Consider the following 115343-nt stretch of genomic DNA (forward strand, 5'->3'; position numbering starts at 1 on the left):
ACCGTAACTACATATGTGCGCTGGATGATCAGCGCAGGTAAAGACAAGCACAAACAACACCTGGAGCAGCAACTGCGCCTGGTTTGGGATGCTATTAAAGAATAAATATTTAATCATTTTTTTGGAATGAATATTCAGTCCATTTGAATCAGACAATATGAAAAAGATAAAAGTTATTATAACAGGTGCTACCGGAATGGTAGGAGAGGGTGTACTGTTGCATTGCCTGCAGAGCGAAGCCGTATCGGAAGTACTAATGGTCAATCGCAGAAATTATGATATGCAGCACCCTAAGCTGAAAGAACTGCTGGTAAAAGACTTTAAACATTTGGGAGCACATGCCACCGCCCTTGCAGATTATGATGCCTGTTTCTTCTGTGCCGGCATCAGTTCTGTAGGTATGAATGAAGCAGACTATACCAGCATTACTTATGATACAACGGTAAGTTTTGCCACAGCACTGCAGCAGGTCGCACCGCATATGGTCTTCAACTATATTACCGGTGCACATACCGATAGTAATGGGAAACAGATGTGGCAGAAAGTAAAAGGACGCACCGAAGAGGCCCTGATGCAACTGGGCTTTGCCGGACAGTACAACTTCCGTCCTGGATTTATGAAACCCGTAAAGGGACAGCGCAATGTACGCTGGTTCTTTAAACCTGTAATCGCATTATTTCCTTTATTACTGCCTAAGCAATCGCTGACCCTGCACCAGGTAGGGCAAGCCATGATTCATGCGGTAACCAAAGGCTATTCAAAACAGATACTGGAAATAAAAGACATTAAAATACTGGCCCGCTAAGCATAGCCAGCCAAAGCCCTGAAATAATAATGAAGAGATTTTTTAAAATAGTAAAACGTATGATCGCAATTATAGGAGTAATACTACTGTTACTGGTATTGACTGTATTATTATATATGCAACAACCAAAGTTCGGTAAAGCACCATCTGGCGCAAGACTGGAGCGAATGAAGCAGTCCCCGAATTTTAAAAACGGGATTTTTGAAAACAAAACCCATACCCCTTCACTTACCGAAGGTTATTCTATGGCAAAGATAATGTGGGAGTTCTTTTTCTCTAAAAATCCAAATCAGAAACCACACCAGGATATCCCTTCTGTACATACCGATCTGAAGCACCTGCCTGCAGACAGTAATATAGTGGTATGGTTCGGACACTCTTCCTATTTCCTGCAAATGGACGGAGTAAAATTCCTGGTAGATCCGGTGTTCAGCGGCAATGCCTCGCCCGTACCAGGTTCTACAAAGGCCTTTAAAGGCTCAGATGCCTATACAGTAGCCGATCTGCCGGAGATAGATTACTTACTCATTAGTCACGATCACTACGATCACCTCGATTATGAAACCATCAAGGCGCTTAAAGACAAGGTGAAGAAAGTAGTATGCGGTCTTGGTGTCGGCGCCCACTTCGAATATTGGGGCTATGCCACAGATAAGATCATAGAAAGAGATTGGGAGGAAACCATACCGCTGGAGCATGGTATGAAATTGCATACCCTCAGCTCACGCCACTTTTCCGGCCGCACCTTCAAACGCAACAATACCTTATGGTTATCCTTCCTGCTGGAAACACCGAAGGCAAAGATATTTCTGGGTGGTGATGGCGGATATGATGATCGCTTTAAGGCCATTGGCCAGCGATTTGGTACCATAGACCTGGCTATACTGGAAAACGGTCAGTATAATGTGGCCTGGCAGGCTATACACTGTCTGCCCGAAGAAACGCTGAAGGCCGCGAAAGAATTGAATGCGAAAAGAATTATGCCGGTACACTCCGGTAAGTTCTCCCTGGCTCTGCATGACTGGAACGAGCCGCTGCGGGAGATATCCAGGCTCAATGCCGGACAGATACCATTGGTTACGCCCCGTATAGGCGAGCCGGTTCACCTGGGCGATACGGCACAAGTATTTACCGAATGGTGGAATGATATAAAATAGACTATAAAAGCAGGGCTGTGGTAGACACCACAGCCCGTTTTGATTAATGAAACTATAAGGGTACTTTATATTATTTTACAGTAGCCAGCTCATACTCGCTGATCAGGCCCGTGAAGTCAGTAATAGAGTCTATAATATGGGTATGCGGGTATTGCTCCAGCACCTCTTTATTATTGGCTCCGCTCAATACGCCTACCACCAGAGCACAACCGGCACGGTGACCTTCTTCCAGGTCTACTGGTGTATCGCCTACCTTAGCTACCTGTTGGGCTTCCTGTATGCCGGTCAGTTCCATAGCTTTCAGGATCATATCCGGGTAGGGGCGACCGTGAGTCACTTCATCGCTGGCCACACTTACATCCAGGATACTATCCCATCCCAGTCTGTTGATGATAATATCGGTAATGTCTCTGCTGAAACCCGTATCCAGTCCTACTTTTATGCCTTTGGCCTGTAATGTTCTAAAGGTATCTGTAGCACCTTCAATCTCACAGATATCCGGGGCATTGCGGTAAAAGTCTTTCATGATCTGCAGGAAAGAAGCATGCAGCGTATCAATGGAAATATGGTCCGTGTCGGGATAAAAGCGGTCCAGCAACATTTTGATGGCAACTGGTTTGGCAATGCCCATTACTTCATTGGCAGCAGACAGCGGAACAATATATTCATGTGTTTCCAGGGCTTTGCATAAGGCTTTGGTTACAAAATCATCATCATAGACAGTAGTGCCGGCCATGTCAAAAATGGCGAGCTTAATAGATTCGTTGTGCATATTAAATTTTTAAATTGATATGGTATACAAAGGTAAAACAAATATTTATTTATACTAAACTTTTATTTAGTAATTGTAAACTGTTGGTTTTGCGTTCGGCTCTTGCTTTTCGCAGGAAATACAGTGCAGAAGCGGTTTGGCTGATCAGGAGCAGTACGGCAATGAAAATGGTGGTATGGTAGAAAAAATCGACATAGCTCATTTTGCTGTCATAAAAATTCTTGTAAAACAACACGCCTATGCTGCCGCAATAGCCAAAGAAATCGGCCATTACCCCAATGAAACCTGCATTGCCCGGGTAGCGGAACACCGCCAGCATACGTTCAAAGAATATAGTATTGGCAGGTACATAAGCGATGTATAATCCGATACCCGTTGCACAGATCCAAACCTGTGGACTGATCATATGTGCCCCGTAGGCCAGGGTTCCGGCCAGCATAATAATGGCGCCCATAAAACTGATGGCATGTATAAACATAAATGCTTTCAGGTTTTCACGAATGCGCTGCATTACAATCATGAGCAGGAGTATGATAATAGATACCGGAATCTCACTGATCGTGAAAATAGAAGCATTCCCTTCAAATCCAAGCCCACGCCATATCTCCGGCGCAAAATTGTCCCTGAAGTCGCGGTAGCTGGTCATGAGGATATAGCTTACCATGAATATAGCCAGCCCCATAAAGAAGAAGCGGAAAAAAGCCTGGCGTTCCTTTTTGCTCATCGGCACCCGTTCCGATTTCAAGGCAATATCTTCTGCGGTCTGGCGGGGCAGCTGCTCTAGCATCCATACTGCCAGTAATAATACCGGCAGGAAGCAGATGCCAACCAGGAAAGGCATCCAGATATCGGCTACACCTAATGTATGGATGAAATATTGCCCGATACTTTTAATAAAACCAGAGGAGACAATTTGTGTAATGGTCAATCCGACAACCAGGATCTCTGTACTTCTGCGCCCTTCCAGGTAATTGAAAATTAAACCGAAGATCATACCAATAGGCAGCCCATTCAGGAATAAGGCCAGTATATTATATGGCGCCGGAATGAGGGCAAACAATGCCAGGGCGAGTACCGAGGTCAAGATGAGCCCTATAATATACCGGGGACGCTGCCTGGGTGTGTTCTCCGCAACGATTTTGATGCCGAAATATTTAGATAAAGTATAACCGATAGTCTGTGCACTCACCAGCCATATCTTATAATCAACACCGAGAAAAGCTTGTCCGTCGTAAGTACCGGCTGCAAAAGCCTTGCGTACCGCGTACATAGCGGTATAGGTCAGGAAAGAGGCCAGTGTGGCAAAGCATATAAATAATAGGGAGTTTGCTTCCAGTCTGCGCTTGATATTCATTAAACTAAAGTTTAGTATTTGTATCTCGCTGCGAAGGTAAAAACCCTATGTTATCTTAATGCTAAATTTATGTTTAGTATTTGTTTACTTTTGGGTGAAGAAGTAAACAATGAGCATAATACATTTATCAGTACCTGTATTTTTAGGTAAGTGAGGCAGTCGTCCGTCAAAAAATAAGGAGTCTCCTTCTGATAAAGAATACGTTTCACCATTGATCATATACTCACATTCGCCCTGTATAATATATTTATATTCGAAGGCATCTGTGGTCACTTCTTCTCTTTTTGCATTTTTACTCAGCTCCAGGATCACAAAGTCTACCGTAGAAGCAGCAAGGCTTTTGACAAATATGCGTTTATATAAAAATCCCTTGGCATCCTCTTTGGTAAAGGATTCGTAGTCTTTTTTACGTTGTACGATTACATTAGGCGTCTGCAGGTTTATGCCGCTGAAGAAATGACTTACCGCCATCTCCAGAGATTGTATAATGCTGAACAGTACCGGCAGGGAGGGGATGCTTCTTCCGTTCTCAATCTGGGAGATCAGGCCCTTGCTCACACCTGAACGATCGGCCAGCTGCTGTATCGTTAATCGTTTCTCGTATCGGAATTCTTTAATCCTCCGGCTTACTTCAAGTAGAAATGCTCCTTCCATGTATAGTATCTGTAAACATCAAAGATATTATGTCTTTTTAACTTGGCATAATACCATTGTGTAAATATTTGTTTACTTCTTTTATTAACAATTTGGTAAACAAGAGTTAAGCATATGTAAACATGTGTTTATTAATTTTGCGCTATCAAAACAATAATTCAAACGTGTTATGAAGAAGTTGGTATACCTGCTGGGTTTTACAGTATTAGGTGTTCAGGTGGCTGCTCAGGAAAAGCGGAGTAACCGGGAGCAAATGGCCATTGAGGTGCAGGTAGATATGCTGCAACACCGTTTGGGTATTGCCGGTAATCTGTATAAAGTGCAGAAGTATCAATTGCCTGTACAGGTTACAGAAAAGGCCGAAACAGTATTTGCATCCTGCATGGAAACCTATAAACAATTATATACTTCACTGCCGGAAGCGGAAAGAGCCTCCTTCTTTAAAGAAGACTTTTATATCAGTGTAATCCCGGTAGTACAGTATTTCAGAACACCGGAATATGCCAGCATGATGATTGCACATAAAAATGCCCTGCATCCCAGACCGGAAGCGCCGGACCCGAAGCATCATGAAGCAGACGGAGACGGAGACCATACACATAATTAATACATCAATAATATAATCTGTAATAATGAAAAATATAGCTACATATATTGTTTGTAGTATTTTACCCGGAGCAGCTATCGCACAGACCGCTACCATTAAGGGTGTGGTGAAAGATAAGCAGGAGACCCTGCCCGGTATTATTATATCACTGGCCGGTAAGCAATACCATACGGTTACAGAACTGGATGGCTCCTTCGCACTGGTAGGTGTACCCCTGGGACAGTATACACTAAAGGTATCATCCATGGGATATAATGAATATTCGAAAGACATTGTACTGACTGCAGATACAGACCTGGGCAGCATTGAACTGAGTGAAAAAGAGCTGAATGAAGTTACGGTTGTTGCAGACATGAAAGGCACCGAAACCAAGGCTTTGAATATGATGAAGTCTTCAATGGTATTTTCCAATATCGTATCGGCAGAGGGTGTGGCAAAACTGCCGGATCGTAATGTGGCTGAGGCGGTACAACGCCTGCCCGGTGTGGTTATGGAATCAGATCAGGGAGAGGGGCGTTTTATCTCTTTCCGTGGTACACCTTCTGACTGGAGTGCAGCACTGGTCAATGGTGATCGTATGCCGGTGGCAGATGAGGAGTCTAAAACCCGTGCGATGAACTTCGATATTTTTCCTTCCAGCCTGGTTGATTATATTGTAGTGTCCAAAACCCTGTCTCCCGATATGGAAGCGGATGCAATCGGTGGTAGTGCCAACTTTATTACTAAAAATGCACCGGCTAAAAAAGCGGTACAAGCTTCTATAGGCGCCGGTTTTAATGCACAGGCACAGAAGCCAGTATATAATGCAGCACTGTCTTTTGGGAACCGGAGTAAGAATGGAAAATTCGGGTACTTCGCCGGAGGTTCATTATACAGCCGTAACTGGGCTACAGATAATTACCAGGTGTTTTATGGCTCCAATATAGACCAGTCTTTATCGCGCCTGGAGCTGAGAGATTATGAAGGACAGCGAAATACACTGGGTGCTAATGCTGCACTGGAGTATAAATTTAATGATCGTGCCAGGATATATGCCAAAGGGGTGTATGGTCATATGAAAGATGAGGAATACAACCGCAAGACCATGTATAACTGGAGCACCGGCTGGGGACAGTCGATCAAGCTGCAGAATATTCACAATATCATGCTTACCGATTTCTGGGGAGCAGAGCTGGGCGGGGAGCTGAAGCCCTCTGCAAAGCTATCGGCCAACTGGCGCATCGCCAGCTACAGTAACCATTTCCAGTACGGACCGGTGCCTTTTGAAAAAGGAGATCCCCGTAACGGTTATCATGTAGTGGAGTTTGAAAAGTCTGTCAATTTTAAAGATTTTATCTACCTCGATGAGAACGGAAAAGTAACGGATGAGCGCAATGCCTATGACCGCTTGAAACTCCTGGATATTGATAGTCCTGAGCCGGGTTATGGAGATCATTACCGCAACATACAACCGGTTTATGAAAATGTGCCCCTGGTCAATCCTTCGGACACCTCTTTTGCCTTTACCCGCGCCTACTCAGAAACCAATAATACCTGGGAGAAAGATCCTATTACCGCACAGATCGATCTGCAATACGCTGCAAAGAATAACCTGAAAATAAAATTCGGCGGAAAAATGCGTATGAAAGAAGGTCGCCGTAATGTAGGCCTGGAGCTGTGGGAGCGCAATAAAGATCTGAGTTCGTCTATTCTCTACAATACATTTAAACCGGCACAATTCAACGAGCGTGGTGGTTTCCTTGCAGAGCTGGGTAGCCCGTATACCGGTAAGCTGTTGCCTTTCCTGAGCGGAGACCAGATCGATAATTTCGTGTCCGGCCTGGGCGATACCTTGCGCCATATTCCTTTCGGTACACAAACGCCTTACTTCCAGCAGATGGTAGGATCGAGCTATAGATACAAAGAGACCGTGTATGCAGGCTATGCTATGGCAGAATGGAGTCCTGTGGCGAAGCTGACACTGGTGCCTGGTGTAAGGGTAGAGTATACCAGTCCTACTGTTGAGGCAGATAGCATTATTACCATAGATCCGGCACTGGGTAGGGTTGCGTTGACACCGGTTCGTTCCGGCAAAAGCTACTGGTCTGTATTACCTATGCTGAATGCAAAATATACTCTTAGTAATAAGCAGAACCTGCGACTGGCGGTAACCCGCACATTCCGGAGACCTAACTTTAACGAGATCAAACCTGGTGCTGCTGCCATTAATTACTCCAATAATGACCTGGTATATGGCAACCCCAATCTGAAACCGACTTATTCATGGAACTATGACCTCGCCTATGAACGTTACCTGAGCGCCACCAGTATGCTGAGTGTTTCAGGTTTCTATAAACAGGTTAAAGACCACATCTACACTGCATTTGAAAGCAGTAGTGCGGACAATAACGGTGTATCGAATGAATTCCAGATTCCGGGTGGGGTAATCGCCAAGAAGTTTCAGAATGCACCGCAGGCCTTTGCAACAGGTATAGAAGCATCGCTGATGAGTAAGCTGCGTTTCCTGCCCGGCATATGGAAGAACCTGGGGGTGAATATCAACTACTCATATACCTATTCTCAGATGCGCATTGAAGCCAGAGACAAGCCACAGGCTTTGCCACGACAATCTCCTAATGTGTTGAATGTAGCCCTGTACTTCGAGAACCAGCACATCACTACCCGTATAGGGCTTAACTACCGCGATCCTTATCTGTATGAGCTGAATCTGTATGCTGTAAAAGATCCTGCTTCTGAAAAGATGCTGATCCTGCACCAGAACAATGACTATGATGTATATGTAGGTCGCAGCCTTACGCTGGATTACTCCTTCGCGTACAGTTTTAAAGATCATTTTTCCGTATTCGCAGAGATCAATAACCTGACCAATACACCATACACCATGTATCGCGGGCAAAAGGAGCGTCCCTTAAAAACAGAGTACTATTCTGTGAGAGGATTGGTAGGGCTGCGATATAGTTTCTAAATCAATCTTTATTCATTAATCCATTCAATATAAAATAGTAACAACTTATACAATCAAACAGAAATGAAAATGATTAAAAAATTACTAACCGGCGCTTTACTGATCGGTTCCACAGTAACCGTATCGGCACAAACAGGCACGCCTAAAAAGCCTAAAGTATTATTTATCGGTATCGACGGTGTACGCGCAGATGCTTTACTGCAGGCCAATACACCAAATATTGATACCCTGATGGCACATGGTTTGTATACCTTCGACTCCTGGCATTGTGGTGCGACCTCCAGCGGTGCATCATGGTCTACGATGATGACCGGTGTGTGGGAAGCCAAACACCAGGTGACCAACAATAGTTATACCAATCCTAACTATGCCAACTATCCGTATTTTCCTAAGAGAGCCAAGGAATGTCTGCCGAACCTGAAAGCAGTACAGATCATTACCTGGGACCCGATGAATGATCCGACCAATAGTAATAACAGCGCAGGATTCGTATTCAACAGCGGTTTCAACCAATCTATCGATGCCGGTACACACGGGCAGGGTGCGGTAACTGCAGCGGCAAAGATTCAGCTGAACGATCCTAACCTGGACATCCTGTTCATTCACTATGATGAATGTGACGCAGCGGGCCACTCTTCAGGCTTCAACCCTGCCAATCCGCAGTATATGAATGCTATCCAGACCGTAGATGCTGAGATTGGTGAAGTGATCGCGAAATTATACCAGCGTCCTACCTACAACCAGGAAGACTGGCTCATCCTGCTGACTACAGATCATGGTGGTATCGGTACTACACATGGCGGACAATCCAACACAGAGCGTCATATCTGGTGGGTAGCTTCCGGACCAAGTGTACCGCACCTGCAGATCACCGGACCAGATCCGGGCAGCTATTACATGCCGACCAATCCTGTAGATACAACTTTACTGAACAATACTCCCGTACTGACCGACATCGCAGTTACCGCACTGGCACACATCATGAAAGGATCTGCCTGCGAGAGCCCGGAAACCAATCCTGCATGGAATCTTGACGGTAAGTCATGGTTACTGCCGGTAACCGATACTACAGATACCACCGGTAATCCTACTTATGTAGAAGATGTACGCAATGCGGCTATTGAATTCGGTATTTTCCCTAACCCGAACAATGGTGTATTCAAAGTAGCCTTTAAAGATGTTGCCGGTAAGATCGACATCCGCATCCAGAATATGAATGGTGTAGCGGTGCAGAGCAAAACCACACAAGGTACTGCAGGCTTAACGGTTGTACCGTTCGATCTTACTGCTCTGCCAAGAGGTATTTACTTCATGCACGTAATGAATAATGGTAAACAGACCGTAAGAAAAATCGTATTGCAATAACATTTTATAGCGGATGTCGCAGGGCATCCGCTTTTCTTTAAGCTCATTTCAAATAAATCATAATGAACACAAAATTACTGGTACGCGTACTGGCCTTGCTGTTTATGAGCATAGGTCTGGGGCAAAGCTTGTCTTCGTACGGGCAGGGTGCTGCAAAGGCCCTGAGTTTTAATGGCAGCAGCCATGTGAATATGGGCGACTCCTTATCCCGCTCCCTGTCACAATCTGACTTTACCATAGAGATGTGGGTAAAAGTCAGAAGCAATAGTTCTGACCCGGTATTCCTGGGCAATAAAAACTGGGCCAGTGGGGCCAATACTGGTATCGTCTGGTGTCGTTATGCCACGAACACCCTTCGCTTTAACTTCCGCGCTGCGGGTCGTACCCGTAAGGATATGAATATGACCCTGGATTATGGTAAATGGAATCATATTGCCGTTACCGTAAAACGTAATGGAAACATCACGGGTTATGTAAATGGTGTACAGAACGGTACAGCCGTAAGCATTGCCGCAGATTCCGGTTTCGCTATTGATGCAGGTTTGCCTTTACGCCTGGGTGCAGATGGTAATGCTGCTTTCGGTATCGATGGGGATATGGATGAGGTACGCATCTGGAATACTGTACGCACCGTGGCCGATATCCGCAATGATATGTGTCATAAACTGACCGGAGCAGAAACCGGGCTGATGGCTTACTACCGTATGGATGAGACTACCGGCACCACGGTAACAAACTCCGCGGCAACAAGCACCGGATTTTTCAACGGTACCTTTGTTAATACACCGGCAAGAATAGCCAGCGGTGCATCTGTCGGAGATGAATCGGTACAACTGTATGCTGCAACGTACACCGGACAGACATTAAGCCTGACCTCTCCTGCGAACGGAACCGTACAGCTGGATAATATCAGCAATAATACTAGCGGTATACACCTGTTCAAAGTGAATGCCGTACCGAATACGACTTCCGGTATTGCCAATCCGGGTACAAATAATGTGTACTACGGTGTATTCCCGGTATCAGATACCAGCAGTTATAACCTGGTGTATAATTATACCAACTATCCGGCAGCCAATACATTTGAAGGTGGTATAGACCTGTTTAAGCGCTACAGCATGGATTCTGTATGGAGCTTATGGGCAGCGACTAAAAATATAACCAATAATACCCTGAGCAAAACGGGTGTTTCGGGCAGACAGGAATTAATCATCGGTAGCTTCGTTACCTCTGTGACCTGTAATACACCTACTGCATTAAATGCACAGAATATCACCACCAGTGCGGCACAGCTGAGCTGGATCACTGGCGGTTCTAATGCCTGGAACCTGGCATACGGTCAAGGAACCTTTACTCCGGGTAATGGCGGTACTGTAGTGAACAATCTTTCTGCTGCAAACTATACCGTAAATAACCTGCAAAGCAATACTACTTACCGATTCTATGTACGTGATACCTGTGCCACTATTAATAGTGCCAGTGCATGGGCCGGACCGTATACGTTTACGACGGCTATGGACTACAGCACTTATGGCAGTGGTTATGCAATGAACTTTCAGGGTACGGGCGCTAATGAGCATGTAAACCTGGGTGATTCTTTATCCGGTGCTATGGCAAAAGGCAGCTATACTTTAGAGACATGGGTTAAGTTCAATAACCCTTCCAGCGATCCTTCCTTTATTGGTAACAAAGACTGGAACAGTGGTGCCAATACCGGTATTCTCTGGTGCTGGAACGGTGGCGGTAACCTGCGTTTCAATTTCAAGCCTGCTGGCGGTACCCGAAAAGATTATGACATCAATTTACCGGACCCGGCAGAGTGGAATCATATTGCTATGGTGGTAGACCGTAAAGGAAGCCTAACTGCATACCTGAATGGGGTACAGGCTGGCAGCCCGATCAATATCGCTGCAGATTCTTTACTAAGCCTTGATGGTGCATTACCGATGCGTATCGGTCAGGATGGTACCGGTGTGTACGGTCCTAAATTTAAAGGAGCAATGGATGAACTGCGCGTCTGGAAGAAAGCAATGACGGTTGAAGAAATCAGGGCAAATATGTGTCATAAGATCAATACTACTGATACCAATTTACTGGCCTATTATCGTATGGATGAAGCCAGTGGTACGGTACTGACCAACCTTGCGGCAACCGGTACGGTGTTTAACGGTACGCTGCTGAACAATCCGCAACGCGTGATCAGTGGTGCTGCTATCGGAGATACCAGTATACAAGTGTATCCTAACGGATGGAACGGGGTAAGCCTTTCATTAGGCAGTAATGCTATGGGACAGATCACGATCGATTCTGTAGAAGCCAATACTAAAGGGCTACAGTTATACCGCATCAATACTGTGCCGAATATGGTGAATGGTATTGTGCAATTAGGTACAACCAATCAATACTTCGGTGTGTATACCCCGGGCAATAAAACAGCTCAGTATAAAACAGTGTATAATTACAGCAGTTATCCTAATGCCGTAAGCAATAATGCAAACCTGCACCTGTATAACCGTAAAGCGAATGATGATACTTTGTGGACACAGAGTGTAGCGGCCAACAATACAACTGCACAGCAACTGAGCTTAATGCAGGCTTCGGGTGTGAAGCAATTTGTCCTGGCAGACTTCTCTGCTCCGGCCTGCGCTACACCGCAGAACATTACGATTACTAATATCGACACCGGCAATGCTACTATCAGCTGGACTTCCGCTGCGGGCAAACACCTGATAGAATACGGTAATACCGCTTTCTCGCCAGGCACCGGTACTGCCGTAACGAGCACAACTGCTTCGCTGACCTTAACGAACCTGAATGCTTCGCAGACATATAAGTTTTATATGAAAGACTCCTGTAGCGCAACAAGCGCAAGTACTTGGGTTGGACCATTCTACTTCACTACGCTGAACCCTTGTCCGCAACCGTTCAATGTACATGCAGATAGTATTACAGCTGCTGCTATGGTCCTGAAGTGGGAAGATAACGGTATCGTTACCCAGGATTATATCGTAAGCTGGGGCACACAAGGATTTGGTAATCCGGCATTTGGTATCCAAACCAATGTTGTGGACAAACGTTTTGAGCTGACTGCGGCAACACCGAATACTACTTATGATTTTTATGTAAGAGCTAACTGTAATTCCAGTGTGACGAACAGCGGATGGGTTGGGCCATTCTCCTACACCACGCTGCCATGTGAGCCGGCACATAATGTTGTAGTGAGCAACATTAATGCAAGCGGTGCAAAAGCTACCTGGACCAGCACTGCGGGTTTATGGAACCTGAGCTATGGTACGACTGGTTTCGTTCCGGCTAATGGTACCATCGTTGCGAACCTGAGTGCTGCACAGTATACTTTCTCCGGACTGACCAACAATACGGATTATGAGTTCTACATACAGGATAGCTGTACATTAGGACTGAATCCATGGCAGGGACCATTTACCTTCTCTACAGCAGATCCAAACAGCATTAAGGAATTGGGTGCAGATGATTTCAGACTGTATCCTAACCCGGCTGCGGATCAGCTGCAGGTAGTCCTGAATGGTACTGCACAGGCCAAACTGGTGATGCATAACCAGATCGGTACAGTAGTACTGCAACAGGTAATCAACAACAGATTGACAAGTCTGGATGTACAGACCTTACCGGCAGGCGTATATTTCATTACCGTAAATAATGGTAAAGCATCAGGAACACAGAAAGTAGTGATCCAACATTAATTTAAATATAATACCCATATTGTCTCCGGCTAGCCGGAGACAATATATTTTGCACTTAGAGACACAAAATAGACACATGACAAAACAGTTTGACGTAATCATTATCGGAGCCGGAGCCCTCGGCGTATTTCATGCTTATCATGCCCTGAAGGCAGGCAAGACGGTAATGTTACTGGAGAAGGATAAGCGTGCCCAGGAAGCCACTGTACGCAATTTCGGACAGGTCGTGCCTTCTGGTCTGATACCAGGCAGTGAATGGCATGAATACGGTCGCATCGCTACAGAATTATACAAAGAAATACAAAGTGAATTCCATATTGGTATCCGCAACAATGGTTCCTGTTATATAGCCAATACCGCGTCTGAAATGGCCGTACTGGAAGAGTTGCAGGCAAAGTTCCATGCAGTAGATTACACAGCTGAATTATGGACCGCTGCACAGTTGCTGGAGCGCTACCCGATGGTGCAGACCGGTTATGCTAAGGGGGCACTATTCTTTCCGCAGGAAGTATCTGCCGAGCCGGAGATCCTGGTGCATCGTGTACTGGAATACCTGTCTGTTAAATTTCCGCAGCGGTTCCGCCACCGGAATAATTGCCCTGTAGTGGGTACAGAAACTGCCGGAGATACCGTAAGGGTAAGCACTGCTGACAAGCAGGAGTATGCGGCAGCTCATTGTTTTATCTGCTCTGGCAGAGAGTTTAAACTACTATTCCCGGAAGTGTTTGCCACAAGCGGGCTCATCGTATCTAAACTAAATATGATGGCGACTTACCCGCAACAGCATACGGTGTTGCCAGGCAATATCCTTACCGGGCTTACCATAAGACGCTATGAGAGCTTCACGGCCTGTGACAGTTACCAGCAGCTGGATGCAGCAGATGTACCACAGGATTGTGTGGATTACGGCATTCATATCCTGTTTAAACAAAGGGTAGACGGTAGTGTGATCATCGGAGATTCTCATCTCTATGCACCCATAGAGGATCAGGATGACCTGAGCATATTCTATAATGATATGCACATTAATGAGATCATGCTGAGGGAAGCAAAGAAGATCATGCAACTGGACAACTGGAATATAGCCCAGAACTGGACCGGTTTTTATGCCCAGCATGAAGATGAGATCTTCTGTCATACCATAGACAAGCGCATTCATATTGTTACGGGTATCGGCGGCAAGGGCATGACCACCTCTGCCGGTTTTGCACAACACAATATCAGCAAAGTATTGAACAGTTAGTGGAATTTCTGTTCAATGTAAAAGGAGCATCGTAAGATGCTCCTTTCTTTATATAATTCAGGTTCAATTAATGACCCTTCAGGAATTGCTGTAACAGGTCTGCAAAGCGATATACATCTTCAAAGCTGTTGTACATGGGCACCGGTGCGATGCGGATTACATTTGGCTCGCGCCAGTCTGCAACTACACCATGAGCAGTCAGGTGATCAAATGCAGCTCTGCCTTTGTCTTTGAATAACAGGGACAGCTGCGCTCCACGGCGATGCGGTTCTTTTGGTGTAATAATTTCAAAAATACCGGCTGCTTCCAATGGTTGCAACAGGAATTCTGCATAAGCAGTCAGCTTCAGACTCTTTTCTCTGAGTTGTGCTACAGATGTTTTGTCAAAAATATCCAGGGAAGATTTGTGCGCGATCATATTGAAGACCGGCGCATTACTCATCTGCCAGCTGGCAGCACCCTTAGCAGGGATAAAGCCTTTCTTCATTTTGAAACGGGTAGACTCATCATTGCCCCACCAACCGGCAAGACGCAGGGTATCCGGGTTATTGCCATGTTTTTCATGAACAAAAATACCCGCTACACCACCAGGGCCAGAGTTTAAGTATTTGTAAGAACACCAGCAGGCGAAGTCTACATCCCAGTCATGCAATTGCATCGGCACATTACCCATAGCATGTGCGAGGTCAAAACCGCACAGAGCGCCAACTTCATGCGCTGCTTTAGTAATTGCCGGCATGTCAAATAACTGACCGGTATAATAGTTTACACCACCCATCATCACACAAGCCAGCTGATCGCCGGTGTCTTTGATGGCCTGTAAAATATCTTCATCTCTCAGGCAATACTCCCCATCTCTCGGAGTCAGTTCTATAATGGCTTCATTAGGATCAAATCCGTGCATTTTTACCTGCGTTTCCATTGCATACTGATCAGAAGGGAATGCACCTGCCTCCATAATGATTTTATAGCGCTGCTGGGTAGGACGGTAAAACGAGATCATCAGTAAATGCAGGTTCACCGTCAGCGTATTCATGGCCACAACTTCTGAAGTATCGGCTCCTACGATTCTGGCCAGGGAGGTGCTGAACTGATGGTGGTAATGCATCCATGGGTTCTCTGCCTGGAAGTGACCTTCTACACCATACTTAGCCCAGTCAGCCAGCTCTTTCTGAAACAGCCAGGAAGCACTTCTTGGCTGTAAACCCAATGAGTTGCCGCAGAAATAAAGCACATCATTTCCATCATGCTGAGGGAAATGGAAGCGCTCACGGAAAGAATGTAATATATCTACATCATCTAGTGATAATGCATATTCAAGATTGTTTTCGAACGTGTACGTAGTCATGTCGAATGAGTAATGTTATGTAATGAATGAAGTGAAATAAAATTTAAGATGCATGCTCAGCAGCATTGGCCTTTTCGGTAACGGCTTTATTCATGTCTGTCTTCAAGGCTTTTTGTTGGAACAGTAACAGGATAATTACGCCCAGTGAGATAGAAGCATCTGCAAAGTTGAAGATCGGATCAAAGAAGGTAAAGCGTTGTCCGCCCACCATGGGCATCCATTTCGGCCATTGGGTATCGATTACCGGGAAGTAGAACATATCTACCACACTGCCATGCAGCAGCCCGGAATAACCCTTGCCGAATTTGGCTACGCCAAGATAACTTACATAGTCATTTACAGCAGGATCGAATGCCAGGCCGCGATCAAACATCATTCCGTAGAACATACTGTCGATCAGGTTGCCCGCTGCGCCTGCCAGGATCATAGCCGCACATATTTTTACGCCATTGCTCAGACCACGTTTCACCAGGGTCTTTACCCAGTAAAAACCGAAACCTACTGCTACCAGGCGGAAGAGGGTCAGGATTACTTTACCGGTGGTAGAATCCATGATCTTCATCCCGAAGGCCATTCCGGAGTTCTCGATAAAGTACAACTGGAACCATTTCTGGCCCATGACGTTGATACTGTCACCGTAATTGAAATTAAGTTTAACGTATATCTTGATGAACTGGTCTATGAGGATAATCAGGAAGACGAGGAGTAAAATATGTTTATACTTCATATAATTTGCAGCAATGCTTCGCCGGTTTTGATGCGGGCGAATAAATAAATACAGGTTTTTTTTAAAAACGAAACAAAAATAAGGTAATCCGTGTGAATTGCCTGTTATACATAATAAAAAAGCAGCCTTTCGGGCTGCTTTTTTATTGATTGTGTTATTTTATCCCGGTATGCGGGCAATTTGTTTGTTCATTTCTTTCAGTTGCTCTACAATCTCTGCATTTTTAGGCTTAGCAGCCTTTGCTTTTGCAAAGTAAAATTTACAACCGCGGTAATCTCTTCTCTGTGCGCAGATAGAAGATAACTGCATATAAGCTCTTGCTGTAGTATCTGCATCCGGTAAGCCCAGTTGCACTGCTTTACGCAATTGCTCATAAGATTCTTTCAGATTTCCTTTCTGAGCAGAGATAAAGCCTAACTGCAGTAAAGCCATCCCTTCAGCATCCTTATCTGTAGCACCTGAAGCCAGTCCTTTTCTCAGTTGCTCTTCAGCAGCATCCAGGTCATTATTCATGGTAGATAAGTTTGCCTTCAGCATATAAAAGCCGGATCTTACCTGTTTGAACAGCCATTCTGGTTTTTTTACAGAATTAATTAATTTCTGAGCTTCTTCTACATCGCCACTTTCAATATAATGCGGGAGAATAGTCATCGGGCCGATCAGGAAATGTGCGGCAGCGGTCAGTAAACCGATGAGGATAGGCAACCAGCCCAGCCACCAGGTTACTTTGATACCTGAAAATATACCTAATGCGATAAATAGCACTGCCAGCAGCAGACGGTTCTTGACTAAAAATCTACGTAATGCAAACATGTTGTTCTTTCTGATTTGAGCCGCAAAGTTAATTGAAAATATTCCTTTTGTAAAACATATTTGTAACCTTTACCTGAAGCGCATATGCGGGGAATGGACGCCATTTTACTTGTATGTACAGGCAATTTATTAACATTCTGTATCTCAATAGCTTAGATTATTGTATTAATATTGGGGTAACCAAAAACGATTTTATGAAAAGAATAGCATCAATCACCGCAGCCTTAGCCATTTTTGGCGGTGCCATTGCATTTGGTACCTCGTGTAACAAACCTAAAGACTGGAACTGTGAATGTACCGTAAATGGCAATACCAGTACTTCTATCATCCGTGATAAAACGTATAAGGAAGCAAAAGCAGAATGTAATCGCTCCGGAAGTGTATTGGGAGTTGATTATAATTGTAAAATAACTGTATTCTAAAACAAAACAAGTAATGTAAATAAGCCCGTGGTGCAACAATGCATCACGGGCTTATTTTTTTGCATCAGGTTTAAAACAGCATTACGCTGACCGGTATTGTGCCGGAACCCTGTTACTTTGATACCAGACTGTGGCTCATTAAATATGTTGTAAGTGTTATGGATACAGACTGATCTTAGGTTTGCCATCCCGTTCCCATTCATATACTTTTTTGGAGATAAGGCGATAGCTACCAATGCCTTGTTTCAGTCCACGGTTCTGAAGGTACCAGTGGTATACATCTATAGATAATCCGCGGAAGCTGCTTTTGTATTGCTTTCTCAGCTTTTTCAGGGCTTCGATATCTTCCCGCACCGTGGCATTGAGGGTTTCGTATTTTGCCTTGCCCATAGTGGAGTCGATTTCAAACAGCTCCCTGTTGGCATACAGGAACAGGTTCAGGTAACCCGAGTATTGCATACCGGGCATACTATCCTGCACGCAGATCATATAGGCAATAAAATTGGCATCTCCTTCGGAAGCGATACCCGCCTGGTGGGCCATTTCGTGCGCAACCACGAAGCCCCACATAAACGGGGGCAGGGAAGTGGCAAACTGGCCTTCTCCCGTCAGTGGATTGTAATAACCCTGTATGCCGAAATAATGCAGGCTGCTGCCAAAAAGCGTGGGCTTTACATTTAAGAGCGGCACCTTTGGCCCAAACATATTCTGGTAGTCGATATTGATACGCTTGTTGAGCTGCGCAAGGTTAAGCGGATTGTCCGTATTCGGTAATCGATTAAGCTCTGCCACAAGTGTATCATTGAGGGCAATAAGGGTAGCCGTATCCAGGGTGCTGCGGCTTTCCGGTATCAGGGGCTCGCGTTTATAATTGGCCCCCCAGAGTATGATAAAGCTTGCGTAGAGAAACACAAGGGTTGCCGCAAAGCGTAACAGCTGGTTGCCGACAATATGCTTGCCTAAACGATGGCTGAGTATAATATTCCGTACAAAGCGGAACAAGGAAATCAGCAGCCAGATCAATAAACCGATATAGATAAGGTCTCCTAGGCTAAAGGGCAGGTACTGCAGGATTTGGCTGCGTATATTTTGTAAAGGCAGGTATATATAAGGTACATAGTAAGGCATGCCATAAGAAGACTGCAGCCATAGCGCTGTGATCAGGTAGATCGCCAGTGCCAGGAATAAGATCAGTCCTCTTTTATGTTTCCGCAATATGGTCATTAATGTATGTTTCCGTAATGTTACTAGCTAAAATACGGCAATAAACATTGTTTGTCAATAGATTGAAGCCTAAGACTCTGTTATTATTTTATGAACATACTCTAATGCTAAGCTCAATGAAGCATTGCATAGTGGGCAGTAGATAAAAAAGCGACTAACCATGCTGGTCAGTCGCTGTATGGATAAAATTAAACTACAAACCCTGTAAGCCGGATTTTGTACCCTCCGTTGCCGGAGTGCCGCTATCATTTATCTACGCGGTACATCACTGTACAACTGTATCTGCCTACCCGCAAGCATCGGACGTGCCGCCCTTAATCGCTTGCCTATTGGGCATTTCAGCACGCAAGGTTTACCCGTAAAGACAGTTGCCTGCTCTTACCGTGCGCTCTTACCGCACATTTTCACCCTTACCCTTTGCAGGGCGGTTATTTTCTGTGGCACTTGCTGTTATGCGTTGCCGCATACCCACCCGTTAGGTGGTGCATTGCACTATGCTGTCCGGACTTTCCTCTCGGGCATTGAGCCCCAGCGATAGCGCGGATTTGTAGTCGCGGCAAAGGTACGTCTTATTTGACGGATATTTAGTGTCGGTTTACTCCTCTGTCTTCTTTTTACGGGGTTGAGGCTTTTTGGCTTCTACCGTAATCCATTCATCCATTGTAATGGTAAAGGGCATATGACCGATACGGACAATCGCCTTTTTACCTTTCACTTCTACCAGGCGTCCGATCTGGTGATTATCTTTATTCCGCATCAGGTCACCTACCTCCGGTTGCTTCGCGGTGATCACATAGTTCTTATCTGCTTTGGTCGCTGCAGCCTGGTTCTGGATTATATGCTTTTTCTTAAAGAGTATTTTTTCGGCAGATTCAATGACCTCCTGCTTGTTATCGGTACGCTTCCAGTCAAACACAATCTGTTTGAATTTACGTTCCATATCCCGCAGGTAATCCAGTTCTTCTTTCTTTATCTTGTTCTGTAATTTCAGCGTCTGGTAATGCTGCTCCAGGCGCTCCTTATCGATCAGCTCTTCGTATTTAGATTTCAATTTCTCATTTTCCTTTACCAGCTGATCCAGGTGTCGCTCCTTACTGGTCATGCGCACCGATTGCTGCTCCGTCTGGTGCAGCATCTTGTCCAGCTTAAAGTGGCCCTTGTCTGTGATCTGGCGGGCCCGGTTGATCACATGCTCTGGCAGGCCGCTGCGTTGCGCTATCGAGAAAGTGTAAGAACTACCCGGTTTGCCCAGTACCAGTTGGTACAAGGGTAATAGTTTCTCTTCATCAAAAGCCATGGCGCCATTAAAAATACCAGGTACTTTGCCCGCCATGACCTTCAGGTTGAGGTAGTGAGTGGTAATGATACCCATGGCTTTTTTATTGGCCAGCTGCTCCACAATTGCTTCGGCAAATGCTCCGCCGAGATTAGGATCAGAACCGCTACCCAGCTCATCTACGAAGAACAGGGTCTTGCCATTGGCCTGTTCCAGGAAATATTTCATATCCCTCAGGTGGGCACTGTAGGTACTCAGTTCATTTTCGATACTTTGGGTATCCCCGATATGAATCATGATCTGTTTGAAAATACCGATCTCAGAAGTATCATCTGCCGGAATCAGTAAACCTGCCTGACACATGGTCTGCAACAGGCCGATCGTTTTCATCGATACCGTTTTACCGCCCGCATTCGGACCGCTGATCACCAGGATGCGGTTGTCCTTATCCATAGAGATGGTGAGCGGATATGTAGGTTTACCCAGCGTCTTGTTGTGTAAGAGCAGCAGGGGGTGGTATGCTTTGATCAGGTGTGTGCCGGGATTGGAACTCAGCCTTGGCATATGGGCATTCATATCCTGCGCCAGCAAAGCCTTGGCACGGATAAAGTCATATACACCACATAATTTAAGATAAGACTCCAGGTTGGGATGATATACCTGCAATGATGCGGTGAGGTCTTTCAGGATGCGGTAGACCTCACGGCCTTCTTCTCTTTCCAGGCTGGAAATATCATTGTTCAGTTCGATGGTCTCTTCGGGTTCTATAAATACGGTCTTGCCCGATTCACTTTCACCATGCATGATTCCTTTTACAATACGCTTTTGCTCCGCCACAACCGCTACAGTTCTGCGACCGTTCATAAAGCTCTCTGAAATATCGGCCAGGTAACCCTGTTTGTTCAGCTTACGCAGGATGCCCTCAAATACTTTACGGAGTTGCTGTCTTTTCTTTTCAATATCATGACGCAGGCGCATCAGTTCTGTAGAGGCGGAATCTCTTACTACACCTGCATCGTCGATCATTTCATTGATGATCTTTGGAATTTCTTTCTGATAGGTAACTGTAATGGCAATCTCTTCCAGGCTGGGGTAGAGGTTGTTCTGGCGCTTTAGCCACAGGAGTATATCCCTTACGGTAAGCGTCAGTTTATTGATCGACAGAAAATCCTCTCCTTTCAGTACCGCACCGGGTACGCGCAGGAGTTTGAGTTCACCGGTAATATCCTTAGTGAAATCATTAGGGAAATAATCGCTGCCGCCCAGCGTTTGTTTGTATTCATACACCTGTTGCAGGGCCTCCTCGAGGTACTCCTTTTTGGTGTGAAACTTTATATTCAGTGCTGCTTGCTTCGCATAATTAGTTCTGCATTTTGCTAAAAGCAGCTGTCTTATTTTTTCGAATTCCAATCGCTCTAAAGCCTGTTCCGGATAAAACTGTAACATAATATGAAATCTAAATAAATGGTATCCGCAAAGTATGGTGTTAATACTTACGCGGTCTTTTCATGTGATAATATGGTGCAAAAATAAACAATCAAAACGGTACCTGCGGTACACGTTTTGATTGTTCTTAATATGGAATAGAGATTCTTTAAGAGGCCTGGTCTGTCAGTACATTGTTGATTTCCTGCGTGTTGACCTGTGCCTGTGTCGGATAAGGGAATCCGGCACCATAGCGGTACATGATCTCGTAAATCTCGTAATTGATCTGTTCTTTTATCTTATCAAAAGGTGTAGCAGATTGTGTTTTTACAAAATAAGCCACACTGATATTGATGGCAGAATCGCCGAAGCTTTCTAAAAATACATTTGGTTTTTCGACAATATCGGGGTGTTGCTGTATGCGGCTGGAGATCTGCTCTACAATGGTATTCAGCTGCGTTTTAGATAAACCGTAGGTGGCGCCCACCACCATTCTTACCCTGCGTGCGCCTCTTTCCGAAAAGTTTTCCAGGCTGTTGCTGATAAGGTTACGGTTGGGTAGAGAAACCAGTGTTTTCTCCGGGGTGCGGATATGGGTACTCCGGAATCCGATCTTTTCTACATTACCTTCCACACCATCAATCTTGATCAGGTCTCCGATCACAAATGGCTTGTCCAGCAGGATCATGAAAGAGGATAATAAGTTCTCCAGGCTGTCTTTCAGTGCAAAAGCAACTGCAATACCACCCATACCCAGGCCCGCGATCAGCGTCGCTACATTGACCTGGAAGACGACACCGAGTATGACGAAGAACATAAAGGCCCAGATCACTACCCGCAATACATCTCTCAGCAGTGGCAGCAATTGTTGCCGTTCACGATCGCCATTCTTGACCGCCTTGTCGGTCAGCATCCTGAAGATAAAACTGATCACTTTAACCAGCAAGCCGGTTGCCGTAAAGATGATGATAAAGAAAAAAATGCGATCGGTAAGGTCCATCAGTGTGAACGCTTTAACCGCAATCATGTTCTTGGTATCCGTTGCCAGTGCTGCACTACCTCGTTTGAACAGCCACACACGCTCCAGCAAAGGGGCTATCTGGTTGATGCCGATATAGGCAAAAATCGTAAACAGCAGGTTGCCAAAGGGTTTGTTGATATGCGCAGAAAAACGCTCATAATACTGTTCTCCGGAAGTGTTCCGGAATAAACGATAGGCAAGCCGTGCCAGTATTTTAGAAAGCACACCTTTGAGCAGCCAGGCAAATAATATAATTAAAACCAGGCGTAGGTAAGCGTATAAAGAAAGTCCCAGGAAAGTCTGTTCCAGTATTTGCGTCATAGTATTTGTCTAGTTTTTGAGATCAAAGATAAGATCATCAAGCTTTATGGTCTTATTATCGTACTGACATTTAACATTGATAAACAGTAACATATACCCAGGCTTTAACTGTTTGAATGCAGCAATGATGTCTGTGTCAAATTCGGGATCTGTCATTTTCTTACTGAAAATGCGCTCATCATTTTCCAGGATCAGCACTTCATAGGAATTCAGCTTCAGCTTGCCGCTTTTGACCTCCGGAGTTTCCTCCAGGTTCAGGCCTTTCTGTTTTTGCAGGATCAGTTTGCGTATGTCGCCTCCTTTAAGGCCGCCCAGCATAAGCTTAGGTTTGGTAATAGGAGGTGCATCATCCTTTTGTTTCGCAGTTTTATTGCCCTTCTCGGAAGCCATGTTCCCTGCATTTTTTTCGCTAACCACTTTAAACGCGCGGGTACCCAGGTCAATGATATTGCCATTTACTACTTTGCTGATGGCAATATTACACTCACCGGCGCGCAACGGAATGAGGATATAGGTACAGTCGCCGATCTTCTTCAGCTTACCATTGTCGGTTCGAACCAGTATATTATTACAGGAAATATTGTCTACCCGTGTCTGGATAATATTTTCTGTTGTAGCGACCACATAGTTGCGGGGGCAGGTTACTTTAAAGTCCTGTGCCCATATTGTTGTTATGCTGCAGCACAACATGCATATAATACTGTTAATATATTTTAACATATATAATCAAAGCCTTAGGAACCCGGCAGACCAACGGTCTGCACAACGTATTTCCTAAGGCTTGGGTTTTATAAGTGTAACAAAAACGGTTTATACCGCTACATTAAAATCTCTCAGAGCATCGTTAAGTGATGTTTTAAGATCGGTGCTTTCTTTGCGCTGACCAATAATCAGTGCACAGCTCACCTGGTAGTCTCCGGCAGGGAATGATTTGGTATAGCTACCCGGAATCACTACACTGCGGGCCGGCACACGACCTCTGTATTCTACCGGTTCTGCACCGCTTACATCAATAATCTTGGTACTTTTGGTCAATACTACATTGGCGCCCAGTACCGCTTCTTTCTCTACATGCACCCCTTCTACAACAATACAACGGGAGCCGATAAAGCAACCGTCTTCTATAATTACCGGAGAAGCCTGTAATGGCTCCAGTACACCACCGATACCCACGCCACCGGAAAGGTGTACGTTCTTACCGATTTGCGCACAGCTGCCCACTGTAGCCCATGTATCTACCATAGCGCCTTCATCTACGAATGCACCGATATTTACATAACTGGGCATCAGCACTACATTCTTAGCAATATAGGCACCATAACGAGCCACTGCATGAGGTACCGCACGTACGCCCAATGCTGCATAATCTTTCTTCAGTTCCATCTTGTCATGGAATTCAAATGGTTCCAGTGTCCAGGTTTTCATCTTCTGGATACCGAAATACATCAGGATTGCCTGCTTCACCCATTCATTCACTTTCCATCCGTCTGCAGTTGGTTCTGCTACACGCAGGGTGCCCTTATCTACCGCTTCGATTACAGATCTTACGGCTTCTTCATAGTTTGGTTGTTGCAGTAATGAGCGGTCTGCAAATGCCTGTTCAATTAATTGTTGCATGTTTAGTTAATATATGTGTATATAGTTGAATGTATTGTTGTAGTATAAAGTTGACCGCCTACACAACGCGCCCTTAAAGGGAGACGATGTCGTGTTTCGGGTTCCTGCATTCCGCTGAAGGACAGATAAGTCGCCAGAGCAGAAAAATATAATTCAGGAATGATTCGAAACAACAGAAACGGGTCCGTAAGGTAAATAAATTATTGCTCCAGCAATTGGTTGCCTTGTTCTTTGTACTGATCATTCAATTCCTGTACATAGGCCAGTATTTCCCTTCTCCCGTTTTTCTTGACGGTAGAGGTGATGAAGGTACGGGGGATGTATTCCCACTCTTCTTTCATCTTATTGATGAACATTTTGGTATTTTTTGAAGTGTCGGCCTGTGTATTTTTGTCGGACTTGGTAAATACTATGTTGAACGGAACTCCGATTTCGCCTAAGTGCCCCAGGAATTCAAGGTCAATGGCCTGAGGAGATAAACGACTATCTACCAGTACAAATACCGTAACCAGGTTCTCTCTTTTGGAGAAATAATCAGTCATTGTCTTCTTCCATTGCTCTCTCTGCGTTTTAGAACGCTTGGCATAGCCATATCCCGGAAGATCGACCAGGTACCAGCCCCCTTCATCTTTTGCATTAGCATTAATCAGGAAATGATTGATCATTACTGTTTTACCAGGACTGGCCGATACTTTGGCCAGCGCATTCTGGTTAGTCAGCAGGTTGATCAATGATGATTTACCTACATTGGAACGGCCGATAAATGCATACTCCGGACGATCTGGTGTCGGACACTTAGATACGCTCGGGCTGCTGATGAGATATTTTGCTTTATTTACTTCCAAAACTATTATATTAATTTATCGTTCTTTGGCAATATGGTTTCTTTTTAATGGATTGGTCGTATTGGCAGCATACTCTGCTCTTTGTTGCAGGATCTGCACCGCCTGGAATACGGCCTCACGCAAGCTGTCCGGGCTGGCAATACCTTGTCCGGCTATGTCAAATGCCGTGCCATGATCAGGAGAGGTACGCACGGCTGGTAAGCCGCAGGTATAATTCACACCTTCACTGGCTGCCAGCGATTTGAACGGGATCAGGCCCTGGTCATGATACATGGCCACTACTACATCAAACTTATGGTGTTGTGCATGAGCAAAGAAGCCATCGGCACTGTATGGTCCGAATACCTGCATGCCTTTTTGCTGCAGTGCATCAATTGCCGGTTTGATCACCAGTTCTTCTTCTTTCCCGATCAGGCCGTTATCACCGGCGTGCGGGTTCAGACCCAGCACCGCAATTTTAGGTATATTGATGCCGAAGTCTTTTTGCAAAGAGTCTTTTATGATACCAATCCTGCTCATGATCAGTTCTTTAGTGATGTGTTTGCTCACTTCAGCAACCGGCAGGTGTTCTGTGATCAATGCTACACGGAAATTATCGGCATACAGCATCATCACCACATCTTTAGCGCCGAACTCTGCTTTGAAAAAAGGAGTATGACCGGTAAAGTTAAACTCTGCAGACTGGGTATTCTTTTTATGTATAGGAGCAGTTACAATGGCATCAATAAGTCCTTCTTTCAGGCTTTGTGTTGCCACCTGCAGAGAACGTACGGCATATTTGCCGGCGATCTCCGTCAGTTCTCCCGGTTGTATCATTACTTCTTCTTCCCAGCAGTTGAAAATATTGACCTGCTTAGGATTGATCGCATCAAAACTCTTGATGCTGGCAAACTTAAGTTCAAATTCAGGAAGCAGTTTACGGTAAAAGTTAATCACTTTATTAGAACCGAATATGACCGGAGTACAGAACTCTATCATCCGGTTGTCCGATAATGTTTTAATAATCGTTTCCACACCTACACCATTCAAATCACCTGTAGTAATACCGATAATGGGTTTTTCCATTTTGATTATGCTTGTATTGACAATAATGTTGCAAGTTAAGAAATGATTTGGTATTAATGCTGATAAGCAATTAAACATTACCTTTGCAGATTCTGACAACATCATTAAACATCATAAAAATCAGACTGATAATGGATGCATCCAAAAAAGTATATGATAATATTTTACAAACTATAGGAGACACGCCTTTAGTGAAATTAAATAAAACAGTGGCCGATTTACCTTGCCCTGTTTATGCTAAAGTGGAGTTTTTTAATCCGGGAAACAGTATTAAGGACCGTATGGCCCTGAAAATGCTGGAAGTGGCTGAACAGGAAGGCAAAATTAAACCAGGTGGTACTATTATCGAAGGTACCAGCGGAAATACCGGTATGGGTCTGGCATTAGCAGCCATCCAAAAAGGCTACCGTTGTATCTTTACTACTACAGATAAACAATCTAAAGAAAAAGCAGATATCCTGAAGGCTCTGGGTGCAGAAGTAATCATCTGCCCGACCAATGTAGAGCCGGAAGATCCGCAATCATACTACTCTGTATCGAAGCGTCTGGCAACAGAAGTGCCGAACAGCTGGTATGTAAACCAATATGATAACCTGGCCAACCGACTGGCGCACTATGAGCAGACTGGTCCGGAAATCTGGGAACAGACCGAAGGCAAAATTACACATCTGGTAGTCGCTACCGGTACAGGTGGTACCATTACCGGTACAGGTAAATACCTGAAAGAAAAGAATCCTAACATTAAAGTCTGGGCTATTGATAGCTATGGCTCTCTGCTGACCAAATGGTTTAAAACCGGTGAGCTGGATATGAACGAGGTACACCCTTATATTACAGAAGGTATCGGGGAAGATTTTCTGCCTGAAAACTATGCCAAAGATGCAATTGACCACTTTGAGCAGGTAACTGATAAAGACGGTGCGGTTATGGCTCGTCGTATTACTAAAGAAGAAGGTATTTTCGTAGGTTACTCTGCAGGCTCTGCAGTAGCAGGTCTGAGACAATTAAAAGACCAGCTGACTAAAGATGATGTAGTTGTAGTGATCTTCCATGACCATGGCAGCCGTTATGTAGCGAAAATCTATAATGATGAGTGGATGCTGGATCGTGGCTTCCTGGATGTAAATACCGTACAGGATCTGATCGGTGGTCTGGGCAGAAGAAGACTGGTTACCGTAGAGGCAGGCGATAAAGTTTCGCAGGCAATGGAACTGATGCAGAAATATGATATTGAGCAGATACCGGTAATGAAAGCAGGCGAAATCGTAGGAGCCCTGTCGCAGAACGGACTGTTCAAGAAATTAATGGCTGATGTACAGGTAAAAGAACAGGAAATAGAAACCGTTATGGAAGCAGCTATACCGCTTGTAGCCATGAACACACCTCTGGAGCGCCTGACCAGCTATATCAATAAAGATAACAATTCAGTACTGGCCAAGGATGAAAGCGGTAACGTACATATCCTTACCCAATATGATGTACTGAATGCCCTGTCTAAAGGCTAAAAAAGGCGAAAGAAAATAAATATTATGGTTATTTAAAATAAATATCCTACCTTTGCCAACCAATTTTGTGACAAAGTATAAATAATTACAATAAAATGGCTAACGCAACAATCGACGCTAAAAAAGCAAACATTTTTAAAACATACGGTGGTTCTGAAAAAAACACTGGTTCTGTAGAAGCACAAGTTGCTTTGTTGACAGAGCGTATCAACCACATTTCAGCTCATATCAAAGGTGGTAACAAGAAAGACCACTCTAGTAACCTGAGCCTGATCAAGATGGTAGGTCAACGTAAACGTTTATTACAATACATGAGCCGTACTAATCTGAACGGTTATCGTGAATTAATCGCGAAATTAGGTTTACGTAAATAATCTTAGCAATCTTTGCCTACAATATTGAAGCTACCTTCCATCGGAAGGTAGCTTTTTGTGTATCTGCATTATGCTATCTACATACAGGTAATCTGCACTGATGCGAATTGATACTAATGCAAAAGGTCTGGCTGATATCAGCCAGACCTTTTGCATTTTTTTGTAAGAATTATTTTTTGAGTTGCTTGAGCAGGAGATCTTTGAATTCTGCCTCTGCCAGGTACATATTGTTCAGTTGTGTTGCAGATACAATATTCAGAAATTCATTTTTGTATTTCGCTTTGATCGCTAATTTCCTTTCATCCAGTTTTTGTCTTTCATCTATAATTTCCTCGGCAGTCATACCCCTTTGGGTTCTCAACGCACCGGAAGCTTTCCAGATTACACGCATTTCATTTTCGTACTGGTTGTATACAGGCCAGAACTTGGTAGCCTGCTCTGAACTCAATCTCATTTTGTCTGTCAGCAGTGAAATTTTAATCGCCCTTATTTTGGCATCGCTCGTGCTCTGAGCATAGATAGGGGCCACACTAAAACTCAGTGAGAGCAGTAAAAGAATCAAGTAACGTTTCATAATGGGTCAAATTTAAGGTATAATACTGATTAATCATAATACACCAAAATAGTTTCTTAGTATGTATTCAGGTATGCCTGTATGTCTTCGTCAGAAATATCTCCGATGGCAGCTTCCAGGTTTTTTGTCTGTTCTGTAGCCGGTACACTGGCCAGGTTTGCTTCTAAAATAAACTCATCAAATTCCTCTGAATGCTGCTCTACATATTCTGCCAATGCCTGGTCAGGTATGTTCGCCAATAATTTACTCGCCTTCACATTCACATTTTCACTAGCCAGAGATTGAGTAGGCACGCTGTTCATTTTATTGGTTTGTAACCACATGGCGCCCAATACAAAGAAGATGGCTATAGAAGCAGCTGCAGACCACTGAGCAAAAGAAAGGCGTCTTCTTATTGCAAACATCGGACTTTCCTTTTTGGTTTTGACTTCAGGTTCCGGTTTTACGGTGCTGAAAATCTGCTCCATATTGACACTGATTTCCGGTGTGCTGAATGGATTTGATTGCTTCAGTGAAGCCAGCAGGGGAGAGATACTCAGTTCTTCTTCCGGTGCTACTTCTGCATGAATCTTGTGCATCAGCTGGTCGGCCAGCTGATCAAAATACTGTGGGGCAGGGGCTTCGAAAGGATTCTGTTTACTCAGTCCTTCTATAGAAGTATTACGGGTTACCGATTCGAATGCCTGTGCCTGTTGCAGTAATTGCAGCGGCAATGCTTCAAAATAACCGGGCGGTACCGAGTAAGCTTCTTCCGTAACGGGAAATCCGGCTTTCGTATCCGGGGCAGAAACCAGGCTTAGCATGGTTTCCGGGAAGGTGTCGAAATAATTGTCTGGAATCTTGAAAGATGGCAAGGCAATTTGGCTGTCGAATTTCGCTCCGATAGCTTCCCACTCTTTTTGTATGTCAATATTCCTTTTCATAACACTTTTATAGACATTGGCCCGTGTTAAAAGTTTAATCCTTCTTTAAAAATTCTTCTACTTTTTTCACCGCATGATGATATGATGCTTTTAAAGCACCTGTAGAAGTCTCCAGGACTTTTGACATTTCTTCGTAAGGCATTTCATCGTAATAACGGAGCAGGAAAACCTGCTTTTGCTTATCGGGAAGGGATTGTATGGCCTGTTGCAAACGCCATTCCAGCTTATTTGCATCGAAACCTTTTTCTGCCTGTAGTTTATTGGACAAGCCGCTTTCGTGATCGCTGAAAGAAAGGGAGCTGCGCTTTTTCTCTTTTTCAAGAAACGTCAGTGTTTCATTGGTAGCGATCCGGTACATCCAGGTATATAGATTGGACTCCTCACGGAAGTTCTCCAGGTAGGTCCATATTTTAATAAATACATTCTGCAGCACATCATTGGCATCCTCATGATTGATCACCATGCGGCGGATGTGCCAGTACAGACGCTCCTGGTATTTTTTGACGATGCGGGTATAGGCACGTTCTCTGGTCGCTTCAACTTTAAAAGCTGCCAGTAAGTCTTTGTCATCTTCCATCGGAATATCCTGTGCCATACGTCTCGTTAAAGTATAAGAATGAAATGTAACAAAAATAGCCATTTATAGGCAAACGCCAAATTTTGTTCCTGGCTCCTGAATGCTATCTTTTATATCCTAAATTGACCAGGTAAACACCCAATGCAATACAGAGGAAAGACAGGAGCGTATACATAGTCAGCGGCTCGCCAGCCAGTTGCCAGCCCAGCAGTACCGCTACCAGCGGATTGATATAGGCATAAATCATTACGACACCTACAGGCAGGTGTTTTAAGGCGTACATATATGCGGTATAAGCCAGTACCGAGCCAATTGTGATCAGGTACACGATCGCCATTAAGGCATGGGTATTCTGCAGATTGATTTTATTATAGTCATCAACCAGCGGGCTGAACAGCAATAAGAAGATACCTCCACTGAATACCTGTATCGCACTGTTGAAGACAGGATTAGCATCTGACTTGTTGCGTTTGCCCATAATACTACCGTATGCCCAGCTGGTGGTAGCTACTAATGTAGCAATAATACCCATCAGGTATTTGGTATTGGACAAGTCGCTTACACTATCCTTGAAGTTGATGGCTACACCGGCAAATCCCAGGAGCATACCTATAATAATGAATGCATTAACGCGCTCCTGTTTGTGCCTGATCAGGGTGATGAGTACAGACATTACCGGCATGGTGGCACATACCAGGGCGGCTACACCACTGGGTATATATGCTTCTGCCCAGCTCACTAGGCCATTACCAAGGGTAATCAGCAGGAAACCGATCAGCGCTTGTCTGCCGATGTTGGCCATAGACCAGTCATTTGCTTTGCGGTTGCTCAAGGCCATCAGACCTATGATCAGACCGGCAATGGTTTGCCTTACACCAGCCATCAGAAAGGGAGGGAGGGCCTCCAGTCCGTATTTTATACCCAGATAGGTAGTGCCCCAGGCAATACAGATGAAGACGAGTGCAATCCAGGCCTTAGTGTTTTGTTGCATAAGTTTAAAGGTTACAGTTATTATAGGTATATAACGCGAAAACGCGCCGGAAGGCGCGTTTTCGAAGATAATATTTCTGTTACAGATTATTTCTGTTTACGCGCGATTACTTTTTCTACTGCAGCAATAATATTGGTTTGGCCTAAACCATATTTTTCCAATAATTGTACTGGCTTGCCGCTTTCGCCGAAAGTATCATTTACAGCTACATATTCGTGCGGTACAGGACAGTTACGGGAAGCCACATTAGCAATAGCATCACCCAGACCACCATTAATCTGGTGTTCTTCTGCGGTAACTACACAACCGGTTTTGGTCAGTGATTTGATTACTGCTTCCTCATCCAGAGGTTTGATCGTGTGCATATTGATTACTTCAACACTCAGGCCTTTCGCTTCCAGTGTTCTTGCCGCTTCCAGGGCAGTCCATACCAGGTGTCCGCAAGCAATGATGGTTACATCAGTACCTTCATTCAGTACCTGTGCTTTACCGATTACGAAGTCAGAACCGTCTTCTTTAGTGAAGTTAGCCCATTTTACTCTTCCGAATCTCAGGTATACCGGAGATTCTATTTTACTGATGGCAATAGTTGCCGCTTTAGTTTGGTTATAGTCACAAGGCACAATTACCGTCATGCCAGGCAGCATTCTCATCATACCGATATCTTCCAGGATCTGGTGTGTAGCACCGTCTTCACCTAAAGTCAGTCCGGCATGAGAAGCACAAATTTTTACATTTTTATGGCTGTACGCAACAGACTGGCGAATCTGATCGTACACACGTGATGTCGAAAAGTTTGCAAAGGTAGTCGTGTAAGGAATCTTACCTGCAGTAGCCAGACCGGCAGCAACACCAATCATATTCGCTTCTGCAATACCGCACTGTACAAATCTTTCCGGGAAGTCTTTGATGAAGTTGTTGAGCTTTAAAGATCCGGCAAGGTCAGCCGTAAGCGCCACCACATCAGGGTTTTGCTTTGCCAGCTCATAAATGCCGTCGCCAAAACCGGCGCGGGTTTCTTTTTCGCTTGATGCGGTATAATCCTGCAACATAATGGATGTTTATTGAAGTACTTTGAGATTGTTATAATATGCTTGCAAAAGTATTATTATTTGACAATCTTTCAAAAACCAATTTTCCGGAATTAATTATCCACAAAAAAGAACTACAGGTAGCGCTATATTGTTTTTTTACTGAAATTTGCTTTTCGAATATTTTATATCAGATGAAAACGGTTTTAAGAATCATTACCAACAAGTATATGCTGGCCATCGTTGTGTTTGCCTTGTTGATGCTGTTTTTTAGCCCTTATGATCTGTTTACCATCCGCGAAAGCCAGAAAGAGCTCGATGAACTGAATAACAAGATCGAGTACATGACGCTGGAGTCTGACAGCATGGATACGGAGTTACAGCAACTGAAGACCAATCCTGAAGTCCTGGAGCAATACGCCCGTGAGAGCTACCACCACAAAAAGGACGGGGAAGACGTTTATGTCATCGTCAAATAGCCGCCAGTCGGCCATTTCACAAAAAGCTTAGAACATATTTGTTAAAAATTTCTTTAGAATCTCATTTTCATACGATAATAATGTGAGCTGCCGTTATAATTGGAAAGCACACTAAATAATATCGAATGGGACTACTTTTACATCATACTTCATCACATCATACCGATGCCAATGGTGCCGCAATCGAAATGATTGCAGATCTGGATTTATATAATCAATATTCCAGGGAACTGAACATCCTGCACCAGGTCAATATAGAGCCGAGCGCGGCTTGTCTGACCGAACTATTAAAAAGAATAAAGGCCGTAGCCGAAGAGCAGCAGGGAAGCCCTAAGCTTTAGAAATAACCAGGGCTGAGCAATTGCCTCCGAATCCGAATGAATTGGATAATACATTACGGATAGGCTTTGCTACACTCTGTGTACTGGGCTGCCAGTTCAGGCTACTGATAGGGGTTTGCATGCGCAAGTGCGGCCAGGTTACCTGTTTTTCTATCGCTAATACAGAAAATACGGCCTCAACTGATCCGGCTGCGCCTAATGTATGCCCGGTATAGGCCTTTGTAGAGCTGGCTTCAGGAATGGTATAGCCTTCAAATACTTTTTCAATGGCAATGCCTTCTGAAGAATCATTATTTGCCGTACCTGTACCATGCAGGTTGATATAATCAATGTCACCGGGTTGCAAACCCGCCTGTGCCAGTGCACCCGCCATAGCCAGCTGGTTTCCGGTACCGTCCGGTGATGATGCAGTCTGATGGTGTGCATCATTAGCATTTGCATAACCGGAAAGAATAGCTCTCTTTGCAGCGCCGGTCTGTGCCACGGCACGTTCACTCATCAATACCACATAAGCGGCAGCTTCTCCTAAATTAAGTCCCTGGCGGTTTTCGTCAAACGGACGACACAGTTCCTTGTCTAGTATCATCAGTGAATTGAAGCCATTAAGGGTAAATTTAGAAAGACTGTCCGCACCACCGGCAATGACAATGTCCAGTTTGCCTTGCTCAATCAGTTGTGCTCCCAGCATAATTGTATTGGCAGAAGAAGAACAGGCGGTGCTTATAGAAGTAGACCAGGCATCTTCCAGTCCGATCGCATATGCGGTAAGCTCCGTAATAGAGCCGCATTCATGATACCATAGTTTGCGTTTATCCATTGCTTTTCTTTCTGCAACCGATTCAAACATGGTTTCAGAAAGATCCATCCCGCCAACGGTATTGGCCGATATCACTCCAGCCTTCAGGCCTTCCGTTTTACCGATGAATGGAGCAAAAGCCTCTTTCGCCGCAATAATACTCAGTAAAGCCGTACGCGGAAAAGTAGGGAGTACACCCGCTATTTTCGCCAGCTCTTCATTTGAATACCTGATTTCACCCACCGGAAAGGGATGTATTGTCTGCAGGTACGTAGCCGGAGCAATGCCGGCCCGCTCTTCAGTCAATGCGGTACAGTTTTCGGCTACATTGTCTCCGATAGCGCTGATAATGCCTATCCCGGTTATATATGCTGGGGTACTTTTATTCATGATATTCTGGTATGAAAGATTGCAATGGCCACAAAAATAACAATTCAAATATTTATACGGCGAAAATATTCCAGTCGGTCAGGACATTAGCCAGTTTGTTGACCGGCAGCCCGATGACATTATAAATGTCTCCGTTTATATGAGATACGCCAATAAGGCCGATCCATTCCTGGATCGCATAGGCCCCGGCTTTGTCAAATGGTCTGAATTTTTCAATATAGTAATCAATCTGCGTATCCGTAATCGGGTTGAAGGTTACGGATGTGATACTATGAAAACTCTGCGCAGCTTCACCTTTTAACAGGTATACTCCGGTAATAACACGATGCGTTTTGCCGGACAGTTTCTGCAATATCTTTTTGGCATGTGCAGCATCATCAGGCTTGCCTATGATTTCATCTTCCAGTACAACCACTGTATCTGCAGCGATAATAATGGCGTCAGTAGCTTTTTCTGATAACAAAGCTTGTACGGCCAGGGCTTTCTCACGGGCTATATATTCCGGAACCTGATCTATAGGTAAGCTTTCCGGAAAGGACTCATCTGTATGGGCCACGACAATATCAAAAGTATAACCGGCATCGCTGAGTAGTTGTTTTCGTCGGGTAGAGGCAGAGGCAAGAATCAGGTTCATGTACGCAGAATTGTTATTGAATAATGTAATATAAAATGAGGGTAAAGATACCTAAAAGCATCAGAATCTTTAAGTATTTACTGTAATAGGCAAAGTGTTTCTGGGTAAGAGATTTGCCAATATTAATGCCCAGGTAGATCATAGGGAAGGTCAGTGCCAGCAGGGCATAGGCTCCTAGTACCCACCAGGAATGCATAAACAGGTATGCAGTTGCCATCAGCACCGGGATAAGGGTCAGTGTGGTCAGTATCCTGATGAAGAGGATTGTTTTTTGCAAACCTATCCTGATCGGCATGGTTACACAACCATCTTCCGCATCGCCCTTAAAATCTTCCATATCTTTAATGATCTCCCTGATCCAGGTCAGCATAAAGGCAAAAAAACTATAAACCAGTAAAATCCATACCGGGTTCAGCTTCATAATACCTTCGGAGGTCTCTAGCAGTACAGCAGAAATGTAGCGTTGTGCTAAAGGCTCATATGCAATGAAAATTGCAATAGACATGGCAGTGAGTATGGCTACGACTACATTGCCGATCACATATTGCCGCTTAAAGTGTGTGGAGTAAAACCAGAGCAATATCGTAGAGATAAAAGGAATGGCGAATGCAGCCGGACTTTTTAACTGGTAGGCCAGTAGTGCAGCAATGATCAGCCCTGCTACATTACAAAAGTTATGCAGCAGTATAGCTACTTTAGGATTTATATCCTTACCGATCAGGGATTTCTCCGGACGGTTAATCGCATCGATCTTCACATCAAAGTAATCATTGATAACATACCCCCCTGCAGCGATCAGCACTGTGGAAAGGCTAAGCAGTAGTGCATTTGCAGCATCAAGGAATAAAGGCTGTCCTGTGATCCCGGATAGCGGCAGCAACAGGCAGAACCAGATCAGCATCTGCGTGCCCCATACAATAAGCAGGTTAGGCAGGCGCACCAGTTTGGCAATTTCAGAAAAAGTCATTTTTAAATTCTTGCTTTATGTAACATCATCAGGTCAACCAGTACGAGGGCTGCCATTGCTTCTACGATCACGGGTGCACGAAGGGCAACACAAAGGTCATGTCGTCCTTTTACAGAAAAGGGTTCAACTTGCTGAGTCGCCTGATTAAAAGTCTGTTGTTCTTTTGGTGTAGAGGCAGTCGGTTTGAAGGCCAGCCTGAAGCTAAGGTCATTACCATTAGAGATGCCTCCTATAATACCCCCTGCATGATTGGTACGGGTATGCCCGTTTATATCCAGGTAAGCATCATTATGCTCCGAGCCCATCATCCGGGCGGCTGCAAAGCCTGAGCCGAACTCAATGCCCTTTACAGCAGGTATAGAGAACATTGCCTGGGCCATACGGCTCTCTATACTATCCCAGAAGGGTTCGCCCCAGCCAACAGGTACATGCTTAATCGTACAGGATACGATACCGCCTATGCTGTCTTTAGCCGCAATAGCTTTCTCCAGTGCTGCATCAATATCCTGCAGGCCACCGGCTTCGGTAACAAGTGCTTCAAAAGTAATACTGCCCAGGATTTTTTTGGCAATTACACCAGCGGCTACAATACCAGTCGTAAGCCGCGCACTGAAATGGCCGCCGCCCCTGTAATCTTCAAATCCGCCGAATTTTTCATGTGCTACAAAGTCGGCATGTCCCGGACGGTAAACGTCTCTTTGCTTGGTATATGCCTCAGATCGGGTATTATTATTCTCAAATAAAATAGTGAGTGGTGCACCGGTTGTATACCCGTTAAAATAACCGGACACGATCTGTGGAATATCTTCCTCAACCCTTGGTGTACCGCCTTTCTGTCCTCCTTTTCTGCGTGCCAGATCCGGAAGAAAGTCGGAGGTCTGTATGGCTATACCTGCAGGTACATGATCAAGGGTAACCCCAACCAATGGGCCGTGCGAGGCGCCAAAAACCTGTATATTGAAAATAGTATTGAAACTATTCATGTCTGCTATTCAATTAATGATTTTGATCCAGAGGAGTCTTTATAATGTTGTTCCAGGTGCTCTTTGAGCAGCAGGCGGTCACTATATTCTGCATATGTTGTGGGCTGTATCCTCAGTCCCTGTTCCTCCATGTATGCCCGGGTAAATTCGGCCCCAAAGTAAAGAATTAAAGCGGAATAGTAGATCCAGAGCAACAAGATAATTACGGAACCTGCTGCTCCGTACAAACTCGCTATAGTACTGCTGCTGATATACAGACCGATCAGGTATTTACCCAGGAAGAAAAGCAGGGTAGTAATGATGGCCCCCGGCAGTACCTGTGTCCAGCGAATTTTTACATCGGGCAGCATCTTAAAGATCACCATAAACAGGAAGGTCAGTATCACAAATACAAAACCGGTATTGACACTATCCAGCAAGGCAACCGGTATGAAAGGAAGCTTGCTCATCATAAATTTACCAAACCCCAGCAGTAGTGCATTCAGCACAAGAGATACGAGCAGTAAGAATCCAAGCCCAATGATCATGGTAAAGGAAAGTGCACGGGTGATCAGCAGTTTGATAAAACCTTTCTTGGCTTTGGCCCGTACGCCCCAGATCATATTGAGCGAATCCTGTATTTCTGCAAAGATCCCTGTGGCACCAATCGTCAGTACTACAATACTGATGGCAGTAGCCAGTCCGCTGTTTTTCTGGAAATTTATCTTAGACATTACCTCCTGTATCTGGAATGCCGTGTTGGGGCCTATATACTGCTGCAATTCTAAAAATAGCCGGCCTTCCAACGCTTTCTGCCCGTAGAATGTACCACCGATAATAATGATAAGGAGCAGCATGGGCGGCAGTGAGAAAATAGTGTTATAAGCCAATGCAGCACTGAGTTTGGTAGCACGGTCATTGGCAAAGCCATTGCCGGCATTAATGAGTATGCGCCAGTATTTCTTCAGTATAGGAATAGCTTTTCTTCTCATTAACAGTAAAATTATACTATTAAAGTTAAAATGTGATACATTTGCCATTAGTATATATCTTAATGTTTATTAAAATATTGTTGCCAGCCTAGTGTTATGAAGTTAGAAGAAGTGTTGATGACCCAGACTATCCGGGACAGTTTCCATAAAGTTTGCCTGAATGTTATTTTCTCTGGTATCTGGATAGACCAGAAGATGTCTCCTATGTTTAAATCACATGGTATTACCAGTGCACAGTACAATGTACTGCGCATACTTAATGGCAGCAATACCCCGCTTACCGTAGCCTCTATACAACAACGTATGTTGTTTAAAGCATCTAACGTAACACGTATTATAGATAAACTGCTGGATAAGGGGCACATTAAAAAAGAGATGAGCAAGGTAGACAAGCGTGTCGCGCTGGTAACTATTTCTGTGAAGGGAAAGGAGTTCCTGGATATGCTCACGCCTAAAGTACTGGACCAGGAGCATGCGATAATGTCTAAAAATCTTACCGAAGAGGAAGCAATGCTGCTTTCCGACCTTATGGATAAAATGCATGACTAATGCTGGCTGCAGATTATATTACCGGATTTAAAGCCTATCTGCAACTGGAGAAGTCTTTGTCTCAAAACTCCGTTCAGGCTTATGTACACGATGTACAGCTTTTGTTGCAGTTCCTGGATCGCAAATACCCGGACATAAGGTTTGAAGCCATAGAATTACATCATCTTTTATCTTTCCTGGAATCTATTAATGAAGTGGCTATGGCCGCTACATCTCAGGCCCGTATTGTGTCCGGGCTAAAATCTTTTTTTTATTTCCTGCTTGTAGAACAGGTGATCAGTACCGATCCTACCACTTTCCTGGAGACCCCCAAGATTCAGCGAAAGCTTCCGGATGTATTGAGTCTGGAGGAAATCAATCTTTTGTTTGAACATATCGATCATAGTACTTTTGACGGGCAACGTAACCGTGCTATACTCGAAACCATGTACAGTTGCGGACTGCGTGTTTCTGAACTGATCGGACTGAAGATATCGAACCTGTATATCGATGCCGGCTTTATTCGAGTTATTGGTAAGGGAAATAAAGAGCGCCTGGTGCCCATCGGTGATGAGGCGGTCAAGTATATTAACCTGTATAAAGACCATATCCGTAAACAAGGAAAAATTGTCAATGGATTTGAGGATATACTGTTCCTGAACAAACATGGGAAGGGGCTAAGTCGTGTCATGATTTTCCTGATCATCAAAAAAGCTGCAGCCTCAGCAGGTATTCAGAAAAATATCTACCCCCATACTTTGCGCCACAGCTTTGCGACACATCTGGTAGAGAACGGAGCAGATCTGCGTGCAGTACAGGAAATGCTGGGTCATGAGAGCATTACCACAACAGAAATATACACCCACCTGGACCGCAATTTCTTGCAACAGACATTACAGAAATACCATCCCCGTTTTTAAATACGCTGTCTTATGCAGCATTTCCCCTAATTTTGCAGGTCCTGATCACTGATAATCCTTTTCAATACCGATTATGGCCGTATTCAAAACCTCAAAAGCGAAAGAAAATATCCTGAAGCGGGTGCGTGCAGCACTACAGGATGAAAGTGTGCGTAAGCCATTCCCGGAATTAGATAATATTCCGCCGGTCAATGTATATGCCCCTATGGAGCAGGTCAGCCCGGAAGAGAACTTTGCGTATGAATTCAGTAAATCGGGCGGAAATTTTGTGTACTGTAGTGATGAAGACGATTTCAGCGTACAATTAAGAGAGCTTGCACTGGCAAAACAATGGAAGGAGATCGTATGTGCCCCGGCCAATATCTTTACCTTCCTTGTACATAAACAATTGAATTTTGTCCGTGATCTTAATCTATGGAATACCCAGGCCGATGCCTGTATTACTGAGTGTGAGGCTGCGGTAGCCCGTACAGGAAGTCTGCTTTTTAGTAGTAAACAACCTTTTGGCCGTACAGCACCTATCTATTTTCCCGTACATATTATTGTTGTATATCCGCATAATATTGTCGATGATGTAGATATTGCCCTGAAGCTGATGCAGAATAAGTATGGGGTACATAATATGCCTTCTATGATCAACCTGAATACCGGTCCAAGCCGTACTGCAGATATTGAAAAAACACTGGTTACCGGTGTACACGGGCCTAAAGAGGTCTATTGCTTTTTTATCAATCAATAATTAATGCACCCTAAAGATATTAACATCGCGGCATACCGTTACGGACTGCCGGATGAGAAAATTGCCAAATACCCCTTAGCGCAGAGAGACCAGTCTAAGCTGCTGGTGTACCAGGATGAAGCTATTACCGAAACTGGTTTCGGACAATTACCAGAGTTTATTCCTTCAGAGAGTATGATGGTCTTTAACCAGACCAAAGTGGTACATGCCCGACTGTTGTTTCAAAAACCGACCGGGGGCAAAATAGAGGTATTCTGCCTGGAACCGGATGCTCGCTACCCGGATATACAGACTGCAATGTCAGAGCGGGAGCAAGTCTACTGGACTTGTTTTCTCGGTGGTGCAGGAAAGTGGAAAGAAGCTCAGGTACTGGAACTGAAGGTTTCTGAGGAACTGATGGTCTTTGCCGAAATGGTACAGAAGAATCCCGGAACGTATACCTTAAAATTATACTGGAATCAGCCGGAGCTGAGTTTTGCAGAGATTTTGCACCTGGCCGGTAAAGTGCCCTTGCCACCTTACCTGAACCGTGAGGCAGAGCCGGAGGATGAACAAACCTATCAGACCATATTTGCCAAAGAAGAGGGTAGTGTTGCTGCACCCACTGCTGCCCTGCATTTTACCGACTGCATTCTTGAAGGGCTGGGCCAAAAAGGAATTAAAGAAAATTTTGTAACCCTGCATGTCGGCGCCGGAACCTTTAAGCCGGTAAAGAGCGAAACGATGGAGGGGCATGAAATGCATGCAGAGTGGATAGAAGTAACCCTGAGCTGTATAGAACTGCTTTTACAACAACTTCAATCGGCTAAGCCACTTATTGCCGTAGGTACAACTTCCTGCCGTACGCTGGAAAGCCTGTACTGGATCGGCGTATTGCTGCACCAGGGGCATACATTGGATGAGGTTGCGGTAAGCCAATGGATTCCTTACAGTACGGAAACCGATCTTACTGCCGTAGAAGCCTTACAACAGATCATCAACTATCTGTATGAGCGCAACAGTAATCGGCTGGTAACCAAGACGCAGATTATTATCGCACCGGGGTACCGGTTCCGGATGATTGATGGTCTGGTAACCAATTTTCATCAGCCGGAGAGTACTTTGTTACTCCTGGTTTCTGCCCTTATCGGTCCGGATTGGGAGAAGGTATATACTTATGCACTGGAGCACGATTTCCGTTTTCTGAGTTATGGAGACAGTAGTCTTTTGTGGAAACGGAGGTCTAAAACGGGTTAGATTTTTTGTTAAAGTTTGTGTATTTGCAGAATTTATCACTTAATTTTGCTTTATTATTTTATAAATACTTTTAAAATTCGAGCGAGATGGCAATATCTTCATTAAATCCGGCCTTATTAATTTCTATGCCAAGCGGCGGCGAATGGTTGTGGATCGTTTTGGTAGTAGTTATTTTATTTGGCGGCCGTAAGATTCCTGAGCTGGCAAAAGGCATAGGAAGAGGTATTAGAGAGTTCAACGATGCTAAGGAAGGTGTGAAAAAAGAGATCGAAAGCGGCATCAATGAAACACCTAACGCTAATCAGAACAAATAATAACGTATAACGTACGTACATTTTAGGTAAAACCGGGTAAGACTTATATCAATATAAGCCTTGCCCGGTTTTAATTTTTTATTATTTTTTTTACAAAAAAATTGTTATTATTGTATTAGAATTAATGCATCGGTATTAAACAATGCCGATGTATTTCGTTCTAATGAAGTGTATGGATTCGGGTTTGTTTATTATATCAAAAATAAGCTTGCTGGAATTGTTTTTTAACCGATTAAAATAGTAAAAATGCCTTGGAAAAAGATTTTTTGTGCGGTGATGATGTACGTGCCAAGTGTAACTTTTGCACAAAAGAAGGTAAAAGAAGACAATAAACCCCTCGCAGAAAATGTATCTCCCATGAAAGCTGCTGCTCCGAAACCCTTGGAGAAAACAGCGCAACCAACCAACCTGACACCCGCATCATTAACCAAAACAAACACGCCGACAACTGCGGATGCGCCGCATAAGCTTACAGAGCGCAGCCGTAAAGAAAAAGGAGATCAATACGTGCCTATAGCTGGTGAGATCGCCTATTTTGGAAAGAATAATGATTATGTACTGAATTATGTCAAGAACTATTATCAGAATAACATAAGACATTTCAGTACCATTAAGCAAAGAAGCAACCGCTACTTTAAAATTATCGACCGTACTTTCGACAGAAGGGAAGTGCCACTGGAGATGAAATATCTCTGTGTGATCGAATCTGCCTTTAACAGCAGTGCCACCTCTCCTGTAGGAGCAGTAGGTCCATGGCAGTTTATGCCGGCTACCGGACAGTTTATGGGCCTGGTAGTGAATGAAAAAGTAGATGAGCGTAAAGACTGGGGTAAATCGACCAACGCAGCTGCTAAATATGTAAACTATCTGTATGATCAGTTCCAGGACTGGTTACTCGTAGTTGCAGCATATAACAGTGGCCCGAGACCCGTAATGGATGCAATTAAGAAGACCGGTAAAGCAGATTTCTTTGCAATTAAGAAATACCTGCCTGCCGAAACGCAAAACCACGTTATGGCTTTTATTGCAACGGCTACGGTGATGGAGCGTATGGAAAATTATGTAGGAAGCAGCTTACCGGGCAACTTTAACTGGAAGTGGTTGAATGTAGGCCTTGACAAACCTGGTGCTGCCGCAGATTCAATGCCTGCAAAACCTAAAAACCCATTGCTGTTACGTTTCTCAGAAGAGGAATTGAAAACAATGGCGATCGTGGAAATCAAAAAACCGATCGATATGGATGTGCTGGCCAATGTACTGCAGGTAGACCGCAGGTTGCTGGGTAAATGGAACTATGACTTCTACAGCTTTGTAGATGATTTTAATGCCGGAGAAAAAGTGAAATTCCACTTACGTATTCCTAAAGATAAACTGGATACATACCTTGAGAAAAAGGACTTTATCGAAAGACAAAAAACAGATTTTAGCAATTTGTAACGCAACAAATAAAAAAGAAAGCGCGGAACTGATTCAGTTCCGCGCTTTCTTTTTTATCATTTAAGGATTAGAATCTTAAAGTGATACCCGCATTAGCCGGGCTCAGGTTGTCATAACCAACTTCCGCATAAACAGCGAATTTAGGGTTGAAATAGTATCGCGCCCCAGCTTTACCTATGATCACCGGAGTTACATCGGTAGCATCAGCAAAGTTATCGCTCACGATATTTACACCAACACCAACACCTGCATATACGTCCAGTTTAGACACAGGGATGAGTTTGTTGAAGTGATAATAACCCATCGCTGCCAGTGTAGTTTCTACATAACCGTAGCGGTCACCTCCAAACTTGTATGAACCGGTACCCACGCCACCTAAGAAACCGATACCGATTTCATTGGCCACACCGTGTTCATATTTTACATACAACGGTGGTAAGCCCATTTTGTAGTTACCGTATACATCCGGTACGCCAATACCGATAGAAAGCAAGCCGGTGCTTTTACTGAAAGAACCACTGTTTCTTGTTTTGTAAGGTTGGCTGTAAAAGCCTCTTTTTTGTGCATAGGTAGATACGCTTGTACCTAATACCAATGCCAGGGCAGTTATGGATAATGCAATTTTTTTCATAAAAAATAATGTTTGTTACCTGCAAAACTACGACAACGAGTGTCAATATAGAAGCCCTACTTTGCAAGTAAAGGGTTAAACTTTCTTAATTAATTGATAATATTCTGCTGATATTCTGTATTTTAAGAATACGAATTACCAATTGCTGTATTTCTTTAATGTGTCCGTAACGGCTTCAATGGCATGAGCGCGGGTAATGCGGCTCTTTACCTGCAATTGCTCATCGCAGATGACGAGCATAGGGAATACCCCATCCGGGTTCAGCACCTCTGCCCAGGCATCATTCAATTGCTTGTCTTCAGGAGGTAATTTTTTACGTTGCGGAAAGTCTGCATTATAGTATACATAATAGGTGTTTATTAATTGCTGTATACTATCCTTTTGCAGGACATGGTTATTAAAGTAGTGGCAATGGCTGCACCAGTCTGAACCGGAGAAGTACACTGCTATGTATTTATGCTCCTTACTGGCCTGCTCTGTAAAGCGGCTTAAGTGCTGTTTGTCCGGCGGAGCCATCAATAGCAGAAGACTGATTAATCCTGATATAAATGTGCTCATTGTAATACAAGGTTATTTGTCAGCAATTTACGCATAAAATGGGCCGGAAGCTATGCTTCCGGCCCATTTTATGAAACGTTAACGATTATATATTAAGCGGCATTAATTCCTTTTCTAGCCCATAGGCTGATAAAGAAGCCGACAATCATAATAATGATACCCAGCCACAGTAACCATATCATCGGGAATATCAGGGCTTTCATCACGATGTAATCATCCTGTTGTGCTCTTTGTCTGATACCCAGGGTAATGGTTTCCTTGATAGGATCTATTTTATCTACTTTAATAAAAGTACCGAGTGCATTCAGAGAGTCATATGCAGTACCGGTCTCATTACCTCTTACAAAGAATACAGGCTGTATCGTACCCACACTGCCGTTTACATCATAACCGTGCAGGTTGATACCAACGGGCACATCTCCTTCGGTTTTGGTGTAATTCTTGTTACGGATATTCGGGTCAAAGTCTTCGAATACAAAGTATCCGTTGCTTACATAAATACTGTCTCCTTTTTTAACCTCCAGCGGATGGTAAGAGCTGGTATCGGTTTTGCCTTTAGGATCCGGGGCAGAGGTGATGTATACGAAGATATCTCTGTTCCAGTAATGGCGAGCATCCGGGTTAGAGCTCAGGCCTTCCTGACCTTTAGCATTGATGAATGCATCCGGGTAGAGCATAAATGACTCTGTTGTTGCTCCGGTTTTAGGATCTGTTTTTTCGAAACGTAAACGGAAGTAAGTGATCGGCGGATCATTTTTAGTATCCGTACTATCGCCCAGGTAACGTACCATATAATCGCCCATTGGTAATGCCGTATTGCGGTATAGCATAACGTTGTTACGGCTTTCCTGAGCATTTTCTTCGAAGGTTTCCTTACCGAAGTTCATTACCTTACCGCTGATGTCTTTAGAGATCACTTCCTTCTTGTATGAAGAGAACAGGATACCCAGCAGCATCATCGCAAAACCAATATGGGTTACCGAACCACCGGCTTTCTTCAGATTGCCTTTCTGTGCAGTAAACAGGTAGTAGATATTGCCGAACAGGGCGTATAAAGATACACACAGGTACACCATGTATTGTACATGAGCAATCTTCTGCCAGTTAATCACCCATAGGCTAATAGCCAGGGATAATAACATCAGGATACCGGTTACGGTCCAGAACTTTTTCAGGTTACCCGATTTCTTGAATTTCAGGAATTGAGTGGCGCCGGTAAGCAGGGCAATAACAATGGCAAACCATACCTGTATATTGTTATAGTAAGCTTCCCTGTTGGTCGGAGGAGCGATGTCCGTTCCGAATATCTGTTTGTATAAAGGTGCCCAAACCGGGAGAGAAGTAGCGGCAATAATCTGAATAGAACTTAATAAGAAGGCTATCGATCCGATCAGCATCCAGAATTCACGGCTGCTGGTCTCTTCTTCACCTGCGATATGAGGCATTTTGCGCCAGCGACCGATCATCAGTGCAATACCCCAGATCAGCAGAATAAAGATAGCGATCAGCAGATGCCATTTCATAGAAGCACCTTCACCGGTAAAGGCGTGTACAGAAGTGTCGCCCAGTATACCCGTACGGGTAAGGAAGGTAGAATACCAGATCAGTACATACTGAAGTATAAAGAAGATAAGGGTTATTTTCAGTGAGCGTCCCGTACTCTTATAGATCAGTAGGGTATGTAGTCCGGCAATCACGATCAGCCATGGCACTAGCGAAGCATTCTCCACCGGGTCCCATGCCCAGTAACCACCAAAGGTAAGACTCTCATATGCCCATGCTCCACCCATCATGATACCTGTGCCTAATATAGCACCGGTAGCCAGGGTCCAGCGTAAGGCCGGGTTGATCCATGTTTTATATTCTCCTTTCCATAAGGCAGCAATGCCGTAGGCAAATGGAAATAAAGTGAGCGCAAAGCCCAGGAACAGTACTGGAGGGTGGATTACCATCCAGTAGTTCTGCAGTAAAGGATTCAGGCCCTTACCGTCCGTAATAAACTCCATGTAATTGGCCTGGCGGAAGATAGGGGCATCCTGCATTTCATTACGCAGCAGGGTGAAGGCAGAGCCTCCGATCTTGGTATCGCCAAAGTAAATGCCCAGCTGTAAGGTACACAGTATAGCCTGTACTACCAGTACAACGACCATTACACGGCTTTCCCACTGTTTGCCACGCCACAGTACGAAGAAGCCCAGTACGGCATGCCAGAAGGTCCATAGCAGGAAGCTACCTTCGGAACCTTCCCAGAAACAGGCCAGCAGGTATTTAGCCTTAAGACCTATAGAGCTGTGCTTCCAGGCATAATGGTACTCGAATAAGTGGTTTTGAATAATGTAAAAGAGGGTAATAAAAATCCCGATGACAGCAAAGGCGTGCAGCACATAGCTCATACGGGATAGTTTCAGCCAGCTCAGACTAAGGTCTGGCTTTGAGGTTTCAAATTTAGTAACCTGCAGGTAACTGAATAAAGAAAATAAAGATGCGACAAAGGAAAATACCAACAAGAACTGCCCGATCTGCCCAGGCAATAAATGTTCTCCTGTAAATGTTTGTTCCAAGATTAAAGGGATAAAAAGTGAAATTAGGCTGGCTTGTTGGCAACAACGACCTGGTCGTTTTCGTATTTAGACGGACATTTCATCTGAATTTTTTCACAGTGAAATTCGTTGTCTTTTACGAAACCGGTCATGACCAGCTGCTCTGAGCGCTCAAAGTCCTGAGGTTTGGTGCCGTTAAAGATGACACGCAGCGGCTTGCCTTTCTGATCTTTTGCGTAGAATACAAATTTGTTGGCATCTACCTTTGGATCATACTCCATAGCCTGGCCTTTATCTAATGTGCCCATTACGACAAATGTGTTGCCTGGCTTTTCTGCCGCAGAGGCAAAGGTTTCATAAGTGCTGAAACTGCCAAATGAGGATACAATAACGCCAATCGTAACTGCAATCAAAACTAAGACAATGATACTTGACTTTTTCATGTTTAAACCTGAATTGAATATTTGTGCAAAATTAACTCAATTTCGGCGAGTCTTGAGGCATTTTTAATAGCTTTTCTCTATAGGCTTTTTTTTGCTGACAATTCCGTGACAATGTGTTTTTAGAATCAGGACTGGTGCATATTACGGGCCTCATATGCTTTTCCGATTTTGAGATCATTGAAGCTGTAATCAGCGCCCAGCATCTCTTTAAGTTCTGTTAAAGTTTTATGAGGGTTATCTTCCAGGGCTTTGCGGACAGCAGAAAGCTTGTCCTTGCTCAGGAGCTGTTCTGCTTCAATAGTGCCATCGGTAACACAGTCGGCCAGGTGGCCAAATATGGTATTGACACTCATATTGCGTGTTTCGGCAATCTTTTCGATAGACATACCTTCTTTGAAGAGTTCCAGGCTTATCGCTTTGGACTGGCCCTTTTCTGCCTTAGGTTTAGGCTCTGCATCAGCAGCGGTAGCAGATGCTGCGTCGATCGGTACCGGAGCAAACATTTTATGCACCTCCTGCATTACCGTGTCCATATTCAGTTGTACAGAAAGTCCCATAGCCACTGCCGCAGCCTGCTCGATCTGTATCTGTTTGCGCTCCAGCGCTTGTATCTGTGCTTTTACCTCGCTGATGTATTTTTTTGTTTTCTGTTTTACCCGGTATGCTTCGGCATGTTGTCTTACTGCCTTCAATACAGTGGTCAGTTTATTCAGGAACCAGCCCGCACCCGCCTGTACACGATCATTTAATTGCTGATAACGGTTGGCATCATTCAGGTTCAGTAACTGATGGATCTGGGGCACGAATCTCCTGCCGGTCTGCTCCATTTCTTTAACCAGGTTCAGCATCTCCAGGGCAAATTCAGAGGCCTCTTCTTTTTCCGGTATCGCACGCCTGATCATATCCTTGGTGAAATCCAGCCAGAGATCATAAGCCTCTGCCAGGTCAAATGCCTGTGCAATGGCCTGTTCTGCAAATATTTTCTGGCTCATGCGCAACTGGTTGTCCAGGGCGTCTTCGGGACTTTCGTTTTGGGCAAAATCAATAATCCGGGGATCGGTATTGATACTGGCCGGAGTGATCTTTGATTTCAGCACCATGCCATCGATCCGGGTAAGCCGGCTGAGCGCCACATATACCTGTCCGGGAGCGAATGATTGTCCGGCATCGATAATGGCCTTTTCAAAGGTAAGCCCCTGGCTTTTATGGATGGTTACTGCCCAGGCAAGGCGAATAGGGTACTGGGTATAAGTGCCCAGTTCTTGTTCCTTTATTTCATCGTTTTCTTTATCGAAATCGTATTTGATATTTTTCCAGGTCTCTGCCTCCAGCACCAGCAGGTCCTCTTCATTGGGGAAACGGACGGTTATATGCTTTGCATCTGCATCGATCTGCTCAATGGTGCCGATTTTACCGTTGTAAAAACGCCTGTTCTCACCCTTGTCATTTTTGATAAACATAATCTGGGCACCGGCTTTCAGTACCAGTTGTTCATCGACAGGGTAGGCATTCTGAGGAAATTCGCCCGTGATCTTTGCCTCAAATACAACAGGAGCCGACATGAGTTGCTCCAGGGCGCCCTGGTTTATTTCATCGGCCTTGTAATTGTGCGTGGTCAGGGTAATGTAGGCCGAATGGGCATCGGGGATAAAGTAAGGATCGTAATGCTCATTCAGGATCTCCAGGTCCTCTTCATTGCAGGTATTATTGCGCACATTGTTCAGGATCTTAATAAAGAGCTCATCGCTTTGGCGGTAAATCTTTTTCAGTTCAATGTATACCGGCTCAGCTTCCTTCATGACCAGTGCATCGAAGAAAAACGGCGAATTATATACTTCCTGCAACTGCTCCCATTCCTCGTCTTTCACAACAGGCGGCAGCTGGAACATATCACCGATAAAGATCATCTGCACTCCGCCGAAAGGCGTGTCCGGCTTATATCGTACCATTCGCAGCAGAGCGTCAATCGCATCCATTGTATCGGCCCGCACCATAGATATCTCATCTATAATCAGGGTATCGAGACTCTTGATGATATCACGTTTAATACTGGTCAGTTTAGCTTTTGCAAAGAGTTGGTTCTTGTTGTATACATTGGCATAAGCACCGCCCCAAACCGTTTTGTTGGTGGGGATATAAGTGCCGAAGGGTAGATTGAAGAAAGAGTGTATTGTTGTACCACCGGCATTAATAGCCGCCACACCTGTAGGGGCGATCACGGCCATACGTTTATGGCTATGTTCCTTGATATGCCTTAAGAAGGTGGTCTTACCCGTTCCGGCTTTACCGGTCAGGAATATAGGTTGGTTGGTCTGGTTTACAAAGGCTACTGCTTTCTCAAAAATACTATTCGGCTCCATTACGGTCTTTGTCTCTGTTGGAAATACTAAAAAAGATGTCAGTGTAGCATTACCCCTGACATCTTGTTGTTTATTGATTTGATATTGTTTTACTTAAGCGATACTTATCCCGCTGCGTTATTATCTTTACTGACCGCACTGCGGAACAGCAGGATGTCTTTGTCGAAAAGGTAAATACCACCCTTGTCATCGCCCACCAGTTCCAGCTTATCATTCAGGGTACGTGCCAGTGCTTCTTCTTCCAGTTGCTCGGTTACATACCATTGCAGGAAGTTATGTGTAGAAAAATCTCTTTCCTGTAAGGCCAGGCCCACCAGTTCGTTGATACTTTCAGATACTGCGATCTCATGTTTCAGGAATTCTTCAAATACACGTTGCAGAGATTGAAATGTAATATTAGGCTGTTCCAGGCTAGGAACGATTGCAAATCCACCACGTTCATTAATATAGCGAATCAGTTTCAGCATGTGTACACGCTCTTCATCACTTTGCTGATAGAAGAAGTTGGTAACACCATCCAGACCGGGTTGAATTTCGGCCCAGCTGGCCATTGCGAGATATGCTTGAGAAGATGCTGCTTCCATAGCGACCTGTTTGTTCAGGGCATCTTGCATTGTTTTCGATAACATATATTTTCTTGTTTTAGTGCGTGTACAAAAATACGTTTTTTTGCTGAGGGAAAGGTACAAAAAAACTGCTGTAATCTTGAATTAGCCTTTCTTTAAGAGTTTCAGATAACGCTGTAACTTTTTCTCTTTAGGCGGGTAATCTTCCACATCGGGCAGGCGCATGCTGATGATCTCGGCCAGTTGTGTGTAGTGCGTCGCAGGGATATGTTTTGTAGCGGTTTCGGCATAGCTCGGCAATTGATTGACCGGACTTTTCAGTACCTCATCCAGCAGCAGGGCAGTAGTCGTATCTGTATAGTGCTGCTCCTGCGAGAGCATCGCCAGCATACGTACATAAGCATCTCTTGCAATTACCGAAGGACCATCTGCAATAGCGGCAAAAAGACCCAGGTGTTCGAAGATCGCTTCTTTGTCCAGGTGCGCACACATACTGATGAGCATCATTACGCCCCATTTCAGTTTCTCAGGACCTTCTTTCGCTTCAGTAAAGAGTTGAGGGAAATAGGGTACAATGACTTCCGGTTCCCGTTCTGCAATAATCTTCAGGTCTTTCAGGGCCTGAATCTTAATGGCAAATTTGCTTTGGAATAAAGCGTCAAACAGATGCTTATAAGGATCCATATACTTCCGTAATCGTGGTTAATTCGTTTTTATAATATTGATTGAGCTGGACTAAAAGGTCAAAATGAGCTCTTTTCCTGCGCTGACTCACGGCCGATTGCCGGATGCGGAGCCAGTCGGCGATTTCCTGCTGGCTTTTTTCAGGAAAGATGATGCTGAGTTCAACAATTTCAGCTTCCAGTACAGACCATTCGTTCATACTGACCAGTGCAAAATCCAGAAGGAGATTGAACTGGCGGTCGAATGAGGTATTGGCCGATTGCAGTGCAAAGGTAGCCTGTTTGGGAATACGCTCTTCTGCCTTCCAGTTGCTGTAATCATATGCTGTTCCGGCTCCATTGCGCAACGATGATCCGGTTTGCTCTTCTGTACCCAAACCGATGGAGAGGGCAACATCCAGATCCGGTACCTGCCGGAAGATTGCTTTGATGCAAATTGCCGTCCACAGGGCATCCTGTGCCGCTACTTTTAAGAGTAGGGCATTGCCACCAAAAATCTCCCAGTGTAGCGGGGGCAGACCAAAGCTGCTGAGGTACTGCTTCAGTTTAAATAACCACACATTGGGGTTTACTTTCCAGGCATTCAGTATTTTGCCGCTGATGATCGCAATCACAGGCTGAAAATAGATTTATTTTACCGGAAAATAACAGAAATTATTTGGGCATTTGATGCACATATTGTTCCTTCGCTGGTCCTCCCGATTTTTCTTGATTTTATTTAAGAAATATATGTACCTTTGCACTCAATTTTCTAAAAAGTTGATTTAATGCAACCATCAGTAAAAATCTTTTCGGGTACCGTGTCCCAATATTTGGCGGAAGCAATTGCCAAAGCAGCAGGAAAGAAACTAAGTGAAGTAAGTATTCAGAAGTTTAGTGATGGTGAGTTTCAGCCGGTTTTTAAGGAGTCCGTACGTGGAGATCATGTTTTTTTAGTACAATCTACCTGTGCTCCTACAGACAACTTAATGGAGTTGTTGATGATGATCGATGCTGCACGCCGTGCTTCTGCAGGTTACATCACTGCGGTAATTCCTTATTACGGATTCGCCAGACAGGATCGTAAAGACAGACCGCGTGTATCTATCGCGTCTAAATTAATTGCTAATCTGTTAACCGAAGCAGGTGCAGACCGTGTAATGACTATGGATTTACACGCTCCGCAGATCCAGGGTTTCTTTGATATCCCGGTGGATCACCTGGACAGTTCAGCTATCTTTATCCCGTATATCGAGAACCTGAAACTGGACAATTTCATTTTTGCTGCTCCGGATGTAGGCAGTACCAACCGTGTAAGAGAAGTAGCCAGCTACTTTGGTGCGGAAATGGTAATCTGTGACAAATACCGTAAAAAAGCCAATGAAGTTGGTTCTATGACGGTAATCGGAGATGTAAAAGGTAAGAATGTAATCCTGATCGATGATATTTGTGATACTGCAGGTACGCTGTGTAAAGCAGCTTCCATCCTGATGGAAAAAGGTGCATTGAGTGTTCGCGCATTCTGTACACACCCTGTATTAAGCGGTAAAGCATACGAAAACATCAATAATTCTGTACTGGAAAAATTGGTTGTATGTGATACAATGCCTCTGAAAGGAACGTCTGATAAAATTGAAGTACTGACTAGTGCGCAATTATTTGCCATAGCCATCAAAAATACTTTTGAGAACAAGTCTATTACAAGCTTGTTTGCACATAAACCAAAACTGGTTTAAGTAAGAATATAAACTACGTGTTTAACAACAAAATCTGGTGAAGCCCTGGGGGCAAAAAAATAAATTTAATATTCATCACGATTCAGCTTTAGACGTTTGCCAGAATACCGTTTAACACTGAAAAGTACAAGTTAAAACAAATTATGAACACAGTTGTTATCGAAGGACAATTGAGAACTGACTCAGGCAAGAAAGCCGCTCGCGATCTGCGTAGCCAAGGTAATGTATTAGGCGTTATCTACGGTGGTAAAGAAGAAGTACACTTCTATGCTCCGGTATTAGCATTCCGTTCTCTGGTGTACACTTCTGCATTCCAGATTGCTGAAATCAAAGTTGATGGTAAAAGCTACAAAGCGATCGTTAAAGATCTGCAATTTGATGTAGTAACTGACCGTCTGAACCACATCGATTTCCTGGAGCTGGTTGAAGACAAGAAAGTAATCGCAAACCTGCCTTTCATTTTTGAAGGTCAGCCTGCCGGTGTTAAAGCGGGTGGTCGTCTGCAATTACGTCTGAAAAAAGTAAAAGTACGTGCTTTCCCTAAAGATCTGACTGAAGGTATTAAAGTTGATCTGACTAACCTGGAACTGAACGGTAACTTACGCGTTGAAGATATCGCTGCAGGTAACATAGAAATCATGATGTCTGGCCGTCAACCGGTAGCATCTGTAGTAATGACTCGTGCACTGCGTCAAGCTGAAACTGAAGCAGCAAAAGGTAAAAAATAATCAATCTAACATTGATATAGTAAAGCGCAAACCATACGGTTTGCGCTTTTTTAATGCCCTTTAATCAGGCTATCTGTGTATAAAGCGAATAGATCCACCTTTGGTCTGAAATTCAAGGTCAGAGATGTATTTGTGCCCATTATTACCTGATCTTGCTTTCATACGTATTAAGTTCAGATCTATTATCATTTTAAGTGTAAGCTGGCAAAATCCTGCATATTATTGAGGAAAAGCAGATGTATGTACTGAACTCCTGAGCCAATTGATGGACATGCAGCAGTGTTTTTTTTGCTACATGTATATTCTATTTATTTGTTTGTAATGTATTGACTATTAATCATTATGTATATTTTGTTTGGTGTTTCTACCAGTCTCCTTTACTGATGTGAAAATATTTTTCAGAAAAAAAATTTGGTGGATTGAAATCTTTGCTATTACCTTTGCAGCAGTTCTTTAAAAAATTACTTATTCAGAAAGGTAGAGGGATATGGCCCGATGACACCTTGACAACCTGCTTTTGCCTCCGGGCGAAGTAAGGTGCCAACTCCAGCTCGCAGCAATGCGGGAAAGATAAGTTCAGAATTCTTGCAATCAATAAACGTACGATATTGAAAAGCGCTTCTGACTATCAGGAGCGCTTTTTTCATTTTAGGCGCTTCTGTGAGTACACTGCATAAGTGATTTATTTTTTAACCTGAAAAAAATAAAATCACAATGAGTATCAACACAACACAACTGATTCATTCTCTTCCAGTAGACCCATTAACCGGCTCTATCTCTGTACCCATCTACCAAACAGCAACATTCGTGCAGGATGCACCTGGTGTACACAAAGGCTTTGACTATGCCCGTTCTAACAATCCTACCCGCGCGGCGCTGGAGCAACTCGTTGCACATCTCGAAGGAGGAACAAATGCTTATGCATTCGCAACCGGATTAGCTGCTATCGATGCGGTACTGAAGCTGTTAAGTGCCGGAGATGAGATCATTGCGGTAGATGATATCTATGGTGGCGCTTATCGCCTGTTTACACATGTATATGCCAAATTCGGTATCAAAGTGCACTATGTCGATACTACCGAAGCAGATAATGTACTGCAGTATATCAATGAAAAAACAAAGCTGATCTGGCTGGAATCTCCTACCAATCCTACTTTGAAAGTTTCCGATATTGAGCGCATTGCTGCAATTGCAAAATCCTTCAATGCACTGGTTGTAGTAGACAATACTTTCGCTTCTCCGGTGGCACAACAGCCATTCCAGCTGGGAGCAGATATCATCATTCATAGCGGTACCAAATACCTGGGTGGGCACTCAGACCTGGTTGCCGGACTGGTTGTGGTAAACAACACAGAACTGGCAGATCAGATCAAATTTATTCAAAACGCATCCGGCGGTATTTTAGGACCGAATGATTGTTGGCTGCTGATCCGTGGTATTGAAACACTGACCCTGCGGGTAACCCGTCAATGTGAAACAGCGCTGCAGGTCGCTACCTTCCTCGAGTCGCATGATGCTGTAGCTACTGTATACTATCCGGGTCTGAGCAGCCATAAGAATCATGAAATTGCGGCCAGACAACAAAACGGCTTATTCGGAGGTGTTATATCCTTCACCCTGAAAGAGGATACTGAAGCGGCTGCCAATGCGCTGGTGACCAATACGCAATATTTCAAACTGGCTGAGAGCCTGGGTGGTGTGAAAAGCCTGATCTGTTCTCCTCCGCAAATGACGCACAAATCTATTCCTCGTGAAAAACGTTTGCAGTCCGGTGTTGCCGACTCCCTGATCCGCATCAGCTGTGGCATTGAAGAAGCCGAAGACCTGATCAAGGACCTGGAGCAAGCCCTGGTAAAAGCACAGGTGAGTGCTACAGTAACTGCCGCACAAGCCGTTTAATCTTCCTTATATATAGCAGCGACCGCATAGCTTAACCGGCTATCGGGGTAGTGAGTACACTACCTTAGGGGATCTACATGCCTGACGGTCGCTTTTTCTTTACTTTTTTAATATTTAATACAACAATGAGCCATAAAAAATTAACCATAGGCCTTTTCGGATTCGGAGTAGTAGGAGAGGGTATATATCGTGTACTGCAGGATACGCAGTCCTTAAATGCAAGTATAAAAAAGATCTGTATCAAGCATATTGACAAAGAGCGTAATGCACCGGCAGCGTTATTTACAGACAATGCAGATGAACTGCTGAATGATGAAGAGATCAATGTAATAGTAGAGTTGATTGATGATGCGGATGCTGCGTATAGCATTGTTACCAAGGCACTCCGCCAGCATAAATCTGTAGTATCGGCCAATAAAAAACTGATTGCGAATCACCATCAAGAGCTGATTAGCCTGCGCGACGAGTTTGGTGTATCCTTCCTGTACGAAGCGGCTGTTTGTGGCAGTGTACCGGTGATTCGTAACCTGGAGGAATATTATGATAATGACCTCTTATCTTCTGTTTCGGGTATTGTAAATGGCTCTACCAATTACATCCTGACGAAGATGAAGGAGGAGCAACTGCCTTATGAAACGGCCCTGAAACAAGCACAGGAACTGGGTTTTGCAGAGAGTGATCCTACCCTGGATGTGGAAGGTATAGATGCCGTGAATAAGCTGACGATTATACTGAAGCATGCTTATGGTATTAATGAGATTCCGGAAGATATCCTGTACAGCGGTATTACCCAGATCCATGAAAGGGATATTCAGTACGCGCAGGAAAAAGGATTTAATATCAAGTTGATTGCACAATCTATACAGGTTGAGGCCGGAAAAGTCGCTGCATTTATCTTACCCACATTTGTAGACCAGGAGAACCGCCTGTTCAGTGTACGTAATGAGTTTAATGGTGTACTGATAGGAAGTAAGCTGGCCGATGAGCAATTCCTGTACGGGAAAGGTGCCGGTCGTTATCCGACTTCTTCAGCTGTCCTGAGTGATATTGCAGCACTGCGCTACGATTATAAGTATGAGTATAAGAAGACTGCTCTGGGCATTCAGAATGAGCTGAGCAATGAGGTGTATCTGCAGGTATATGTTAGTTTTGAATCCTGGGATACTATAGAGAAGGAACATTTTGTAGCTATCGAGCAGGTGTTCAAAAGTACTGCCCGCAACTATATTATAGGTACGGTAAAGCTGGATACCTTGCATAATGCAGAATGGTTCTACGATAAAAATGTATCGGTTATTGCTTTGGGAACCGGCGTGATTACCGATGGGGAGCTGGTACATAATGCCGCTTCTGTACTGGAACTGGCACAATAGAATTACCGGCTACTTAAAATGAGTGCATAATAAAAATAGCGATCCGAAACCGGATCGCTATTTTTATTATGCATTAAGGATATTAATCTTCAGATTTACGTCCTTTTGCTTTTGCGATTACTTCTTCCTCAACGTTTCTAGGAGCCTGAGCGTAGTGGCTGAACTCCATTGTAGAAGATGCACGACCAGAAGACAGGGAACGTAATTGAGTTACATAACCAAACATTTCGCTCAATGGAACTTTTGCTTTGATTACCTGTAAGTTGTTACGGCTATCCATACCTTCCAGCATAGCGCGACGACGGTTCAAGTCACCTGTAACATCACCCATGTATTGGTCTGGAGTCAGCACTTCTACTTTCATGATTGGTTCCAGGATGATTGGCTTAGCCTGACGACCAGCTTCACGGTAACCTTGTTTCGCACACAATTCGAATGACATAGAGTCAGAATCGACCTGGTGGAAAGAACCATCAAATATTCTTACACGCATATGCTCTACAGGGAAACCTGCCAGAACACCAGCACCCATACAAGATTCGAAACCTTTCTGGATAGCAGGGATAAATTCTTTAGGGATAGATCCACCGAAGATGTCATTTACGAACTGGAAAGTACCTTTACCTTCAGCCAGGAATGCTTCATCAGCAGGTCCGATTTCAAACTGGATATCCGCGAATTTACCACGACCACCAGATTGTTTTTTGAACACCTCACGGTGGCTGATTTGCAGTGTGAATGCCTCTTTATAAGCAACCTGAGGAGCACCTTGGTTAACTTCAACTTTGAACTCGCGTTTCATACGGTCAACGATGATTTCCAGGTGTAACTCACCCATACCGCTTAATACAGTCTGACCTGTATCTTCGTCAGATTTAACGCGTAAAGTAGGATCTTCTTCGATCAGTTTAGCGATCGCCATACCCATTTTATCAACGTCAGCCTGAGTTTTAGGCTCAACAGCGATAGAGATTACCGGCTCAGGAATAAACATGTTTTCCAGAACGATAGGGTGTTTCTCATCACACAGAGTATCTCCGGTTTTGATATCTTTAAAACCAACAGCAGCTCCGATATCACCAGCTTCGATGAAGTCGATAGGGTTTTGCTTGTTAGCGTGCATTTGCATGATACGGGAAATACGCTCGTTTTTACCGGAACGTACGTTCAGTACATAAGAACCTGCATCCAGGTGACCAGAGTATGCACGGAAGAAGGCCAGACGACCTACGAATGGATCGGTCATGATCTTGAACGCCAGTGCAGCAAATGGTTCTTTCGCATCTGGTTTACGGTATAATTTTTCTTCAGGATTGTCAGGGTTAGTACCTTCGATCGCTTCGATATCCATTGGTGAAGGCAGGTAGCGGATTACGCAATCCAGCATTTTCTGAACACCTTTGTTTTTGTAAGAAGAACCACACAGCATTGGAATAATGCTCAGGTCAATAGTAGCTTTACGGATTGCTTCGTGGATCTCTGCCTCAGAAATTGAGTTTGGATCTTCGAAGAATTTCTCCATCAGTTGATCGTCATATTCAGCAACCGCTTCAACCAGCTGAGCTCTCCACAGTTCTGCTTCTTCTTGCATATCAGCAGGAACGTCACCTTCAGTATAAGTCATACCTTGAGTGTTATCATCCCAGATGATAGATTTCATAGTAACCAGGTCAACCACGCCTTTGAAGTTATCTTCAGCACCGATTGGCAATTGCAGTGGAACTGCTTTTGCACCCAACATATCTTTAATTTGCTGTACAACCATCAGGAAGTCAGCACCGATACGGTCCATTTTGTTTACGAAACCAACACGTGGTACACGGTAACGGTTTGCCTGACGCCATACTGTTTCAGACTGAGGCTCAACGCCATCAACTGCTGAGAATAAAGCAACCAGACCATCCAGTACACGCATAGAACGCTCTACCTCAACAGTAAAGTCAACGTGACCCGGAGTATCAATGATATTGAATTTATATTGTTTTGAATCAGGAACAGGTTGGCCCTGTACAGTAGGGAATTTCCAGAAACAAGTAGTTGCAGCTGAAGTAATGGTGATACCACGCTCTTGTTCTTGTGCCATCCAGTCCATGGTAGCACCACCTTCGTGTACTTCACCAATTTTGTGGTTTACACCAGTGTAATATAAGATACGTTCTGTAGTAGTGGTTTTACCGGCATCAATGTGTGCGGCAATACCAAAGTTGCGCTGTAAGCGTAAATCTGCCATAACAGTTTAGATTAAAAAAATTTATTTGATAAATTCAGGCTGCAAAGGTAGTATTTAGTATTTATATGAGAAAATATTATTTTATTAGTGTATTTTCTTCTTTACATTGACCGTTTGGTACATAACCGGTGGGCTGCATCGTTTGTCTATACTATATAAATTAAACAGTATCAGATCATTACAGACATCTTTCATAGATAAAATAAATAAAATTGTTTTGTGGGATCATTGTTTTAATTTTGGATCGCTAAAATTATCTGCTTGAGTACTAGAGAGAATATATCTGTTTTTGACATGTTTAAGATCGGCGTAGGGCCGAGTTCGTCACATACCCTTGGACCCTGGAGAGCCGCATTACAATTTCTGGATACGCTTCAGCAGCGTTATGGGCTTTCGTCTGTAAGTGCAGTGAGTGTAATGTTATATGGTTCACTTGCTAAAACAGGGGTGGGGCATGGAACAGATGTCGCTGTAATACTTGGTTTATGTGGTGCCGATCCCGTAACCTTCGATGTAAACCAGATCTATCCTACGATTGATCAGATCGCTGATAGCGGTATCATGAATCTGGGTGGTGTACAGGAAATCCCTTTCCAGCCTAAGGATAATGTTGTCTTCCTGATGAATGAGAGCCTGCCTTTCCATCCCAATGCCCTTACTTTTTTATGTACCCTCAATGACGGTACACAGGTTGCAGAGACCTACTATTCTATCGGTGGCGGTTTCGTGGTGCAGGAAGGTGTGAGCGGTAATGCCTCATCTGAAGTAGAGTTGCCATTTATTATCGAAAAATCGCAGGACCTGCTGCACTGGTGTATTAAGACCGGTTTGAGCATTTCGGAGATCGTACATGAGAACGAACTGGCCTGGAGACCTGAACGGGAGACCCGTGATGGTGTACTGAAGATATGGGAAACAATGAAGTCCTGTATATACCGTGGTTGCCATATTGATGGTAAACTGCCCGGTGGGCTGAATGTAAGCAGAAGAGCGGCTAAACTGAATGCACGCTTATTACAGGGTAGCAATTATAATAATTATGAAGAATGGTTGCAGGCGATCCAGGAAAAGCCCGCTTCCTTTCAATATATCCTGGATTGGGTAAGCTGTTTTGCCCTGGCGGTAAATGAAGAGAATGCTTCGTTCAGCCGTGTGGTAACCGCTCCGACTAATGGTGCTGCCGGTGTAATTCCTGCTGTGCTGATGTATTATATTGCATTTTGTAGCGGCAATGATGCTGATAAAATTTACCACTTCCTGCTTTGTGCCAGTGAGATTGGCTCCATATTCAAGAAAGGAGCAACCATTTCTGCTGCAATGGGTGGCTGCCAGGCAGAGATCGGAGTATCTTCTGCGATGGCCGCAGCAGCATTGACCGAAATGCTGGGTGGTAGTCCGCGTCAGTGCATGATGGCAGCAGAGATTGCAATGGAACATCACCTGGGACTGACCTGCGATCCTGTAGGCGGCCTGGTACAGGTGCCTTGTATTGAACGCAATACCATGGGGGCAATTAAGGCAATTACAGCGTCTCAACTGGCCCTCCAGAGCAATCCGGACAATGCAAGAGTATCTCTTGATGCGGTAGTAAAAACCATGTGGGAAACCGCACTGGATATGAATACTAAATATAAAGAAACTGCCGATGGCGGCCTGGCTACGAATATCAGCCTTGCCCTGCCAGAGTGCTAAACTATTATAATTTAAAAAAGCAGCCACCGAAAGGTGGCTGCTTTTTTATGCACATAATTTTTTTGTTTAATTACGAAATATTCGTAGATTTACGAAAAATATGTAGACATGGAAAAGCTGACGATACAGGAAGAAGAGGCTATGCTGGCCATCTGGAAATTGAATGGAGGTTTTGTAAAAGACATTCAGCAGGCGATGCCGCAAAATGAGATTCCTTATACAACACTGGCCTCTACCGTTAAAAATCTTGAGCGTAAAGGGTATGTGCAGGCGGTGAAGTATGCCAATGCCTGGCGGTATGAACCGTTGATCCCTGAACCGGAATATAAGAAAGTGCATATGGGCAATATTGTCCAGGATTATTTTCAGAACTCTTACAAAGCACTGGTGAACTTTTTTGTAGAGGACAACAAACTATCTGCCGAGGAACTGAAAGAGATTATTGCATTGATCGAACAGGGTAAAACGAAATAATATGAGCCCGTCTTTATTCATATCTCTTATGGTGGCCAATACATGTCTTGTATTACTGATCATCCTTTACCATACCGTATATGGCCGCTATACTTTTTACCGGTTTAACCGATGGCTCTTGTTTATCGGCCTATGCTTATCTGTGAGTATACCATTTTTGCGTCTGCCTTTTTTTGAAAGACCGGCAATTGTGCTATATGTAACAGCCCAGGATAGCAAACCTTTTATACCAGATGCATTTGCTACACAACCCTTTAGTAGCCCGAATTTGATTGTTACAGGCTTGTCTGTACTTCTTTTTGCAGGTATGGCCTTGGGCTGCGTTCGCTTACTGATCCGGCTATATGGTATCTACCGGATACATGCTTTGAGTACGGCCACCAGCCACAGTGGTATTGTGTTTCGAGAGGTATCGTTACCTGTTGCCCCATTCGCATTTATGGGCAATATCTATCTCAATCCGTCTACTTTAAATACAGAACAGCTGGACGCGGTATTGCTGCATGAGCAGGTACATATCCGCGGCGGGCACTCCATCGATATGCTGCTGACAGAGCTGGTGCAGATCATTTTCTGGTATAACCCCTGGATGCCATTATTGAGACAAGCGGTAACACAAAACCTGGAGTACCTTACAGACGAGGTAATGATTACAACCGTAATGGACAGAACACAATACCAGTATAGCTTGTTACATACCGCTACCCATAACCGGTATATACATTTAACCAATGCCTTTCTTTTTACTAATCTGAAAAACAGACTCAATATGATGAACAAAAATCAAACCCAATCCGGTTTTAAACTTTCTTATCTGCTGGCTTTGCCCTTGCTTGGGGCTACAGCCCTGATCAGTTCTGCAGGCTTTGCCCAACAGCAGAAAATTGTGATTAAACAAACGCAGCAAGCCGCTGTTCCGGAACAGCAAGCCGATCATTCCGGTAAAATTATAAAACCGGAAAATACGGTTACGGTAAAAGCGGATAAAGATGGTAAAGTGCAGGTGACCAAGCATATGCTTTTAGAAACTGCCGCCGCACAGAAGCATGCACAGCCGGAAACGGTAAACATTGCGATCAAAGCGTCGGATGTAGCTATGGAGCAGGGTGAGGTAAAGGTAACTGCACAGCAGATCACCATAATGCCGGGAACATCCGGAAAAGAAGTACAGGTTACTGTAACCAATGACCAGCAAACGGCAGTAAAAGCGCTGATCATTATTGATGATGTCATCAAAGAAAATGCAGCATTGTCTGACATTGATCCTGGAACAATCGTATCTGTTCAGGTATTGAAAGATGCGGCATCTGTGGAGCAATACGGAGACAAAGCCCGTAATGGAGTGATTAAGATCGTGACGAAGAACGCAAAGTAATTTCTGGTCAGATATGCCTAAACAATAAGCATCCGCTCATAGCGGATGCTTATTGTTTTAAATCATGTATTGTTGCGGCAGGCTGGGAATGATACCTGCTTCAAATGCTCTTTTGAATAATGTTTCTATTGCAGCAGCACCCTCGGTGTCTAAAGAGGTGGTGTACTGGTTTACGTACAGATTGATATGTTTGCGCATCACCTCTTCTTCCATCTCCTGTGCATTGTCCTGTACAAACGCGGATAGTTCGGGATAGCGTTCCCAGCTTTTGGCCACGCTGTCCGAGATCATTTGCTGTACTTCTTGCTTAACAGTTTCCGGCAGATCTTTTTTAATGATGATCCCGCCCAGAGGGATGGCAGCACCAGTAGTCTGTTCCCACCATTCACCGCAATCCATCAGCTTCTCCAGTCCGCGGTCGGCATAGGTAAAGCGACTTTCATGAATAATGAGGCCTGCATCATAAGTGCCGTTCAGCACCTCTGCTTCGATATTGCTGAACAGTACTTCTGTTTTGTTCTTTGCTTCAGGAAATGCCAGGCTCAGTAAGAGATTGGCGGTAGTGTACTTACCGGGAATGGCAATTTTTGCCTGCTGCATAAATGCCTGCACATCGGTAATAGATGCGTATTTTTCTTTAGTAGTAATCAGTAAGGGGCCAACACCTCTGCCCAGTGCAGAACCACTATCCAGCAGCTGGTATGTATCGGTCAGGTGCAGGAATGCACTGTAACTGATCTTGGTAATATCTAATTTGCCTTCCAGCGCCCATTGATTCAGGGTCTCGACATCCTCCATCTCAAAATCGAATTGCAGATCAGATCCGGGATGGTCTTTATTGACCATATCATCAAATATAAACGTATCGTTGGGACAGGGGCTGAAGCCCAGGCTTAATCGCATACAGCAGCATTTTTTTAGGTTTTCAAAAGTAATACATTATTACTTGCTATCTTTGTAAAGTATTCCTAAAAGAAATGAGTAAGAAAATTATTATAGCGATCGATGGCTTTTCTTCCTGCGGGAAAAGTACTATGGCAAAGGCTTTGGCAAAGAAATTGAATTATAATTTCATTGATACAGGGGCCATGTACAGGGCAATTACGCTATATTTTATCCGGAATAATGTGCATCTCGATAATGAGACCAGTGTGGCCGCTGCTCTGGAAAATATTCACCTGCATTTTGAGTTCAATCCACTTACAGAGAAGTCTGATATTGTGCTGAATGATGAAAATGTAGAACAATATATCCGTGAGATGACCATTGCTCAGAAAGTAAGCGAAGTGGCTGCCATAAAAGCGGTGCGGGTATTTGCCGTAAAGCAGCAGCAGCAGATGGGTAAGAAGAAAGGAATCGTAATGGATGGCCGTGATATCGGTACCGTAGTATTCCCTCATGCAGAGTTGAAAATCTTTATGACTGCCGATATTGCCGTAAGGGTCAAGAGACGCTTTATGGAAATGGAGGGACAGGGACAGCACATCAATCTGGAAGATGTGATGCATAACCTGCAGATGCGTGATTATATAGACAGCAACCGTGAAGAGAGTCCTTTGCGCCAGGCAGAAGATGCCCGTGTACTGGATAACAGTGATATGACCCAGGAAGAACAGCTGAAACTGGCCATGAAGTGGGTCGAAGAAACGCTGGCCAATGTCTATTCTGAACAGAAGTAGTTCGACAGCTTTATATAAAAAAGGTAATGGCAGGAAGCATTCTTCCTGCCATTACCTTTTTTTGATGAATGATATCACAAAAACGATGCCCTCCATATGGAGGGCATCGTGCATTCAGAGGAGATAACAGCGTCTTATTTGATCACTTCAAATTTGCGCATTACCATACCTTTATCAGTTTCCGCTTTCAGGATATACATACCCGCTGGCAGCTGACTGAGGTTTATTTTTTCTGTAACTGTTTTCTGCGTTTTCAGATCAATCACTTTCTGACCCACTACATTGTGTACACTAATGTTGCGGAAGTAGATGTTGTCGCCAACCAGTTCCAGTTTCAGTTGATCCTGCGCCGGGTTAGGGTACAGTCTCATGTCGATATTATTTTTCACCACGGTTGCAGTACCTACTGTAAAGTCAACTCTGATCAACAGTGTTACTGAAGTATCGGTACAGCCGTTAGATACATCCATAGTCACCAGGTAGTCTCCTGCCGCAGCGAAAGTATGTACCGGGCTGTCCAGGGTACTGGTTACACCATCACCGAAGTTCCACGCATAAGTATAATTCTGTGCCGGGTTGATTGGTTCAAAGCGTACTTTACCCATAGCCTCGTTAAACAATGGTACAAAGTTGAAACCATCATTTACCGGTTGTGGCATAATCGTAATGGCGATAGCATCAGTACCGGTACAGTTGCTGGCATTGGTTACACTCACAGAGTACGTACCTGCCTGGTTTACACTGATTGTCTGGCTGGTTGCACCTGTATTCCACAGGTAAGCGGCACCAGGGTTAGCAGCATTCAGAGTCAATGGTTGTACGTGACAGATCATAGTATCATTACCCAGGTTCACTACAGGTACAACTTTGTGTGCGATATTGATGGTGTCAGAAGTAGAACAGTTGAAGCTATTGGTTACTTTAACACGGTACTGACCAGCAGCAGCTGCAACTAAAGTACTGTTGGTACTGTTGTCATTCCATAGGTAAGCAGCGCCAGGGTTACCAGCATTTAAGGTCAGTGGTACGTTAGCACATACCGCAGTATCATTACCCAGGTTTACAACTGGTTTAGCATTTACAGTCACGTTAGCCGCAACAGATGTATCGCTACAACCAGAAGTGGTATTGGTTACTATCGCTTTATAGTTACCTGTTTGATTCACTGTCAGTGTACTGGCAGTCTGGCTAGATATAAGGCTAGTGTTGTTCAACCAGCTGTAAGCACCACCACCTGTAGCAGTCAGTGTCTGACTTTGTCCCGCACAGATATTAATTGTTCCGGTAGGGGTTAAGCCTGCAGTTGGTTTCGCTTTGATGGTAGCCGCCACTGTTGTTCTCGGGCTGATACATGCAGTTTGGCCCAGGAATACAACATTTGGTCTATTCATTGATGTAGTTGTTACACCAGAAGTCGAAGTTGTCGCATCGAAGGCAGCAGCTGTAGCCGGTGTTATGTTGTCTATAGAACGTGCATATACACTGTTGAATGTAGTAGCAGTATAGGCCACTGTTGTACCGGAACCATTACCACCGTTTCCTGAGTTATGTACGGTTTCAAGGATCACATTGCTGGTTCCATCCCAGTTAAACGGAGTCGTGAAGGTAAAGGTTACCACTCCGGTTGCAGTTGGGGTGTATGAGGCATTATATACAGGAGTAGTACCAGATACAAATCCGCTCATTGCGGTATTGTTTGTGGTACCCATTCTGATCGTAAAGTCATTACAGGTAGCTGTCGCGTTGATCGCTGTAACATCGAAAGAGATTGCTTTAATGTTACCTGCTACCAGTCCTGCCGCCTGCAGTTCACTTGCAAGGAATAGCATCTGGTGTTTAGTACCACCATAGAAACCACTCAATGGGTTAGGGTATGACGTTGTACTATTGCTGCTGGTACCCGCACCTATTCTGATGCTCTTAGCATAATAAGACTCGGCCGAAACATAATAGTTTGTAGTGGCACTCAGGCTTGGAGTTGTGAAGTTGTTACCCGTGCCTACCGGAGTACCACCAGTTAAAGCGGTAAACCATTTCAATGTATTGCCTGCGGCAGTAGTAGCAGACAGGGTTAATACACCGGGCCCACAACGTTCAGCAGGAGTGTTGGTCAATATAGTAGGATTGTATACACGTACTGTATCAGATGCAGTATTAAAACAAGACGCACCGTCGCTGTTTTTGATCACTGCTCTATAGTATTGTGTAGCATTTAAGGTCGGCGTTGTGTATGTCGCACTGGTACCACCGGTAGTGATATCAGTGAAGGCAACATTATTAGCAGAATTTTGCCATTGGTAGCTGAAGTTAGTCTGTGTAATCGCAGGAGTAATACTTAATGTAGTACTACCGGATTGACAGAAGTCTTTTACTGCTGCTACTGAATTTGCTGTTGACGGTAAAGTTTGAATTTTAACGGTATCAAGGTTTGCACATTGAGATGTTGTGTTCAGCGCATTAGCAGTAACCATTGCAGTACCACTTGTAGCATTCTTGTAATATACAGTGCTGGCATTGGTACCCGCAGTATAAGGAGTAGTTGCCGCAGCATTGGTATATAAGTTTGCAACCGGTGTCCAGGTTACATTGTTAAAGTTAGCCGCCGGAGAACTTACCGTTAAAGTGGTGATCGCATTATTACAAACTGTTTTATCATTAGTTACATCAAATGCCGGAGCTGGAGTTACCGTAGCAGTAACCTGTTGTCTGGTGCCCGCACATTTTCCTATTCCGCCAAACACAATATTAGGTCTGTTTGGAGAAGTGGTTGTTACTCCACTGGTTGATGTTGAGGCATCAAATGCAGCAGCAGTAGCAGGAGTAATGTTATCAATAGCTCTTGCGTAAACACTGTTGAATGTTGTTGCAGTATAAGCTACTGTTGTACCAGAACCATTGCCACCGTTACCTGCATTGTGAATTGTTTCCACGATCAGGTTACTGGTGCCATCCCAGTTGTATGGTGTAGTAAAGTTGAAGGTTACTACGCCAGTAGCACTTGGAGTATAAGAGGCGTTATAGACAGTTGACGTACCAGTAACGAAACCTGTCATAGCGGTATTGGTTGTAGTACCCAGTTTGATGGTAAAGTCATTACAGATACCTGCAGCAGCAAACGCAGTAACGTCAAATGCTATAGAGGTAATGTTACCTGCTAGCAGGCCTTGTGCCTGCAATTCGCTGGCCAGGAATAACATCTGATGTTTAGTACCACCATAGTATGCACTCAATGGGTTAGGGTATGACGTTGTACTATTGCTGGAAGTTCCTGCACCAACTCTGATGGAAGAAGGCACTGAGGTACCTGGTTCCGCGAAGAAGTTAGTAGTCGCACTGATTTGCGGAGTAATAAAACTGTTGCCCGTTCCCAGCGAAGTGCCACCAGTTGCTGCAGCATACCATCTTACCGTAGATCCGGCATTAGCTGTCGCTGCCAGCGTAACAACACCTGTACCACAACGGGTAGCCGGAGTTGTGCCGGTAATGGTTGGGTTACTTACCAGTACCGTATCAGAAACAGAGGTAAAACATACCGCACTGTCACTGTTTTTAACGATGGCACGGTAGTATTGTGTAGCCGTAAGGGTCGGAGTGGTGTAGCTGGTGCCAGTACCATTAGTTGTAATGTTAGCAAATGTGGTATTGTCTGCAGAGTTCTGCCATTGGTATACCACACCGGTTTGTGCAATAGCAGGGCTTAGGTTAATTACACTTGTACCTGTGTTACATAATATACCGGTAGCCGCAATTGCAGCTGCATTAGCCGGAATGGTCTGAATTTTTACGGTATCTACCGCACCACATAATGTAGTAGTGTTATTGGCAGTAGCAATATAAGTTACCAGACCAGCAGTTGCTGATTTCTGATATACTGTATATGCATGTGTACCGGCAGTATAAGGAACAGTAGCTGCAGCATCGGTAAACAGATTGGTTACCGGACTCCAGGTTACGTTGTTATAGCTTGCCTGAGTTGAATTAACTGTTAATGTAGTAGTCGCATTATTACAAACCGTTTTGTTGTTGGTTACATCAAATACCGGTGCAGTATTTACGGTTGCATTTACAGCTAAACGGGAACTGCGACAAGTATACTGGGCATTGAAAATAATCTTTGGTCTGTTTTGAGAGCGGTCATATGTATACGTACCTGCACCGGTAGGGCCAGTGAAGGCCAGCATATTAGGAGCAGTCTCACTATCTTTTCTATATGACTGAGAAGAAAAGTTTGTTGTTGCATCATATTTTACAACAGAACTTGTATTGCTGGTATTTCCATTACTCCAGCTGGTGGAGACAATGATATTGGATGTGCCATCCCAGTTGAATGGAGTAGCAAATGTAAATGTATTGATACCTACAACCGGAGTAAACGTTGCAGAAGGATAAACCGTAGTAGGCGTAGCCTGTATATCTGTTGTTCCGAATGTAGTCAGTGTAGTTGTGGCCATTTGAATGGTGAAGCCAGTCAATGCAGAACCTGCAGTAGTGATATCAAATGCCAGGCTGGTAATATTACCAGCTACAAATCCTGCACTTTGTAATTCCGCAGCAGTAAACAGGTATTGGCTTTTCATGCCACCGTAACCACCGTTAAATGGACTGTAAGGAGCGCTGCCGCTGGTCAATGCACCTGCACCTACCGGCATTGCAGCTGCTGTAATAGTACTTGCTTCTGCATAATATGTAGTCGTAGCAGAAATAGAAGGAGTTGTAAACGGAGAACCAGTACCGATTGATGTACCTCCGGTAGCTGCTGTAAACCAGTTAATCGTTGCGCCGGTATTAGCCGTAGCAGTAAGGCTTACAGTACCGGCACCACAACGTTGCGCCCCGGTAGCTGTCATAATATTGTTTGTATAGTTTAATTGTACCGGAGTAGAATAAACTGTATCTGGCCCTGCACTACAAACTACTCTGCAACGATAAAATCTATCGGTCACAGCAGCAGTATAGGTGCTGGAAGTAGCACTGGTAATACTCGTATAAGTGGTTCCGTCATTAGATGACTGCCACAAGTAAGATAAACCATTGCCTGTAGGGACTGTAGTCAGCGAAAATGCAACTGTGCTACCAGAGCAAAGATTTGCATTCGGTGTAGCAATAGTAGCACCTGGTACAGGTGTAGCACACAAAGTAGTGAAATTTGTGGGTCCTGTCCATACACTTTTGTCTGAACCACTGCACACTGAACGTATCCACACATATTGCTGTGTTGCAGCAGGTAACCCCGAGAGGATTTTAGATGTGCCAGAAGCTGTTCCTGTAGCGGTTGTTGATGCTGTAGGAGCAGTACTGGAAGTGCTTATATAGTATTCATAACCATTACTAGGAAGCGGTGTCGCTGCTGTCCATGTAATAGTTGCTCCGCCTGAAGTCACCGCACTATTTGCAATGCTAGGAGGTGCCGGACAAGTTGGAGGTGTCCATAGGTAGGTCTGACCGCTAACAAAATTCCTCGGATCTGTTGTACTGCCCGTAAATCTACAAGTTGCAGAGTTGGCGGTTCCTGCAATAGAGTTATTCCAGTTTTGGCCTGCAGTGGTAGTAACCGAACGGTTATTGAAATCCGTAGTTGAAGTGGCCATACCAACTTGTGGTTGGTAGCTGGTACTTGTACCCGGACCAGAGTTCAGGTTGTATACATATTTGATCTCACCGGTAATGGTATTGATGCGAACCTGCATGTCGAAATTTTCGGTAATACCGTATCGACACCAGCCTTTCCATTGAAATACCACTTCGTTACCTACTGTTTCCCAGCGGATCTCCGAGGCCGTTGTAGAGGTAGCCTTATTCAGATCTGCATTAAATACGCATAAATGTACACCACCTCCGGCTGGAGCTGTGCTGTTGCCGGTGTAAAGGGTCGTGCTTGGCGAGGTGCCACCAAGTTTTAACAGGCCATTGGAAGTGATCCAGGCAGTTGTGTACTGTACCTGATTTACCGTAACTGCCGGTATGGTGATGGAAGAAGAGGTCCAGCTATCAAGAGAAGTTGTAGACGTTCCATCAATAATCATTGTACCGCCCGTGATCGGGGTAAAGGTTCCGGAGCTTTGCGTAAAGCTATAGGTAGAAACCTGTGCAACAGCTTGTTCTCTGCCAAGCAATGCAAGTGCACCGGCTAAAACCAACTGGCGTAATCGCCTGGGGGTTTTACTGGTTAGTTTTTTGAGATTTGTTTGTAAATGTGCCTTCATACATTCATTACTTTAAGTTGTGTAGAACTAATGTTTCATACTTCAAAAATAGTATTATTTTGTGAAATAATTATATATCTTTAACTTATATATTATATGTAATATAAACACTATATTTACGTAATAGCCTTTGTGGATATATATCGCAGTAAAAAGGGGCGATGTAAATAACATCGCCCCTTTTATAATATTTGTGTAAAATTTTTACTACAGGTGAATTGCTTCGCCTAAAGCTACTTCGATAGCATCTTTCACTGCTTCGCTCATCGTAGGGTGAGGGAAGATAGTGTCTAATTGCTCATGGTAAGTAGTCTCCAGTTTACGTGCAGTTACAGTTTCTGCAATGATCTCAGTTACATTAGCACCGATCATATGGCAACCTAACCACTCGCCGTATTTAGCATCAATAACTACTTTTACGAAACCTTCAGTTGCACCGGCAGCGCTAGCTTTACCAGAAGCAGAGAATGGGAATTTACCTACTTTAACTTCGTAACCAGCTTCTTTAGCTGCTTTCTCCGTCATACCTACAGAAGCGATCTCAGGGCTGCAATAAGTACAACCTGGTACATTACCGTAATCCAGTACAGCTGGAATGTGGTTATATTTACCTTCTTTCTGGGCAATAGCTTCGATACAGATCACTGCTTCTTTCATCGCTACGTGTGCCAGAGCCTGACCGGGAACGATATCACCGATAGCATAGATACCGTCTACGTTTGTTTTGTAGTAAGGGTCAACAGTTACGCGACCTTTATCAGTAGCAATGTTCAGGCTTTCCAGACCGATGTTCTCGATGTTAGTGCTTACACCTGCAGCAGATAATAAAATCTCTGCTTCCAGGGTGATCTCTCCGGTAGCTGTTTTCACAGTAGCTTTTACGCCTTCGCCGCTGATATCAGCTTTCTCTACAGAAGATGAAGTCATCACTTCGATACCTTTTTTCTTGAAAGATTTCTCCAGTTCTTTAGAGATATCCGCATCTTCAACAGGCACGATTCTGTCCATGAATTCAACGATTGTTACTTTAGTACCTAAAGCACTATAGAAGTAAGCAAACTCTACTCCGATGGCACCAGAACCCACAACGATCATAGATTTAGGTTGTGCAGGCAGTGTTAAGGCCTCTCTGTAACCAATGATTTTTTTACCATCGATAGGCAGAGCAGGTAACTCGCGGCTGCGTGCACCTGTAGCCAGTACGATATGCTTTGCGGTATGTTTGGTTACGCTACCATCAGCAGCAGTAACTTCCAGTTCTTTATTTGCATTCAGTTTACCAAAACCATTGATAACCTCAATTTTATTCTTTTTCATCAGGAACTGAATACCCTTGCTCATCTTATCCGCAACACCACGGCTACGTTTAATGATGGCTTCGAAGTCATGCTTAGCACCTTCTACAGACACACCGTAGTCTTGTGCGTGGCTGATGTATTCAAACACCTGTGCTGATTTCAGTAACGCTTTAGTAGGGATACAACCCCAGTTTAAGCAGATACCACCCAGGCTCTCACGTTCAACGATTGCTGTTTTAAAACCTAATTGTGCAGCACGAATGGCGGCTACATAACCCCCAGGACCGCTACCTACTACGATTACATCGTATGCCATAGTAATAAAATTGTTTTTGGTATATTAAATAATGTACTTTTTCGAAATTGATCGCACAAAAGTAATTAATTCAGGGTAAACCAACAATAATTTTGCATGAAGCCTTTTGCAGCCTAGCATAAAAGGATTAGGTTTGCAGGAACGATATCCGATACATGAAAACAATAGATCCCGGACAGATGAAAGAGCGTCGTTACTGGCGCAGCTGGTACCTGGCCCTTATTCTGTGGCTGGCCATACTGATCTTATTGTTCACCTTTTTTACCCGAATGTACAAATGAGTTATATAGACTGGATCATTATGATCGGCAGCCTTATGGCCATTATTATATATGGACTGTACCAGAGTAGAGGGGCAGGCCGCGAATCTTACATTATGGCCGGCAGGCAGATGCCCTGGTACACTGTACTGCTGGGTATTATGGCCACACAAGCCAGTGCTATTACCTTTCTCTCCGGTCCTGGACAGGCTTATACCGATGGTATGCGTTTTGTGCAGTATTACTTCGGCCTGCCGCTGGCAATGATCGTGATCTCGGCCGTTTTTGTTCCCATATTCCGAAGGCTGAATGTGAATACCGCTTACGAGTATCTGGAGCAACGTTTCGGCCGCAATACACGTTTGCTTACAGGCATGTTATTCCTGTTTTCCCGGGGCGTATCAACCGGCATCAGTGTATACGCACCCTCAATTATCCTATCCTCTATATTAGATATGAATATCTACCTGACCAATGTACTGGTAGGCGGATTGCTGATCATCTATACCTATACCGGCGGGGCCAAGGCTATTGCACAGACACAGAAAATACAATTCATTATCATCATCAGTTCAATGGCCTTTGCAGGCTACCTGCTGGTGCAGGCGATGCCCAAAGGCGTTGGTTTTGGTGATGCCTTATACCTTGCAGGCAAGGCTGGTAAACTTAATGTCATCACGACCGATTTCTCTATAAAAGACAAATACAATATCTGGAGCGGAATTATCGGAGGCTTCTTCCTGGCCTTATCCTATTTCGGAACTGATCAGAGCCAGGTAGGGCGTTATATATCAGCTAAGGATATGCGGGACAGCAGATTGGGATTGCTGATGAACGGGATGGTAAAGATCCCGATGCAATTCCTCATCTTGTTATTGGGCGCTTTATTGTTTGCATTTTATTCGATACAGAAAGCACCCATCTCATTTAATGAGAAGGCTGTAACCCTTACCCAGAAAGCGGCACCGGCAGACTATGCCGATCTGGCGATACAGTATAATATGCTTACTGAGCAGCAAGCTCTGAGGGCCACTACAGCAGTGGCGCTGCGCAATACCCCTAATCCTAATGCCATAAGTCATAACCTGAATTTATTGCAACAAACGCAGAAAGAGATTGAACAAAGCCGTGCCCGTTTCCGGGATATGGTGGACAAAAACCAGGTTGCGGCTGAGGCTAATGATACCAATTATATCTTCCTCCACTTTGTACGCAACTATCTCCCGGTAGGGATGATTGGACTGTTGTTCGCCGTAGTATTCCTGGCTAGTTGGGGCTCCATATCAGCTGCCCTGCATGCACTGTCCTCCAGTACGCTGTTAGATGTTCATCTATTATTATCTCATAAGCAAATGACCGACAAGCAGGAGCTGCGCTGGGCAAGGCTATACACCTTACTCTGGGGTATATTCAGTATCCTGGTAGCCATGTTTGCAACCCGTATGGGTTCTTTGATTGAGGCGGTAAATGAACTGGGCAGCCTGTTCTATGGCGTGATCCTGGGTATATTCCTGGTGGCCTTCTTCCTCAAATCTGTATCAGGAAGAGCCGTATTCATGGCGGCGGTTATTTCGGAAGTCCTTATCTTTATTATTTATAAATTAAACGTTGTAGGCTTTTTGTGGTTTAATGTAATAGGATCCCTGCTGGTAATCCTGATCGCCCTGGTGATACAGGCCGGTATAAAAAAGAATCACGAAACTGCATAGCAAATATAATTATGGTAAAATCTGCACTGCTCCTCACAGCACTGTCTTCTCTGGCCCTGGCCTGTAACGGACAGTCGACTGCTAAACATAAGCATATCGGCACCGAGCCGATGATCATAAAAAAACAAACACCTGAAGATATCGGTAACCGCTACTATGCTGCTAATGCGGCCATAGACAAGCGGATAGAGGAACTGTATGCAGCCATGACGCCGCAGCAACGTGCGGCACAGATGATTATGGTAGCCTCAAGCGAAATGCTGGGTTATCCGTATGCAACTACCGTAAAGACCAGTGTTCAGGCACAGAATGCAGCTAACGTTTTGTTTCTGAAGGGTACCCGTGACCAATTTATTAAGCAGCACGATGAGCTGGTTGGTTATAAAATAGAAGGGCTGGTACCCCTGTTTGCCTGCGACTGTGAGCCTACTTTATTGCACAATAAATTTCCCGGACAACCTAAGATGGATGCCACGGCCAATCTGAAAACAGAAGATGCCGTACGCGCTTCAGTAGATACTATCAATCACCTGATGGATGAAATCGGGATCAGCATTAACTTTGCGCCGATTGTAGATATTGCTAAGAATGCTGCAGTCATCAACAAGCGCTCTTTTGGTAACGACCCGGCCATAATCATGAAACAGGCAGGCGTTTTTATCGATGAGACGCAGAAAGACGGGAAAGCCGCTACTATTAAGCATTTTCCCGGGCATGGCGCCGTTACCGGAGATACCCATAAGCAATCGGTATTTATCAATGGTAAGATGACCGAGCTGGCTACTTTTGAAAAAGTAATGAACCAGTCTAAACCGGTATTTGTTATGGTAGGACATATTTCTGTACGTAATAATCCCGAAGGTTTTAATACCGAAAATGATCGCCCCGCTACTACTTCACGTAAAATTGTAACCGAATTGCTGCGGGAGAAAATGGGCTTTAAAGGCATTATCACTACCGATGCCATGAATATGCAGGCCTCCAAAAACTTTCCGGATGCAGACTGGGAAGCGGCGAAAGCAGGTGTGGACCTGGTTTTGATGCCGGCAGATCCGGCCAAACTAAACAGGCTCATTGCAGCAGAGATTACCAAAGGCTCTGCATTGGGCAAGCAGTTTGAGGCTTCCGTAAAACGTATGATCAAATTAAAGCTATTACAGTAATTACTGTTTTATACTATACCTGACCTGTAAAAAGATATTGTGATGGCCGTACCATTCTCCTGTGCGTATACCGAAAAGGTATACGGAAACTTTAAGTGGATCGATATTAAAGACCCTCAGAAAGAGGACCTGGATGGTATTGCCAAAATGTACGGACTGGATTATTATCAGGTCAAAGATAGCCTGGAAGCCGGTCACCTTCCGAAGTATGAAAAGGGAGATGACTATAACTTCCTTATCCTGCGTGCCTATACCCATGCCTTTCATTACAAGAGCAATTCGATTACAGATATCACTAATAAGGTTGCTTTCTTTTACAATCCGCAAATGGTGATCACCATTCACCGTGCCGATTTTGACTTCCTGACCAATGTCAAGCCCCAGCAATTTGCCCAGTCTGAGTTATTGATAATATACCTCATTCATAAAATACTGCGGACCTACGATAAACCCAGCCTGGTGCTATCGGAACGTAATGAACACCTGGAGCGCACGATCTTCCTGCGTACGCGGGCCAAAGTATCACTCGAAGAATTATATTTTCAGAAAGCACATACCCGCATTATCAAGAAACTGCTGCTCATTACACAGAATGTGATGCACCAGGTCGAGATGCCCAAGCCGGTGAAAGTGCCTATGCAGGATGTTCGCGATACCGTACTCAATCTCGTACTGAATTTTGAAGAGGAATGGGAGAATGCCAATAATCTGCTCAACTCTTACCTGAACCTTGATGCCCAGAAGACAAATGGGGTGATGAAACTGCTTACCGTATTCTCGGCCTTCTTTCTCCCGCTTACCTTTATCGCGGGCATATACGGTATGAACTTTGACTTTATGCCCGAGCTCAAGACCCGCTATGGTTACTTTGCTGTACTCGGTCTTATGGCTGTTATTTGTGTGGTGATCTTTATCTGGTTCAAACGGAAGCGGATTTTTTAAGGATAAGGTATTCATATAATTTTCCCTACCCTTCGAGCCTCGAAGGGTAGGACTTATTATTATATCAACTGCAGCGGAGATGCATCTTTTTCTCAAGGCTGTTTTGGATTTCCCGGCTATAAATATATAGTGCTTTAATGCCTGTAATTAATTTAATTATATCCTTTCTTATTTTCTTACTTTTGCCGCCTGAAATTATTGCCTGTAGCGATAATTAAATCACTATTTAATGAAATCAATATTCTTATTTTTTAGTTTTTTACTTGCTGTATTAAATACTCATGCGCAGGATGTACGGTTGGAGTGGGTTAAAGGAATGTTTGCTCCTCATGCAATCCCATATGATATCAATACTGATAAACAGGGCAACGTGTATACAACTGGCACCTATTTCGGGCCTATGGATGCGGACCCGGGGCCAGGTGTATACCTGCTTGATGGCAATGGTTTTGATGCAGCTTATGTAACTAAGTTTAATGCTAGTGGGCAGTTGCAATGGGCTCGCTCCTTTGCAAGTACAGGTAGTGTAAGCGATGGTTTTTCTGTTACTGCAGATGGTAGTGGTAATGTATTTGTATCCGGTTATTTTAGTGCTGTGACTGATTTTGATCCGGGACCTGGAGTGTATAATCTGGATCCTTTGGTTGCCGGGTTTGTATTTGTTGTGAAGTTGGATAGTAATGGTAATTTTGTATGGGTGAAATCATTTACATATGGTTATCCAGTATGCATTGAGGCTGCGGAAAGTGGATCATTGTACATTGGACTTGGCTCGGGGAGTGGTTCGATTGATCTTGATCCAGGTCCTGGAATTGATTTAGTTACCTCCAATGGAGGTAATGCCTTGCTGATGTGCAAACTGGATGCTGCAGGCAATTATGTTTGGGGGAGAAATATGGTAGGGAGTGTTACTAAATATCAATATTTTTCACTGGATCAGAATGGGCATATATATATATGACAGGATATTTTTCCGGAATCAAAGATTTTGATCCGGGACCAGGAGTATATAATCTGGCTGCAGCCTATACATGCACAAATATGTACGTCGCGAAATGGGATACTGCTGGTAATTTTATATGGGCCAGGAGCATGGGCGGACAGACTGGGACCTATCATACCACAGTGGGATCATCTGTTAAAGGAGATGCCCAGGGCAATGTAGTAGTGGGTGGCCATTTTTCTGGTACTACAGACTTTGATCCCGGATTCGGTATTTATAATCTTACAGCAACCACAAGTATTTTTACGGCATTGCAGCCGGATTTTCATATTACTAAACTGGATGCACTGGGTAATTTTCTTTGGGCTAAAGAAATGGGTGGACAAAGAGATGATGGCCTTACTGATCTGGATATTGATTCTGCAGGAAGTATATATTCAACCGGACTTTTTAAAGAGACGGTCGATTTTGATCCTGGTGCAGGAGTACACCTTGTGGCTGCTCATGATGCTGCGAGCGGGAGCGGAACATCAGATATATTTGTACATAAATTGAATGCTTCCGGAATCCTGGAATGGATAAAAACTTTTGGGGGTAATGGTCATGAAGTAGTTGGTGGTATTGCATTGGATACCAGTACAAATGTTTATACAAGCGGTATATATTATTCTATAATTGATTTTGATCCGGATACTCCGGTGTATAATCTGAATGATATGACCTGGGGATATGGGGCATTCATTCATAAAATGTCAGCCATTTGCCCGACATCAGGCGGAGCGCCCACATTAAGCAGTAGCACACTTACAATTATATGTCCGGATACAACGGCCAATATCAGTAGCCTGATAACCAGTACACGCCCTGCTGGTATTGTCTTACAATGGTTTACTAATGATACTCATACCGGTACACCATACGCTACACCGGCTGCTGCTACAGCGGGCACGTATTATGCCTTTTATTATGATCCGGCCAATAATTGCTACAGTCCGGCTGCGGTAGTTACCGTAAGTAATGGCGGTACAACCAATATACCGCTTTTTGATCCTATCGCTCCTTTGTGTAGTGGTGTTATCGCAAGCCCATTGCCAACCAGCTCTACGAATAATATTACCGGTAGCTGGTCACCCACCTGGAATAATGCTACTACGACAACTTATACCTTCACCCCGGCTCCGGGCCAATGTGCAGTTCCTGTAACCAAAACGGTAGTTATAAAGCAAGTTACCTATGGCACGCATTCCGTTTCCATATGTGAGGGTAGCAGCTACCTGTTCAACGGGCAGCAGTATACTACTGCTAATCATACAGCAAAAGATACCCTGACGAATGCGGTCGGTTGTGACAGTATCATTACCCTCAACCTTACCGTCGTTCCGGTCAATCCGGTTACGGTGAATGAGCAGCTGGAAGGCTGTGGCAGCCTGCGTTATAAAGGACAGTATTATTATGCTGATACAGTTGTTAGCGATACGCTTTTATCCCACCTGGGCTGTGATAGTGTATATAACATTGCTACTATTAAAGTATATCCTCAAAATCCTACCATAATCAGCATTGATACCTTTGCCTGTAAACGCCTTACGCTTAATGGGGTTGTGTATACCAGGAGTGTATATGTACAGGATACTATTCGTACAGTACATGGCTGCGACAGTATCATTCGCCATATCAATATTGATATTGTAAACTTCGATCTGGATGCTGTTGCAACAGTAACCAACCCTTACGAAGGTGAGTTTGTGTATATCAATACCAGCAGTGTCACCGGACAATCTTATGAGATCTCCAAATGGCAGCCCGCTGCTTTATTTGCGGATCAGACGGCATATAGCAACAACTTTAAAGCCCTTGTGCCAGGCATGGTAAATGTCCTGGTTGCGGCTGTAGGCAGACATAATTGTGCTGATTCTGTTACGATCCCGATACAGGTAAGACCTTATGATCCGAAAATTATACTGCCCAATGCTTTTACACCAAATGGCGATGGCCGTAATGATGTATTCATGCCACAATTAAGTATTGATCGTGCGTATACCTTCCTGGAGTTTAATGTATATAACCGCTGGGGGCAGATATTGTATAGTACATCCAATGTAAATGCAGGCTGGGATGGCAGTAGTAAAGGAGTATTGCAGGAACAGGGTGTATATTATTATACGATTAAGGTAAGACTACTCAATAACGATGTTCGATCATTCTCTGGAGAACTGACTTTACTGAAATAATACAAACTGAGTCTCCGCTTACAGGAAACAAAGTCTGGCATTATTGGTCCTTTTGTTGCCGGACAAAAGGACGAAGAAAATAGTTGACTATATGCGGATAGTCAGTTAATACAAAATATACTAAATGGGCGCGTTGATCAACGCGCCCATTTAGTATAATAGCAGTTCATTTATCTTATGGCATATTGCCATACACCCGATACCTCCAGTATTTCGAGTCCCGGCTGTTGCTCGCCGTAACCGAATATACATATATGTGGCGTGTTGCATTTATGGCAATCGGTACCGAAATATAAGGTAGGCAGGTCGCGTACGGTCAGTGCGCCTACATGCAGCATGCTCTGATGGGTATGTTGCAGGGCCTTATGTTCCAGCAGTTCCTCTTGCTTCAGCCTGGGCATAGTGCCGTCATAAAGACTTAAAATCGGGAATCCGCTTTCGTAAGGCGTAATCAACAATGGATTGGCTTCTCCGCATTGGGTACAGTGAAACTGCGTCCAGGCAGATGGCCTTGTTTCTTCGTTGCGGAATTCCTTTTTATCCACTGCAGCCGCTTTCAGCAGGCGTATGGTATGGTCTATTCTGTACATAACTTATGGAATTATGGTTCCTGCAATATTAGGATATTTCCCGCTGGGAGATTGCTTTATAATTACTTTTATATATCCCTCCTTAGCCAGCTGGTTCCATGTTTTTGGATAGCCACTGGCCGGGTCTACCGGTATCTTCCACATAGTTTGTTTACCATTGCCGGCTTGTCCGAACCAGGGAATGATATCTGCGGTCTGTCCTTTAAATGGCAGATCTTTCAGCACTTCAATCTCATAATAGAAATCGTATGTATTTTCTGGCTGGTTCAGCGCTCTTTGGGTAAATGTATAGCTCTGTCCGTTGATCAGCGGACTGGTAAAGCTGCCACCAAGGGTAGGTGTACCCGTTCCGGCATAATTACCTACTGCAGCGCTGTAACGGTCAAATTTCATTCCGGCTTTAAGCGGTACATCGTCTACAATGTTGTAGCCACCGTTAGCCGGAGGCCAGCCACCATTCCAGCTGTTGGCTTTAAAGAGCGCTTCCAGCTCGTTCCACATTTGCTGGTTGTACAGGTCAAAAGCCGCCTGGCGTTGCTCAGCGTTCAGTGCACCGTTACGGTCAAAGGTAGCGGCAAACGCATCGGCATTCTTAAAGAATGGCGCCACGGCCGGTTTTTCAATATCCGTAAGGTTGATGGCTGAGCCTACTGTAGCAGCAATAGCGAGCGCTGTGTTGTGTCGGGCCTGGCTGCCATAAAAGGAGAGCAGGCAGAGGAGGGTGCAGAGCATCGCCCTCATAGAATGTTGTAGTTTGTTCATAAAGGATGAGTGTTAATTAACAGTGGTGTGAAAATAATAGCTGAAGACGATTAAAGGAAGAACCTGTACATTATATTTTAGTCATTTCGGGATAAATTGACCGATCTTATCATAGATCAATATTCAGTTTACATTAGGACTTTACCTTTGGATTCATTAACTTAACAATCTAACAGACAGAAAATTATGGATATATTACACATACACAATGAGAGCAAAGGCAGTTTCAGGGCAGTAGCAGAAGATGGTCGCCAGGCGGGAGAGATGACCTATACTCATGCCGGACCAGGCAAGTTTATTATCGATCATACAGAGGTTGATCCTGGATTCAAAGGTCAGGGTGTAGGGAATAAAATGCTCATGGCTGCGGTGGAATATGCCCGCCAGGAGCACCTGAAGATCATGCCGCTTTGCCCATTTGCAAAAAGTGTTTTCGATAAGACCCCGGAAATAAAGGACGTACTCTTTTGATTTATAAAACAGATACACAGATATGAAAAAGAAAATCACCGCTTTCGCCGGAAGCAGCAGCCGGCACTCGATCAATAAACAACTTACGGAATATGCCTTGCGCTTTTTTCCGGAGTCAGCATATGAAATCAACCTGCTGGACCTGAACGATTTTGAAATGCCACTCTTTTCTGTCGATAAAGAAAAGGAACAGGGTTATCCGGAGCAAGCACACCGTTTTTTAAAAGAAATTGGTGATGCAGACCTGATTGTTTGTTCGCTGGCAGAGCACAACCGCAGTTACAGTGCCGCGTTTAAAAATCTATATGACTGGTGCAGCCGTATAGAGGTTAAGCTGTTTCAGCATAAGCCCATGCTGCTGATGAGCACTTCTCCGGGCGGATACGGTGGGGGTAATGTAATGAATACCGCAAAAACATTCTTTCCGCAGTTCGCAGCATATGTGCTGGAGACCTTTTCCCTGCCTAAGTTTCATGAGAACTTCAAAGAAGGAAAGATTACGGATGAGGAGATGAATACACGATTTGAAGAAACGATCAAACGTTTTCAGCAACAAGTAGAAGAGGGGAGTTATAAGGAAGAGGGAAAGTGATTTTCTTAATGCAGAATTTATAATGCCTTTTTGAGCGATCTGTATGGTACGGATCGCTTATTGTTTTCATCACAGCGATAGCCATTTTGGAGTGGAGATGCGATCGTTGAGCAACGAACGGATCACACGTTAAGCTCAAACGATCAATGCACGCAACGGTACAAAATGGCAGTGCTTTGCAATCGCCTTGATGAAAACAAAGGCATTTTTGGTCCTTTTGTTGCCAGACAAAAGGACGAACAAAAGGATTGTGTATATCGGACAGTCATATTGTATTATAATAGAGAAGGGCTTTGCATTTTGCAAAGCCCTTCTCTTTATGTTCGTAACTGCGCTTAAGCATTTACCTTGTGTAATTCTTCTCTTTGTGCAGCAACACGCTCATCGCTGATGTACTCATCAAAGGTCATGTCTTTATCCAGCATACCATTTGGAGAAATCTCAATGATACGATCTGCAACAGTCTGGGTCAGTTCATGGTCACGTGAAGTGAAGATAACCGTACCTCTGAAGTCGTTCATACCATTATTCAATGCAGTGATAGACTCCAGGTCCAAGTGGTTGGTCGGCTCATCAAACATCAACAAGTTACCTTTCTGCATCATCATACGGCTCAGCATACAACGTACTTTTTCTCCTCCGGACAGTACATTACATTTCTTCTGTGTTTCTTCACCACTGAACAGCATGCGTCCCAGGAAGCCACGGATAAATGTTTCGTCCTTCTCTTCTGAGTATTGACGTAACCAGTCTACCAGGTTCAGGTCAACACCTTCAAAATATGGAGTATTGTCACCAGGCAGGTAAGCAGGAGTAATGGTTACACCCCATTTGAATTCGCCTTCGAAATCAGTATCTTCTCCGCTCAGGATTTTGTAGAATGCAGTTGTTGCCAGAGAGTTTTCTGATAATACAGACAGTTTCTGACCACGCTTCATATCGAAGTTCACATCTTTGAACAGCACTTCACCATTCAATGTTTTGCTCAGACCTTTTACTTCCAGGATCTGATCACCGGCTTCACGCACCTGGTTGTTGAACAGGATAGCTGGATATTTACGGGTAGATGCCGTCATATCTTCCAGTTTGATCTTGTCCAGGGCTTTCTTACGGCTGGTTGCTTGTTTAGATTTAGAGGCATTGGCCGAGAAACGGGCAATGAACTCTTTCAATTCAGCAATCTTATCTTCCGCTTTCTTATTCTGATCAGTACGTTGTTTTAACAATAACTGGCTTGATTCATACCAGAACGAGTAGTTACCGGTAAAGATAGTGATCTTGCCGAAGTCGATATCCGCAACGTGTGTACATACGGTATCCAGGAAGTGACGGTCATGCGATACAACCAGTACGATCTTGTCATAATCAGCCAGGAAGTTTTCCAGCCAGCCGATTGTTTGCAGATCCAGGTCATTCGTAGGCTCATCGAGCAGCAGGATGTCCGGGTTACCGAACAGGGCTTGTGCTAATAATACCCTTACTTTTTCATTACCATCCAGGTCCTGAACATTAGCATAGTGCTTGCTTTCGCTTACACCCAGGTTGCTTAACAGGGTAGCAGCATCACTTTCAGCATTCCAGCCGTCCATTTCCGCAAAAATACCTTCCAGTTCGCCGGCACGGAGACCATCTTCTTCAGTAAAGTCTTCTTTAGCATAGATGGCATCCTTTTCCTTCATCACACTGTACAGTTCTGTATTACCCATAATTACGGTTTCCAGTACCTGCGTTTCATTATATTTATGGTGATCCTGCTTCAGTACGCTCATACGCATACCTTTAGAGATATCTACCTTTCCTCCTGTTGGGTCTATTTCTCCGGACAAAATTTTTATGAACGTAGATTTGCCCGCTCCGTTTGCACCAATGATACCATAGCAGTTTCCTTCCGTAAACTTAAGGTTTACATCTTCGAATAGCACACGTTTCCCATAACGAAGGGAGAGGTTATTTACATTAATCATTTTGTTTGTGAAAATTTTGAGGTCGCAAAGGTACGACTATAATCGACCATTATAAAATTTATATATACTCTTAACAATTATTCCATAGTTCCATAACAGGACACTTGTATAAAGTGCTTTATAATCAATGTTATAGTATTATACTTTTAAAATATGTTTAATGTGTAATGGGGCATTATGTAATCGTGGTATGATGGATACAATGAGCATGAATACTTCTTATATGCATTTTCCGGCTGTGACAATGATATTGAAATAAATCCCATTAATTATCCTGCTTTTATCACAACTCCTTAATATTTTCGTGGAATGAATGATAAACTCAAGAATATAGGTATAGCCTACAATATTTCTTTGATCTCTTTGCTGCTGTTAACACTGTTGTCGCTTGTGGCATATAAGGAGAGAACAATGTTTGTTGATTCCAGTTTCTTTATTTTAAATATCCTGAGCAAGAAGACCTTCTTTTTTACAGAGTTCAGATTAGGTGCTTTTATTACACAGATAGGTGTTTTGGGTGCAAGTTATCTGGGCATGTCACTAAAATCTATACTGATGATTTTTTCAGTAGGATTTTATCTGTTTTATATTGCAGCGGTTCTCCTCATTGGGCTACGATGGAAGCAAAAGCAATTTGCGATTTTATTATGTCTATACCTGATTTTGTTTATCAGCGATGGTTATTTCTGTACGGTAGGGGAGATTTTTCAGGGTATTACGTGGATGTTCCTGTTTTTTGCCCTGTATTTCAATCAGCAGAAGCCGCATCGTTGGTTTAGTCATGTGCTCTTATGCAGTTTTGCCTTTCTCGGATTGATATGCCACATGATCATGTTGTTCCCATTTGCATTTTTATGGTTGTACCTTAATGTTGATAATAGTCCTTTAAAGGCATTATGGAAGGACAAGAAATTCTGGATTTATTCTGTGGTATTACTGGGATTGGGATTCATGCGATACCAGATCAGTAATTCGGGATGGTATGATTCTATGAAACTGTCACATGTTCATGATATGAGTGTGCACAGCCTTTTCAATGCGTTTACATCCGGGCATGCCATCACATTTGCCAAATTGCTCCTGCATAATTACTGGGTTATCATTCCCATTTTATTGGCAGGGTTTGTATTGCTGATTAAAGACAAAAAGTTTATTCAGCTGGGTCTGGTATTGCTGTTTGGCCTTGCCTATTTCGTGCTGGTTTGTGTGGTTTATCCTGATGCTTATGACCGCAATATGCTCTTTTATTATGAAAATGAATGGGCACCTCTGGCCATTATCCTCGCCACACCCTTTGTCCTGCAGATTTTTGAGGTGCTCCGGAACAAGAAGCTGGTGCTGGGCATCTTTGCTGTAATTGTAGCCATCAGATTGTTTTATATTTTCGATGCCTACCAGTTTTATCATCACCGTTTCGAAAACCTGGATGCTATTACCACAAAACTGCATGAACAGGGCATCAATAAGGCACTGATTGTAGCAGATGAAAAGACGGCAAATAAAGATTTTGTAATGACCTGGGGTACGCCCACAGAAAGCATGCTTTTGTCAGGCGTGAAGCAGTATGACCCTCTGGTTACTTTTAAAATCGTAGATAAAAACTTTCAGATCAGGCCGATTGCAGACTCCTTTCATGCCTGTTTTAATGTATTGCCGAATACGTTTTTAAACAAACGTTATTTCAATCTGGACAGTACCCAGGAATATAAAGTTTTTGAGGGCCTGGAACAATTCTCTACTAAAAGCAACCTGGAGCATTACAAGTAAATGCAATGTTGCCCGTATTTCCTTGATACCGAATGCTGTTTTTTTTCGAAAACCGGCCATCAGAACGGACAATATATTTGAAGGAATAAACGTACTTTTGAGTGCCAAGATAATGATCAGCCAATAAATCTTATGACCAGCCCATATACCCGAGTACAGCTTGCCGATATGATCCTGAAACGTTTAGAACAGGAAAAGGACCAGTTGGAGCAACATTTCAAAGCGACAGATAAAATTCATTCCTGCACTATTGATAATTTGCTGCCGGAAGAGATTGCCTTGCAGATTTACAAGGCGTTTCCAACCCCGGAACAGATGGGGGAGCATCGGTCTATAAGAGAATATAAAAAGGTGGCGGCACAGATGAACCTGTATAATCCATTGCTGGAAGAGATTATATATGCCTTCCAGGATGAGCGGGTAGTGCGTATTGTAGAGGCTATAACCGGTATCCCGGATATGCGTCCCGATGAGCATCTGTATGCCGGAGGCATCAGCCTGATGACCAAAGGAAATTTCCTGAATCCGCATCTGGATAACTCACATGACAATGATCGCAGCCTGTACCGGGTACTGAACCTGTTGTATTATGTATCGCCGGACTGGAGCCTGGAAAACGGTGGTAATCTCGAATTGTGGGATCATGGTACCGAACAGCAACAGCGAACTATAGTCTCGGCATTTAACCGCCTGGCACTCATGATCACCAACAAAACCTCTATTCATTCGGTAAGCAAGGTAACTGCTGAGGCTAGCCGTTGCTGTGTATCCAATTATTATTTCTCTCCGCACTCACTGGAAGGCGGAAACTACTTTCATGTAACCAGCTTCTATGGCCGTCCTGAAGAGCCTGTGAAGAAAATATTACTGGCACTGGACCGTAAGCTGCGCAACCTCATACGCAAGCTTACCGGTAAGCGCATCGTGGAGACAAAACATATCTACAAAAAAGATCAGTAAACCTACTGTTGCTGTTGCAGGCATCGCATCGCCTGCTGCATATGGCGTATCTCATGGTTGAGTAAGAAGCGGAACGTATCGCCCAGTCTTAACCTGATGAGTTTGCTGATGCTGATACCGGTCTTTGTTTTGGCAAGGTCTACCTTTTCTGCTTTGGTCAGCAGGTTCAGTAATTGCTCCTGCTGACGGATATATTCCTTAATAACCGTTTTGTCTAATGTGCTATGGATCGGATTCATAGCCGTAAATGTTTTCATCTTATTCAGTTTAGCCTTGGGCAGCATACTGTTGGCAAAATAATTGCCCAGCCATCCACTACGGAAAGTTGTGGTTGCTGCATACCGGCTTTTAGCTATAGCATTGCCGATCTCCGGAATGTAGAAATGGCCGTAGAGATTCAGGTGTTGCAGGCATTCCAGTACACTCCAGCTTTCCGCTGTGGCACGCCAGTTCAGCACCGCCTCCGGTAAATCCAGCAGCGTGCTCGCCTGTTGTTGCTGCTCCTCCAGAATCTGTTTCAGATTTGCAATCAGTAAGTGTGTCTGTATCTTCATAAAATAGTTTCTTTATGCAAAGATCAGGAACCAGTTACGTATGATTATTGATTGAGATCAAGACTTTTTAAGCCGGGAGAGGGTTTCCGGGCTCATGCGCAGGTAAGAGGCAATATATTTGTTCGGGATCTGCTGAAATAATTGCGGACTGCGTGCCAGTACTCTTTCATAGCGGGTTTTAGGCGCCGTAGTAAGCAGGTCTATCTCCCGTTCCATCTGCTGTACCACCAGATCCTCCATCAGCCTGGCCCATAATTGTGTATAGGCAATGTCTGAATAGACCCATTGCATAAACGCTTCCTTCCGGATGATATGCACTTTCGTTTTTTTGATTGCCTGCATATAAAAAGAGGTCGGCTGTCCGGTTAGAAAAGCGTCCAGGGCTACGATAATATTACCTGCATATCCAAAGCGGATGATCTGCTCTTCGTCCTGGTCCGTAACATAAACCTGTACCGATCCTTCTTCGATATAATAAATGTCTGTAGCCATTGTTCCCGCATGACATAAATAGGCATTACGGGCATAAACTTGCTGTTGCATGGCAATGCCGTTTTGAATAAGGAGATCCAGTAATGCCGCAGGTTGCATGAAACAAGATTAGAGTACCCTCAAATGTACTATAAAATCAATAAAGCGCTGCCTTTTCGGGCAGCGCTTTATATGTATAAACAGGATTTGTATCCTGTTTATGGATTTACTGTAGTATCTTCCTTAGGCTTATTGATCGTGCGATCACTGTCCATCATCTCCATCAGCTTCAGTCCCAGCAAACCACTCATAGGGCCGTCATTGCCGCCGTTACCGCCGATCAGCACTTCCGGAATCACTTTGATCTGGTTTTTACCAATCTCTTCCGTGATTTTATAACGGGTAAAGTTATCGCCACCCATCGCTTTAACCTGCAGTTCATAGGCCTCAGCGGTAGATTTACCAATCGCAAGAATTTTCTCTGCCTCGGCATTACCGGTTTTGGCAATGCGTTCTGCTTCCGCACTGGCATTCAGTTTGGTCGCCTCGGCCTGCGCACCTGCACGGGCTTTAGTAGCCTCAGCTTCGGCCTGCGCCCTCATTTTGGTCGCCTGTGCTTCCGCGTCTACCTGCAGCTTCATACTGGTTGCATCACCCTCCGCTTTTTTAACGGTCGCATCGGCAGTACGTTGAGAGATTTCTACACTTTGCTGTGCTTTTACAATCTCTTTCTGCATATCGGCAATGGCTGTTTCTTTTTCTACCCCCTGGCGTTGCTCCTGTGCCATTCTCTGTGTCTGGTAGGTCTTTTGCTCCTCTTCCGCAATCTTACGGTCGGTCAGGGTTTTCATCAGCGCCTCCGGAGGTACGATATCCCCGATCAGGGTATCCACCGCATTTACGTTATATTCATCCAGCACCTGTCTGATATGGTTTTTAGCCGCATCCTGTCTTTCTTTACGGGAGGTAAGGAAGTTGATCACATCACTATCCTGTGCCGAGTTACGGAAATAGTTACCAATGGTCGGTTCCAGTACCTGAGATACCAGGTTGTTCATGCTACCGAAACGGGCAATTACTTTTGGAGCCTCATTGGCCGGAACGTGTATGATCTGTGCCACATCCAGGTTGAATGGGAAACCGTCTTTGGAACGAACGGTAATCGTAGACAGGTTTTTATCCAGTGCATGTGCCTCACTGCGGGCATTGGCCCAGTTCAGTACCAGGTTGGTTGTTGGTACCAGTTCTACCTTCATCGTATATACATTGATCGGGTACTTACCCGGACCCAGTGGTTCAAGCCATACCCCACGGAATCCTTTCTGCACAATATTGCCATGTCTGAAATGCTCACCGGTTACATCCTTGCCATCCTCACCTATATAGCTGATCACGACACCTACATGGCCAATGGGTACTTCTGTCATCACCCTTTCTTCGATCTGTACTGCCCATGGGTTGATGTAGTAAGAACCGGCAAGAATGACCTGCGGCTGCAGACCACGGTTACCACCCTGACCCAGGAAGGTGTCTATATCCTGAAAGTTATTGTGGCCATCTACATGCCGTCCGGCGATCTGTCCCGAAGGCAGCGGATCACCGTCCAACGTAGTAATGATCCCTACACGGTTTTCGCTGATGGCAATCTGATCAGTAACCGTGATTTCAAAAAGATAAGTATTGATACGGTATGAACCGGCAGTGATAAATTCAGTCTGACGGCCACGCTGTCCGCCATTCTGCAGGAACTTCTCCGCATCCTGAAAATTATCGCAGGGGATCTTACGGGCCAGAATGCGTCCTGTAGGGATTTCTGCACCATCTTTAGACAATACCAGCCCGATCTTACCTTCGGGTATCACGATAAAAGGTTGCATATCTATACTGTACTGCCATATCCACATGCCCCAATACAGGCCGGGAGCAAGCGTTTTGGCCTGGAAGCCCGCCTCGCCTTTCGTGGCAATGATGCGGCCATCTGGTAGTGATTTGGATGCACCGAAGAGTACGAATTTTTTAGTGACCATACCGATCCTGTTCTCGGGCACTATGACCATGCCCAGCAGGACGCGTAAAATAAATTTGTGCAACACTGCACAGATCAGAAGTAAAATGAGAATAATGCTCAGCGCTTTATGCGCAAGTAAAAATGAAAACATAATTATGATTGTTTTTAGTATGGAAAATAAAAGGTCATTCCCGAAGCATATGCTTCAGGGCAGGAGCGTGAAATAGACACAAGAATGGCTATTAGTACTCCATAAATATTGAATAAAGGGATGTTTACACTTTCGGAGGAGAGGTGTTAAACTTGTGCAGTATGAAAGCCGTAATAAACAGAATGGGCTTGAGTGTGTTCACCGTGTTGTGATTTGTACCACAAAGATATATGTGTTTTGAACAAACAAAAAAATCATTAACACGAAAATGGTGTAATCGTTTTGTTAATGATTTTTCTATAGCCTGGAATGCTTGAGGATAGTGGATTTGCGGGGACTATACCTGTCTTCTATGGATAAATATCCTTGTCTTGCGAATCTGGCGTACGGCTCCCTGGCGTATTTTTTCATGATAGATAAACCAGCCACCAATAGCACCGATCAGGCTACCGACCAGTATATCAGTAATGCGCGCACTCAGCAGGTGATTGGGATCCTGTACCAATGGATTGGCTGCCTCTGCCAGTAAGATCGTCATAGGGGTAATAAAGATTACCGCCAGTGCATAATGGCGGCCGATCAACAGTTCTACTACAAATTGCAGTACAATAATGCTGATGCAGATACTGAGCGGAGTTTTGCTGATCGACAGTGCCAGCCAGCATAAACCCAGTCCTACCAATGTACCGATAACGCGATGTACTGCACGGCGCCAGATGTGTACGCGAGATACACCCTGCATCACTGCCAGACAGGAAATAGGTATCCAGTACGGATTTTTAAAGGCGAGTAAATGGCCCGTCAGCAGTGCTGCGAACATGAACAGGCCCATAATGCCGGATTCTACAAGGGAAGTGTATTGATTGTTTCTTATCGTAACGGATATATTTTGTGCTGATGCCGGAGCCTGTTTGCGCAGCATCAGCAGGCCATATGTCAGGCCCAGCAGGCAGGCGAGCATAGAGCCCAGGCCCAGCAAGCCTATTTTCTGTGGTATTAGCGAAAGGTCAAAAGGCTGGCAGCTGGCCATTGAGGCCATCATAATAAAGAAAAAATTTCCGGGAGGTTTCGTTTTAAAGAAGGACACAATCCAGTGTGCAGCCATCGCCCAGAGGCCAAATACCACCGCCGAAACATAAGGATTGAAACTGAAAAATAAACCAATAGTATAGGAGAGCATAAAGCCGAATGCGCAGGTCAGCAGGGTAATCATGCGATTGGCCAGGGGCAGGGAAGGAGCATAGTACAGGATCACCAATCCACCCATACTGGACACCAGGCTGTTCTTCAGATTACCGGTACACAAACCAATGATCAGGGGTATACCTACCGATAGGGCCGCCAGTACCGGAATGTGCCAGACACGATTACTCTTGTTCAAATGGAAGAATGCCCTGATCTCTTTGCGCAGCTCCTGGCGGAAGCCTGGTCTTTCTGTACTCATATCCCTAAAACTATCCTATGGTTCTTTGCAAAATTAATATTTTCCTTCGAGGATATAAGATCGCTAAAACTGCTTATGCTGTATACGTATGGCATTTACAATGGCCAGCAGGGCCACACCCACATCGGCAAACACCGCCTCCCACATCGTAGCCAGGCCGCCGGCACCCAGGATCAGCACAACAGCTTTTACCCCGAATGCAAGACCTATATTCTGCCACACAATCTTTCTGGTAGCTTTCCCGATGCGTATGGCCATTGGTATTTTGGATGGCTGATCGTCCTGGATCACCACATCTGCTGTTTCGATAGTGGCATCACTGCCCAGCCCACCCATAGCAATACCCACATCACTTAAAGCCACTACTGGTGCATCATTTACCCCGTCGCCCACAAAGGCAATACGCTTCTGTGGTGTCTTTAACGCTTTCACCTTATTTACCTTGTCTTCAGGAAGTAAGTCTCCGTAAGCATGCTCAATATTAAGTGTTTGGGCTACATACTGCACCACGGTACTTTTATCTCCGCTGAGCATAGTGGTCTGTACACCCAGCTGATGCAATTGCCGGATGGCCTTTGCCGCATCTTCTTTGATTTTATCGGCAATCGTCAGGTAGCCGATATACTGATCCTCATAGGCTACCGCAATAGTCGTATATACAATAGCAGAGGTGTCTGTGTCGTAGCGGATGTTAAAATGGTCGAGTAGTTTGAAATTGCCTACCAGTAAGGCTTTACCATCGTGTAAGGCACTTAATCCCTTTCCGGGTATTTCCGTAATATCGGTTAGGTTGATATTTGCTGAGCTGTTCCCTACATACTGGTGAATGGCCGTTGCAACCGGATGTGTACTGTTCTGTTCCAGGGCATTGATCAGTTGTAATATGCGGGTTGTATCAGTACCGGGAGCAAATACAACATCCTGCACTTCAAAGACACCTTCGGTAAGTGTGCCGGTTTTGTCCATCACCACATGGTCAATATTGGCCATAAGGTCGAGGAAGTTACTGCCCTTGAAGAGTATGCCGCGCTTACTGGCCGCACCGATGCCCCCGAAATAGCCAAGCGGGATAGAAATGACCAGCGCACAGGGACAGGAGATCACCAGGAACACCAGCGCACGGTATAGCCACTGCTGGAAATTGTAGTGCTCCATAAACAGCATGGGCAACAAACATATTAGTGCCGCCAGCAACACTACGATGGGTGTATATACGCGGGCAAATTTGCGGATGAATAACTCTGTCGGTGCTTTCTGTGCCGTTGCGTTCTGTACCAGTTCCAGTATTTTGCTGAGTTTACTGTCGGCATAGTCAGTTTTAATGCGCACTAGCGATACACTGGTGAGATTGATCATCCCGGCCAGTACAGTCTCCCCTTTAGTTTTGGTATCTGGTTTGCTCTCTCCGGTCAGTGCAGCAGTATTAAAGGATGCCGTGTCGGACAAGAGTATGCCATCTAGCGCCAGCTGCTCTCCGGGCTTTAAACGGATCACCTGATCGATCTGTGCCTGGTTTGCTTTGATGGTACTGTATTCATTATTCACCACAATAGTTACTTCATCTGGTCGCTGATCCAGCAGTGATTTGATATTGGCTTTAGCACGGCGTACGGCCATGCCCTGAAATACTTCTCCTATTGAGTAAAACAGCATCACTGCAACGCCCTCCGGGTATTCGCCAATACTGAATGCCCCTATGGTGGCTATGGCCATCAGCAAAAACTCTGAGAATACATCTCCTTTACGAATGCTTTTTAAGGCATCCCGCAGCACCGGAATGCCCACCGGAATATATGCTGCAATATACCACAGCAGTCTTACCGGTCCGAAGAACCATGCCTGTGGCCACCAGTTATCCATTACAATGCCAAGGCACAGTATGATGAATGATAAGATTGCCGGAAGAAAGAAGCGGAAGGTTTGTGTGCTGTTACTATGGTCATGTCCTTCATGGGTATTCAGGACCGGAGTATCATCGTGGCAATTGCATGATGGTTCGCTATGTTGGGTCATAATGCTTGTTCTTTATTGTTGTTCTGTACAAAGGTACTCATCAGGGTGTGCAATATTATTGCATTGTTCCGGCGCAACGGTCACAGATGCCGGAAGCGGAGAAGCGCCATTGTACCACAGAAAAGCCCGGTGGGAGTGCCATTACAGAAAGGTCTACCTGGTGCAGGCAGGTAGTGTTTCTGCATTTGGTACAGAAAAAATGCAGGTGATCATCATGATGTATACCGGTTGCGCAAGACTCATCGCAAAGCAGGTATTTGGTTACCTGTTGTTCCTGTATGCTATGGATCACTCCCTTCTGTTCAAATGTTTTCAGGGTGCGGTACAGGGTTATGCGGTCTGCTTTGTGAAAGTGCATTTCAATATCAGCAAGCGATACCGCAGCCTGCTGCTCCAGCAAATATTCCAGGGTCAGCAGGCGCATGGCTGTAGGCTGAATCTCTTTGTTCAGCAGGATCTGCACGTTACGTTCATCATTCTGTCCGGCGTTCATAAACTTAGCTTTTACTGTGTATACAAAGATACATGATCTGCCCTGCAACCCGGTTGCATTTTGCATATGGCTATTGCCCAAAGCGCTCATACGACAATACCCGGCGCAAAGGCCGGGTATTGTTTAAATAAAATCAAATATTGTGTTAGATTTCGCCCATTACATACATATTCTCCATAGTCGGAGTAGGGCTGCCCCCTGCATGTTCCAGAGTAATGGCAAATGCCTGCGCATGCTCGATAACATACATTTTCTGCACCATGTCGCCAGATTGCTGGTCATACATACCGGCATCTACCGGTTTGCCATCAACAATGGCCCACAACTGGTATTGCATATTTTCCGGTGCTTTTGGTAGGTTCTCCAGACTCAGGTACGTCTGCTTAGTTTTATTGTCTACATAAACCATAGCTTTCATACCCGGGTGTTTTTCCACGCCTTTCAGCATTACCGTTTTCATTTCCGGATTGCTGCTCATGTCCCATTTTCGTTGCAGTTGATTATAGGCAAGTGCAGTATACTGTTGCTTTTGCTGTACAGCTGCCAGCTGCGTTTTCATACTGTTCTGCTCGCGGACCAGGTATGCAAGGCCTGCAATACTTACCAGTAACAGCAGCGATGCAGCCATGGCAAGAGTACGGAAGATATTCTGTTTCGCTCCTCCAGTTGTTACTTGCGGAGTAGCAGGTATAAATGCAGTGGTATTACCAGAACTTGCCGGGGCAGAAGCGATGCTTTCTTCTTTTGAAGAAGATGCTTCTTCTGCCTGTATTTTGGACCAGATTGCTGCTTTCAGGTGCGCAGGCGGAGGCACAGCCTCTTGCGTAGCCAGCCCCTCAAGGCTTAACTGCGCATCGAGTACAGCCTGTCTTACTTCAGCATTATGCTTCTGTACACACTGCAGAATCTGAATTTCTTCTTCTGTAGCGAGTCCCATGACATATGCCTCTATAATACCTGATGATATGTAAGCCTGGATATCCAATTTACTCGTAGTCTTTTAATAATTTTCTTAATTCAGTTAATGCGTTCCGCGTTCGGGTTTTCACGGTACCAATCGGGATGTTGAGCTTCTCTGCAATTTCTGTCTGGGTGTATCCCTGGAAGTATGCCAGCTCTATCAACTCCTGCCACTCTTTCTTCATGCTGTATATAATATTTTTCATGCCGATCTGGTCACTTCGTTTGATCCCCGTTTCATCTACCTGACCGGCTAGTATGGGTGGATCATCCTTATGTACGAAATTGTGGAGAGATTGGTTTTTCTGTTCATTCTGATAGCCTTTTGACTTCAGAAAGTCCAGTGCCGTATTCCGGGCAATGTTGATCATCCAGGTATACAGGCGACCCTTGGATGCATCGTACTGGTCTATATTCTTCCAGATTTTCAGAAACACGTCCTGTATTACCTCTTCGGCATATTCAGAAGCGAACACTACTTTTAAAATAAGGCCATAGATTGCTCCCGAATAATTATCATACAGATAATTAAACGCCTTCTCATCTTTATTTTTCAATAAAGAGATCAGTTCTTCTTCGGAGAGTTTAACGGTCGGATTCAATAGCGCCTGGTTCGGTGTGTATGGCAAAAATATAAAAATTAACAGACTGACAAAGTTTTTTTGAAACCATTGGCAAAATCTTTTCGTAGATGAACACAAATAAATTACATCAGCAATGAAAAAACAAATCGCTAAAATAATCTGTATGACGCTGATAGCCGGCCTTACGGGCCTGTATGCCTGTAACAGTACGGCACAGAATACCCCGCTGCATAATCCGTATTATTCCCGTACCGATACCACACACTTAAAGGTGAGCAATGCAGAGTGGAAAAAAGTATTGAGTCCGGAGTTATATGCCGTGTCCCGGGAGGGAGAGACTGAAATGGCCTTTACAGGGAAGTATTACGAGTTTGATGTGAAAGGCACGTATTACTGTGCCGCTTGCGGTAATCCACTGTTCCGCTCTACCTCAAAATTTTCGACTACCTGCGGCTGGCCTTCTTTCTTTGAAACACTACGCCCCAACAGCGTACAGTATAAGGATGACTATTCTTATAACATGACCCGTACAGAAGTACTCTGTGGCCGTTGCGATGCACACCTGGGCCATGTATTTGATGATGGTCCTGCACCTACAGGCAAACGGTTTTGCATGAACTCGGTAAGCCTGGAATTTGAACCGGATCAGAAATAATTTTTTGCAAATAAAAACCGGGTCTTTCTGTTTCTCGTAGATAACATCAAACAATCAAATAATAACATTCATCTCATTAAATGTAAAAACATGAAAACAAGCACAAAAATTATTGCATTAGGTATGCTGGCGATGAGCTGCACATTCGGTACAGCTGTACAGGCACAGAAAATGGCTAAAGAAAAAACCGTAATGGTAGGAGGCGCACCAATGTACCCTTCTAAAAATATTGTAGAGAATGCTGTTAATTCTAAAGACCATACAACACTGGTTGCAGCAGTAAAAGCTGCCGGACTGGTAGAAACTTTATCATCTGCAGGACCATTTACCGTACTGGCACCAACCAATGCAGCATTTGACAAACTGCCTAAAGGTACAGTAGAAACGCTGGTGAAACCAGAAAATAAAGCTCAGCTTACAACCATTTTAACTTACCATGTATTGCCTGGTCGTTTCAATGCAAAAATGATCTGGGATGCGGTAAAGAAAGGTGGTGGTAAAGCGAGCATGAAAACAGTACAGGGAGAGGAACTGACTTTCTGGACTAAAGGAAAAGACTTGTATGTTAGAGACCATAAAGGCAACGATGCGAAAGTAACTATTGCCGATGTAAATCAGTCTAATGGGGTAATCCATGTGATTGACCAAGTGTTGATGCCATAAGTTTGGTATTATTTTAGTGTAAAAACAGCCCGGTAATCTTACCGGGCTGTTGCTGTATATAGGAATAATATCCTTTTAGATCCTCACAATTCCATACTCTTTGTCGAATTTGGCCAGGTACTCACCTATAGAAGGAACTATTCTCTGGGTTCTGACACAGGTGTTTTTGTACGGTATACATTTAATGATCGAGTCTGCAATGCCATTGTCAAAAGTCACCATCAATTTGATCGGAACATCCAGTTCTGCAGCTGATTTAGAGCCCAGGGTCAGGGTTTTGCCATTGGTTGTATATTCAAAATCTTCGTTTTTGACTTTAACTACACCACTGGCCTGCTGCCCAAGCGCATGCCCATCAACCACCCAGGTATATGTTGTTACCTGCAGGTTGCCATTTATTCTGGCGGTAAAGTTGGCTGTTTTTTTATCCCGTACGGTAATATAACGCCCTATCCAGTTACCTGCGGGTTTATTTACCTGCATAATCTGCGCTTTCAGGATATTGTCATCTACCATTACCGGCAGGCGCTCCATTTTGTGTACCGTTGTACCCGCTGGTACAGCAGCGCGCATTACATGAGCAACGCTTTTCTGCGCTTGTGTTGCAATAGCAGTTAGCCTTTCCTGCATTTTATAGTTGATGTTACGGGCATCTATATAGCTGACTTCTTCCAGTTTGATGTGTTCATCAAAGAAACGGAACGGTTTGCAACTGAAGTTGCCGCTGAAGTCGATCGTATAGATATCAGATTTATAGGTTTTATACCGGATGATAAACTCATCCCTCGTTACATTGACGACTACGAAGAGGCCCAATGCATTGTCGGATGTTCTAATAGCCGTAATGCGTCCTGTTTCGAAATACTGATCTGAAATAAACGGTATGGGCACATAATTGGCGAAGTAGGGTAATGGCAGATTACCGGTTATGCCATATGTGAGCATCAGCAGATCGAAGTGCCTCATGGAGGAGAACGGTTTGCCATTGGCCAAAGTTGCTATAGCACTACCGCACAATACCTTCAGGTTCCGGCTCTGTTCCCAGCCCTCCAGGCGCAGGTCTGCACCTCCGAATTGCTCATTTTTAATGATGCCGTTATCCAGGTCGAAATATTGACCGCTGCGTATCGTCAGTACACCCTCCGACTTAACCGGCCAATACTCTCTGGGCGACATATCGTAGGTGACTGTAAGGTCATCAATAAAGGCCTGATCCAGTATGGTGTCAATACCCACCAGCTGTATACTGATATCATCAATGCCATTGATCGAATCCGTTACCTGCCCGGTAATGTTTTCAATGGTAGACTCGATTACAGATTGTGCGATCCAGAGCAGTAACGGTACGATGATCGCACCGACAATGGTTCCGGTTACACCGAATATTATACCGCCCAGCAGGGCACCAAGTACAGCAGCGCCAATCCAGCAATACCATGGGATGTCAAGATCTATATCCGGGTTGTCGGTTTCAAAGCTGACACGCAGCTCTCCGCCTACAATAGCTACCCGTATTCTTGCTGTGAACGAGCCACTGGCCTCATAACAGAAGCCACTTTTGGCGACGCGTCCGGAGAGTACGATATGATCATCTGCCGGCCTTACGGACAGATTGGTAAGCCTTACCCCATCGCGGATTTCGAAGTTGCCATTGAACGTACAACCGGAGAAAGAGCCCGCCGGAAGGCCAATGCCACTTTCTATGCGTGGACTGATGTTCCTGCAGATCCAGTCGAAATTAATGGCTACTGCCGCTCCTGCACCCTCGCGGGCGAAGGCCGAGGTGAAATCATTAATATTGCCTGCTGCACCGCCGCCGTAGGTCAGCATAATACCGATAGCATCATTATTCGTAGCCGTACTGTCATCGATTACTTTGACATCTGCTCTCGTAATAGAAGTGGTGCTGGTACTGGTTCTGTTGACCGGGATCGGGATCAGCGGAATGTTATTATTGTTCAGCTTATCCTGGATAAATGTTGCAGCAACAGTAGTAATCGCAGTCGGTATTCCTGAAACACTAAGGGTGCAGCGGTATATTTTATTGATGAAGTCGAGAATGACTTTATCAAAATCGCTGTCTGTGCGGTCTACGTCCATGCCGACCACAACTTCCAGTGTGCCGGAGTTGCCACTGCTGAAGTTTAAATTAAATAAAAGGCGAACCGGATTAACTGCGCTGGCCGGAATGCCGGCAGGGCGGTTGAAGTCAACGGATAATCCGAATCCGTCCAGGCTCCCGATGGTAGCGGGTAGCAGACTGCCTAATAAGCCATCATTATCGAAGGTTGCAGACAGTAAATTTTGTATGGTTAGCGTACTGATCTCGATAACCATATCGAAGCCGTGAGTTTGTGTGCCTGCCATGATTATTTATCTTTAATGGTTATTTTAATATTGGGATTCATGATCTGTCCATTGGGCAGAACAAAGCCCTGAGCGGCAAATTGCTCTTCAAGGTTGAAGGCTGCCATTCTTTTTTTGAGCAGAGGGCTGATCTCAATTTTTGATTTGCCGAAAAACTGAACCGGATCTTTCATCAGCAGGTTCATCTGCTTAGGATCTCTCAGTTGTTTGAGGATTTGCTCCTCGTTGCTGAACAACTCTTCCATATGCATTTTGATATGGGGTGCGAGTTTAGATAATGTTTCGGCATAAGGTGCTTTTACAGGGCGGTCCTTGCCTGTACCGGCAGTACCATCCAGGCCTTTGGCGGGCGTGATACTTCGGTTCGTGATTTTTTTAGCCATTGCATACAGTGTTTTTGTTGATTATTTTTTGAATTCTTTCTGCGCCTACAGATTGCGATGCGAAAACAACCTGAAACGCTTTAGTGATAAAATCGTCCGGGATCAGAAGGTTACGCTTGCGAAAGAGGACACGTCGTGGTTTTAGTTTCACCTCGTAGCGGGAGAGGAAATCGTCATTGCAGACGTAGACCAGTTCCGTACAGGAGAGGTTACCGATATTGGAAAAGTCGAATTTGAAATCGTAGCCTTTACCCAGGTTTTTCAATGCTTTCTGGTATACATTTTTGAAGTCAGCTGCAAAGTCAGCATCCGGTTCTGTATCGGCACTGCGCCGGAGTATAACCAGGTAATCGCATTTGCAAAAAGTGATGGCATCTTCCATAAATACCCCTTCAGCCATAGAGTGAATGACCACCTGCCGGCCTTCGTAGAATTTACTTTCCAGTACTTCAGGTAGCAGCAGATCTTTTTTATTGGTCTCTCCCAGGTATAAACCTGCGTGACTGAAAAATCCGGGAATGAAAAAGCCGTCTAAGTAATTGCTGTAACCGCGTATCATAATGTCGCCGGGCTGCAGGCTATCGATCACTTTCCTGATCTCATGGCCTTTTACTTTATAACTGCCCGGATCATAGAGCATGAAGAACGGAAACTTAAACACCTTTATATCACCGAAAAATTTCAGGAAACCGTTGCGTATGGAGGAAAACATGATCTTGGATTTTGGGGATTAACTGATATCAATAAATTCATATAGCGGAAAGTCTTTGAATTTTCCTTCGGCGAGGTCTTGTCGGATAGAGGGTGTAAGCAGGTCCGGTCTGATCATTTTATTGCGCTCATGAAGGATGCGGTCAAAGGCATTCACTTTAGGATAGTTAAACGTATTCGGGTCTATTTGTTTGCAATCTTTAAGGTCGGTCAGGAACTGCTCATATACTTCCTGGCAGAACGCCTGATCCTGTATCACTATATTGCTTTCTGAATGATGAAAGGAGGATCCGTTGGCAATATTGAACGAACCTATGGATACAAAATCATCATCAATGATGAGGTTTTTGGAATGGAAGGCACCGGGTTTCTGCCATTCATAAATTTCAATGCCGTGTTCGAGCAGGTATTTATAATGCTTGGTACACTCCCAGTACATCCAGCCCATGAGTCCGTTGACCATCAGGGTCCGGGACGATTTCTTCGAATTAGTAATTAATTTGATCTCTACACCTCTGTCTACAGCGTCTTTAAAATATTCTGCGAAAATGCGTGGCGGTCTTATACCGTGGCAACCCCAGTAAATTCTTTTTTGTGCAGCCTTAATCTTTTCCAGCAGGTAATTGGTTAGTTTCAGTTCGTTTTCATCATAAGGTTTATGTGCCATGTATGCGATTGGGATGCTTCTTTGTTCCGGGTGCAGCAAGGGTATAGGGTCAAAACATTCTGGATACTGATGACGCCGTAATGAGATGTCCTTATATATGGTCTGGTACTGATGAGCGAATGCTGCATACTGTATCTTGGTATGTTTCAGGATCTGCCAGGTTTTCTGCATCTCAAAATCACTGAGGAACTGGTCCTGTACATCCTGTACGACTTCTCCTGTAATATATACATCGGTATCTCTCCAGGCTTTGGGCTGAATGCCGCCATAGGCATACTTATCGCCCCAGTTGATGCCCCCGATCACAAGGTGCTTGTTGTCCACGATAAAGTACTTTTCATGGAAGTGTTGTTTTAGTTTCAGCTTTACATTCAACATTAGTTGTTTGAAGGGATGCCCTTTTTTGAAATTGATATTCCAGTTATCCTTAAGGGAATTATACCCGTAGGTCTCAATGCCGTACTGATGCAGATCCTTGATCAGCGGAATGATAAAGGTGGTGCGGTTTACGATCTCATCATAAATGATGCGCACCTTAACACCTGCCTGTGCTTTCTGTTTCAGTAGTGCAAAGAGTTTTTTGGTCGTCTCGTCTTTCATAAAAGAGAAGGTTACCAGGTGTATGCTTGATCGGGCCTGTTCCAGCAATGCCCATCGAACGGCATATGATGCGCTGCCACTGGGCAGGAAACGGATATTATTGTGCGCTCGGAACATCATCTGAATCTCATTTAAGAAAGGGCTTAATGACTCTGTGTCTTTTCTGATACAAAGCTAGTACTGTACCGGAGCTGCGCTACGGGTGATTATCCCCGAAAAGGTTGACGATTATTCCCCATGGAATTGAATTGAAAGAGGAGTATGTTTATGGAATGTATAGGCATGAAAAAGCCCGGCAGGGTTACCGGGCGTTACTATATACAGACATGGTGTTTAAAATAAAAGCAGGGCATGTGTGTCAAGCACATGCCCTGCCTAAATATTTTTTGCTTCGTTTACTTCAAACGCTCCAGTTTCCCTTTGCGTTTGATCAGGTTTTTATAGTCCCATTGTATATCGCGGGCTTTTTCAAGCCATCGTTTAAGCTCTTCGGCATTTACCTGCGCAACATCGGTGTAGCGCATCTCTGCGGCTTTAAAGGTGCCTTCATTTTGCAATGCCGGCTCATCAAATGATTGTCCGCTCCAGAAGAGCAGGCGCATACAGTTCTTTAATTTGCTGTAACCCGCTACAGGATTGCCATCGAGAAACCATACCGGATGGGCATGCCATATCTTATTTTCAGCCTCGGGCAAATGCTTATCTATTTCCTGTGCGAGCAGGTTACCGATGGCGGCGTCCTCGCTGCTCAGTGCATTATTGTAGGCTTGTATATCCGGATTCATGATGTGCGGTATTGATGATAGATACAAATATACAATTAACCATCTTTATCAGGGTCGGGACAAATGCTTAAGATAGCGGTAATGCGAGGCAATGGCTTTGGGAATACTCAGTTCATGATAGGGCAGGCCATGCACTGCCGATAGTTTTTTGATACTGGGACTTAAGTAATTGTATACCGTATGTGGCAGATGAGGAAAAAGGTGATGTGCCGTATGAGAGTTGAACCCACCGAAGATCCAGTTGGCCAGCGGATTGCAGGGATGATAGTCTAATGATACCGCCAGTTGGTGTTCGTAGTAATCATAGGGTAGTAAACCCTGTTCATCTGCAACAGGAAATACCGTTTCCATACTCAGGTGAGAGATAATGAGGGTGAGTACAAAGAATAATGAAATGCATATATGCATGACCAGGAATGCCGTCAATACTGTAGCAAACGGGATGCCGCCCATCCAGACAGGCAGGACGATCATATAGAAAAAGTATACTGCTTTTAATAAGATCAACTCTGCAATAAAAGCTGCGGAATACCGCTGTTCGCCCAGGTTGGCCAGTTGTTTTTTGCGTAGATAGATAAAGTCTTTGACCAATATCCAGTGCAGGGTATACAGGCTATACAGCAGGGTGGCGTACCAGTGCTGATATCGCTTGGCTTTACGCAATGGCTGACTGGCAGAAAGACGGATAAATGGATTGTCATCTATATCAGCATCACAGCCATCTACATTGGGGAAGATATGATGAGATGCGATATGCCGCTTACGCCACAGGCTTGCATTGACGCCCTGTGCATTAAAGACCAGGTAAAACAATAATTTGTTGGTACCCTTGCGGGAAGAAAAGGTATTGTGTACGCAGTCATGAGCACAGTTAAAGGCCAGCAGGATGCCGGAAAGCCCCAGCGCAGTATAGTTCAGGATCAGCAGCCAGGATCTTGAGCTGACTGCCGGATTGTATACATTCAGGTACAACCCGATGAAGAGCAGGGCGTAGAAGCAGCATTTGATCTTCATCCGTCGCCTGGCTCGCTGCAATACCGGCTCTGTGAGCAGGACCTCAGCTTCTGCTTTCAGTTCTGCATAGAATGTTGTCGATGTTTTTCTGAATCTGAGTTTCTTCAATGGACCATCGTTTTATGTAAAACGCTTATTCAGGAAGGTATATTGCCCGGAAATTTATCTGCAATCAGATTCAGCTGGATGCCATGTTCCAGGTAAGCTTTCATGCCATCGAGGACAGTAGTGAAGCCACCGGTGCTGTCCATTACGGTGCGCAGCAATTCATTGTCGCTCAGTTCAAAACCATAGTTCTTAATTACTACATAAGTCTGTTCTGCATTGATTGCGGTAAAGGTATAATCAACCTTTGTGGCAGGGTCACCCCATACCGTAGCAATGAGCTGATCGGGTACAATATCCAGTACTTGTACTTCGGTAGTAACTTTATACATCTCCCATTCCCAGGTGATGGTCTTACCGGTTTCGAGTGGTCCGCTCGACTTTGTGAACCAGAATTTAGTAGTAATAGCAGGATCGATAAATGCTCGAAATACTTCGGCTACCGGCCTGCGGATCATCATTTGGGTTTCGACAATTGCATCCATAAATATCAATTTTAAAACAAATAATTATTCAAGTATGAGCATGGAGATGAAGATCGGTATAGCAATAAGTATAGCGGTACACACGGTGCCCAATAATACCATACCCAATACTCTCCAGAAAGAAAAAGTGGTTCCTCCATTCTCAATATGCTCTTCTATTCTGTTTTTTTGAAAACGATTGGTAAGGAACTGAAATGCAATGCCGGAGAGGAGTGGAATAACCATTCTGGGTATATTTTCCATAGCAGGAATAAAGGCCATCAATAGCCCTAATGTAAAAGAGGCAATGGCAGAAAGGAGCAGGGTATTGCGGGCCTGTTTCTTCTGACCCAGTATTTTAAAGTTTTCAGAGAGTAATATAGCCCCGGCCATGATGCCGCCGAAAAAAGCACTGGCTCCTATAGCCCCTGTCTTAAACAGTTTATACGGGGTGTATTCTGGAATAATGTTTTGCTCCTGGGGTGTTTCTGTTGTGTACTGCATATTAAAGGTCTTTATTTTCGAATATTGTTTCTATTGTTTCTGTTTTTGCGGAGAACGTTGCATGCTCCTCATACACAAATTGTATGTCGAATGTTTGGTAAGCATGCTGGTTTTTAAGATTACTCTTCATGCTTTTGGCAATGGCTCTTGCCAGTTCCTGTTGTTTTACGGTTGCTTTGGGAATGGCCGGACTGTTGGTTATGATGACATCCAGCTGCGTTTTTTGCTTTCCGTTTTCTGTAATTGATTTCCCAGAGATGCTGATGTCTTCTGCTTCTTTAACTAATGCTGTTAATTCTGCTTCCATCTTTTTTGCGTCGATATACTCCGGTGTTACCGTACGGCTTGTTGTTACCTCACAACTAGCCAGCGAGGCTAGTAATAGCATTGATAAAATATATTTCATGTTGATGAGTGTTTGTAATCTGTCTGCAATATGCATAAAAAATTAATGAAATGCCTATTTCTTGACCGGAATCAATCGATTCCTGCGGCACTCGTCCTTGATTTGCTTAAAAATATAATTGCTTATGAATCTTGTACCGAAACAGGACCGCTTTACCGGTTATTTGTTCCTATTGCCTTTACTGGCTTACGGATTAGGAAATGCTTTATTTGAATCTGCACTGCAGACCACTTCAGTGGCTGATCCTGTGTTGATTGCGGCTGGTACGCTGTTATGGATATTGAATGCGGTGACGGTAGTTGCTCTTGCGGCAATCCTTTATCCCTTACTGCAACAGTATAACAAAGCCGTAGCAGCCGCATATCTGGCTTCAAGGGTAATGGAAGCTGTTTTATTACTGATGGGGATGTTTGCTTTGAGGGCCAGCATACATACTGAGCTTGCTCCTGCGCCCATGTTGCGGAATGCGGTTCTGTTTTTTCACAGGGATTGTTACCAGGTGGCAATGTTGCTGTTAGGCACAGGTAGTATGGCTTTTTGCGGCTTGTTGTACCGTCATCGTTTACTATCCATATCATGGTCTGTATGGGGACTTGCCGGATATGGCTTGCTTGCTGCCAGCGCTGTTGCTGAACTGTGCGGGGTGCACTGGGGCTTATATGCATCCATTCCCGGAGGACTGTTTGAACTGGCATTGGGTATACGCCTGATAGGCTGGGGATGGAACAGGCTATAGGGTACGGTTGCGCGCCATACGGGCTCTCATCCGGCTAAGCGTTTCGGGTTGTACACCTATATAACTGGCAATCTGGTATTGAGGAACCCTTTGTATCAAAGACGGACGCTCGCGGATGAGCTTTTTGTAGCGCATTTCAGGTGTTTCCATGTAGAATTTGCGCATATCTGTTTGCATCTGCGCAAATGACTGCTCCATTATTTTGCGGGCTATACTTTCAAAACGCGGATGTGCCTCGTACAGATCCTGCTCTTTAGAAGCGGTACCTACCACCAGTTCCGTATCCTCGCAACAGACAAGGTAATGCAGTGATGGTTTCTGGTACAGGAAACTATCCAAAGCAACGATCCAGTCTTCTTCGATGAAAAAGTTGTCTATTTTTTCTGTTCCCTCATGCAGTATATAAGAGCGGACACAGCCTTTGAGTACAAAATAACATTCCCGCGAAATCTGACCTTCTTTGAGCAATATAGTTCCTTTAGGGTATTTGCGTACCTCCATACTGTCTGCAATAGCTTTAGATTCTTCTTCAGACAGGGAAACTATATTCTGGAAATAACGGATCAGTGTATGCGTGGAGGTCATAGTCTTGGTGATTTGGAAACAGTACTACAAAGGTACGGCAATAAAGGGCTTGTGTATCAATGTGTTTCTTTAAATATCCATCGTTAACTATTGTTAATAAACAATTTGACGGGCGTGATTTCAAGTGCTGAAATGCAGGGTATATAATGGCCTCTGAGCTGTTTGTATGGCATCTTTTATTGATGTACTTTAGCTTTAAAATATCTGTATGAAATCAATATTTACCTATATCTTTTTATTGTGTGCAGGAACTACTTTTGCGCAGACTCAATTTCCTGATTTTCTGACTGGCACCTGGAAGGTTGAGGGGAGAAATACTTTTGAGCATTGGGCACTGGAGGCCCCTACCGTATTAAAGGGGGAAGGATATGAGGTGCGTAAGAATGATGCACACAAAACCACGGAATACCTGTCTATTACGTATAAAGGAAAGGATATTGTATATACGGCTACTGTGCCGGGGCAGAATAAGGGTAAGCCGGTCGACTTTAAACTGGTGCGCTCGGATAGTGTATTTATTTTTGAAAACAAAGCACATGATTTTCCCAAACAGATCATTTACCGGCTAGTTGGGCCAAATGAGTTGAAGGTTAAAGTAACAGATGGCGGGCTTAAAGGCTTTACATTAATCATGAAAAGAGTACTTCCGGAAATGCCTGCCACGCCACAAGCTATTGACAATCCCAGGTATGATGAAGCATTGACCCGTAAACTGGGAGGGGATGAATACGGTATGAAAAGCTACTGGCTCGTCATTCTGAAAACAGGTCCGGTTACGATTTTAAATAAGGATTCTGTTAGTACTATTTTTAGAGGTCACCTGGCTAATATTGAACGCCTGGCAGAGGCGCGTAAAATTATTGTAGCCGGGCCTCTGGGTAAAAATGATCATAACTACCGGGGTATATTTATCCTGAATGATATAAAGACGCTCGAAGATGCCAAGTCTTTACTGCAAACCGACCCTGCGGTACGAAGTGGACTGCTGGAGCCGGAAATCTATCCCTGGTATGGCTCGGCGGCATTGCCTGAGTACCTGGAAGCAGCAGATAAGATCTGGAAATCCAGACCTTAGACCCAGTTCGAGAAAAATAATTATTGGGTATCCGCTTACAGGAAACAAAGTCTGGCATTATAATTTAAGTAGCCTATATATCTATTGCTACCTTTTGCCTTGATGCAAAAGGTACCGCCAAAAAATCAAGGCTGTATAAATCCCTGGCTAAAAATCAATGTGTCGGCCGGTCTCAAACCAGACTCACTGCGTTCAGACAGTGGTTTGCAACTTTATCGACCGAGCCAATGATTTTTTTAACGCCGGATTTATAAGGCCTTTTTGAGCGATCTGTATGGTACAGATCGCTTATTGTTTTCATCACAGCGATAGACATTTTGGAGTGGAGCTGCGATCGTTGAGCACCGAAAGCATCACACGTTAAGCTCAGACGATCAATGCACGCAACGGTACAAAATGGCGGTGCTCCGCAATCGCCTTGATGAAAACAAAGGCACTTTTGGTCCTTTTGTTGCCGGACAAAAGGACGAATAAATAGTTGCCTACATGCGGAAAGTCAGTTAAATAATTTTCAAAAAAGATCAGGTTGGGCAATCCATCCTGGTCTTTTGTTCGTATGTAAGGATATACCAAACAACCTTTAAACGAATTAATTATGAAAAAGCAAGCCTTATTATGGATGATGTTCAGTGCCTCGGCAATCGGAATGGTATCCTGTACGTCTTCAACAGATTCTAAAAGTGAAACGCAGCAAACTGCAGAAATGAAAGAAGCCGCTCCTGCTGCAGAAGCTCCTAAAGTAGAGAATGGAGTAGAAGTAGGTGGCGCAATGATGGTGCCTTCTAAAAATATTGTAGAAAACGCTATGGGATCTAATGATCATACTACACTGGTTGCAGCAGTAAAAGCAGCAGGTCTGGTAGAAACATTGAGCGGAGCCGGTCCGTTTACCGTATTTGCTCCTACTAATGAGGCTTTTGCAAAAGTGCCTAAGGCTACCTTGGATAACCTGATGAAGCCAGAGCAAAAAGAAGCACTGACAAAAATACTGACCTATCACGTAGTAGCAGGTGCCTATACCTCTAAAGATCTGAAAGATGGTATGGAACTGACTACGGTGCAGGGCGGAAAAATAAAACTGATGATGAAAGACGGTGCCTGGTGGGTTAATGGCGCTAAGATAACTATTCCGGATGTGATCAGTAAGAATGGCGTTACTTATGTGATTGACGGTGTATTAATGCCGAAATAAGATATTGGGTGGAATGATGAAGGCAACAAGCCGGGGCTGTAATGAACAGTCCCGGCTTTGTTTTATTATAAGGTTTTTACTTTTCCAGGAATTGTTTGGTATAGGCGGCGCCACTACTGATCAATTGCTGTTTTTCACTTTCTGATAATTTTCGGATACGAGGACCTATGCCTGCTGAGGAAATGGAGATTGTCCGGTCCCAATCTGCTTGTGTAAGCGTGTTGCGATTCAGGTTTTCGATAGTATAGACATAAAGTGCGGCAATGTAACTGTTCAGGTTCCGTATTGATGCAGGCGCGAGTGTGCCGGTTTGTTGTCCGTCCAGGCTGATCTGTTCCGGTTCATCGATGCGTACACCCAGTGTTGCCGGATTGGGAATGCGCAGGGCAGGCTGTACGGTATTGTCGATACGGTCAAAAAGAAATATCGGAAAATTGCCGGTAAGGCCACCGTCTACAACGATATCTAGTCCAGGCGGCATGCGTTTACCTCTATATACTTTGCCCTGTGCATCGATAAAGGACGCTTCAAAATATAAAGGAATGGACATGGATATGCTTACGGCATCCTTTACTTTCATATCCGGATAAGTCTCCCGGGAGAAGACCAGTAGCTGCTGCCGGTTCAGACAGGTTCCGGTCACATAAAGGGATTTATAACCGGCAGCCTGCATTGCTGTAAAGGTAATGTCTGCATTGCCGGTTTTACGGGATATGACATCGCCCAGCCATCGTTCAAATGCCTGTTTTCGGTACCAGCCATAATGCCTGCGCATCCTGCTCCAGCCACCGGCAAACCAGTACTTTCCATCATTGAATTGTTCGAATGGTGTTTCATCTGCAAGATGATATATTTCTTCTGAGGAATAGCCCAGCGCCACCATCAGTGCGGTAATGGCGCCGGCAGAGGTGCCGCCCACTTTCTGAATGCCGGGTAGCATATGCTCCTGCTCCAGTACCTTAATTACACCACTGTAGGCGATTCCCCTGATGCCTCCGCCCTCAAATACCAGGTTGTGATAAGTAACAGTCTGTGCGTAAGATAAAAAAGGAAGGATGCTCATAAAGAGCCAGAATAGATATTTGCGCATGCCGTATGGTGATTTCAATTATCTATAAAACGAAAAAGGCAGCACTTTTTTTGTGCTGCCTTTTTAAAAGTATGGTTAACAGAAGATTAGTTCTGTGCAAATGCTCTTAAGATCGCCTGTCCGTCCAGGTTGTTCAGCTGAGGGCTGCAGGCACGTTCAGGGTGAGGCATCATACCGAATACATTACGGCCTTCGTTACAGATACCGGCAATGTTCAGTGTAGTACCATTAGGGTTTACCGCATCAGAGATCTCGCCGTTCTCATCACAGTATTTGAAGATGATCTGGTTGTTTTCTTCCAGTTTCTTCAGTGTTTCTGCATCAGCGTGGTAGCGGCCTTCGCCATGTGCCACCGGAATTTTCAGGGCACCATTACCTACAACATCAGATACGATGTTATTGCTACCAGCATTAACGATATAAGTATTCTTACAGGTGAATTTCTGGTGATCGTTCTGTAATAACACACCTGGCAATAAACCAGCTTCGCATAAGATCTGGAAACCGTTACATACACCCAGTACTTTACCACCTTTGTTGGCAAACTCGATCACTTGTTCCATCATTGGGCTGAAGCGGGCCAGTGCACCACATCTCAGATAATCTCCGTAAGAGAAACCTCCCGGAAGCACAATGCAGTCATCAGTTGTGAAATCGCTGAGATCATTGTCTTTATGCCATAACATTTTTACCTCTTGTTGCAGGTCGTCCTGAAGGGCATTTTGCATGTCTCTGTCACAGTTAGAACCGGGAAAAACAACGATACCAAATTTCATATTGTATATATATTTCTAAAATTGTATAATCTTAACGATAAAACCACTGAAGGTAAATGATTACCGCCAGCAGTAAAAAATTCAGACTTTCTGCGAACCATTTCGGTTTTTTTAGGAACCAGATATTGCTGATAAACAGAGTAGCAGGCAGCAAAGTTACAATCCAAATCTCATTACCCAAAGTAAAAATCGGAATTGTGCTTAAAATACTGACAAAAAGGAAGATAATATTGATCCACCACATCTTTTTGATCTGGAAAAGCATGCGGTTCATATGCTGATTGAGAAGGATGAAACCTGTAATCGTCAATAATCCTAAGGTTGCGGTCGCAATTACCGCCGGTACCGGCAGCAGTTTGGGTAGGGTAAAGTGTACCGAGAATATGCTGGAAAAAATATACAGACTATCGGTCAGGTAAGCGACTCCGCCCAGTATATATACTGGTGTAGCCATACCCAGCAGCGTCACCATCCACTCCACCAGCTTGAACGGACGCAGGATCAGTAAGGCTATGGTAATGAAAAATATAAAGAATACGTTCGGGAAGCTGAGCAGAAACAGCAGGCTGTAGAGGCAACCGATATTGAACAGGCTTTTACGGGCATGCTGATCGGCATAGGTAGAATAAACCAGGTTGATCAGGCCCAGGAACAACCAGTTGTTCAGCATATCTGCAGAAAAAAGGCTCCATTCCGGCAATAAAGAACTGGCCAGTATATAAGTATATGCAGGCAGATAGGTTCGTTTGCTGAAAAAATGGAATTTATTGGTAATATAATTGAGGTAGAGTGCCTGTCCGGCAATATTCACCGTGGCAAGGAAGGTATAGAAAAAGCTTCCTCCACCGAAAATGTCCATGAATTTGCGCAGGAATATGCTCCATAAAACCTGATGTTGTTCCATATGTGGTACAACAGCATGAGATAATACATTGAATTTCAGGACTAAAGTCAGAATGAGCAATATGATGATTGCATAGGGATTCTGATTTTTGAACAGCTTAATCACTAAGGATGTAACGTTTAACGAAGGTTATATAACAATCGCGAATATCGTAAAACTAATTTAATTTATCTACTTTAATAATTTGATATTTAGGTTTTTTACTACCTTTGCATCCGCTATGCAAATTCAGTTATTAAAGTCCAAAATCCATAGAGTTACGGTTACGGAAGCTAATCTTAACTATATCGGTAGCATTACCATCGATCAGGATCTGATGGATGCCGCTAATATCATTGAAAATGAAAAAGTTCAGATTGTAAATATCAATAATGGAGAGCGTCTGGAAACCTATGTGATTAAAGGCCAGAGAGGTAGTGGTCAGATCTGCCTGAATGGCCCGGCTGCACGTAAAGTAACTCCGGGAGATATGATCATCATTATCTCTTATTGTATCATGGATTTTGAAGAGGCAAAGCAATATGAGCCTACCATTATTTTTCCTAAAGAAAATAATACTCTTTAAAGGATACCTTATTTTAAATAAAACAGGAAAGCGTACTTTTGAGTGCGCTTTTTTTTATCAGCGCAATTGCCAGGACCTATATAAAAACGATAGAAATGAAGACGAAATCGGCCTTTTTTTGCCAGAACTGCGGTTATGAAAGTACAAAATGGGCCGGAAAGTGCCCGAATTGTAATGAGTGGAACACATTTGTAGAAGAAGTCAAAGAGAAGCCTTCTGCAAAGGCAGATATAAAAGAATTGTGGACCGAAGACACGGTCAAGGCTATGAATAAAGCCAAAAGTATATCTGAAATACAGACAGAAGAGGAGATACGCTATGCACTACCGGATGAGGAACTGAACCGCACCCTGGGCGGGGGACTGGTACAGGGCTCTGTAACCCTCATTGCCGGAGATCCCGGAATCGGAAAATCGACATTGTTCCTGCAAGCGGCACTAAAAGCCACACAGTTGAGGGTGCTATATGTATCGGGAGAGGAAAGTATGCACCAGATCAAAATGCGTGCAGACCGTATCGGCATTTCCAATCCTAACCTGTTCCTGCTTACGGCCACCAATACACAGACCATATTTCAGGAAGTAAAGAAGATACAGCCCAACTGGGTTATTATTGATTCCATACAAACCCTTGAATCGCCTTATATAGAGAGTGCCCCGGGTAGCGTATCGCAGGTGCGCGAATGCGCAGCCGAGCTGCAGCGTTTTGCCAAACAGACTAATACACCCGTGTCCATAATCGGTCATATTACAAAAGAGGGTAGTATTGCCGGGCCTAAAATACTGGAACATATGGTTGATACCGTGTTACAGTTTGAAGGAGACCGGCATTATGCCTACCGCATCTTGCGTACCCTGAAAAACCGTTTCGGTTCTACTGCCGAGTTGGGTATATATGAAATGGTACATAATGGGATGCGCGGTGTGAGTAATCCGTCAGACATCCTCATTACACAGCATGAAGAAGCCCTGAGTGGTATTGCCATCGCGGCGGCTATAGAAGGGATGCGTCCGCTGATGATCGAGACACAGGCATTGGTGTCACAAGCTGTATATGGTACACCGCAGCGTACTGTGAACGGATTTGACCTGCGTCGTCTGCAGTTATTACTGGCGGTACTGGAAAAGAGGGGTGGTTTTCACTTTGGTATGAAGGATGTATTCCTCAATATTGCCGGAGGCCTGCGCATTGAAGACCCTTCTATAGACCTGGCGATTGTGTGTGCATTATTGTCCTCATACGAAGATCAGCCATTGCCGGCCAATGTATGCTTTATCGGGGAGGTAGGCCTTTCCGGTGAGATCCGTGCTGTAAACCGTATTGAGCAACGCATCGCAGAAGCCGATAAAATGGGTATGGATGCTGTATTTATTCCCAAAGCGAACACTAAAGGGCTTGATATCAGTAAATTCAAAATAGAAGTGCGCTCGGTAAACAAGGTCTCTGATATATACCAGGCCTTATTTTAAGCTCAGAATGATGAAAAATATATATTTTCGTACCTCTTAAACAAAAACAAGAAAACGCAAAAACACAATGGAACATTTATTATCCTTTGACAGTATCCTGAGTTTTGTCATCCTGGTCGTACTAGAAGTCGTACTGGGTATTGACAATGTGATCTTCGTCAGCATTATCCTGAACCGCCTACCGGAGCACCTGCGCAAAAAAGGACGCACCATCTGGATGTTTACCGGTATTGCTGTGCGCTGCCTGCTGTTGATGGCATTAAGCTGGTTACTGTCACAGAAAGGGAAACCTTTATTTACGATAATGGACAAGGGCTTTGACCTGGCAAGCCTCGTTATGCTGCTAGGCGGTACATTCCTTATATATAAAACGGTAAAAGAGATTCATGCCAAGCTGGAAGGGGAGGAGCACCATGAGACCGGTAATAAGCCAATGCTGAGCCTGCCACAGGCAGTTTCTCAGATCATCCTGATCGATATGATCTTCAGCTTCGACAGTATCATTACTGCGGGGGGCACTGCAAAACATATTGAAATCATGGTAGCTGCGGTAGTAGTGGCAATGTTTGTCATGTTCCGTTTCAGTCCCAATATTGCCAGTTTTATTGAAAAACATCCGACCATTAAGATCCTGGCTTTATCATTCCTGGTTATGATCGGCTTTGTGTTACTGGTAGAGGGCTGGAATGCCGAAAAAGCGCATGATTTACACCTCAAAAATTACGCTTACTTCGCAATGGCCTTCTCTGTAATCGTAGAAATGGTTAACCTCAGGGCCGCGAGAAAGAGCAGAGAACGGGCAGATCGTATGGCCGAAATGGCCGAAGACCTGGGAAAGGTGGAAAAAGATATGGGCATTGATTAATATACTATATATCAATCAGTATTAATTGATTATAATTTAAGTGATGTACCTTGAAAAGGGTACATCACACTTTTAAACCATATGGCAACAACCCATCATTCCCGTTTACATTACCTTGATTCTGCCAGGGGCATTGCCGCCATGATGGTACTGGTAGGGCATTACATCAGCTGGAAGTTTGACCATCATATGGCCGTGCGTTACCTTTCACTGCTGGTCAATGAAAATGATGCAGTATCCTTCTTTTTTGTGCTGAGTGGTTTTGTGCTGGCATATCCTTTTCTGATCCTGGATAAGAAAATGGATATCGGGAAATTTTACGTCAATCGTTTCTTTAGACTGTATCCTGGTTTCCTGGCCGCTTTTCTGATCAACTATATATATTCTATACGCCATGATCTCAATTGGGCAGAGGTGGGTAAAGTACTCTTGCACAGTGACAGAGGCTTCTGGCAGGAATTTTTCCTGCTTCGGGGCAATAACCAGCACTTCCTTCCCGGCTGGACTTTAGGCATTGAGATGGCAGCATCTTTCCTGATTCCTTTCCTGATCCTGGCCGTGCGGTACAATAAGAAACTAGCCAACTGGCTCTTATTAGCCATATTCCTGGGCAACCTGGTGATCGGTTCATTTATGATTCACTTTGCCTTAGGTATCTGGGTGGCCGCAAATTTCAATCTTATTTCCGGGCCTGAATTTCATAAATCAGCCTTGTACAGATACCGGTTTCCCCTGGTTTTAGTAGCCATGGTACTCTTTTCTTTACGTAAAATAGACAGGCTCTCTGCTTTCGGACCATTTTTTAAGACATTTGCCGATTATACCCATATAGACTTCTTTGTCTATTCCGGTATTGCCTCCTTCATTTTCCTGGTGTACTGTATTCATTTCAAAGGCGTACAGCGTATCCTGGAGAGTAAGCTATTATTGTTCTATGGTAAAATATCATACGGTATCTACCTGGTACACTGGGTGTTAGTACGATTTATATATGATTACTGGGATAGGTTGAACGATTTGCTGGGCGGGTCGGAACAACGCACCTTTATATTGTTGTTTTTTGCCCTGCTGGGGACTTCTACCTTGCTGGCCCTTGCCATCTATCTCTGGATAGAGCTACCCTTTATGCGACTGGGCAAAAAGATTGCCGGACGGATGAAGGCTACTGTCGAAATTTAAACGCAAATATCGGTACTTAGATTTGGAATAATAAGTTACGAGGCGTACCTTTGCACCCAAATTTAATAGATAATTTTATTATAAATATATGTCAGGTCAACTTAAAGAAGTAAGATTACGCATACAATCGGTTACCTCCACGCAACAGATCACCAAAGCAATGAAAATGGTGAGTGCTGCTAAACTGCGCCGTGCTCAGGATGCGATTTTGCAAATGCGTCCGTATACACAGAAGATGCAGGAAATGCTGAGCAATATCGTAAGTAGCCTTAGTGATAATATGGTGCTGGAACTGGCAGATGAGCGTGCAATTGAGCGTGTACTGATTAT

The 115343-nt window shown here is 44.2% G+C and carries 106 protein-coding genes, 1 other RNA gene and 1 riboswitch (2 of these 108 only partly in view); of the genes, 47 read left to right on the forward strand and 60 right to left on the reverse strand.

What is annotated here, in order from left to right; all coding sequences use genetic code 11:
• The 3 genes in view from EMP01_RS08030 to EMP01_RS08040 are tightly spaced (at most 59 nt apart) and all read left to right on the forward strand, a layout consistent with a single transcriptional unit that may run on beyond the window.
• Positions 1–105, forward strand: partial view of a TetR/AcrR family transcriptional regulator gene (locus EMP01_RS08030; protein WP_161971265.1) — the 3' end only. It extends 453 nt beyond the left edge of the window; only the last 105 of its 558 coding nucleotides appear in the window; the start codon falls outside the window, past its left edge; the stop codon is at positions 103–105.
• Positions 106–157: 52 nt separating this feature from the next.
• The gene (locus tag EMP01_RS08035) at positions 158–805 is read left to right on the forward strand and encodes an NAD-dependent epimerase/dehydratase family protein (protein WP_129020992.1); all 648 of its coding nucleotides are present in this window, start codon (positions 158–160) and stop codon (positions 803–805) included.
• 59 nt (positions 806–864) lie between these two features.
• Positions 865–1962: an MBL fold metallo-hydrolase gene (locus tag EMP01_RS08040; protein WP_237559501.1), complete on the forward strand. Its 1098-nt coding sequence runs from the start codon at positions 865–867 to the stop codon at positions 1960–1962.
• A gap of 70 nt (positions 1963–2032) precedes the next feature.
• On the opposite strand, the gene EMP01_RS08045 is transcribed toward EMP01_RS08040, so the two are convergent.
• The 3 genes from EMP01_RS08045 to EMP01_RS08055 all read right to left on the reverse strand — a co-directional run bounded on the left by EMP01_RS08045 (position 2033) and on the right by EMP01_RS08055 (position 4742).
• On the reverse strand, positions 2033–2734 hold the full coding sequence (locus EMP01_RS08045; protein WP_129020994.1) for an HAD hydrolase-like protein: 702 nt from the start codon (positions 2732–2734) through the stop codon (positions 2033–2035).
• A gap of 49 nt (positions 2735–2783) precedes the next feature.
• Complete coding sequence (locus tag EMP01_RS08050; RefSeq protein ID WP_129020995.1) at positions 2784–4088, reverse strand: DUF5690 family protein; 1305 nt, start codon at positions 4086–4088, stop codon at positions 2784–2786.
• An 84-nt stretch (positions 4089–4172) separates the two neighbouring features.
• A complete protein-coding gene (locus EMP01_RS08055) occupies positions 4173–4742 on the reverse strand; it encodes a helix-turn-helix domain-containing protein (protein WP_129020996.1) in 570 nt (189 codons plus the stop codon).
• 169 nt (positions 4743–4911) lie between these two features.
• Between EMP01_RS08055 and EMP01_RS08060 the strand changes: the two genes are divergently transcribed.
• From EMP01_RS08060 to EMP01_RS08080, 5 genes are all read left to right on the forward strand, one after another.
• Entirely contained in the window at positions 4912–5349 is a 438-nt protein-coding gene (locus tag EMP01_RS08060) for a hypothetical protein (protein WP_129020997.1), read from the forward strand.
• Positions 5350–5374: 25 nt separating this feature from the next.
• Positions 5375–8314, forward strand: coding sequence for a TonB-dependent receptor (locus EMP01_RS08065; RefSeq protein WP_129020998.1), 2940 nt, complete (start codon positions 5375–5377; stop codon positions 8312–8314).
• Positions 8315–8383: 69 nt separating this feature from the next.
• Positions 8384–9679, forward strand: coding sequence for an alkaline phosphatase family protein (locus EMP01_RS08070; RefSeq protein ID WP_161971267.1), 1296 nt, complete (start codon positions 8384–8386; stop codon positions 9677–9679).
• A gap of 62 nt (positions 9680–9741) precedes the next feature.
• On the forward strand, positions 9742–13401 hold the full coding sequence (locus tag EMP01_RS08075; protein WP_129021000.1) for a LamG-like jellyroll fold domain-containing protein: 3660 nt from the start codon (positions 9742–9744) through the stop codon (positions 13399–13401).
• A 76-nt stretch (positions 13402–13477) separates the two neighbouring features.
• A complete protein-coding gene (locus tag EMP01_RS08080) occupies positions 13478–14644 on the forward strand; it encodes a TIGR03364 family FAD-dependent oxidoreductase (protein WP_129021001.1) in 1167 nt (388 codons plus the stop codon).
• Positions 14645–14711: 67 nt separating this feature from the next.
• Here the strand turns inward: EMP01_RS08080 and kynU are convergent, their stop codons facing one another.
• The 3 genes from kynU to EMP01_RS08095 all read right to left on the reverse strand — a co-directional run bounded on the left by kynU (position 14712) and on the right by EMP01_RS08095 (position 17532).
• On the reverse strand, positions 14712–15992 hold the full coding sequence (gene kynU / locus EMP01_RS08085; RefSeq protein WP_129021002.1) for a kynureninase: 1281 nt from the start codon (positions 15990–15992) through the stop codon (positions 14712–14714).
• 43 nt (positions 15993–16035) lie between these two features.
• Entirely contained in the window at positions 16036–16719 is a 684-nt protein-coding gene (locus EMP01_RS08090; protein WP_129021003.1) for a lipoprotein signal peptidase, read from the reverse strand.
• Between the two features lie 159 nt (positions 16720–16878).
• The gene (locus EMP01_RS08095; protein WP_129021004.1) at positions 16879–17532 is read right to left on the reverse strand and encodes a tetratricopeptide repeat protein; all 654 of its coding nucleotides are present in this window, start codon (positions 17530–17532) and stop codon (positions 16879–16881) included.
• Between the two features lie 194 nt (positions 17533–17726).
• On the opposite strand from EMP01_RS08095, the gene EMP01_RS08100 reads away from it, so the two are divergent.
• Positions 17727–17954 (forward strand): hypothetical protein, encoded by a 228-nt coding sequence (locus EMP01_RS08100; RefSeq protein WP_129021005.1) that lies wholly within the window; start codon positions 17727–17729, stop codon positions 17952–17954.
• Between the two features lie 156 nt (positions 17955–18110).
• Here EMP01_RS08100 and EMP01_RS08105 read toward each other — a convergent pair whose 3' ends face one another.
• From EMP01_RS08105 to pdxA, 8 genes are all read right to left on the reverse strand, one after another.
• Positions 18111–19178, reverse strand: a complete 1068-nt coding sequence (locus EMP01_RS08105; RefSeq protein ID WP_129021006.1) for a DUF3810 domain-containing protein — start codon at positions 19176–19178, stop codon at positions 18111–18113.
• A 189-nt stretch (positions 19179–19367) separates the two neighbouring features.
• An RNA gene (rnpB, locus tag EMP01_RS08110) (RNase P RNA component class A) lies at positions 19368–19729 on the reverse strand.
• Positions 19730–19773: 44 nt separating this feature from the next.
• The gene (locus tag EMP01_RS08115) at positions 19774–21900 is read right to left on the reverse strand and encodes an endonuclease MutS2 (RefSeq protein ID WP_129021007.1); all 2127 of its coding nucleotides are present in this window, start codon (positions 21898–21900) and stop codon (positions 19774–19776) included.
• A gap of 148 nt (positions 21901–22048) precedes the next feature.
• On the reverse strand, positions 22049–23221 hold the full coding sequence (locus EMP01_RS08120; protein ID WP_129021008.1) for a mechanosensitive ion channel family protein: 1173 nt from the start codon (positions 23219–23221) through the stop codon (positions 22049–22051).
• 9 nt (positions 23222–23230) lie between these two features.
• Positions 23231–23941 carry a hypothetical protein gene (locus tag EMP01_RS08125; RefSeq protein ID WP_129021009.1) on the reverse strand — a complete coding sequence of 237 codons (711 nt, stop codon included), beginning with the start codon at positions 23939–23941 and terminating at the stop codon, positions 23231–23233.
• 90 nt (positions 23942–24031) lie between these two features.
• Positions 24032–24838 carry a 2,3,4,5-tetrahydropyridine-2,6-dicarboxylate N-succinyltransferase gene (locus EMP01_RS08130; protein WP_129021010.1) on the reverse strand — a complete coding sequence of 269 codons (807 nt, stop codon included), beginning with the start codon at positions 24836–24838 and terminating at the stop codon, positions 24032–24034.
• Between the two features lie 200 nt (positions 24839–25038).
• Complete coding sequence (gene yihA, locus EMP01_RS08135; protein ID WP_129021011.1) at positions 25039–25683, reverse strand: ribosome biogenesis GTP-binding protein YihA/YsxC; 645 nt, start codon at positions 25681–25683, stop codon at positions 25039–25041.
• Positions 25684–25698: 15 nt separating this feature from the next.
• A complete protein-coding gene (pdxA, locus tag EMP01_RS08140) occupies positions 25699–26748 on the reverse strand; it encodes a 4-hydroxythreonine-4-phosphate dehydrogenase PdxA (protein WP_129021012.1) in 1050 nt (349 codons plus the stop codon).
• A 131-nt stretch (positions 26749–26879) separates the two neighbouring features.
• On the opposite strand from pdxA, the gene EMP01_RS08145 reads away from it, so the two are divergent.
• Together EMP01_RS08145 and rpsO are read left to right on the forward strand one after the other, a co-directional pair.
• Positions 26880–28253, forward strand: coding sequence for a pyridoxal-phosphate dependent enzyme (locus tag EMP01_RS08145; RefSeq protein WP_129021013.1), 1374 nt, complete (start codon positions 26880–26882; stop codon positions 28251–28253).
• 95 nt (positions 28254–28348) lie between these two features.
• Entirely contained in the window at positions 28349–28627 is a 279-nt protein-coding gene (gene rpsO / locus EMP01_RS08150; RefSeq protein ID WP_129021014.1) for a 30S ribosomal protein S15, read from the forward strand.
• Between the two features lie 169 nt (positions 28628–28796).
• Here rpsO and EMP01_RS08155 read toward each other — a convergent pair whose 3' ends face one another.
• The 5 genes from EMP01_RS08155 to EMP01_RS08175 all read right to left on the reverse strand — a co-directional run bounded on the left by EMP01_RS08155 (position 28797) and on the right by EMP01_RS08175 (position 32744).
• The gene (locus EMP01_RS08155; RefSeq protein ID WP_129021015.1) at positions 28797–29201 is read right to left on the reverse strand and encodes a hypothetical protein; all 405 of its coding nucleotides are present in this window, start codon (positions 29199–29201) and stop codon (positions 28797–28799) included.
• 56 nt (positions 29202–29257) lie between these two features.
• Positions 29258–30124, reverse strand: coding sequence for a hypothetical protein (locus EMP01_RS08160; protein ID WP_129021016.1), 867 nt, complete (start codon positions 30122–30124; stop codon positions 29258–29260).
• A gap of 34 nt (positions 30125–30158) precedes the next feature.
• The gene (locus EMP01_RS08165) at positions 30159–30719 is read right to left on the reverse strand and encodes an RNA polymerase sigma factor (RefSeq protein ID WP_237559502.1); all 561 of its coding nucleotides are present in this window, start codon (positions 30717–30719) and stop codon (positions 30159–30161) included.
• An 85-nt stretch (positions 30720–30804) separates the two neighbouring features.
• The gene (locus EMP01_RS08170) at positions 30805–31692 is read right to left on the reverse strand and encodes an EamA family transporter (RefSeq protein ID WP_129021017.1); all 888 of its coding nucleotides are present in this window, start codon (positions 31690–31692) and stop codon (positions 30805–30807) included.
• Between the two features lie 86 nt (positions 31693–31778).
• On the reverse strand, positions 31779–32744 hold the full coding sequence (locus EMP01_RS08175; protein WP_129021018.1) for a transketolase family protein: 966 nt from the start codon (positions 32742–32744) through the stop codon (positions 31779–31781).
• Between the two features lie 173 nt (positions 32745–32917).
• Between EMP01_RS08175 and EMP01_RS08180 the strand changes: the two genes are divergently transcribed.
• Both EMP01_RS08180 and EMP01_RS08185 read left to right on the forward strand, forming a co-directional pair.
• The gene (locus EMP01_RS08180; protein WP_161971268.1) at positions 32918–33202 is read left to right on the forward strand and encodes an FtsB family cell division protein; all 285 of its coding nucleotides are present in this window, start codon (positions 32918–32920) and stop codon (positions 33200–33202) included.
• Positions 33203–33327: 125 nt separating this feature from the next.
• Positions 33328–33543, forward strand: a complete 216-nt coding sequence (locus tag EMP01_RS08185) for a hypothetical protein (RefSeq protein ID WP_129021020.1) — start codon at positions 33328–33330, stop codon at positions 33541–33543.
• Here EMP01_RS08185 and EMP01_RS08190 read toward each other — a convergent pair.
• Genes EMP01_RS08190 through EMP01_RS08210 form a run of 5 tightly spaced genes read right to left on the reverse strand, consistent with a single transcriptional unit; the run spans position 33533 to position 38284 of the window.
• Positions 33533–34729: a beta-ketoacyl-[acyl-carrier-protein] synthase family protein gene (locus EMP01_RS08190; RefSeq protein WP_129021021.1), complete on the reverse strand. Its 1197-nt coding sequence runs from the start codon at positions 34727–34729 to the stop codon at positions 33533–33535. The two genes, EMP01_RS08185 and EMP01_RS08190, sit on opposite strands and share 11 nt — an antisense overlap.
• Before the next feature lie 52 nt (positions 34730–34781).
• Positions 34782–35363 carry a Maf family protein gene (locus EMP01_RS08195; RefSeq protein WP_129021022.1) on the reverse strand — a complete coding sequence of 194 codons (582 nt, stop codon included), beginning with the start codon at positions 35361–35363 and terminating at the stop codon, positions 34782–34784.
• Positions 35364–35376: 13 nt separating this feature from the next.
• On the reverse strand, positions 35377–36330 hold the full coding sequence (locus tag EMP01_RS08200; protein WP_129021023.1) for a geranylgeranylglycerol-phosphate geranylgeranyltransferase: 954 nt from the start codon (positions 36328–36330) through the stop codon (positions 35377–35379).
• A 2-nt stretch (positions 36331–36332) separates the two neighbouring features.
• Positions 36333–37313 carry a chorismate synthase gene (locus EMP01_RS08205; protein WP_129021024.1) on the reverse strand — a complete coding sequence of 327 codons (981 nt, stop codon included), beginning with the start codon at positions 37311–37313 and terminating at the stop codon, positions 36333–36335.
• 5 nt (positions 37314–37318) lie between these two features.
• The gene (locus EMP01_RS08210; RefSeq protein ID WP_161971270.1) at positions 37319–38284 is read right to left on the reverse strand and encodes a YihY/virulence factor BrkB family protein; all 966 of its coding nucleotides are present in this window, start codon (positions 38282–38284) and stop codon (positions 37319–37321) included.
• 96 nt (positions 38285–38380) lie between these two features.
• Between EMP01_RS08210 and EMP01_RS08215 the strand changes: the two genes are divergently transcribed.
• The 6 genes from EMP01_RS08215 to EMP01_RS08240 all read left to right on the forward strand — a co-directional run bounded on the left by EMP01_RS08215 (position 38381) and on the right by EMP01_RS08240 (position 43458).
• The gene (locus EMP01_RS08215) at positions 38381–38833 is read left to right on the forward strand and encodes a MarR family winged helix-turn-helix transcriptional regulator (protein ID WP_129021026.1); all 453 of its coding nucleotides are present in this window, start codon (positions 38381–38383) and stop codon (positions 38831–38833) included.
• The gene (gene xerD, locus EMP01_RS08220) at positions 38833–39732 is read left to right on the forward strand and encodes a site-specific tyrosine recombinase XerD (protein ID WP_129021027.1); all 900 of its coding nucleotides are present in this window, start codon (positions 38833–38835) and stop codon (positions 39730–39732) included. Before EMP01_RS08215 ends, xerD begins: the two co-directional genes overlap by 1 nt.
• 73 nt (positions 39733–39805) lie before the next feature.
• Positions 39806–40471 (forward strand): LutC/YkgG family protein, encoded by a 666-nt coding sequence (locus EMP01_RS08225; RefSeq protein WP_129021028.1) that lies wholly within the window; start codon positions 39806–39808, stop codon positions 40469–40471.
• Positions 40472–40474: 3 nt separating this feature from the next.
• The gene (locus tag EMP01_RS08230; protein WP_129021029.1) at positions 40475–41707 is read left to right on the forward strand and encodes an S-adenosylmethionine:tRNA ribosyltransferase-isomerase; all 1233 of its coding nucleotides are present in this window, start codon (positions 40475–40477) and stop codon (positions 41705–41707) included.
• An 86-nt stretch (positions 41708–41793) separates the two neighbouring features.
• Positions 41794–42021 carry a Sec-independent protein translocase subunit TatA/TatB gene (locus EMP01_RS08235; RefSeq protein WP_237559503.1) on the forward strand — a complete coding sequence of 76 codons (228 nt, stop codon included), beginning with the start codon at positions 41794–41796 and terminating at the stop codon, positions 42019–42021.
• Between the two features lie 246 nt (positions 42022–42267).
• Entirely contained in the window at positions 42268–43458 is a 1191-nt protein-coding gene (locus tag EMP01_RS08240; protein ID WP_129021030.1) for a lytic transglycosylase domain-containing protein, read from the forward strand.
• A 67-nt stretch (positions 43459–43525) separates the two neighbouring features.
• Here EMP01_RS08240 and EMP01_RS08245 read toward each other — a convergent pair whose 3' ends face one another.
• From EMP01_RS08245 to EMP01_RS08280, 8 genes are all read right to left on the reverse strand, one after another.
• Entirely contained in the window at positions 43526–44089 is a 564-nt protein-coding gene (locus tag EMP01_RS08245) for a hypothetical protein (RefSeq protein ID WP_129021031.1), read from the reverse strand.
• Positions 44090–44224: 135 nt separating this feature from the next.
• Positions 44225–44647: a thioredoxin family protein gene (locus tag EMP01_RS08250; RefSeq protein ID WP_129021032.1), complete on the reverse strand. Its 423-nt coding sequence runs from the start codon at positions 44645–44647 to the stop codon at positions 44225–44227.
• A 92-nt stretch (positions 44648–44739) separates the two neighbouring features.
• Complete coding sequence (gene ccsA / locus EMP01_RS08255) at positions 44740–47208, reverse strand: cytochrome c biogenesis protein CcsA (RefSeq protein ID WP_129021033.1); 2469 nt, start codon at positions 47206–47208, stop codon at positions 44740–44742.
• A 23-nt stretch (positions 47209–47231) separates the two neighbouring features.
• The gene (locus EMP01_RS08260) at positions 47232–47630 is read right to left on the reverse strand and encodes a cytochrome c maturation protein CcmE domain-containing protein (protein ID WP_129021034.1); all 399 of its coding nucleotides are present in this window, start codon (positions 47628–47630) and stop codon (positions 47232–47234) included.
• A 125-nt stretch (positions 47631–47755) separates the two neighbouring features.
• Positions 47756–49990, reverse strand: coding sequence for a helix-turn-helix domain-containing protein (locus EMP01_RS08265; protein WP_129021035.1), 2235 nt, complete (start codon positions 49988–49990; stop codon positions 47756–47758).
• A 104-nt stretch (positions 49991–50094) separates the two neighbouring features.
• Positions 50095–50619 (reverse strand): ferritin, encoded by a 525-nt coding sequence (locus tag EMP01_RS08270; RefSeq protein ID WP_129021036.1) that lies wholly within the window; start codon positions 50617–50619, stop codon positions 50095–50097.
• A gap of 81 nt (positions 50620–50700) precedes the next feature.
• Positions 50701–51240 carry a hypothetical protein gene (locus tag EMP01_RS08275; protein WP_129021037.1) on the reverse strand — a complete coding sequence of 180 codons (540 nt, stop codon included), beginning with the start codon at positions 51238–51240 and terminating at the stop codon, positions 50701–50703.
• Positions 51227–51853 carry an RNA polymerase sigma factor sigma-70 region 4 domain-containing protein gene (locus EMP01_RS08280; protein WP_129021038.1) on the reverse strand — a complete coding sequence of 209 codons (627 nt, stop codon included), beginning with the start codon at positions 51851–51853 and terminating at the stop codon, positions 51227–51229. The genes EMP01_RS08275 and EMP01_RS08280 overlap by 14 nt, the downstream gene beginning before the upstream one ends.
• Positions 51854–52006: 153 nt before the next feature.
• Here EMP01_RS08280 and EMP01_RS08285 point away from each other — a divergent pair, with 153 nt between their 5' ends.
• From EMP01_RS08285 to EMP01_RS08300, 4 genes are all read left to right on the forward strand, one after another.
• Positions 52007–52954, forward strand: a complete 948-nt coding sequence (locus EMP01_RS08285) for a ribose-phosphate pyrophosphokinase (RefSeq protein WP_129021039.1) — start codon at positions 52007–52009, stop codon at positions 52952–52954.
• 143 nt (positions 52955–53097) lie between these two features.
• Positions 53098–53682: a 50S ribosomal protein L25 gene (locus EMP01_RS08290; RefSeq protein WP_129021040.1), complete on the forward strand. Its 585-nt coding sequence runs from the start codon at positions 53098–53100 to the stop codon at positions 53680–53682.
• A 462-nt stretch (positions 53683–54144) separates the two neighbouring features.
• A riboswitch (SAM riboswitch) is annotated at positions 54145–54259 on the forward strand.
• Between the two features lie 137 nt (positions 54260–54396).
• Complete coding sequence (locus EMP01_RS08295; RefSeq protein WP_129021041.1) at positions 54397–55581, forward strand: trans-sulfuration enzyme family protein; 1185 nt, start codon at positions 54397–54399, stop codon at positions 55579–55581.
• A gap of 125 nt (positions 55582–55706) precedes the next feature.
• Positions 55707–56954, forward strand: coding sequence for a homoserine dehydrogenase (locus EMP01_RS08300; RefSeq protein ID WP_129021042.1), 1248 nt, complete (start codon positions 55707–55709; stop codon positions 56952–56954).
• An 82-nt stretch (positions 56955–57036) separates the two neighbouring features.
• On the opposite strand, the gene fusA is transcribed toward EMP01_RS08300, so the two are convergent.
• A complete protein-coding gene (fusA, locus tag EMP01_RS08305; protein WP_129021043.1) occupies positions 57037–59184 on the reverse strand; it encodes an elongation factor G in 2148 nt (715 codons plus the stop codon).
• Between the two features lie 261 nt (positions 59185–59445).
• Here fusA and EMP01_RS08310 point away from each other — a divergent pair, with 261 nt between their 5' ends.
• The 3 genes from EMP01_RS08310 to EMP01_RS08320 all read left to right on the forward strand — a co-directional run bounded on the left by EMP01_RS08310 (position 59446) and on the right by EMP01_RS08320 (position 62725).
• Entirely contained in the window at positions 59446–60876 is a 1431-nt protein-coding gene (locus EMP01_RS08310) for an L-serine ammonia-lyase (RefSeq protein ID WP_262707775.1), read from the forward strand.
• Positions 60877–60984: 108 nt separating this feature from the next.
• The gene (locus EMP01_RS08315; protein WP_129021045.1) at positions 60985–61350 is read left to right on the forward strand and encodes a BlaI/MecI/CopY family transcriptional regulator; all 366 of its coding nucleotides are present in this window, start codon (positions 60985–60987) and stop codon (positions 61348–61350) included.
• Position 61351: 1 nt separating this feature from the next.
• Positions 61352–62725, forward strand: a complete 1374-nt coding sequence (locus EMP01_RS08320) for a M56 family metallopeptidase (RefSeq protein WP_129021046.1) — start codon at positions 61352–61354, stop codon at positions 62723–62725.
• A 57-nt stretch (positions 62726–62782) separates the two neighbouring features.
• Here the strand turns inward: EMP01_RS08320 and EMP01_RS08325 are convergent, their stop codons facing one another.
• Complete coding sequence (locus EMP01_RS08325) at positions 62783–63628, reverse strand: 1,4-dihydroxy-6-naphthoate synthase (protein WP_129021047.1); 846 nt, start codon at positions 63626–63628, stop codon at positions 62783–62785.
• Positions 63629–63702: 74 nt separating this feature from the next.
• Here EMP01_RS08325 and cmk point away from each other — a divergent pair, with 74 nt between their 5' ends.
• A complete protein-coding gene (cmk, locus tag EMP01_RS08330) occupies positions 63703–64404 on the forward strand; it encodes a (d)CMP kinase (protein WP_129021048.1) in 702 nt (233 codons plus the stop codon).
• A gap of 134 nt (positions 64405–64538) precedes the next feature.
• On the opposite strand, the gene EMP01_RS08335 is transcribed toward cmk, so the two are convergent.
• Together EMP01_RS08335 and lpdA are read right to left on the reverse strand one after the other, a co-directional pair.
• Positions 64539–70607, reverse strand: a complete 6069-nt coding sequence (locus EMP01_RS08335; RefSeq protein WP_129021049.1) for an Ig-like domain-containing protein — start codon at positions 70605–70607, stop codon at positions 64539–64541.
• A 207-nt stretch (positions 70608–70814) separates the two neighbouring features.
• Complete coding sequence (lpdA, locus tag EMP01_RS08340) at positions 70815–72221, reverse strand: dihydrolipoyl dehydrogenase (protein ID WP_129021050.1); 1407 nt, start codon at positions 72219–72221, stop codon at positions 70815–70817.
• 155 nt (positions 72222–72376) lie between these two features.
• Here lpdA and EMP01_RS15765 point away from each other — a divergent pair, with 155 nt between their 5' ends.
• The 6 genes from EMP01_RS15765 to EMP01_RS08365 all read left to right on the forward strand — a co-directional run bounded on the left by EMP01_RS15765 (position 72377) and on the right by EMP01_RS08365 (position 79469).
• A complete protein-coding gene (locus EMP01_RS15765) occupies positions 72377–72502 on the forward strand; it encodes a hypothetical protein (protein WP_262707776.1) in 126 nt (41 codons plus the stop codon).
• Complete coding sequence (locus EMP01_RS08345) at positions 72499–74190, forward strand: sodium:solute symporter (RefSeq protein WP_129021051.1); 1692 nt, start codon at positions 72499–72501, stop codon at positions 74188–74190. The genes EMP01_RS15765 and EMP01_RS08345 overlap by 4 nt, the downstream gene beginning before the upstream one ends.
• Positions 74191–74201: 11 nt before the next feature.
• The gene (locus tag EMP01_RS08350; RefSeq protein WP_129021052.1) at positions 74202–75353 is read left to right on the forward strand and encodes a glycoside hydrolase family 3 N-terminal domain-containing protein; all 1152 of its coding nucleotides are present in this window, start codon (positions 74202–74204) and stop codon (positions 75351–75353) included.
• Between the two features lie 42 nt (positions 75354–75395).
• A complete protein-coding gene (locus EMP01_RS08355) occupies positions 75396–76295 on the forward strand; it encodes a CorA family divalent cation transporter (protein ID WP_129021053.1) in 900 nt (299 codons plus the stop codon).
• 229 nt (positions 76296–76524) lie between these two features.
• Entirely contained in the window at positions 76525–77256 is a 732-nt protein-coding gene (locus EMP01_RS08360; protein WP_129021054.1) for an NHL repeat-containing protein, read from the forward strand.
• Between the two features lie 80 nt (positions 77257–77336).
• Positions 77337–79469: a gliding motility-associated C-terminal domain-containing protein gene (locus EMP01_RS08365; protein ID WP_161971271.1), complete on the forward strand. Its 2133-nt coding sequence runs from the start codon at positions 77337–77339 to the stop codon at positions 79467–79469.
• Between the two features lie 170 nt (positions 79470–79639).
• On the opposite strand, the gene EMP01_RS08370 is transcribed toward EMP01_RS08365, so the two are convergent.
• Together EMP01_RS08370 and EMP01_RS08375 are read right to left on the reverse strand one after the other, a co-directional pair.
• Positions 79640–80059 carry a hypothetical protein gene (locus tag EMP01_RS08370; RefSeq protein ID WP_129021056.1) on the reverse strand — a complete coding sequence of 140 codons (420 nt, stop codon included), beginning with the start codon at positions 80057–80059 and terminating at the stop codon, positions 79640–79642.
• 3 nt (positions 80060–80062) lie between these two features.
• Positions 80063–80821: a glycohydrolase toxin TNT-related protein gene (locus tag EMP01_RS08375; protein ID WP_202616026.1), complete on the reverse strand. Its 759-nt coding sequence runs from the start codon at positions 80819–80821 to the stop codon at positions 80063–80065.
• Between the two features lie 186 nt (positions 80822–81007).
• Between EMP01_RS08375 and EMP01_RS08380 the strand changes: the two genes are divergently transcribed.
• Together EMP01_RS08380 and EMP01_RS08385 are read left to right on the forward strand one after the other, a co-directional pair.
• The gene (locus tag EMP01_RS08380; protein ID WP_129021057.1) at positions 81008–81292 is read left to right on the forward strand and encodes a GNAT family N-acetyltransferase; all 285 of its coding nucleotides are present in this window, start codon (positions 81008–81010) and stop codon (positions 81290–81292) included.
• Positions 81293–81314: 22 nt separating this feature from the next.
• A complete protein-coding gene (locus EMP01_RS08385) occupies positions 81315–81884 on the forward strand; it encodes an NADPH-dependent FMN reductase (RefSeq protein WP_129021058.1) in 570 nt (189 codons plus the stop codon).
• Positions 81885–82219: 335 nt separating this feature from the next.
• Here EMP01_RS08385 and EMP01_RS08390 read toward each other — a convergent pair whose 3' ends face one another.
• Positions 82220–83848 (reverse strand): ABC-F family ATP-binding cassette domain-containing protein, encoded by a 1629-nt coding sequence (locus EMP01_RS08390; protein ID WP_129021059.1) that lies wholly within the window; start codon positions 83846–83848, stop codon positions 82220–82222.
• 309 nt (positions 83849–84157) lie between these two features.
• On the opposite strand from EMP01_RS08390, the gene EMP01_RS08395 reads away from it, so the two are divergent.
• On the forward strand, positions 84158–85615 hold the full coding sequence (locus tag EMP01_RS08395) for a hypothetical protein (protein ID WP_129021060.1): 1458 nt from the start codon (positions 84158–84160) through the stop codon (positions 85613–85615).
• A 132-nt stretch (positions 85616–85747) separates the two neighbouring features.
• Complete coding sequence (locus tag EMP01_RS08400; RefSeq protein WP_129021061.1) at positions 85748–86575, forward strand: 2OG-Fe(II) oxygenase; 828 nt, start codon at positions 85748–85750, stop codon at positions 86573–86575.
• A gap of 2 nt (positions 86576–86577) precedes the next feature.
• Here EMP01_RS08400 and EMP01_RS08405 read toward each other — a convergent pair whose 3' ends face one another.
• The 8 genes from EMP01_RS08405 to EMP01_RS08440 form a co-directional block, all read right to left on the reverse strand.
• On the reverse strand, positions 86578–87129 hold the full coding sequence (locus tag EMP01_RS08405; protein WP_129021062.1) for a DinB family protein: 552 nt from the start codon (positions 87127–87129) through the stop codon (positions 86578–86580).
• Positions 87130–87186: 57 nt separating this feature from the next.
• Positions 87187–87720: a Crp/Fnr family transcriptional regulator gene (locus EMP01_RS08410; RefSeq protein WP_129021063.1), complete on the reverse strand. Its 534-nt coding sequence runs from the start codon at positions 87718–87720 to the stop codon at positions 87187–87189.
• A 98-nt stretch (positions 87721–87818) separates the two neighbouring features.
• Positions 87819–89759: an SPFH domain-containing protein gene (locus tag EMP01_RS08415; RefSeq protein ID WP_129021064.1), complete on the reverse strand. Its 1941-nt coding sequence runs from the start codon at positions 89757–89759 to the stop codon at positions 87819–87821.
• Positions 89760–90096: 337 nt separating this feature from the next.
• The gene (locus EMP01_RS08420; protein ID WP_129021065.1) at positions 90097–91203 is read right to left on the reverse strand and encodes an FUSC family protein; all 1107 of its coding nucleotides are present in this window, start codon (positions 91201–91203) and stop codon (positions 90097–90099) included.
• Positions 91204–91266: 63 nt separating this feature from the next.
• Complete coding sequence (locus EMP01_RS08425) at positions 91267–93216, reverse strand: heavy metal translocating P-type ATPase (protein ID WP_129021066.1); 1950 nt, start codon at positions 93214–93216, stop codon at positions 91267–91269.
• A gap of 55 nt (positions 93217–93271) precedes the next feature.
• Positions 93272–93709 carry a Fur family transcriptional regulator gene (locus EMP01_RS08430; protein WP_202616027.1) on the reverse strand — a complete coding sequence of 146 codons (438 nt, stop codon included), beginning with the start codon at positions 93707–93709 and terminating at the stop codon, positions 93272–93274.
• 145 nt (positions 93710–93854) lie between these two features.
• Positions 93855–94646, reverse strand: coding sequence for an anti-sigma factor (locus tag EMP01_RS08435; RefSeq protein WP_202616028.1), 792 nt, complete (start codon positions 94644–94646; stop codon positions 93855–93857).
• A gap of 49 nt (positions 94647–94695) precedes the next feature.
• On the reverse strand, positions 94696–95298 hold the full coding sequence (locus EMP01_RS08440) for an RNA polymerase sigma factor (RefSeq protein ID WP_237559504.1): 603 nt from the start codon (positions 95296–95298) through the stop codon (positions 94696–94698).
• 88 nt (positions 95299–95386) lie between these two features.
• Between EMP01_RS08440 and msrB the strand changes: the two genes are divergently transcribed.
• Together msrB and EMP01_RS08450 are read left to right on the forward strand one after the other, a co-directional pair.
• Positions 95387–95908 carry a peptide-methionine (R)-S-oxide reductase MsrB gene (msrB, locus tag EMP01_RS08445; RefSeq protein WP_129021068.1) on the forward strand — a complete coding sequence of 174 codons (522 nt, stop codon included), beginning with the start codon at positions 95387–95389 and terminating at the stop codon, positions 95906–95908.
• Positions 95909–95998: 90 nt separating this feature from the next.
• Positions 95999–96571, forward strand: coding sequence for a fasciclin domain-containing protein (locus EMP01_RS08450; protein WP_129021069.1), 573 nt, complete (start codon positions 95999–96001; stop codon positions 96569–96571).
• 75 nt (positions 96572–96646) lie between these two features.
• Here the strand turns inward: EMP01_RS08450 and EMP01_RS08455 are convergent, their stop codons facing one another.
• The 9 genes from EMP01_RS08455 to EMP01_RS08495 form a co-directional block, all read right to left on the reverse strand.
• On the reverse strand, positions 96647–98938 hold the full coding sequence (locus EMP01_RS08455) for a hypothetical protein (protein ID WP_129021070.1): 2292 nt from the start codon (positions 98936–98938) through the stop codon (positions 96647–96649).
• Positions 98939–98940: 2 nt separating this feature from the next.
• On the reverse strand, positions 98941–99321 hold the full coding sequence (locus EMP01_RS08460; RefSeq protein ID WP_129021071.1) for a hypothetical protein: 381 nt from the start codon (positions 99319–99321) through the stop codon (positions 98941–98943).
• Positions 99314–100033, reverse strand: a complete 720-nt coding sequence (locus tag EMP01_RS08465) for a YiiX/YebB-like N1pC/P60 family cysteine hydrolase (protein ID WP_129021072.1) — start codon at positions 100031–100033, stop codon at positions 99314–99316. Before EMP01_RS08465 ends, EMP01_RS08460 begins: the two co-directional genes overlap by 8 nt.
• 18 nt (positions 100034–100051) lie before the next feature.
• The gene (locus EMP01_RS08470) at positions 100052–101419 is read right to left on the reverse strand and encodes a phospholipase D-like domain-containing protein (protein ID WP_129021073.1); all 1368 of its coding nucleotides are present in this window, start codon (positions 101417–101419) and stop codon (positions 100052–100054) included.
• A gap of 275 nt (positions 101420–101694) precedes the next feature.
• Complete coding sequence (locus tag EMP01_RS08475; protein WP_129021074.1) at positions 101695–102084, reverse strand: DUF1801 domain-containing protein; 390 nt, start codon at positions 102082–102084, stop codon at positions 101695–101697.
• A 48-nt stretch (positions 102085–102132) separates the two neighbouring features.
• Positions 102133–103206 carry a fatty acid desaturase family protein gene (locus EMP01_RS08480; RefSeq protein ID WP_129021075.1) on the reverse strand — a complete coding sequence of 358 codons (1074 nt, stop codon included), beginning with the start codon at positions 103204–103206 and terminating at the stop codon, positions 102133–102135.
• 29 nt (positions 103207–103235) lie between these two features.
• On the reverse strand, positions 103236–103688 hold the full coding sequence (locus EMP01_RS08485; RefSeq protein ID WP_129021076.1) for an SRPBCC family protein: 453 nt from the start codon (positions 103686–103688) through the stop codon (positions 103236–103238).
• A gap of 24 nt (positions 103689–103712) precedes the next feature.
• Positions 103713–104171, reverse strand: a complete 459-nt coding sequence (locus EMP01_RS08490) for a hypothetical protein (RefSeq protein WP_129021077.1) — start codon at positions 104169–104171, stop codon at positions 103713–103715.
• 1 nt (position 104172) lies between these two features.
• Positions 104173–104577: a hypothetical protein gene (locus tag EMP01_RS08495; protein WP_129021078.1), complete on the reverse strand. Its 405-nt coding sequence runs from the start codon at positions 104575–104577 to the stop codon at positions 104173–104175.
• Positions 104578–104701: 124 nt separating this feature from the next.
• Here EMP01_RS08495 and EMP01_RS08500 point away from each other — a divergent pair, with 124 nt between their 5' ends.
• A complete protein-coding gene (locus tag EMP01_RS08500; RefSeq protein ID WP_129021079.1) occupies positions 104702–105313 on the forward strand; it encodes a DUF4386 domain-containing protein in 612 nt (203 codons plus the stop codon).
• Here the strand turns inward: EMP01_RS08500 and EMP01_RS08505 are convergent.
• On the reverse strand, positions 105308–105898 hold the full coding sequence (locus tag EMP01_RS08505) for a Crp/Fnr family transcriptional regulator (RefSeq protein ID WP_129021080.1): 591 nt from the start codon (positions 105896–105898) through the stop codon (positions 105308–105310). The two genes, EMP01_RS08500 and EMP01_RS08505, sit on opposite strands and share 6 nt — an antisense overlap.
• 208 nt (positions 105899–106106) lie before the next feature.
• On the opposite strand from EMP01_RS08505, the gene EMP01_RS08510 reads away from it, so the two are divergent.
• Both EMP01_RS08510 and EMP01_RS08515 read left to right on the forward strand, forming a co-directional pair.
• A complete protein-coding gene (locus EMP01_RS08510; protein ID WP_129021081.1) occupies positions 106107–106973 on the forward strand; it encodes a DUF6265 family protein in 867 nt (288 codons plus the stop codon).
• A gap of 595 nt (positions 106974–107568) precedes the next feature.
• Positions 107569–108165: a fasciclin domain-containing protein gene (locus EMP01_RS08515; RefSeq protein WP_202616029.1), complete on the forward strand. Its 597-nt coding sequence runs from the start codon at positions 107569–107571 to the stop codon at positions 108163–108165.
• A gap of 76 nt (positions 108166–108241) precedes the next feature.
• Here EMP01_RS08515 and EMP01_RS08520 read toward each other — a convergent pair whose 3' ends face one another.
• The 3 genes from EMP01_RS08520 to EMP01_RS08530 form a co-directional block, all read right to left on the reverse strand.
• Positions 108242–109255 (reverse strand): patatin-like phospholipase family protein, encoded by a 1014-nt coding sequence (locus EMP01_RS08520; protein ID WP_129021083.1) that lies wholly within the window; start codon positions 109253–109255, stop codon positions 108242–108244.
• An 86-nt stretch (positions 109256–109341) separates the two neighbouring features.
• On the reverse strand, positions 109342–110031 hold the full coding sequence (gene purQ, locus EMP01_RS08525) for a phosphoribosylformylglycinamidine synthase I (protein WP_129021084.1): 690 nt from the start codon (positions 110029–110031) through the stop codon (positions 109342–109344).
• Between the two features lie 31 nt (positions 110032–110062).
• Complete coding sequence (locus EMP01_RS08530; protein WP_129021085.1) at positions 110063–111040, reverse strand: hypothetical protein; 978 nt, start codon at positions 111038–111040, stop codon at positions 110063–110065.
• Between the two features lie 115 nt (positions 111041–111155).
• Between EMP01_RS08530 and panD the strand changes: the two genes are divergently transcribed.
• The 5 genes from panD to atpG form a co-directional block, all read left to right on the forward strand.
• Positions 111156–111500 (forward strand): aspartate 1-decarboxylase, encoded by a 345-nt coding sequence (panD, locus tag EMP01_RS08535; RefSeq protein ID WP_129021086.1) that lies wholly within the window; start codon positions 111156–111158, stop codon positions 111498–111500.
• Between the two features lie 95 nt (positions 111501–111595).
• A complete protein-coding gene (gene radA, locus EMP01_RS08540) occupies positions 111596–112969 on the forward strand; it encodes a DNA repair protein RadA (RefSeq protein WP_129021087.1) in 1374 nt (457 codons plus the stop codon).
• A 67-nt stretch (positions 112970–113036) separates the two neighbouring features.
• Entirely contained in the window at positions 113037–113834 is a 798-nt protein-coding gene (locus EMP01_RS08545) for a TerC family protein (RefSeq protein WP_129021088.1), read from the forward strand.
• A gap of 81 nt (positions 113835–113915) precedes the next feature.
• Positions 113916–115013 (forward strand): acyltransferase family protein, encoded by a 1098-nt coding sequence (locus EMP01_RS08550; RefSeq protein WP_129021089.1) that lies wholly within the window; start codon positions 113916–113918, stop codon positions 115011–115013.
• Positions 115014–115101: 88 nt separating this feature from the next.
• Positions 115102–115343, forward strand: the beginning of a protein-coding gene (atpG, locus tag EMP01_RS08555) for an ATP synthase F1 subunit gamma (protein ID WP_129021090.1). Its footprint extends 628 nt past the window's final position; only the first 242 of its 870 coding nucleotides appear in the window; the start codon lies at positions 115102–115104; its stop codon lies beyond the right edge, outside the window.

The sequence above is a fragment of the Edaphocola flava genome, assembly GCF_004118155.1.
Classification (GTDB): domain Bacteria; phylum Bacteroidota; class Bacteroidia; order Chitinophagales; family Chitinophagaceae; genus Edaphocola; species Edaphocola flava.

Coding starts and splice junctions, on each gene's coding strand:
- EMP01_RS08235 (WP_237559503.1), top strand. CDS start 41,794: ATGGCAATATCTTCATTAAATCCGGCCTTATTAATTTCTATGCCAAGC.
- lpdA (WP_129021050.1), bottom strand. CDS start 72,221: ATGGCATACGATGTAATCGTAGTAGGTAGCGGTCCTGGGGGTTATGTA.
- EMP01_RS08390 (WP_129021059.1), bottom strand. CDS start 83,848: ATGATTAATGTAAATAACCTCTCCCTTCGTTATGGGAAACGTGTGCTA.
- EMP01_RS08450 (WP_129021069.1), top strand. CDS start 95,999: ATGAAAACAAGCACAAAAATTATTGCATTAGGTATGCTGGCGATGAGC.
- EMP01_RS08100 (WP_129021005.1), top strand. CDS start 17,727: ATGAAAAGAATAGCATCAATCACCGCAGCCTTAGCCATTTTTGGCGGT.
- EMP01_RS08300 (WP_129021042.1), top strand. CDS start 55,707: ATGAGCCATAAAAAATTAACCATAGGCCTTTTCGGATTCGGAGTAGTA.
- EMP01_RS08275 (WP_129021037.1), bottom strand. CDS start 51,240: ATGGATCCTTATAAGCATCTGTTTGACGCTTTATTCCAAAGCAAATTT.
- EMP01_RS08145 (WP_129021013.1), top strand. CDS start 26,880: ATGGATGCATCCAAAAAAGTATATGATAATATTTTACAAACTATAGGA.
- purQ (WP_129021084.1), bottom strand. CDS start 110,031: ATGAAATTTGGTATCGTTGTTTTTCCCGGTTCTAACTGTGACAGAGAC.
- EMP01_RS08065 (WP_129020998.1), top strand. CDS start 5,375: ATGAAAAATATAGCTACATATATTGTTTGTAGTATTTTACCCGGAGCA.
- EMP01_RS08155 (WP_129021015.1), bottom strand. CDS start 29,201: ATGAAACGTTACTTGATTCTTTTACTGCTCTCACTGAGTTTTAGTGTG.
- EMP01_RS08215 (WP_129021026.1), top strand. CDS start 38,381: ATGAAGTTAGAAGAAGTGTTGATGACCCAGACTATCCGGGACAGTTTC.
- EMP01_RS08545 (WP_129021088.1), top strand. CDS start 113,037: ATGGAACATTTATTATCCTTTGACAGTATCCTGAGTTTTGTCATCCTG.
- EMP01_RS08180 (WP_161971268.1), top strand. CDS start 32,918: ATGAAAACGGTTTTAAGAATCATTACCAACAAGTATATGCTGGCCATC.
- EMP01_RS08375 (WP_202616026.1), bottom strand. CDS start 80,821: ATGAACAAACTACAACATTCTATGAGGGCGATGCTCTGCACCCTCCTC.
- EMP01_RS08265 (WP_129021035.1), bottom strand. CDS start 49,990: ATGGAGCCGAATAGTATTTTTGAGAAAGCAGTAGCCTTTGTAAACCAG.
- EMP01_RS08115 (WP_129021007.1), bottom strand. CDS start 21,900: ATGTTACAGTTTTATCCGGAACAGGCTTTAGAGCGATTGGAATTCGAA.
- EMP01_RS15765 (WP_262707776.1), top strand. CDS start 72,377: ATGAAAACAATAGATCCCGGACAGATGAAAGAGCGTCGTTACTGGCGC.
- EMP01_RS08285 (WP_129021039.1), top strand. CDS start 52,007: ATGCAACCATCAGTAAAAATCTTTTCGGGTACCGTGTCCCAATATTTG.
- EMP01_RS08335 (WP_129021049.1), bottom strand. CDS start 70,607: ATGAAGGCACATTTACAAACAAATCTCAAAAAACTAACCAGTAAAACC.
- EMP01_RS08520 (WP_129021083.1), bottom strand. CDS start 109,255: ATGCGCAAATATCTATTCTGGCTCTTTATGAGCATCCTTCCTTTTTTA.
- EMP01_RS08175 (WP_129021018.1), bottom strand. CDS start 32,744: ATGTTGCAGGATTATACCGCATCAAGCGAAAAAGAAACCCGCGCCGGT.
- EMP01_RS08460 (WP_129021071.1), bottom strand. CDS start 99,321: ATGGCTAAAAAAATCACGAACCGAAGTATCACGCCCGCCAAAGGCCTG.
- EMP01_RS08080 (WP_129021001.1), top strand. CDS start 13,478: ATGACAAAACAGTTTGACGTAATCATTATCGGAGCCGGAGCCCTCGGC.
- EMP01_RS08415 (WP_129021064.1), bottom strand. CDS start 89,759: ATGTTTTCATTTTTACTTGCGCATAAAGCGCTGAGCATTATTCTCATT.
- EMP01_RS08190 (WP_129021021.1), bottom strand. CDS start 34,729: ATGAATAAAAGTACCCCAGCATATATAACCGGGATAGGCATTATCAGC.
- EMP01_RS08095 (WP_129021004.1), bottom strand. CDS start 17,532: ATGTTTGCATTACGTAGATTTTTAGTCAAGAACCGTCTGCTGCTGGCA.
- EMP01_RS08550 (WP_129021089.1), top strand. CDS start 113,916: ATGGCAACAACCCATCATTCCCGTTTACATTACCTTGATTCTGCCAGG.
- EMP01_RS08045 (WP_129020994.1), bottom strand. CDS start 2,734: ATGCACAACGAATCTATTAAGCTCGCCATTTTTGACATGGCCGGCACT.
- EMP01_RS08505 (WP_129021080.1), bottom strand. CDS start 105,898: ATGACCTCCACGCATACACTGATCCGTTATTTCCAGAATATAGTTTCC.
- msrB (WP_129021068.1), top strand. CDS start 95,387: ATGAAAAAACAAATCGCTAAAATAATCTGTATGACGCTGATAGCCGGC.
- EMP01_RS08165 (WP_237559502.1), bottom strand. CDS start 30,719: ATGGCACAGGATATTCCGATGGAAGATGACAAAGACTTACTGGCAGCT.
- EMP01_RS08270 (WP_129021036.1), bottom strand. CDS start 50,619: ATGTTATCGAAAACAATGCAAGATGCCCTGAACAAACAGGTCGCTATG.
- EMP01_RS08515 (WP_202616029.1), top strand. CDS start 107,569: ATGAAAAAGCAAGCCTTATTATGGATGATGTTCAGTGCCTCGGCAATC.
- EMP01_RS08490 (WP_129021077.1), bottom strand. CDS start 104,171: ATGCAGTACACAACAGAAACACCCCAGGAGCAAAACATTATTCCAGAA.
- EMP01_RS08325 (WP_129021047.1), bottom strand. CDS start 63,628: ATGCGATTAAGCCTGGGCTTCAGCCCCTGTCCCAACGATACGTTTATA.
- EMP01_RS08410 (WP_129021063.1), bottom strand. CDS start 87,720: ATGCAACCTGCGGCATTACTGGATCTCCTTATTCAAAACGGCATTGCC.
- xerD (WP_129021027.1), top strand. CDS start 38,833: ATGCTGGCTGCAGATTATATTACCGGATTTAAAGCCTATCTGCAACTG.
- EMP01_RS08195 (WP_129021022.1), bottom strand. CDS start 35,363: ATGAACCTGATTCTTGCCTCTGCCTCTACCCGACGAAAACAACTACTC.
- EMP01_RS08035 (WP_129020992.1), top strand. CDS start 158: ATGAAAAAGATAAAAGTTATTATAACAGGTGCTACCGGAATGGTAGGA.
- EMP01_RS08130 (WP_129021010.1), bottom strand. CDS start 24,838: ATGCAACAATTAATTGAACAGGCATTTGCAGACCGCTCATTACTGCAA.
- EMP01_RS08250 (WP_129021032.1), bottom strand. CDS start 44,647: ATGAGCACATTTATATCAGGATTAATCAGTCTTCTGCTATTGATGGCT.
- EMP01_RS08430 (WP_202616027.1), bottom strand. CDS start 93,709: ATGAACGCCGGACAGAATGATGAACGTAACGTGCAGATCCTGCTGAAC.
- EMP01_RS08060 (WP_129020997.1), top strand. CDS start 4,912: ATGAAGAAGTTGGTATACCTGCTGGGTTTTACAGTATTAGGTGTTCAG.
- kynU (WP_129021002.1), bottom strand. CDS start 15,992: ATGACTACGTACACGTTCGAAAACAATCTTGAATATGCATTATCACTA.
- panD (WP_129021086.1), top strand. CDS start 111,156: ATGCAAATTCAGTTATTAAAGTCCAAAATCCATAGAGTTACGGTTACG.
- EMP01_RS08290 (WP_129021040.1), top strand. CDS start 53,098: ATGAACACAGTTGTTATCGAAGGACAATTGAGAACTGACTCAGGCAAG.
- EMP01_RS08315 (WP_129021045.1), top strand. CDS start 60,985: ATGGAAAAGCTGACGATACAGGAAGAAGAGGCTATGCTGGCCATCTGG.
- EMP01_RS08455 (WP_129021070.1), bottom strand. CDS start 98,938: ATGGCAGGCACACAAACTCACGGCTTCGATATGGTTATCGAGATCAGT.
- rpsO (WP_129021014.1), top strand. CDS start 28,349: ATGGCTAACGCAACAATCGACGCTAAAAAAGCAAACATTTTTAAAACA.
- EMP01_RS08475 (WP_129021074.1), bottom strand. CDS start 102,084: ATGAATCCGGATATACAAGCCTACAATAATGCACTGAGCAGCGAGGAC.
- EMP01_RS08485 (WP_129021076.1), bottom strand. CDS start 103,688: ATGGATGCAATTGTCGAAACCCAAATGATGATCCGCAGGCCGGTAGCC.
- EMP01_RS08420 (WP_129021065.1), bottom strand. CDS start 91,203: ATGAGTACAGAAAGACCAGGCTTCCGCCAGGAGCTGCGCAAAGAGATC.
- EMP01_RS08120 (WP_129021008.1), bottom strand. CDS start 23,221: ATGACGCAAATACTGGAACAGACTTTCCTGGGACTTTCTTTATACGCT.
- EMP01_RS08425 (WP_129021066.1), bottom strand. CDS start 93,216: ATGACCCAACATAGCGAACCATCATGCAATTGCCACGATGATACTCCG.
- fusA (WP_129021043.1), bottom strand. CDS start 59,184: ATGGCAGATTTACGCTTACAGCGCAACTTTGGTATTGCCGCACACATT.
- EMP01_RS08385 (WP_129021058.1), top strand. CDS start 81,315: ATGAAAAAGAAAATCACCGCTTTCGCCGGAAGCAGCAGCCGGCACTCG.
- EMP01_RS08105 (WP_129021006.1), bottom strand. CDS start 19,178: ATGACCATATTGCGGAAACATAAAAGAGGACTGATCTTATTCCTGGCA.
- EMP01_RS08360 (WP_129021054.1), top strand. CDS start 76,525: ATGAAATCAATATTCTTATTTTTTAGTTTTTTACTTGCTGTATTAAAT.
- EMP01_RS08400 (WP_129021061.1), top strand. CDS start 85,748: ATGACCAGCCCATATACCCGAGTACAGCTTGCCGATATGATCCTGAAA.
- EMP01_RS08320 (WP_129021046.1), top strand. CDS start 61,352: ATGAGCCCGTCTTTATTCATATCTCTTATGGTGGCCAATACATGTCTT.
- EMP01_RS08075 (WP_129021000.1), top strand. CDS start 9,742: ATGAACACAAAATTACTGGTACGCGTACTGGCCTTGCTGTTTATGAGC.
- EMP01_RS08470 (WP_129021073.1), bottom strand. CDS start 101,419: ATGATGTTCCGAGCGCACAATAATATCCGTTTCCTGCCCAGTGGCAGC.
- EMP01_RS08040 (WP_237559501.1), top strand. CDS start 865: ATGATCGCAATTATAGGAGTAATACTACTGTTACTGGTATTGACTGTA.
- EMP01_RS08160 (WP_129021016.1), bottom strand. CDS start 30,124: ATGAAAAGGAATATTGACATACAAAAAGAGTGGGAAGCTATCGGAGCG.
- EMP01_RS08090 (WP_129021003.1), bottom strand. CDS start 16,719: ATGAAGTATAAACATATTTTACTCCTCGTCTTCCTGATTATCCTCATA.
- EMP01_RS08070 (WP_161971267.1), top strand. CDS start 8,384: ATGATTAAAAAATTACTAACCGGCGCTTTACTGATCGGTTCCACAGTA.
- EMP01_RS08200 (WP_129021023.1), bottom strand. CDS start 36,330: ATGACTTTTTCTGAAATTGCCAAACTGGTGCGCCTGCCTAACCTGCTT.
- EMP01_RS08205 (WP_129021024.1), bottom strand. CDS start 37,313: ATGAATAGTTTCAATACTATTTTCAATATACAGGTTTTTGGCGCCTCG.
- EMP01_RS08350 (WP_129021052.1), top strand. CDS start 74,202: ATGGTAAAATCTGCACTGCTCCTCACAGCACTGTCTTCTCTGGCCCTG.
- EMP01_RS08245 (WP_129021031.1), bottom strand. CDS start 44,089: ATGAAAAAAATTGCATTATCCATAACTGCCCTGGCATTGGTATTAGGT.
- EMP01_RS08365 (WP_161971271.1), top strand. CDS start 77,337: ATGTACGTCGCGAAATGGGATACTGCTGGTAATTTTATATGGGCCAGG.
- EMP01_RS08510 (WP_129021081.1), top strand. CDS start 106,107: ATGAAATCAATATTTACCTATATCTTTTTATTGTGTGCAGGAACTACT.
- EMP01_RS08125 (WP_129021009.1), bottom strand. CDS start 23,941: ATGTTAAAATATATTAACAGTATTATATGCATGTTGTGCTGCAGCATA.
- EMP01_RS08170 (WP_129021017.1), bottom strand. CDS start 31,692: ATGCAACAAAACACTAAGGCCTGGATTGCACTCGTCTTCATCTGTATT.
- EMP01_RS08225 (WP_129021028.1), top strand. CDS start 39,806: ATGGCCGTATTCAAAACCTCAAAAGCGAAAGAAAATATCCTGAAGCGG.
- EMP01_RS08295 (WP_129021041.1), top strand. CDS start 54,397: ATGAGTATCAACACAACACAACTGATTCATTCTCTTCCAGTAGACCCA.
- EMP01_RS08465 (WP_129021072.1), bottom strand. CDS start 100,033: ATGTTTTCCTCCATACGCAACGGTTTCCTGAAATTTTTCGGTGATATA.
- EMP01_RS08240 (WP_129021030.1), top strand. CDS start 42,268: ATGCCTTGGAAAAAGATTTTTTGTGCGGTGATGATGTACGTGCCAAGT.
- EMP01_RS08230 (WP_129021029.1), top strand. CDS start 40,475: ATGCACCCTAAAGATATTAACATCGCGGCATACCGTTACGGACTGCCG.
- EMP01_RS08395 (WP_129021060.1), top strand. CDS start 84,158: ATGAATGATAAACTCAAGAATATAGGTATAGCCTACAATATTTCTTTG.
- EMP01_RS08405 (WP_129021062.1), bottom strand. CDS start 87,129: ATGAAGATACAGACACACTTACTGATTGCAAATCTGAAACAGATTCTG.
- EMP01_RS08055 (WP_129020996.1), bottom strand. CDS start 4,742: ATGGAAGGAGCATTTCTACTTGAAGTAAGCCGGAGGATTAAAGAATTC.
- EMP01_RS08435 (WP_202616028.1), bottom strand. CDS start 94,646: ATGGGACTCGCTACAGAAGAAGAAATTCAGATTCTGCAGTGTGTACAG.
- EMP01_RS08260 (WP_129021034.1), bottom strand. CDS start 47,630: ATGAAAAAGTCAAGTATCATTGTCTTAGTTTTGATTGCAGTTACGATT.
- EMP01_RS08050 (WP_129020995.1), bottom strand. CDS start 4,088: ATGAATATCAAGCGCAGACTGGAAGCAAACTCCCTATTATTTATATGC.
- EMP01_RS08210 (WP_161971270.1), bottom strand. CDS start 38,284: ATGAGAAGAAAAGCTATTCCTATACTGAAGAAATACTGGCGCATACTC.
- EMP01_RS08380 (WP_129021057.1), top strand. CDS start 81,008: ATGGATATATTACACATACACAATGAGAGCAAAGGCAGTTTCAGGGCA.
- pdxA (WP_129021012.1), bottom strand. CDS start 26,748: ATGGAAAAACCCATTATCGGTATTACTACAGGTGATTTGAATGGTGTA.
- EMP01_RS08355 (WP_129021053.1), top strand. CDS start 75,396: ATGGCCGTACCATTCTCCTGTGCGTATACCGAAAAGGTATACGGAAAC.
- cmk (WP_129021048.1), top strand. CDS start 63,703: ATGAGTAAGAAAATTATTATAGCGATCGATGGCTTTTCTTCCTGCGGG.
- EMP01_RS08370 (WP_129021056.1), bottom strand. CDS start 80,059: ATGTACAGAATAGACCATACCATACGCCTGCTGAAAGCGGCTGCAGTG.
- EMP01_RS08185 (WP_129021020.1), top strand. CDS start 33,328: ATGGGACTACTTTTACATCATACTTCATCACATCATACCGATGCCAAT.
- EMP01_RS08500 (WP_129021079.1), top strand. CDS start 104,702: ATGAATCTTGTACCGAAACAGGACCGCTTTACCGGTTATTTGTTCCTA.
- radA (WP_129021087.1), top strand. CDS start 111,596: ATGAAGACGAAATCGGCCTTTTTTTGCCAGAACTGCGGTTATGAAAGT.
- EMP01_RS08495 (WP_129021078.1), bottom strand. CDS start 104,577: ATGAAATATATTTTATCAATGCTATTACTAGCCTCGCTGGCTAGTTGT.
- EMP01_RS08345 (WP_129021051.1), top strand. CDS start 72,499: ATGAGTTATATAGACTGGATCATTATGATCGGCAGCCTTATGGCCATT.